Source organism: Phytoactinopolyspora halophila, from assembly GCF_003287285.1.
Taxonomy (GTDB): Bacteria; Actinomycetota; Actinomycetes; order Jiangellales; family Jiangellaceae; genus Phytoactinopolyspora_A; species Phytoactinopolyspora_A halophila.
The window spans coordinates 1-113,672 of sequence record NZ_QMIG01000015.1; the positions used below are offsets into that span (position 1 = coordinate 1).

The 113,672-nt window shown below is 66.7% G+C and carries 112 protein-coding genes, 2 tRNA genes and 1 pseudogene (1 of these 115 running past the window's edge); 68 read left to right on the forward strand and 47 right to left on the reverse strand.

Annotated elements, in window-relative coordinates; all coding sequences use genetic code 11:
- Positions 1-114 precede the first annotated feature (114 nt).
- A complete protein-coding gene (locus tag DPM12_RS13845; RefSeq protein WP_112258931.1) occupies positions 115-909 on the reverse strand; it encodes a helix-turn-helix domain-containing protein in 795 nt (264 codons plus the stop codon).
- Between the two features lie 104 nt (positions 910-1,013).
- Here DPM12_RS13845 and DPM12_RS13850 point away from each other — a divergent pair, with 104 nt between their 5' ends.
- Positions 1,014-2,435: an acyltransferase domain-containing protein gene (locus DPM12_RS13850; protein ID WP_112258932.1), complete on the forward strand. Its 1,422-nt coding sequence runs from the start codon at positions 1,014-1,016 to the stop codon at positions 2,433-2,435.
- On the forward strand, positions 2,435-3,211 hold the full coding sequence (locus DPM12_RS13855; protein ID WP_112258933.1) for an alpha/beta fold hydrolase: 777 nt from the start codon (positions 2,435-2,437) through the stop codon (positions 3,209-3,211). The genes DPM12_RS13850 and DPM12_RS13855 overlap by 1 nt, the downstream gene beginning before the upstream one ends.
- Before the next feature lie 86 nt (positions 3,212-3,297).
- Here DPM12_RS13855 and rhaS read toward each other — a convergent pair whose 3' ends face one another.
- From rhaS to DPM12_RS13890, 7 genes are all read right to left on the reverse strand, one after another.
- Positions 3,298-4,398, reverse strand: a complete 1,101-nt coding sequence (rhaS, locus tag DPM12_RS13860; protein ID WP_112258934.1) for a rhamnose ABC transporter substrate-binding protein — start codon at positions 4,396-4,398, stop codon at positions 3,298-3,300.
- Between the two features lie 13 nt (positions 4,399-4,411).
- Entirely contained in the window at positions 4,412-5,440 is a 1,029-nt protein-coding gene (locus DPM12_RS13865) for an ABC transporter permease (protein ID WP_112258935.1), read from the reverse strand.
- Positions 5,430-6,476, reverse strand: coding sequence for an ABC transporter permease (locus DPM12_RS13870; RefSeq protein ID WP_112258936.1), 1,047 nt, complete (start codon positions 6,474-6,476; stop codon positions 5,430-5,432). The genes DPM12_RS13865 and DPM12_RS13870 overlap by 11 nt, the downstream gene beginning before the upstream one ends.
- Positions 6,473-7,987 carry a sugar ABC transporter ATP-binding protein gene (locus DPM12_RS13875; protein ID WP_112259035.1) on the reverse strand — a complete coding sequence of 505 codons (1,515 nt, stop codon included), beginning with the start codon at positions 7,985-7,987 and terminating at the stop codon, positions 6,473-6,475. The genes DPM12_RS13870 and DPM12_RS13875 overlap by 4 nt, the downstream gene beginning before the upstream one ends.
- A 167-nt stretch (positions 7,988-8,154) precedes the next feature.
- The gene (locus DPM12_RS13880) at positions 8,155-9,132 is read right to left on the reverse strand and encodes an alcohol dehydrogenase catalytic domain-containing protein (protein ID WP_112258937.1); all 978 of its coding nucleotides are present in this window, start codon (positions 9,130-9,132) and stop codon (positions 8,155-8,157) included.
- Between the two features lie 137 nt (positions 9,133-9,269).
- Positions 9,270-9,668, reverse strand: a complete 399-nt coding sequence (locus tag DPM12_RS13885; protein ID WP_112258938.1) for a RidA family protein — start codon at positions 9,666-9,668, stop codon at positions 9,270-9,272.
- Positions 9,669-9,679: 11 nt separating this feature from the next.
- Entirely contained in the window at positions 9,680-10,261 is a 582-nt protein-coding gene (locus tag DPM12_RS13890) for a CGNR zinc finger domain-containing protein (RefSeq protein WP_112258939.1), read from the reverse strand.
- Between the two features lie 241 nt (positions 10,262-10,502).
- Here DPM12_RS13890 and DPM12_RS13895 point away from each other — a divergent pair, with 241 nt between their 5' ends.
- The 3 genes from DPM12_RS13895 to DPM12_RS13905 all read left to right on the forward strand — a co-directional run bounded on the left by DPM12_RS13895 (position 10,503) and on the right by DPM12_RS13905 (position 12,368).
- Positions 10,503-11,294 (forward strand): SGNH/GDSL hydrolase family protein, encoded by a 792-nt coding sequence (locus DPM12_RS13895; protein ID WP_112258940.1) that lies wholly within the window; start codon positions 10,503-10,505, stop codon positions 11,292-11,294.
- 101 nt (positions 11,295-11,395) lie between these two features.
- Positions 11,396-11,779, forward strand: a complete 384-nt coding sequence (locus DPM12_RS13900) for a VOC family protein (protein ID WP_112258941.1) — start codon at positions 11,396-11,398, stop codon at positions 11,777-11,779.
- Between the two features lie 28 nt (positions 11,780-11,807).
- A complete protein-coding gene (locus DPM12_RS13905; RefSeq protein WP_112258942.1) occupies positions 11,808-12,368 on the forward strand; it encodes a PadR family transcriptional regulator in 561 nt (186 codons plus the stop codon).
- A 66-nt stretch (positions 12,369-12,434) separates the two neighbouring features.
- Here the strand turns inward: DPM12_RS13905 and DPM12_RS13910 are convergent, their stop codons facing one another.
- Positions 12,435-13,097 (reverse strand): 50S ribosomal protein L11 methyltransferase, encoded by a 663-nt coding sequence (locus DPM12_RS13910; protein ID WP_281269658.1) that lies wholly within the window; start codon positions 13,095-13,097, stop codon positions 12,435-12,437.
- 420 nt (positions 13,098-13,517) lie between these two features.
- Here DPM12_RS13910 and DPM12_RS13915 point away from each other — a divergent pair, with 420 nt between their 5' ends.
- Positions 13,518-14,204 carry a PadR family transcriptional regulator gene (locus DPM12_RS13915; protein ID WP_112258944.1) on the forward strand — a complete coding sequence of 229 codons (687 nt, stop codon included), beginning with the start codon at positions 13,518-13,520 and terminating at the stop codon, positions 14,202-14,204.
- Positions 14,201-14,650, forward strand: a complete 450-nt coding sequence (locus DPM12_RS13920; protein WP_112258945.1) for a DUF1707 SHOCT-like domain-containing protein — start codon at positions 14,201-14,203, stop codon at positions 14,648-14,650. The genes DPM12_RS13915 and DPM12_RS13920 overlap by 4 nt, the downstream gene beginning before the upstream one ends.
- 343 nt (positions 14,651-14,993) lie before the next feature.
- Here the strand turns inward: DPM12_RS13920 and DPM12_RS13925 are convergent, their stop codons facing one another.
- From DPM12_RS13925 to DPM12_RS13940, 3 genes are all read right to left on the reverse strand, one after another.
- A complete protein-coding gene (locus tag DPM12_RS13925; RefSeq protein WP_112258946.1) occupies positions 14,994-15,422 on the reverse strand; it encodes a PIN domain-containing protein in 429 nt (142 codons plus the stop codon).
- On the reverse strand, positions 15,415-15,666 hold the full coding sequence (locus DPM12_RS13930; protein ID WP_112258947.1) for a DUF6364 family protein: 252 nt from the start codon (positions 15,664-15,666) through the stop codon (positions 15,415-15,417). The genes DPM12_RS13925 and DPM12_RS13930 overlap by 8 nt, the downstream gene beginning before the upstream one ends.
- Positions 15,667-16,220: 554 nt before the next feature.
- On the reverse strand, positions 16,221-17,051 hold the full coding sequence (locus DPM12_RS13940; RefSeq protein ID WP_112258949.1) for an SAM-dependent methyltransferase: 831 nt from the start codon (positions 17,049-17,051) through the stop codon (positions 16,221-16,223).
- A 224-nt stretch (positions 17,052-17,275) separates the two neighbouring features.
- Here DPM12_RS13940 and DPM12_RS13945 point away from each other — a divergent pair, with 224 nt between their 5' ends.
- From DPM12_RS13945 to DPM12_RS13955, 3 genes are all read left to right on the forward strand, one after another.
- Entirely contained in the window at positions 17,276-18,163 is an 888-nt protein-coding gene (locus DPM12_RS13945; RefSeq protein ID WP_112258950.1) for a helix-turn-helix domain-containing protein, read from the forward strand.
- Positions 18,164-18,426: 263 nt separating this feature from the next.
- A complete protein-coding gene (locus DPM12_RS13950) occupies positions 18,427-19,071 on the forward strand; it encodes a DUF397 domain-containing protein (protein ID WP_112258951.1) in 645 nt (214 codons plus the stop codon).
- 226 nt (positions 19,072-19,297) lie between these two features.
- The gene (locus DPM12_RS13955) at positions 19,298-19,906 is read left to right on the forward strand and encodes a SirB2 family protein (protein ID WP_112258952.1); all 609 of its coding nucleotides are present in this window, start codon (positions 19,298-19,300) and stop codon (positions 19,904-19,906) included.
- A gap of 41 nt (positions 19,907-19,947) precedes the next feature.
- On the opposite strand, the gene DPM12_RS13960 is transcribed toward DPM12_RS13955, so the two are convergent.
- Complete coding sequence (locus DPM12_RS13960) at positions 19,948-20,610, reverse strand: TetR/AcrR family transcriptional regulator (protein ID WP_211658975.1); 663 nt, start codon at positions 20,608-20,610, stop codon at positions 19,948-19,950.
- A gap of 106 nt (positions 20,611-20,716) precedes the next feature.
- Here DPM12_RS13960 and DPM12_RS13965 point away from each other — a divergent pair, with 106 nt between their 5' ends.
- The 5 genes from DPM12_RS13965 (at position 20,717) to DPM12_RS13985 (ending at position 25,519) form a co-directional block, all read left to right on the forward strand.
- Positions 20,717-21,415, forward strand: a complete 699-nt coding sequence (locus tag DPM12_RS13965; RefSeq protein WP_112258953.1) for a DUF998 domain-containing protein — start codon at positions 20,717-20,719, stop codon at positions 21,413-21,415.
- 254 nt (positions 21,416-21,669) lie between these two features.
- Positions 21,670-22,506, forward strand: a complete 837-nt coding sequence (locus DPM12_RS13970; RefSeq protein WP_112258954.1) for an IclR family transcriptional regulator — start codon at positions 21,670-21,672, stop codon at positions 22,504-22,506.
- 13 nt (positions 22,507-22,519) lie between these two features.
- On the forward strand, positions 22,520-23,671 hold the full coding sequence (locus DPM12_RS13975) for a TRAP transporter substrate-binding protein (protein WP_112258955.1): 1,152 nt from the start codon (positions 22,520-22,522) through the stop codon (positions 23,669-23,671).
- A 3-nt stretch (positions 23,672-23,674) separates the two neighbouring features.
- Entirely contained in the window at positions 23,675-24,238 is a 564-nt protein-coding gene (locus DPM12_RS13980; protein ID WP_112258956.1) for a TRAP transporter small permease, read from the forward strand.
- A 9-nt stretch (positions 24,239-24,247) separates the two neighbouring features.
- Positions 24,248-25,519 carry a TRAP transporter large permease gene (locus DPM12_RS13985; protein ID WP_112258957.1) on the forward strand — a complete coding sequence of 424 codons (1,272 nt, stop codon included), beginning with the start codon at positions 24,248-24,250 and terminating at the stop codon, positions 25,517-25,519.
- A 159-nt stretch (positions 25,520-25,678) separates the two neighbouring features.
- Here DPM12_RS13985 and DPM12_RS13990 read toward each other — a convergent pair whose 3' ends face one another.
- Positions 25,679-27,310, reverse strand: coding sequence for an alpha/beta hydrolase (locus tag DPM12_RS13990; RefSeq protein WP_112258958.1), 1,632 nt, complete (start codon positions 27,308-27,310; stop codon positions 25,679-25,681).
- Between the two features lie 134 nt (positions 27,311-27,444).
- Here DPM12_RS13990 and DPM12_RS13995 point away from each other — a divergent pair, with 134 nt between their 5' ends.
- The 3 genes from DPM12_RS13995 to DPM12_RS14005 are packed head-to-tail and all read left to right on the forward strand — an operon-like array spanning position 27,445 to position 30,190.
- Positions 27,445-28,710, forward strand: coding sequence for a sensor histidine kinase (locus tag DPM12_RS13995; RefSeq protein ID WP_112258959.1), 1,266 nt, complete (start codon positions 27,445-27,447; stop codon positions 28,708-28,710).
- Complete coding sequence (locus tag DPM12_RS14000) at positions 28,698-29,339, forward strand: response regulator transcription factor (RefSeq protein WP_112258960.1); 642 nt, start codon at positions 28,698-28,700, stop codon at positions 29,337-29,339. Before DPM12_RS13995 ends, DPM12_RS14000 begins: the two co-directional genes overlap by 13 nt.
- Positions 29,340-29,350: 11 nt before the next feature.
- Positions 29,351-30,190 (forward strand): DUF4097 family beta strand repeat-containing protein, encoded by an 840-nt coding sequence (locus DPM12_RS14005; RefSeq protein ID WP_112258961.1) that lies wholly within the window; start codon positions 29,351-29,353, stop codon positions 30,188-30,190.
- A gap of 69 nt (positions 30,191-30,259) precedes the next feature.
- Here the strand turns inward: DPM12_RS14005 and DPM12_RS14010 are convergent, their stop codons facing one another.
- The 4 genes from DPM12_RS14010 to DPM12_RS14025 form a co-directional block, all read right to left on the reverse strand.
- Positions 30,260-31,582 carry an ATP-binding protein gene (locus DPM12_RS14010; RefSeq protein WP_112258962.1) on the reverse strand — a complete coding sequence of 441 codons (1,323 nt, stop codon included), beginning with the start codon at positions 31,580-31,582 and terminating at the stop codon, positions 30,260-30,262.
- A 105-nt stretch (positions 31,583-31,687) separates the two neighbouring features.
- The gene (locus DPM12_RS14015; RefSeq protein WP_112258963.1) at positions 31,688-32,698 is read right to left on the reverse strand and encodes a Gfo/Idh/MocA family protein; all 1,011 of its coding nucleotides are present in this window, start codon (positions 32,696-32,698) and stop codon (positions 31,688-31,690) included.
- Between the two features lie 235 nt (positions 32,699-32,933).
- Complete coding sequence (locus tag DPM12_RS14020) at positions 32,934-33,242, reverse strand: hypothetical protein (RefSeq protein WP_112258964.1); 309 nt, start codon at positions 33,240-33,242, stop codon at positions 32,934-32,936.
- Positions 33,243-33,428: 186 nt separating this feature from the next.
- The gene (locus DPM12_RS14025; RefSeq protein ID WP_112258965.1) at positions 33,429-33,893 is read right to left on the reverse strand and encodes a MarR family winged helix-turn-helix transcriptional regulator; all 465 of its coding nucleotides are present in this window, start codon (positions 33,891-33,893) and stop codon (positions 33,429-33,431) included.
- A gap of 103 nt (positions 33,894-33,996) precedes the next feature.
- On the opposite strand from DPM12_RS14025, the gene DPM12_RS23220 reads away from it, so the two are divergent.
- Together DPM12_RS23220 and DPM12_RS14030 are read left to right on the forward strand one after the other, a co-directional pair.
- On the forward strand, positions 33,997-34,422 hold the full coding sequence (locus DPM12_RS23220; RefSeq protein WP_158542888.1) for a VOC family protein: 426 nt from the start codon (positions 33,997-33,999) through the stop codon (positions 34,420-34,422).
- A complete protein-coding gene (locus tag DPM12_RS14030) occupies positions 34,338-34,766 on the forward strand; it encodes a hypothetical protein (RefSeq protein WP_112258966.1) in 429 nt (142 codons plus the stop codon). The genes DPM12_RS23220 and DPM12_RS14030 overlap by 85 nt, the downstream gene beginning before the upstream one ends.
- A 254-nt stretch (positions 34,767-35,020) precedes the next feature.
- Here the strand turns inward: DPM12_RS14030 and DPM12_RS14035 are convergent, their stop codons facing one another.
- The 4 genes from DPM12_RS14035 to DPM12_RS14050 all read right to left on the reverse strand — a co-directional run bounded on the left by DPM12_RS14035 (position 35,021) and on the right by DPM12_RS14050 (position 37,572).
- Positions 35,021-35,326 carry a DoxX family protein gene (locus tag DPM12_RS14035; RefSeq protein ID WP_211658976.1) on the reverse strand — a complete coding sequence of 102 codons (306 nt, stop codon included), beginning with the start codon at positions 35,324-35,326 and terminating at the stop codon, positions 35,021-35,023.
- 62 nt (positions 35,327-35,388) lie between these two features.
- Positions 35,389-35,922 carry a class I SAM-dependent methyltransferase gene (locus DPM12_RS14040; protein ID WP_112258968.1) on the reverse strand — a complete coding sequence of 178 codons (534 nt, stop codon included), beginning with the start codon at positions 35,920-35,922 and terminating at the stop codon, positions 35,389-35,391.
- Positions 35,923-36,024: 102 nt separating this feature from the next.
- Entirely contained in the window at positions 36,025-36,561 is a 537-nt protein-coding gene (locus DPM12_RS14045) for a helix-hairpin-helix domain-containing protein (RefSeq protein WP_112258969.1), read from the reverse strand.
- A gap of 549 nt (positions 36,562-37,110) precedes the next feature.
- Complete coding sequence (locus DPM12_RS14050; protein WP_211658978.1) at positions 37,111-37,572, reverse strand: hypothetical protein; 462 nt, start codon at positions 37,570-37,572, stop codon at positions 37,111-37,113.
- Between the two features lie 207 nt (positions 37,573-37,779).
- On the opposite strand from DPM12_RS14050, the gene DPM12_RS14055 reads away from it, so the two are divergent.
- The 6 genes from DPM12_RS14055 to DPM12_RS14080 all read left to right on the forward strand — a co-directional run bounded on the left by DPM12_RS14055 (position 37,780) and on the right by DPM12_RS14080 (position 44,139).
- Complete coding sequence (locus DPM12_RS14055; RefSeq protein ID WP_112259038.1) at positions 37,780-38,337, forward strand: SigE family RNA polymerase sigma factor; 558 nt, start codon at positions 37,780-37,782, stop codon at positions 38,335-38,337.
- Positions 38,334-39,626, forward strand: a complete 1,293-nt coding sequence (locus DPM12_RS14060) for a hypothetical protein (RefSeq protein WP_112258970.1) — start codon at positions 38,334-38,336, stop codon at positions 39,624-39,626. Before DPM12_RS14055 ends, DPM12_RS14060 begins: the two co-directional genes overlap by 4 nt.
- 186 nt (positions 39,627-39,812) lie before the next feature.
- Positions 39,813-40,724, forward strand: coding sequence for a hypothetical protein (locus tag DPM12_RS14065; protein ID WP_112258971.1), 912 nt, complete (start codon positions 39,813-39,815; stop codon positions 40,722-40,724).
- 93 nt (positions 40,725-40,817) lie between these two features.
- Positions 40,818-42,209, forward strand: a complete 1,392-nt coding sequence (locus DPM12_RS14070) for a peptidoglycan-binding protein (protein ID WP_112258972.1) — start codon at positions 40,818-40,820, stop codon at positions 42,207-42,209.
- Positions 42,206-42,901: an ABC transporter ATP-binding protein gene (locus DPM12_RS14075; protein WP_112258973.1), complete on the forward strand. Its 696-nt coding sequence runs from the start codon at positions 42,206-42,208 to the stop codon at positions 42,899-42,901. Before DPM12_RS14070 ends, DPM12_RS14075 begins: the two co-directional genes overlap by 4 nt.
- A complete protein-coding gene (locus DPM12_RS14080) occupies positions 42,898-44,139 on the forward strand; it encodes an ABC transporter permease (protein WP_112258974.1) in 1,242 nt (413 codons plus the stop codon). The genes DPM12_RS14075 and DPM12_RS14080 overlap by 4 nt, the downstream gene beginning before the upstream one ends.
- Here the strand turns inward: DPM12_RS14080 and DPM12_RS24495 are convergent.
- The 3 genes from DPM12_RS24495 to DPM12_RS14095 form a co-directional block, all read right to left on the reverse strand.
- A complete protein-coding gene (locus DPM12_RS24495; RefSeq protein WP_158542889.1) occupies positions 44,130-44,351 on the reverse strand; it encodes a hypothetical protein in 222 nt (73 codons plus the stop codon). The two genes, DPM12_RS14080 and DPM12_RS24495, sit on opposite strands and share 10 nt — an antisense overlap.
- Before the next feature lie 119 nt (positions 44,352-44,470).
- Positions 44,471-45,028 carry a GNAT family N-acetyltransferase gene (locus DPM12_RS14090; protein ID WP_211658979.1) on the reverse strand — a complete coding sequence of 186 codons (558 nt, stop codon included), beginning with the start codon at positions 45,026-45,028 and terminating at the stop codon, positions 44,471-44,473.
- 190 nt (positions 45,029-45,218) lie between these two features.
- Positions 45,219-45,515: an ArsR/SmtB family transcription factor gene (locus DPM12_RS14095; RefSeq protein WP_158542890.1), complete on the reverse strand. Its 297-nt coding sequence runs from the start codon at positions 45,513-45,515 to the stop codon at positions 45,219-45,221.
- Positions 45,516-45,558: 43 nt separating this feature from the next.
- On the opposite strand from DPM12_RS14095, the gene DPM12_RS14100 reads away from it, so the two are divergent.
- The 3 genes from DPM12_RS14100 (at position 45,559) to DPM12_RS14110 (ending at position 47,576) form a co-directional block, all read left to right on the forward strand.
- Complete coding sequence (locus tag DPM12_RS14100; RefSeq protein WP_112258977.1) at positions 45,559-45,924, forward strand: VOC family protein; 366 nt, start codon at positions 45,559-45,561, stop codon at positions 45,922-45,924.
- A 217-nt stretch (positions 45,925-46,141) separates the two neighbouring features.
- Positions 46,142-46,852 (forward strand): ABC transporter ATP-binding protein, encoded by a 711-nt coding sequence (locus DPM12_RS14105; protein ID WP_158542891.1) that lies wholly within the window; start codon positions 46,142-46,144, stop codon positions 46,850-46,852.
- Positions 46,845-47,576: a hypothetical protein gene (locus DPM12_RS14110; protein ID WP_123788416.1), complete on the forward strand. Its 732-nt coding sequence runs from the start codon at positions 46,845-46,847 to the stop codon at positions 47,574-47,576. Before DPM12_RS14105 ends, DPM12_RS14110 begins: the two co-directional genes overlap by 8 nt.
- A 65-nt stretch (positions 47,577-47,641) precedes the next feature.
- Here the strand turns inward: DPM12_RS14110 and DPM12_RS23630 are convergent, their stop codons facing one another.
- Complete coding sequence (locus DPM12_RS23630; RefSeq protein WP_211658980.1) at positions 47,642-47,809, reverse strand: hypothetical protein; 168 nt, start codon at positions 47,807-47,809, stop codon at positions 47,642-47,644.
- Between the two features lie 302 nt (positions 47,810-48,111).
- Between DPM12_RS23630 and DPM12_RS14120 the strand changes: the two genes are divergently transcribed.
- The 10 genes from DPM12_RS14120 (at position 48,112) to DPM12_RS14170 (ending at position 60,776) form a co-directional block, all read left to right on the forward strand.
- Positions 48,112-50,349: a beta-glucosidase family protein gene (locus tag DPM12_RS14120; protein WP_112258981.1), complete on the forward strand. Its 2,238-nt coding sequence runs from the start codon at positions 48,112-48,114 to the stop codon at positions 50,347-50,349.
- A 229-nt stretch (positions 50,350-50,578) separates the two neighbouring features.
- Entirely contained in the window at positions 50,579-51,652 is a 1,074-nt protein-coding gene (locus tag DPM12_RS14125) for a LacI family DNA-binding transcriptional regulator (protein ID WP_112258982.1), read from the forward strand.
- A 105-nt stretch (positions 51,653-51,757) separates the two neighbouring features.
- The gene (locus DPM12_RS14130) at positions 51,758-52,729 is read left to right on the forward strand and encodes a carbohydrate ABC transporter permease (protein WP_211658981.1); all 972 of its coding nucleotides are present in this window, start codon (positions 51,758-51,760) and stop codon (positions 52,727-52,729) included.
- Positions 52,726-53,547 carry a carbohydrate ABC transporter permease gene (locus tag DPM12_RS14135; protein ID WP_112258984.1) on the forward strand — a complete coding sequence of 274 codons (822 nt, stop codon included), beginning with the start codon at positions 52,726-52,728 and terminating at the stop codon, positions 53,545-53,547. The genes DPM12_RS14130 and DPM12_RS14135 overlap by 4 nt, the downstream gene beginning before the upstream one ends.
- Entirely contained in the window at positions 53,544-56,273 is a 2,730-nt protein-coding gene (locus tag DPM12_RS14140) for an alpha-L-rhamnosidase (RefSeq protein WP_112258985.1), read from the forward strand. Before DPM12_RS14135 ends, DPM12_RS14140 begins: the two co-directional genes overlap by 4 nt.
- A 20-nt stretch (positions 56,274-56,293) precedes the next feature.
- Complete coding sequence (locus DPM12_RS14145; protein ID WP_158542892.1) at positions 56,294-57,622, forward strand: ABC transporter substrate-binding protein; 1,329 nt, start codon at positions 56,294-56,296, stop codon at positions 57,620-57,622.
- Positions 57,623-57,748: 126 nt separating this feature from the next.
- Positions 57,749-57,970, forward strand: a complete 222-nt coding sequence (locus DPM12_RS14150) for a LuxR C-terminal-related transcriptional regulator (protein WP_112258987.1) — start codon at positions 57,749-57,751, stop codon at positions 57,968-57,970.
- 231 nt (positions 57,971-58,201) lie between these two features.
- Complete coding sequence (locus DPM12_RS23635) at positions 58,202-58,372, forward strand: PIN domain-containing protein (RefSeq protein WP_211658982.1); 171 nt, start codon at positions 58,202-58,204, stop codon at positions 58,370-58,372.
- Between the two features lie 71 nt (positions 58,373-58,443).
- The gene (locus tag DPM12_RS14165) at positions 58,444-58,881 is read left to right on the forward strand and encodes a VOC family protein (protein ID WP_112258988.1); all 438 of its coding nucleotides are present in this window, start codon (positions 58,444-58,446) and stop codon (positions 58,879-58,881) included.
- Positions 58,882-59,693: 812 nt separating this feature from the next.
- On the forward strand, positions 59,694-60,776 hold the full coding sequence (locus DPM12_RS14170) for a Fic family protein (RefSeq protein WP_112258989.1): 1,083 nt from the start codon (positions 59,694-59,696) through the stop codon (positions 60,774-60,776).
- 709 nt (positions 60,777-61,485) lie between these two features.
- Here the strand turns inward: DPM12_RS14170 and DPM12_RS14175 are convergent.
- Complete coding sequence (locus DPM12_RS14175) at positions 61,486-62,073, reverse strand: NADPH-dependent FMN reductase (protein WP_112258990.1); 588 nt, start codon at positions 62,071-62,073, stop codon at positions 61,486-61,488.
- Between the two features lie 124 nt (positions 62,074-62,197).
- On the opposite strand from DPM12_RS14175, the gene DPM12_RS14180 reads away from it, so the two are divergent.
- The gene (locus tag DPM12_RS14180) at positions 62,198-65,401 is read left to right on the forward strand and encodes an AfsR/SARP family transcriptional regulator (protein WP_112258991.1); all 3,204 of its coding nucleotides are present in this window, start codon (positions 62,198-62,200) and stop codon (positions 65,399-65,401) included.
- Positions 65,402-65,464: 63 nt separating this feature from the next.
- Here DPM12_RS14180 and DPM12_RS14185 read toward each other — a convergent pair whose 3' ends face one another.
- Positions 65,465-66,466: an NAD-dependent epimerase/dehydratase family protein gene (locus DPM12_RS14185; RefSeq protein ID WP_112258992.1), complete on the reverse strand. Its 1,002-nt coding sequence runs from the start codon at positions 66,464-66,466 to the stop codon at positions 65,465-65,467.
- A gap of 290 nt (positions 66,467-66,756) precedes the next feature.
- Here DPM12_RS14185 and DPM12_RS14190 point away from each other — a divergent pair, with 290 nt between their 5' ends.
- Both DPM12_RS14190 and DPM12_RS14195 read left to right on the forward strand, forming a co-directional pair.
- Entirely contained in the window at positions 66,757-67,899 is a 1,143-nt protein-coding gene (locus tag DPM12_RS14190; protein ID WP_112258993.1) for a DegT/DnrJ/EryC1/StrS family aminotransferase, read from the forward strand.
- Complete coding sequence (locus DPM12_RS14195) at positions 67,886-68,539, forward strand: dTDP-4-dehydrorhamnose 3,5-epimerase family protein (protein ID WP_112258994.1); 654 nt, start codon at positions 67,886-67,888, stop codon at positions 68,537-68,539. The genes DPM12_RS14190 and DPM12_RS14195 overlap by 14 nt, the downstream gene beginning before the upstream one ends.
- Positions 68,540-68,604: 65 nt before the next feature.
- On the opposite strand, the gene DPM12_RS14200 is transcribed toward DPM12_RS14195, so the two are convergent.
- The gene (locus DPM12_RS14200; RefSeq protein ID WP_112258995.1) at positions 68,605-68,850 is read right to left on the reverse strand and encodes a hypothetical protein; all 246 of its coding nucleotides are present in this window, start codon (positions 68,848-68,850) and stop codon (positions 68,605-68,607) included.
- A 223-nt stretch (positions 68,851-69,073) separates the two neighbouring features.
- Entirely contained in the window at positions 69,074-70,003 is a 930-nt protein-coding gene (gene metF / locus DPM12_RS14205) for a methylenetetrahydrofolate reductase [NAD(P)H] (RefSeq protein ID WP_112258996.1), read from the reverse strand.
- Positions 70,004-70,292: 289 nt separating this feature from the next.
- Here metF and DPM12_RS24500 point away from each other — a divergent pair, with 289 nt between their 5' ends.
- From DPM12_RS24500 to DPM12_RS14215, 3 genes are read left to right on the forward strand one after another with little or no spacing between them, the layout of a single operon-like run.
- Positions 70,293-70,709, forward strand: coding sequence for an AAA family ATPase (locus tag DPM12_RS24500; RefSeq protein ID WP_425467596.1), 417 nt, complete (start codon positions 70,293-70,295; stop codon positions 70,707-70,709).
- On the forward strand, positions 70,652-70,873 hold the full coding sequence (locus tag DPM12_RS24505; RefSeq protein ID WP_425467598.1) for a hypothetical protein: 222 nt from the start codon (positions 70,652-70,654) through the stop codon (positions 70,871-70,873). The genes DPM12_RS24500 and DPM12_RS24505 overlap by 58 nt, the downstream gene beginning before the upstream one ends.
- On the forward strand, positions 70,873-71,286 hold the full coding sequence (locus DPM12_RS14215; RefSeq protein ID WP_425467597.1) for a DUF4143 domain-containing protein: 414 nt from the start codon (positions 70,873-70,875) through the stop codon (positions 71,284-71,286). Before DPM12_RS24505 ends, DPM12_RS14215 begins: the two co-directional genes overlap by 1 nt.
- A gap of 358 nt (positions 71,287-71,644) precedes the next feature.
- Here the strand turns inward: DPM12_RS14215 and DPM12_RS23640 are convergent, their stop codons facing one another.
- From DPM12_RS23640 to DPM12_RS14230, 3 genes are all read right to left on the reverse strand, one after another.
- Positions 71,645-72,067: a hypothetical protein gene (locus DPM12_RS23640; protein ID WP_211658984.1), complete on the reverse strand. Its 423-nt coding sequence runs from the start codon at positions 72,065-72,067 to the stop codon at positions 71,645-71,647.
- Between the two features lie 42 nt (positions 72,068-72,109).
- Entirely contained in the window at positions 72,110-73,255 is a 1,146-nt protein-coding gene (locus tag DPM12_RS14225) for an MFS transporter (RefSeq protein ID WP_158542893.1), read from the reverse strand.
- 71 nt (positions 73,256-73,326) lie between these two features.
- Positions 73,327-73,671, reverse strand: coding sequence for a VOC family protein (locus tag DPM12_RS14230; protein WP_112259000.1), 345 nt, complete (start codon positions 73,669-73,671; stop codon positions 73,327-73,329).
- 55 nt (positions 73,672-73,726) lie between these two features.
- Here DPM12_RS14230 and DPM12_RS14235 point away from each other — a divergent pair, with 55 nt between their 5' ends.
- On the forward strand, positions 73,727-74,173 hold the full coding sequence (locus DPM12_RS14235; protein ID WP_112259001.1) for a MarR family winged helix-turn-helix transcriptional regulator: 447 nt from the start codon (positions 73,727-73,729) through the stop codon (positions 74,171-74,173).
- 237 nt (positions 74,174-74,410) lie between these two features.
- Positions 74,411-74,761, forward strand: coding sequence for a P-loop NTPase family protein (locus DPM12_RS14240; RefSeq protein WP_112259002.1), 351 nt, complete (start codon positions 74,411-74,413; stop codon positions 74,759-74,761).
- 382 nt (positions 74,762-75,143) lie between these two features.
- Here DPM12_RS14240 and DPM12_RS14250 read toward each other — a convergent pair.
- The 4 genes from DPM12_RS14250 to DPM12_RS14265 all read right to left on the reverse strand — a co-directional run bounded on the left by DPM12_RS14250 (position 75,144) and on the right by DPM12_RS14265 (position 77,897).
- A tRNA-Glu gene (locus DPM12_RS14250) sits at positions 75,144-75,219 on the reverse strand.
- A gap of 98 nt (positions 75,220-75,317) precedes the next feature.
- Positions 75,318-75,389: transfer RNA gene (locus DPM12_RS14255), tRNA-Gln, on the reverse strand.
- Between the two features lie 112 nt (positions 75,390-75,501).
- Positions 75,502-77,040, reverse strand: a complete 1,539-nt coding sequence (gene gltX, locus DPM12_RS14260; protein WP_112259004.1) for a glutamate--tRNA ligase — start codon at positions 77,038-77,040, stop codon at positions 75,502-75,504.
- Positions 77,041-77,114: 74 nt separating this feature from the next.
- Positions 77,115-77,897, reverse strand: a complete 783-nt coding sequence (locus tag DPM12_RS14265) for a fumarylacetoacetate hydrolase family protein (protein WP_112259005.1) — start codon at positions 77,895-77,897, stop codon at positions 77,115-77,117.
- Between the two features lie 192 nt (positions 77,898-78,089).
- Here DPM12_RS14265 and DPM12_RS14270 point away from each other — a divergent pair, with 192 nt between their 5' ends.
- The gene (locus DPM12_RS14270) at positions 78,090-78,974 is read left to right on the forward strand and encodes a 3-methyladenine DNA glycosylase (protein ID WP_112259006.1); all 885 of its coding nucleotides are present in this window, start codon (positions 78,090-78,092) and stop codon (positions 78,972-78,974) included.
- Here the strand turns inward: DPM12_RS14270 and DPM12_RS14275 are convergent.
- The 6 genes and pseudogenes from DPM12_RS14275 to DPM12_RS14300 form a co-directional block, all read right to left on the reverse strand.
- A complete protein-coding gene (locus tag DPM12_RS14275) occupies positions 78,951-79,325 on the reverse strand; it encodes a hypothetical protein (RefSeq protein WP_123788415.1) in 375 nt (124 codons plus the stop codon). The two genes, DPM12_RS14270 and DPM12_RS14275, sit on opposite strands and share 24 nt — an antisense overlap.
- Before the next feature lie 189 nt (positions 79,326-79,514).
- Complete coding sequence (gene lplAB / locus DPM12_RS14280) at positions 79,515-80,561, reverse strand: lipoate-protein ligase LplAB (protein WP_112259039.1); 1,047 nt, start codon at positions 80,559-80,561, stop codon at positions 79,515-79,517.
- Positions 80,562-80,649: 88 nt separating this feature from the next.
- Positions 80,650-80,727, reverse strand: coding sequence for a BBE domain-containing protein (locus tag DPM12_RS24510; protein WP_112259040.1), 78 nt, complete (start codon positions 80,725-80,727; stop codon positions 80,650-80,652).
- 289 nt (positions 80,728-81,016) lie between these two features.
- Entirely contained in the window at positions 81,017-81,349 is a 333-nt protein-coding gene (locus DPM12_RS14290; protein WP_112259008.1) for a YnfA family protein, read from the reverse strand.
- A 156-nt stretch (positions 81,350-81,505) separates the two neighbouring features.
- A pseudogene (locus DPM12_RS14295) lies at positions 81,506-81,928 on the reverse strand (MerR family transcriptional regulator); the annotation flags it as partial.
- A gap of 369 nt (positions 81,929-82,297) precedes the next feature.
- Positions 82,298-85,651 (reverse strand): discoidin domain-containing protein, encoded by a 3,354-nt coding sequence (locus tag DPM12_RS14300; RefSeq protein WP_211658988.1) that lies wholly within the window; start codon positions 85,649-85,651, stop codon positions 82,298-82,300.
- A gap of 332 nt (positions 85,652-85,983) precedes the next feature.
- Between DPM12_RS14300 and DPM12_RS14305 the strand changes: the two genes are divergently transcribed.
- The 5 genes from DPM12_RS14305 to DPM12_RS14325 all read left to right on the forward strand — a co-directional run bounded on the left by DPM12_RS14305 (position 85,984) and on the right by DPM12_RS14325 (position 92,168).
- Positions 85,984-86,997, forward strand: coding sequence for a LacI family DNA-binding transcriptional regulator (locus DPM12_RS14305; RefSeq protein ID WP_112259010.1), 1,014 nt, complete (start codon positions 85,984-85,986; stop codon positions 86,995-86,997).
- 79 nt (positions 86,998-87,076) lie between these two features.
- A complete protein-coding gene (locus DPM12_RS14310; RefSeq protein ID WP_112259011.1) occupies positions 87,077-88,768 on the forward strand; it encodes a glycoside hydrolase family 13 protein in 1,692 nt (563 codons plus the stop codon).
- Between the two features lie 2 nt (positions 88,769-88,770).
- On the forward strand, positions 88,771-90,165 hold the full coding sequence (locus DPM12_RS14315; protein ID WP_112259042.1) for an ABC transporter substrate-binding protein: 1,395 nt from the start codon (positions 88,771-88,773) through the stop codon (positions 90,163-90,165).
- A 69-nt stretch (positions 90,166-90,234) separates the two neighbouring features.
- Positions 90,235-91,161: an ABC transporter permease subunit gene (locus tag DPM12_RS14320; protein WP_170313705.1), complete on the forward strand. Its 927-nt coding sequence runs from the start codon at positions 90,235-90,237 to the stop codon at positions 91,159-91,161.
- Positions 91,158-92,168: a carbohydrate ABC transporter permease gene (locus DPM12_RS14325; protein WP_112259012.1), complete on the forward strand. Its 1,011-nt coding sequence runs from the start codon at positions 91,158-91,160 to the stop codon at positions 92,166-92,168. Before DPM12_RS14320 ends, DPM12_RS14325 begins: the two co-directional genes overlap by 4 nt.
- 63 nt (positions 92,169-92,231) lie before the next feature.
- On the opposite strand, the gene cimA is transcribed toward DPM12_RS14325, so the two are convergent.
- A complete protein-coding gene (gene cimA / locus DPM12_RS14330; RefSeq protein ID WP_245951280.1) occupies positions 92,232-93,854 on the reverse strand; it encodes a citramalate synthase in 1,623 nt (540 codons plus the stop codon).
- A gap of 300 nt (positions 93,855-94,154) precedes the next feature.
- Here cimA and DPM12_RS14335 point away from each other — a divergent pair, with 300 nt between their 5' ends.
- The 10 genes from DPM12_RS14335 to DPM12_RS14380 all read left to right on the forward strand — a co-directional run bounded on the left by DPM12_RS14335 (position 94,155) and on the right by DPM12_RS14380 (position 104,812).
- The gene (locus DPM12_RS14335; protein ID WP_112259013.1) at positions 94,155-95,111 is read left to right on the forward strand and encodes a 5-dehydro-4-deoxyglucarate dehydratase; all 957 of its coding nucleotides are present in this window, start codon (positions 94,155-94,157) and stop codon (positions 95,109-95,111) included.
- The gene (locus DPM12_RS14340) at positions 95,108-96,397 is read left to right on the forward strand and encodes a glucarate dehydratase family protein (RefSeq protein WP_112259014.1); all 1,290 of its coding nucleotides are present in this window, start codon (positions 95,108-95,110) and stop codon (positions 96,395-96,397) included. The genes DPM12_RS14335 and DPM12_RS14340 overlap by 4 nt, the downstream gene beginning before the upstream one ends.
- A gap of 135 nt (positions 96,398-96,532) precedes the next feature.
- Positions 96,533-97,492: an AraC-like ligand-binding domain-containing protein gene (locus DPM12_RS14345; protein ID WP_112259015.1), complete on the forward strand. Its 960-nt coding sequence runs from the start codon at positions 96,533-96,535 to the stop codon at positions 97,490-97,492.
- A 191-nt stretch (positions 97,493-97,683) separates the two neighbouring features.
- A complete protein-coding gene (locus tag DPM12_RS14350; RefSeq protein ID WP_112259016.1) occupies positions 97,684-98,823 on the forward strand; it encodes a zinc-dependent alcohol dehydrogenase in 1,140 nt (379 codons plus the stop codon).
- 84 nt (positions 98,824-98,907) lie between these two features.
- A complete protein-coding gene (locus DPM12_RS14355) occupies positions 98,908-99,702 on the forward strand; it encodes a MoaF C-terminal domain-containing protein (protein WP_112259045.1) in 795 nt (264 codons plus the stop codon).
- A gap of 15 nt (positions 99,703-99,717) precedes the next feature.
- Positions 99,718-100,104 carry a nuclear transport factor 2 family protein gene (locus DPM12_RS14360; RefSeq protein ID WP_112259017.1) on the forward strand — a complete coding sequence of 129 codons (387 nt, stop codon included), beginning with the start codon at positions 99,718-99,720 and terminating at the stop codon, positions 100,102-100,104.
- 119 nt (positions 100,105-100,223) lie between these two features.
- The gene (locus DPM12_RS14365) at positions 100,224-101,426 is read left to right on the forward strand and encodes an ABC transporter substrate-binding protein (protein WP_112259018.1); all 1,203 of its coding nucleotides are present in this window, start codon (positions 100,224-100,226) and stop codon (positions 101,424-101,426) included.
- Positions 101,427-101,524: 98 nt separating this feature from the next.
- Positions 101,525-102,385, forward strand: coding sequence for a branched-chain amino acid ABC transporter permease (locus DPM12_RS14370; protein WP_112259019.1), 861 nt, complete (start codon positions 101,525-101,527; stop codon positions 102,383-102,385).
- Positions 102,372-104,123, forward strand: coding sequence for a branched-chain amino acid ABC transporter ATP-binding protein/permease (locus DPM12_RS14375; RefSeq protein WP_112259020.1), 1,752 nt, complete (start codon positions 102,372-102,374; stop codon positions 104,121-104,123). Before DPM12_RS14370 ends, DPM12_RS14375 begins: the two co-directional genes overlap by 14 nt.
- Entirely contained in the window at positions 104,120-104,812 is a 693-nt protein-coding gene (locus tag DPM12_RS14380; RefSeq protein WP_112259021.1) for an ABC transporter ATP-binding protein, read from the forward strand. Before DPM12_RS14375 ends, DPM12_RS14380 begins: the two co-directional genes overlap by 4 nt.
- Positions 104,813-104,911: 99 nt before the next feature.
- On the opposite strand, the gene DPM12_RS14385 is transcribed toward DPM12_RS14380, so the two are convergent.
- On the reverse strand, positions 104,912-105,718 hold the full coding sequence (locus tag DPM12_RS14385; protein WP_112259022.1) for an SDR family NAD(P)-dependent oxidoreductase: 807 nt from the start codon (positions 105,716-105,718) through the stop codon (positions 104,912-104,914).
- A 151-nt stretch (positions 105,719-105,869) separates the two neighbouring features.
- On the opposite strand from DPM12_RS14385, the gene DPM12_RS14390 reads away from it, so the two are divergent.
- From DPM12_RS14390 to DPM12_RS14405, 4 genes are all read left to right on the forward strand, one after another.
- Positions 105,870-107,846: a primary-amine oxidase gene (locus tag DPM12_RS14390; protein ID WP_112259023.1), complete on the forward strand. Its 1,977-nt coding sequence runs from the start codon at positions 105,870-105,872 to the stop codon at positions 107,844-107,846.
- Positions 107,847-107,863: 17 nt separating this feature from the next.
- Positions 107,864-108,742 (forward strand): MoaF C-terminal domain-containing protein, encoded by an 879-nt coding sequence (locus DPM12_RS14395; protein WP_112259046.1) that lies wholly within the window; start codon positions 107,864-107,866, stop codon positions 108,740-108,742.
- Positions 108,743-108,753: 11 nt separating this feature from the next.
- Positions 108,754-110,409 carry an amidohydrolase gene (locus DPM12_RS14400; RefSeq protein ID WP_211658991.1) on the forward strand — a complete coding sequence of 552 codons (1,656 nt, stop codon included), beginning with the start codon at positions 108,754-108,756 and terminating at the stop codon, positions 110,407-110,409.
- Between the two features lie 154 nt (positions 110,410-110,563).
- Positions 110,564-111,151, forward strand: a complete 588-nt coding sequence (locus DPM12_RS14405) for a TetR/AcrR family transcriptional regulator (RefSeq protein ID WP_112259024.1) — start codon at positions 110,564-110,566, stop codon at positions 111,149-111,151.
- Here the strand turns inward: DPM12_RS14405 and DPM12_RS14410 are convergent.
- The gene (locus DPM12_RS14410) at positions 111,148-112,083 is read right to left on the reverse strand and encodes an alpha/beta hydrolase (RefSeq protein ID WP_112259025.1); all 936 of its coding nucleotides are present in this window, start codon (positions 112,081-112,083) and stop codon (positions 111,148-111,150) included. The genes DPM12_RS14405 and DPM12_RS14410 overlap by 4 nt on opposite strands.
- Before the next feature lie 12 nt (positions 112,084-112,095).
- Complete coding sequence (locus DPM12_RS14415; RefSeq protein WP_112259048.1) at positions 112,096-113,079, reverse strand: methyltransferase; 984 nt, start codon at positions 113,077-113,079, stop codon at positions 112,096-112,098.
- Positions 113,080-113,341: 262 nt separating this feature from the next.
- On the opposite strand from DPM12_RS14415, the gene DPM12_RS14420 reads away from it, so the two are divergent.
- Positions 113,342-113,672: the start of a dipeptide ABC transporter ATP-binding protein gene (locus tag DPM12_RS14420; RefSeq protein WP_112259026.1), read on the forward strand. It continues 1,448 nt past the right edge of the window; 331 of the gene's 1,779 nt are visible here — the first part of the coding sequence; it begins with the start codon at positions 113,342-113,344; its stop codon lies off the right edge, out of view.

A 113,672-nucleotide genomic window follows, 5' to 3' on the forward strand; every position in this document is an offset into this window, starting at 1 on the left:
TCTTCGCCGAACAACTCAAACACGCCGACAACAACGCCATCGGCGCCTAACCCCACCCCTCACCCTTCAGGCGTGGGGATACGTATCCGGCACCCGGATACGTATCCCCACGCCTCAGCCCGATACCCCGACCTCCGCCGAACGCGGCGTGATGGCCGCACAACCAACCGCTGAGAGTGTGCGCGCCGGCACCAGGTCGGGCAACGCCAGCAACACGGGCGGATCGATCAACCGCGCCCGGCGCAGACGCATCGCGGCGCTGGTCACGTTTCCCCGCGTGACCCTCACCGACGCCTGCCTGCCAACCAGCAGACTCCGGTGGAGCGCCGGATCGGGCCCGACGCCGTCGGCCACGCCCACCGCGAGCAATGACCACGTGCCTTCGGGCACGTCGGGCAGGTGGTAGCACGCCGGACGGCCGCTCGGCACGTCGACGATGACAGCAGCGGCCGACGGGTGCTGAATGATGGGGGTCCGAAAGGCACCTATGTACACCCGTGCGTTCCCGAAGCCTTCCGGCAGGCCAACCGTTCCGGCAACCGCGCCGGATCCGGTACCTGGCGGCGGCTCCGGGATGGGCCAGCCGTTCCCCCCGGTCCGCGCCAGGCGGCGAAACCGGCCGGGAGAGAGACCGACGCTGCTCGCGAAATAGTTGCTGAACGACCCGAGGCTGTTGTATCCGACCGCGAAGGACACCTCAGCCACACTCATCGAGGCGCTCACCAGCAGACGTTTGGCCTGGTGAACACGGACCGCAGCAAGAAATCGGCCCGGGGTGATCCCGGTCGCGTTCCGGAATATGCGAGCAAAATAGAAACGGCTGAGCGGAGACGCGATCTCAGCCAGAGACAACGGCTCGTCATATCGCTCCCAGATACCCTCGATCGCCCTCTCGACTGCGTCATCCATACGCACGCACCTCACAACGCCGTGTCCTGACCAGCAGGATCGCCCGCAGCCGTCGCGATCGGCTCGAGCGGCACTCGTGCCAGCCCGATAGAGCAACCTCGAAGATGGATACGCTCGCCGAGAGACGCAGGCTGGTGGATGTGCAGGACACCGAGATCACACATTCGACCACCGCTGGCCGGCCGGACCGGGCCGAGCCTCGCCCAGCTTCGGCAACCGATGATCACCAGCTCCTGCTCCTGGATGCGGAGTCCGTGCCGAAGCTGCGCGACGAGACAGCACGGCTGATCGACCAGGACTGGGGATCGTCGTACGGCGGGCTCGATAACCTGGCCGCGACCTTGCAGGGCAGGCTCAAGGATCGTGCGGTGCGAGCGGGAGTCGTCGCGGCATCGGCGGATCAGGCCCGCGAGCGCCTCGCCCAGCTGGCCGTGGCCCTGAACCGCGACGGCCAGCTGGGTGAGGCCATCCATGACGTCGGCAACGGGGTGTTCGCCGGCCGAGCCGGCGGCAAGCCGACGATCGGCTTCCTCTTCCCTGGACAGGGAGCTGACGTCAACGCCGCTACGAGCGCGCTCACGCGGCGGTTCGAGACGGCACGAGACCTCTACCGAACTGTCACGATACCGACGGCCGAAGATTCCACGGGGCTCGGTGCCAACGGGCAGCGGATCGTCGCTTCGTCCATCGCCGGTCTGCGGGTGCTGTCCATGCTCGGCATCGAGGCCTCGATGGCAGCTGGCCACAGCCTCGGCGAGCTGACGGCGCTGCACTGGGCGGGCGCGATGCGCGAATCCACGCTGCTTGCCCTGGTAAACGCCCACGGCCAGATCATGGCGAAGGCGTGCGACGGCCGAGGGTCGATGGCGACGATCTCCACGCGTCCGGAGGATGTCGAACCGCTGCTGCGCGGCGAGCCGGTCGCCGTCGCCGGCTACAATACCCCCACGCAGACGGTGGTCGCGGGTCCGGCAGATGCCGTTGCCCGCGTGCTGCAGACTGCCGCGGCGACAGGGCTCCGGACGGCAGAGCTCCCGGTGCGGGAGGCGTTCCACACCCCCGCGATGGCACCCGCGATGGACGGGCTACGCGCCCACCTGGAGGGCATGCGTTTCCGGACGCTGGAGCGGACCGTCCAGTCGACCGTGACGGGTGATGCCCTCCCACCGGATGCAAACCTTCACGACCTCCTGGTCAGGCAGCTCTGCGAGCCGGTTCGGTTCAGCCAGGCGGTGGGCCACATGGCCGACGAGGCGGACCTGATCGTCGAGGTCGGGCCCGACCAGCTCCTGTCCCGCCTGGCAGTCCACATCTGCCCCGGCGTTCCCGTCGTGCCGCTGGCCACTGACAGCACGTCGTCATCCGGTCTGCTGTGCGCGGCGGCAGCCGCCTACGTGCTCGGGGCGCCGGTCCGGCACGAGCACCTGGTCTGGCCGCGCAGCGGCAGCACGCCACGGGAGAACGCCAACCCGCGCGCAGAAACTGACGGCGCGAACCCACATTCACCCGGCACGAGGAGAGCCTGATGCGCAAGGTTGTCTCGCGAGACGGCACGACGATCGCCTACGAGCGGCTGGGTGACGGCCCGCCGCTCGTGCTTCTCAACGGCGCATTCCGCGATCACACGATCTTCGATTTCCTCGTTCCAGAGCTGACACCGCACTGCACCACCTACGTCTACGACCGCCGGGGGCGGGGGGAAAGCGGTGACTCCCCCGACTATGCCGTCACGAAGGAGATCGAGGATCTTGAGGCCGTGATCGACGCGGCCGGCGGCGAGGCGGTGGTGTTTGCCGGGTCCTGCGGCGCGAACCTGGCACTCGAAGCGGCCATGGCCGGCGTGCCGATCACCAAGCTGGCGCTGCACGAGCCGTTCTACCGGGCCGAAGGTTATCCGAAGCCTCCGGACGACTTCATGGACACCCTGCGGGCCTTGCTGGCACATGGCAAGCGCGACGAGGCCGCAGAGCACTTCCTCGCGAACCTGATGGGTCTCAGCCCCGAGGTGATCGCGGACTGGCGGAAGGGCCCGCTATGGGCAACGAACGAGGCTAACGCGCATACCCTCCTCTACGACACCGCCATCTGCGGCGACTTCAGCGTCCCGGCCAACCGCCTGGCCTCTGTACGGACGCCCACGCTGGTACTCAACAGCGACAGCACCAGCGATTGGTTGCGCGCGGCAGCGCGGGCGACCGCGGCCGCGCTGCCCAACGGCTGGGGTATGCAGTTGCCCGGTTCATGGCACCGGATCGAGACGGACATCCTGGGCCGGGTCCTGGTCGGCTTCACCACGACCTGACGTGCCGCTTCCATGGGGAACCGCACGCGTGGCGCTTCTGGCGATCGCCAGAAGCGCCACGCGCCGGGCATTCAGACGTCGGACATTCAGAAGTCGTAGTCGTCGATGTTCTCGGCGTTGAACCTGGCCGGCGGGCCGAGCGTCACCACGCCGTCTTCGCCTACCGTGTACTCCCCGAGGTCGCCTGCGGTGAAGGTCTCACCTTCCGCGCCGGTGATGATGTTCGACGCGATCGCCGCGCCGGTATAGACGGCCAGCTCACCCAGCTCACCCGGATCCCAGAGCGCGAACTCGGTCACCGTGCCGTCCTCGACATACTCGCGCATCTGGTTCGGCGTCCCCAGACCGGTCAGCGCTACCTCGCCCTGCTGATCCGAGCTCGACAGGTAACGCGCCGCCGCGGCTATGCCCACCGTGGTCGGTGAGATGATCGCGTCCAGATCGGGGTTGGCCTGCAGCAGACCCTGCGTCTCCTGGAACGACTTCTCGTCCTCGTCGTCGCCGTAGGCCACTCCAGCCAGTTCGATGTCGGCGTAGTCCGGGTTGGTCTCGATCTGTTCCTCGATGACGTCGATCCAGGCGTTCTGGTTGGTGGCGTTCGCCGTCGCCGACAGGATGGCCACGGTGCCGGAGCCGCCGATCTGCTCGGCGGCCATCTCGATCAGCGTCTCCCCGACGGCGTCGTCGTCCACCTGGCTGACAAACGCGTCGCGGCAGTCGGCGTCGACGTCCGAATCGAACGTGACGACCACCGTGCCAGCCGCACGTGCCTGTTCGAGCGACGAGCACAGCGCGTTCGGATCGTTCGCCGACAGCAGGATGACGTCCGTGCCCTGCTGGCTCACCGTGTTGATGTAGCTGACCTGCGACGAGGCCGTGGCGTCGGATGGGCCGGTGTACTCGTAGTCGCCACCGAGCTCGTCCACCACCTCAGCGGCGGCCTCGCTGGAGGTTTCGAAGTACGGATTGTTGACCGACTTCGGCAACATCGCCAGGCTCAGGCCGGATTCGTAGTCGGCGTCCGGGTCGGCGACGGCGTCAGAGTCGTCGCTGCCGCTGTCGGTATCGTCCTGGCTGTCCTGGGTGGTTCCACCGCAGGCGCTCAGCGCGAGCGCCAGGGCGAGCCCGATGGCGGCCGGAGCCGCCGGGTGCACTGGGATCCGCTGGAGGGATCGGCCGATGGACATGGGCGTTCCTTTCTCACGGGTTCGGAGCGGGCACGTGCGTTCGCCGCAGGCGACGACGCAGGACGCCGCGCACGCGGCCGAGGATGTTCGGCGCGAGAACCGAGATGATCAGCAGCGAGCCGGTGACCACCGTGAGGGCCTCGCTCGATACGTTGGCCAGCCGTAACGCGTTCTGCAGGGAGGACAGGAGCACGACACCGGCCAGCACGCCGGGCAGCGTTCCCTTGCCTCCGAAGATGGACACGCCGCCCAGCAGGACGGCGGCCACCACGGTCAGCTCCAGGCCGTGGGCGTTGTCGGCGCGGGCGCTGGAGAACCGCAGCGTCCAGAAAACGCCGACCAGGCCGGCAACGGCACCGGACGTCACGTACAGCCAGAACTTCAGTTTCGCCACCGGGATGCCGGCGAAGGCCGCCGCGACGCGGTTGGAACCGGAGGCGAATATGGCCCGGCCGACCGGCATCGCATGCAGCACTGCCGCGAACAGCCCGGCCAGCACGATCATGGGGACGAGCACGTTGGGTATCGGGGTCTCCCCGATGGTGCCGATGGTCCAGGAGGAGTGCGAGCGCGGGAAGTCAGCGACGGCGGTGTCACCGAGCAGCACGAACGCCAGGCCACGGTACAGCGCGAGCGTGCCGATGGTGACCGCGAGGGATGGAAGGCCAAGCGCGGTGACGAAGAACCCGTTCACCGCTCCCAGGACGGCGCCGATGACGACGCACAACGGCATGATCGTCTCCAGCGGCACGCCGCTGTTCCACATCACGCCCATCGCGGAACTCGTCAACCCGACCGTGCTCGCCACCGAGAGGTCGATCTCGCCGGTCACGATGATCAGCGTCATCGGCAACGCGAGCAGCAGGATCGGCGCCAGCTCCAGCACGAGGAACGTGGCGTTCTGCGACGTGCCGAAATGCTGCACGGACGTCACGGCGAAGATCAGGAACACCACCGTCACGACGATGATGGCGACGTCCCACGTCGCGAACCTGCTCAGATGCAGCCCATCGCGGCCCTGCCGTCCGGCTTCAACCGACATGTGACCCCTTCTTCCGCAGTGACTCCGCCACGCGCAGCGCGACGAGCCGGTCCACGGCGATCGCGCCCACGATCAGGGCGCCGACGATGGCTCGCTGCCAGAACTGATCGATGTTCAGCACCGGGAGGGCGTTGCTGATCACAGTGAGGAGGAACGCGCCGAGCGCGGCGCCCAGGACGCTGCCGCTGCCGCCGAAGATCGCGACTCCGCCGACAACGACTGCCGCGACGATGTCGAGCTCCATGGCATATCCGGCCGATGCGTCGACGGTGCCGTACCGCGCGGCGTAAAGCACCCCGCCGAGGCCCGCCAGCGCCCCGCAGAGCACGTAGGCCGTGAGCTTGCGGCGCCCCGCTGGAATGCCGGCAAGCTCGGCGGCTTCCGGGCTGGAGCCAAGCGCGTACATGTCCCGGCCGGCGCGGTATCGGGAGAGGAACACCGCGACCAGGGCGAGGACGACGAGCGAGATGAGGATCAGGTACGGCACGCCGAGAACGCGTGCGGACCCGAAATCGAGGAAACCGGCCGGCATGTCCGAGGCGTTGATCCGCGAACCGCCAGCCACGAAGTACACGACGCCACGGAAGACGTACAGCGTGCCCAGGGTCGCAACCAGTGGCGGCACCCTCCCGAAATGCACCACCGAGCCGTTGAACAGCCCGCACACCGCGCCGATGCCGAGGCCCACGAGCATGGCCACCGGGATCGATACGCCCGGGTTCTCGCTGAGCAGCCACGCGGTGCAGAAAGCCGACAGGCCCAGCACCGAACCGACGGACAGGTCGATGCCGCGCGTGAGCACCACAACGGTCATACCGGTGGCGAGTAACAGCGTGATCGAGGCCGCCAGCAGGATGTCCCGGATACTCGAGCCGCTCAGAAACCTCGGGTTCACGGCGGCCGTGACGGCCACGAGCGCCGCGAGCACCACCAGCAGGCCCAGCGCACGGAACCGCAGCACCGTGTCGAGCAGAGTCGAACCGGTCGACGACGTGGCGCCGCCTTCGGAATCCCGCTCCCGTGCGAGCACCGTCATGCAGCCTCCCGGCCGGTCGCGAGGAACATCACCGATTCCTCGGTCGCGTCGGCCCTGCTGAGCTCGCCGCTCAGCCGGCCCTCCCGCATGACGAGGATCCGGTCGGCCATGCCGAGAACCTCCGGAAGTTCGGACGAGACCATCACGATCGCCACGCCGTCCGCGGCCAGCGACGAGAGCAACCGGTGCACCTCCGCCTTGGTCCCGATATCGATGCCGCGGGTCGGTTCGTCGACGATCAGCACCTTCGGCCCGGTGGCCAGCCACTTGGCCAGGACGACCTTCTGCTGGTTCCCTCCCGAGAGGGTCGCGGCCGGGTCGCCGAGCCGGCCGTAGCGCGTCTGCAGCCGGCCGGTCCATTCCTCTGCCTCGCGCCGTTCCGACCCGCCGATCAGGAATCCGAGCGTGGACAGCCGGTGCCGGCGGGCGAGCGTCGCGTTCCGGATGATCGACAGGTCGAGCAACAGCCCCTGCTGGCGCCGGTCCTCGGGCACCAGGGCGACGCCGGCACGCATCGCCGCCCGCGGATTGGCAGGCGGCAACGTCTGGCCGTCGACCTGAACCGACCCGCTGTCGCGTGGGTCGACTCCGAAGATTCCCTGCACGACCTCCGATCGGCCGGCGCCGACGAGACCGGCGAGCGCGACGATCTCGCCGGCGCGCACGTCGAAGCTGACGTCTCGATACGCTCCCTCGCGGCTGAGGCCGTCGACCTTCAGGATCACGTCACCCGCGTCGACGTCCTCCTTGGGGAACAGGGCGCCGAGCTCGCGTCCCACCATCCGGCGCACGATCTGATCGATGGTGACGTCGGCCAGCCGGTCCGTCGACACGCGCGCACCGTCACGCATCACCGTCACGCGATCACACAGCGCCTCGACCTCGTCGAAACGGTGCGAGATGAACAGCACGGCAGCTCCGTCGTCCCGCAACGAGCGGGTGACGGCGAAGAGGCGGTCCACTTCCACGCCGGACAGCGCGGCGGTGGGCTCGTCCATGATGAGCACCCGCGCGTCCAGCGAGATGGCCTTAGCGATCTCGACCACTTGCTGGTCGGCGATGGACAGGCCGCGAGCCGGCCGGTCGGGTGCCAGCGGCACGCCGAGGCGGTCGAAGAGTACCGACGCCTCCCGGTTCATCCGCGCGCGATCGATCAAGCCGAAGCGAGTGCGCGGCTGGCGTCCGATGAAGATGTTCTCGGCGACGGTGAGGTCGGGAAAGAGGGTGGGCTCCTGGTAGATGACGGCGATACCCGCGGCCTTCGCGGCGGCGGTGCCGGAGAACTCGACCGGGTGTCCGTCGATCTCCAGCGTCCCGCTGTCCGGGCGGTGCGCGCCGGCGAGAATCTTGATCAGCGTCGACTTTCCGGCACCGTTCTCACCCACCAGCGCGTGGGCCTCTCCGGCATGGATATCGATACTGGCATCGCGAAGGGCGACGACCGAGCCGAAGCTCTTCGAGGCGCCGGTCAGGCGCACGGCGGGCCGTTCGCCCGGCGGCCAGGCCGGCAGCTGCCCCGTGGCCTCGGTTCCCGTACCGGACACCCGCGCCCTCCGTTAAATGAATCGTTTCATATAGATTGTTGTGTACCTTAGATTCGGCCGTTGCCACGGTCAACCCTTCTCGCCAGCACCTCGCGATCGTGATGGTTTCGTTGTACGAGACAGCTTGCCGCGCGTCAGCCGGGATCGGGGGTGAGCACCACCTTCAGTCGCCCGGACCGCGGCACCGACGCGAGCTCGAACGCCCGCTGCGCCGAGCTCCACGGCAGCACGTGGGTCACGACGGCTCGCGCCAGCTCGGGATGCTCGGCCAGGTAATGGCAGGCCCGTTCGAGGTAGCGGCGGCGCTCGTAGGTGATCCCGCCGATCACGGTGAGATTCTCACGCACCAGCGTCGACACGCTCACGGGATAGTCGTCGACTTGCGGGATACCGAAGCAATACACCGTGCCGGAGGTGGCGACCGCACCGAGGGCATCGCGCAAGGTGGCCACCTGATGCCCAACCGCCTCGATGACGACGCCGGGGCGGTCGGCCGGGTCGAGCGTCTGGAGCCACTGCGTACTCGTGGCGATCACCGGTTCGGTGACACCGAACCGGCCGGAAACGTCGCTCCGGTCCACGGGGTCGACGCCGGTCACCCGGGTGGCACCCCGGCTGTCGAGCACGTGGCTGAAGATCAACCCGATGGGACCCAGGCCAAGCACCGCGACATGCGTCCCGCGCACCGCAGGCAGGCGGTCGATGGCGTAGAGCACGCACGCCAGCGGTTGCGCCACGATCACCTGCCACGGCGGAGTGTCCGGTGTACACCGGGCAAGGTGGGCGCCACCGGTCACGACGAGTTCGGCCAGCCCGTCGTCCCCGCTCGCCCACCCGACCACCCGATCGCCGGGCGCAAGATCCGGGTCCGCGGAAGCGACCACTTCGCCGACGATCTCGTGGAGCGGGAAACCGGGCGGTGGAGCGTCACGCCCTGCCGATGCGATGCTGTCGGCTCGGGCGCCGTGCACGAAGTGTGGGATGTCGCTGCCACACACCGATGCCGCGAGAATCCGGACAAGCACGTCGTCACCGGCCAGCTGCCCCGCGTCGGGTACCGGCGCGGGAACCGGACGCAGCTGCCCCGGAGCGCTGAGCTGGAACGCCTTCATGCACCGATCATCCCTTGACCGAGCCGGCGGTCATCCCCCGGGCCAGGAACGGCGCGCGGGCGCCGACTTCGATGCCGAAACGTGCGAAAAAGCCGCCAGATCTGCGAATACATGCATGTCTCGACATCGAAGTCGCTTCACGAGCCCGACGGGACGTGGGCCAGAGCCTCGACCTCGACGAGGCAGTCCGGCCGGGCCAGCCCGGCTACCTGCAGGACGGTCACGGCCGTGGGATGCGCGCCCCAGACCTCCTGGGCCGCCGCGTATGCCGCGGTCGCGTCCGCCGGTCCGACGAGGTACACGGTCAGCCGGATCACGTTCTCCTGGGCCGCACCCGCCTCGCCCAGCACTGCGAGGACGTTGCGCAGCGCTTGCACCGACTGAGTGCCCAGGTCCGTACCGACGACGGCGCCGGTCGCATCCACACCGTTCTGACCTCCGACAACGACGAGTCGACCGGCGCCCTCCACCTGCACGCCCTGACTGAACACGGGGCTGCGATGCAAGGACTCGGGGTTGAGATGGGTCAGCGTCATGCCTAATCTCCTCACTTTGTCGATCTCTTCTGGCGAGCGCGTTGTTGCCGGACCTTGTTGCGGTTTCCGCAGCGCATCATCGAGCACCACGAGCGATTCCCGGAGCGGGATGTATCGAGGTAGATGACCTGGCAGTCACCGGCGGCACACTCGCGAATCCGGTCCGCGTGATCACGCAGCACGACGACCGCCTCCCGGGCCAGGCCGGCCAGCACCTGATCGAGTGTCGGCCGGGGATCGCGCCCAAGCTGCGGCGCGACATCCGGCCGAGCCGCGTGATCGTCGAGGAGCTCGACGGTCGCGGGAGGGAACGCCTCCCCTGCTGCCGCCCGGGTGACGAGGATGGCAACCGCGTCACGCAGCCGTTTCGTGGCAGCAAGGTCGCTGGCGGTGACGCGGAACCGGACGCCGAAGCGTTCTTCGAGCCACTGCGCCATGTCTTCGGGCGCGTGCCACCGCTCCCAAAGGGGGTTCGTGCCCATGGAACCCGTGTACGCGAAGTCCAGAGCGATCGATCCGGAGTCGAACCACCATCGCGTGCCCTCCGCGGAGACGAACCATTGCCCGACGGAAGGCACGGTCCACGACAACATGTAACTATGTTAGGTGGTTACGCACCGATATCAAACCCGTGATCAGCGCCGATTTCCAGGAAATTGCACGGACTGCAGGAGGTAGCGTTAGACGAAGGCCGGTGCCACCCAAGAACTGGTCTTCGAGGCGCAGGTGGGATGAAGCGTCCGCAAGACCCGAACCGCTGGCGCATGGCTTGAGAAGGGGGCGTCTGCGACGACACGGTGAGAACGAGCCAGAAACAGCGGCGATCGATATCTGATGAGCGACTACACACTTCGCGCCGCCCAGACCTTCTCCTTACTGTCTCTGCCGGTGCTCATTCCGCAGATGCTGTGGGTGAAGCGGCGGACTCCACTCCTGCCCGAAGCGGCAGGGGCGTACGGAGAGGTACAGGGAAAGCATCCTGGAGTACGGCTCCTCGTGGTGGGTGACTCGATGGCGGCAGGGGTGGGCGTGGACCACCACCGTTCTGGTTTCGCTGGTCAGCTAGCTGAGCGGCTCTCGACCGCGGTGGACCGCTCCGTGACCTGGAGAGTCATTGCGCGATCTGGCGCCACAACCCGTTCCACCACACGGAAGTTGTCTCAGGGAGCGATCGGCGTCGTCGACACCAAATCTGAGGAGGCCACGTCAGCTCCAGATGCGCCGCCGGATCTCGTGGTCGTCGTGGTGGGAATCAACGACCTGCTCCGGTTCCGCAGAATTATGGACTGGCGGCATGACATCGAGGACCTGATTACCACGATCCGCCGCGTACTTGGGTCCGATGTGCCCATGGGTTTCTCTGGTATGCCGCCAGTATGGCGATTCCCTGCACTCCCCCAGCCATTGCGTGCGGTGCTCGGCATGCGGGCTCGTCTCATGGATCGCGTACTGCGGGAGAGTGTTAGTAGGTGCGACGCGTTCTGCGTCACGCTTCCGGTTGACGTTATAGCGGACGCGCCGCACATATTCTTTGCTGATGACCGGTTCCACCCATCGGCACGTGGCTATTCCGAGGTAGCAACCGCCTTCCTACCCCAGGTGCTCGACGTGGTTCACGCGGACTAGGCCGTGTTTGAGAAGTGGGGTTGCACGTGGCATCGGGCGCAGTCGATCGAGTAGAGTCAACTAACCAAATTTGGCTAGTTCATCAGAAGGAGATCCCGGTCATGTCGACCCTGACGCCCTACGTGATGGTGGAAAGCGCCCGCCCATTCGCCGAGTTCCTCTCCGACGTCTTCGACGCCGCCGTGTGCAACGTCGTCCCCCTGCATACGGACCCCGAGCGAGTGATGCACGCCGAGGCACGCATCGGCTCGGCGGAACTGTACTTCGCCGACGCCGGCCCCGATGGTGGCCAGTGCCAGCGCTTGCCCACCGAGCCCGCGCACATCCAGTTGTGGACGACGGTTCCGGACGCGGAAACCACCCATGCGCGGGCGATCACCCGTGGCGCCACCTCGGTGATGGAGGTGACGCGCCAGGACGACCACAGCCGGCTGGGAGGTTTCGTCGCGTTCGGCGCGCTGTGGTGGGTGAGCACGGCGGCCTGAACACCGATCCAACAGGAGCGCAACTACCGTGTCCGCTATTCGACTCCTCGTGCTCGGTGCCGTGCGACGCCGAGCACGAGCACATGGCTACCAGGTTCGTTCCGACTTGGAGGCATGGGGAGCGCACGAATGGGCCAACGCCAGGTCGGGTTCGATCTACCACGCTCTCAAGGCCATGAGCGGAGAAGGTTTGCTGCATACGCATGAGACGACGCCGAGTACGGCGGGAGGCCCCCCTCGCATCGAGTATGAACTGACCGGCGAGGGCGAACATGCCTACCTCTCCCTGCTGCGCACGGCACTGTCCAGCCGCGAACCCCGTCTGGATCTCCTCGCCGCAGCGGTCGGCCTCATCGACGACCTCACCCGCGCTGAAGCGATTGACCTACTGCGGCAGCGCGCTCGGGCGATGGACCAGTGGCGAGCACGTATCACCGAGCACGTGCCCGCCGATGCCGACCTGGAGAGCTGGGGACCCGTCGGTGAGGTCATCGGCCTCTGGCTGCACACCGCCGACAGCCGCGCGGCGTGGACGCAGCAGATCATTCAGCGCCTCGAGAAGGGCTCGTACCGGATGGCCGACGATTAGCGCCTTCCGAGACGAACGCCTGACTCCACCAGGGGAATACCTGGCCCCGTTCGTCGCCAAATCAGGTCATGCTGGCCCACAGCTCCAGACGGTAAGCCGCCAGAACAGCCGGCTGCCTCGCTGATTCAGCCGGATGACGCCATCGGAGATCAACCGGGCGACGTCCTTGGCGCGACTGATCGCGTTGGGTAGCGGGAAGTCCCGGCTGGCCAAGGCGCGCATGTCGTCACCGAAGACACGCCGGGCTGCCCGCAGCACCTTCGACTCGTCCTGCAACGTCGCCGTCGGAAGATAGACCCGGCCGTGGGGCGTGAGATGGTTCTTGATGTCGGCCAGCATGGCGATCGGCAGCTCCGCACCAGTCGGTCCGCCTCCACGGCCATCAGGAAACCATCCGGTCGCCTCCGCCACGGCGTCTGGCACCCCGCTGATGTCGGCAATGACGGTATCAGCTCGTATGTCGCTCACCGGTTCGAGCAGCGAACCGCACCGGAACTCGGTGATGTCGTCCAAGCCCAGCCGGCGGGCGTTGGCGTTCGCGCAGTCAATGGCCGGCTGCGACACGTCGCAGCCGATAACCCGGCTGGCGCCCGCACGCGCCGCCACGAAACTCAGGACGCCGCTACCACATCCGGCGTCAAGAACCGTGTCGCCGGGATTGATCTGCATGGTGTCGCCGAGCACGCGGCTGGTGCTACTCGGCGCGAAAACGCCGGAATCAATCGTCACCGTGAATGGGCCACCAGCGCCCGTCCAAGTGTAAGACCGTTCTTCATCCATCGATGCCAGTCCTTTCCTCGCCATCGCCACCTGTACCCAGACCTCTTGCGAGATCACCCATTATCGCTACCCTGCTCAGCCAGCCTTGGCGAGTCGCCACCTCTGTTGCAGGCCACCGTTGTCCATCCACGGAATCACCGACCCACCCTCATCAGCCATGTTCCCATTATCCACCGCCATCCCCGTGGGTTCACAGCCATGCCCGCCCATCGTCATCTACCCGTGCACACTCCCTACTGCCGACAGACGAATGGTTGAACTCTGCTGCCGTGCGACTCGACCGGGACCGAACGCCGACATCTTGCGTGACGAGCGATCGCGATATATCGTCTAAATATCGTGACCGCTCGGGTGGCAAGGAGGCGAACGATGACCCATGCCACTGACTCGACCGACAGGCCATGGACATGGAGCAAGCACTGGTCCTGCGGCCCCGTTGAAGGATGGATCTCTGCGATGTCCGGCAAGGGCTACGGAAAGTTCAGGGGATTCGGGCCATGGGCGATGTTCGGCCACGCGCCGCCGTGGGCTCACCACTGGAGCGGTCCACCTGGATACGGCCGCGGCCCGAAGGCCCGGCGGGGCGATATCCGCGCCGCTATCCTGGGCATACTCGCCGAGGAGCCCATGAACGGGTACCAGATCATTCAAGAGGTTGCCGAACGCAGCCGGGGTGCGTGGAAGCCGAGTCCCGGATCGATCTACCCCACGCTGCAGCAGCTTGAGGACGAGGGGCTGGTGCGCACCGCCGAGCACACGCACACATCGAAGCGGCGCGCTTTCGAGCTCACCGACGAGGGCCGCGCGTACGTCGAGGCGCACCCGGACGAGATCTCGGCACCGTGGAAGACGTTCACCGACGCCGAGGAGGACGAGCACGACCTCCAGCCGCTCATCGCTCAAGCGGCGGCCGCTATGTGGCAGATCATGGCTACCGGCACCCCTGACCAGCAGGCACGCGCACGCGAGGTACTGGCCGAGATGCGGCGCCGCCTCTACGGCATCCTCGCGGACGGTGACGAGACCGACGACGCGGACGGAGGCGGCCAATCATGACGGGGCAGGACTCCGTACGCATCGGCGATGCCGAACGCGACGCCGCGGCCTCCGCGCTCGGCGAGCACTTCGTGGCTGGCCGGCTCACGAAGGCCGAGTACGACGAGCGACTGGAAACGGTCTGGAAGGCCCGGTTCGCCGCTGACCTGCAGCCGATCTTCACCGACCTGCCCCAGTCCCCTGGTGCTCACGTGAACCGCACGGCACGTACATCACATGGATGGGACGCGGATCGCCGGATCTCCCGGCGCGGGATGGCACACTCGCGTCCGAGCCATGCCCGGATGCACTGGCTCACCCCGGTGATGATGCTCGGATTCGTCGGGTTGGCCGCCGTCGTTCTGCTGGGCCTACCGTGGCTGGCACTCATCGCGTTCTGGCTTCTCGCGTGTGGTGGGTTCGGCCACAGAGGACCCCGGCGGCAGGCGCGCACGTCTTGCGGATGACGGCCGGCGCAGGCCATCCCTAGCCGGCTACCGTGATGACAACCTTCCCCGGCGTATCCCCTGCTCCAGGTTACGTTCAATACCACCCAGCCACGGGCCGCCACCGAACACCTCGTCTTCGGCAGGAACAGGCGTGTCGACGGCCCCGAGCTCCAGGACAGGCGATGGTGAGCACGATCTGTACTCCGACGGCCGCGCCGATCCTCCACAGCAGTGTTGCCACGTACGGCACCGCGGTCAGCAGGACGAAGGCCAAGGATGGGGTCGCCACGAGCACCAGGAGCATCCTCGTTGGCCCGCTCGAGCGGAAGGGCGAGGTCGAACACCCGCCTCGACGTCCACGTCATCGACGGTATGTAAGATCACGAAACGGGTTCTCGACCGTGACACCGTCATAGACCGCACCGTCAGCAAGGTCTTCGGTCACCAGCCGTGTGCACGCCGACTGGCGGGCAGCCGCCAGCATCAGAGCATCCCAGTGAGACAATTGCCACCGCTGCCCGTCACGGATCGCGTTGCTGACCAGCGTCGCATCGACCGACACACAGATGTACGCGGACATACTCGCGACTATCGCCGCGGCGTCCTGCGACGGCAGTGGCTTGGCCAGCTTTCTCGTCACGATCACGTAGAATTCGTTCAGAACCTGTGTCGAGATCACGATTTTCCCGCCCGAGCGAAGCACCTCGTGCGCACGCTCCTGCTTAGCGGGATCGGCCTTGTCAACTGCATAGACGAAGACATTGGTGTCGATGAACGGCCGATCAGTCATGCTGGCTCAGCCGCTCTTCGTATACGTTGTCGCGAGTCCAGACCCGCCCAGCCGAACCGCTCGACGCGCGGGCACGCCCCGCAACCGCGATGATCTCCTCGGTCACGTCTCGCTGCCGGTTTCCTGCCGCGTAGCTCTCCAGCCAGTCCCGGACCAGACTGTTCACGCTCTCGCCCTGCTCCAGCGCCCTGATCCGGGCACGGCGAAGCAGATCTTCGTCGATGGTCAGTGTCAAGTTCGCCACGCCTATCACCCCTCGTGTAGCACGGAATCAGTGTAGCACTATCCACCTATGGCATCGGGAAGATGTCCATGTGTGTCGCCCGTCGAGACCAGGCAAGTCAAGAGTTGCTGGCGTAGTTCACCCGCGAGTGCGCCCGCCAGGGCGTCGACGAGAGCGGCCGACACGTCGTACATCGTGGCGTCGTCCCCGTAGAAGTACCCACTCCACGACCGGGACGCGTCGGCCGCTCCGCGACGGAGCCATCGACCTCGTCCGACGGACCTCGCCAGGCGAGCTCGACCACCGTGCCGGTCCTAGGATCGACATGGAACAGTTGAGTTGGGTCGTCGACCCTGTCGAATCTGTCGGCGCTCACCGGGGTCCGCAGGTACAGCCGATCCGGCGACACGGACCACACCAGGCTGCATTCCGCCTCCGGGGCGCCATCCTCCCAGTCCAGCGACACTTCACCGTCGAGACGAAGCACTCTGACCTCTGCGCAGGACTCCCGGTTGTCGTCCAGACACGCTTCGGCTACCTGGACGCTCGTCGCCGTGTCCGGCCAGCGTTCTGGGTCAGCGTTTGAAGCCGATGCCGCCCGCGATGCACTGCTGAGCCTGGTTCAGCTCCTTGAGTTGCGGGCCGTCGGGCCACCACCGCGCGCAGAGCGTCACACCAGGCTCGATCAGCTCCAGGCCGTCGAACAACTCTTCGATCTCGCTCAGCGTGCGGAACGTGCCAGAGCCCATCGGGCTGTGCCGGAAATGCTCCTCCATATTCTGCGCGACCTCGCTGTACTCGTTCTCCGGGTCGAGGAAGTGCGAGATCGCCACGTACGAGCCCGGCGCCAGCTCGTCGATGAACGCCTTCATGATCTGGGCCACGTCCCCCCTCGGGCCCTCGTAATGGTGCAGCGTTCCGAGCTGCAGGAAAGCGATCGGCTCGGAGAGATCAAGGTGCTTGCGTACCACCGGGCTCTCCAGGACTTCCCGGGGATCGAAGATGTCGGCCGACACGAAGTGGGTGTACTCGTTCTCCTCAAGCAGCGCTCGACCGTGCGCCAGCACCACGGGGTCGTTGTCGACGTAGACGACTCGCGCCTCCGGGTTGAGCCGCTGGACGACCTGGTGAACGTTCTCCGCGGTCGGCAGCCCGGATCCACAGTCCAGGAATTGCCCGATGCCCGTCTGCGCCGCCAGGAAGCGGCACGCTCGGATAAGGAACGCGCGGTTGTCCACGGCGAGGTCGCGTACCTCTGGCGCGGCCGTGGCAACCTTGTTCAGCACCTCGCGGTCGATCTCGTAGTTGTCCTTGCCACCGAGTGCCGCGTCATACACCCGGGCGATGCTCGCCCGGTTCGGGTCCACGCCAACGGGAACGCGGCTGCTTTGCGGGGCGTCAGGCATCGAAGAGTCCTTGCCATACACGGGGGGTTCAGTTGTCACGTAGCATAAAGGCGGGTGATCACCAGCGCAACGGATTCGGCGGTCGCGAGGTCGTTTTATCGACAACTATCCTTGACTCTGAATTATGTGGCGGTAGCTTCGTAACGTGGTGGGGTCTGCGGCACTTGGGGCCTGTTGACCCGGTCAAGTCGGATTAGGGGCGGAGCGACGAGGAAGGTACGCAGATGACGGGCGACGCAGCGGGTAACAGTCCCGCCGAGGGGTATGGCGGCGCGCCGACAGCCCGCCGAATGGTGCTGGGTGCACAGCTGCGACGCCTACGTGAAGCCGCCGAGCTGTCCCGCGCGGAGGCAGGCTTCACGATCCGCGCCTCCGAATCGAAAATGAGCCGCCTTGAGGCCGGCAGGGTCCGGTTCAAGGAGCGGGACGTCGCGGATCTGTTGACCACCTACGGCGTCAACGATCCGGTCGAGCGGGAGTCGTTCCTCGAAATGGTCGAGCAATCCAACCAGCGAGGCTGGTGGCATCGCTACAACGACGTGATTCCAACGTGGTTCAACGACTTCGTCGGACTCGAATCGTCGGCGTCCCTCATTCAGTCATACGAGCATCAGTTCATCCCCGGCCTCCTGCAGACCGAGGACTACGCCCGTGCGGTCATGACACACGGGCGTCCGGAGTACGCGACAGACGAGATCGAACAGCGGATCGACGTGCGACGGCGTCGGCAACGGATCCTGGCGCGCCCGGGCGCACCGCGCCTGTGGGTGGTGCTCGACGAGTCGGTGCTGCAACGCCCGATCGGCGGCCGCCGCGTCCTCAAGGCACAGATCGACGCCCTGCTCGAGGCGACGAGCCTGCCGCACATCTCGGTGCAGGTCCTGACCTACGAGCACAACACGAATGTGGCCGAAGGGGCGTTCACGATGCTGCGGTTCGCTGAGCCGGAGCTCCCCACGATCGTCTACCTCGAACATCTCACCGGAGCGCTCTATCTCGACCGGCCAGATGAAGTAGAGACCTACGGCCGGGTCCTGGACACGCTGGCGGTCGACGCCGAGACCCCCGAGGACAGCCGGCAGATGCTGTCGAAGCTGCGCGCCGACGCCTGACGGCGCACTCCCGTTCTCCGCTAACAGCGCAGCAAAGTGCTCCACTAACGGCGCATCAACGGCTCCACGTCCGGCGACGCCAACTCATTCATGGCGTGCACTTCGTGCATCGGTCTCCTTTTGTACCTTTCTTCCGCATTTTTACGTCAACGTGCAGAACGAGACTAAAAGGTGCACCTGCACATGCATCAAAATCGTGCTACATTCGCCTGCAAAGCATCGATGCGCATGCTAGCCGACCGGTGTTACGGAGATGAGTTCGAATGGACGAGGTCTTCAACGGCATGTCAGCGGCGGACGTCCCACATGCTGTCTGGCGCAAGAGCACTCGGAGCGGAGCACAGGGTAACTGTGTAGAACTCGCCCAACTACCCACCGGCACGATCGCACTGCGCAACTCCCACGACCCGGATGGCCCGGCGCTGATCTTCACGCACGACGAGCTGGCGGCATTCGTCGCCGGCGCGAAGGCCGGTGAGTTCGACCTCCCCGAGCCCCACGAAACGTCACAGGGCCGAACACCGGCACAGCTGGACACCAGCACCAAAGATCATCACGGCGGCACGCCCTCCCGCTACCAGGTGATCAATGCCGAGTTGCAGAACCTCACGAACCAGCTGCTCGCGGGTGACACCGTGCTCGACCGCGAGTCGTCGGAGCGGCTAGTGCGCATCCTCAGCGGCGTCGCACTGCTTCATCGCATGCACCGCGTCGATCGCAACGGCAACTGCACTATCTGCCGCACCAAGTCGCGACGGTGGCATCCCACGTCACGGCACGACGTGTGCTCGGTCTACGCCGCTCTGAGCCTGTACTTGGGCCGGTCGCTGATGGCGTCCGCCGAGCCACACGAGATGGCAGAACTGTCCGGACACTCGGCGCTTGGCCCGACGCGCCGCTCGTGGTGAGCGTGACGTGCCGTCGGGGCCGTAGCGAGCTCAATGCCGCCAGCTGACGATGAACCCCAACTCCAGCCCCCAAAGTCAACTGGCGGTATTGAACTCGCTACGGCCTGCGTGCATCCCGTACGTCAACGGACGCATACCCAAAACCGCTCCGTGACGGATGTGATCCGAACCCGGACGCGGTCATGGTTACACCGGCACATCACACCCACGTGCCGGGGAGGTAGCCATGTACGCCGAGGAAATCCGTACCGCACGGTCGAGACCGCCCACCAACCGCTTGCGACCGCACACTCGCAAGACCATCCTCGTGATCCACGTCATCGCATCGGTCGCCTTGCTGGGCGAGGTATGGACCCTGGTCGCGCTCAATCTCTACTCGACACTCGCGGCCGATAACGAACTCGCCCGAGCGGCTTACCAGCTGATGGACGTCCTCGTCTTCGCGGGCGGGATCCCGCTCAGCATGACGGCACTGGTCACGGGCGTTGCACTCGCGCTGGGCAGTCACTGGGGACTGGTCCGGCACTATTGGGTGTTCGCCAAGCTGTTGCTGCTGATCGCGGTCATCTGCCTGGGCATGTTCCTGTTCCAGCCCGGTGTCATGGCCCAAGCCATCGAGCAGGGCTCGGAATCGGACACACAGCAGTGGCGCCAGGTCTTGGTGGTCACGGCGCAGCTCATCATGCTCGTCACCGCGACCACATTGTCGGTGTTCAAACCGAAAGGGCGCATCGGCTGGAGGTCGCAGCGGGCCGCCAGATCCCCGGGAGAGGTCTCGCACGTCCCGCGTCGCACCCGCGATGTCGCTCGCGAGCGGACGCATTCGCCGGAATGATCACGCGACCGGGGTCGAGGTCCTGGCACCGAATCCGGCATTCAGCCCGTGGGTCCGTACGCCCGCAAGAACGTCTCGACGCCCCGAAGGGCACGGTCGTCGATCTCGGTGATCGCGGGCGGTTCTTGATCGATCGTGAACAGCGCCCGGTCCAGCTGCGCGCCCATGACCAGAAATGCGAAGTGTTCAGCGGCCAGCTCTGCATCGTCCACGCGGAGGGCGCCGCGTTCGTCGAGATGCCGCAATGCCTCAGCGAGTGTTGCCATCACCCGACCCGGCGCGCGGCTGTAATAGTCGGCGGCGAGTTCGGGGAAACGGGTGGCCTCGGCAATCAGGAGGCGGCGCAACGGAACGATCCGCCCGCCGACGACGGACCGGGCGAGCCGGACTGCTGTGGCTCGCAGTTCGGCAGGCACGTCATCCGCCTCCGCGAGCGACGACGCGGTGTCGGACGCAAACCGTTCCGCCGTGATCAACGCTTCGGCCAGGATCGCACGGAAAAGCTCTTCCTTCCCGCCGAAGAGATTGTAGATGGTGCGCTTGGAAACCCGAGCCTCAGCGGCAACGTCGTCGACGCTCGTTCCGAGGTAGCCGTGCCGCATGAAGTGCTCGGATGCCGCCGCCACGATAACCGCTCGCGAGCGCGCCACCCGTGGATCGAGATCCGCGTCTTCGGCACGGATCAGCTCTGGCGGTGTTGCCACATCGATCGCCCTCCTCGTCTGGTACTAGCTAGTGCATTAATGCCCTAGCTAGTGTATTACTGTACTTAGTAGTGTAACTTACCGCGCCGTGCCGGAGGTGCAGACAATGAACAATCAGCCCTTACCGCCCGATGGATTCGATCGTTCCGCAGCGATCACCCGCTCCTTGCTCGGCTACGGAGTGATAGCGGGCCCCATCTATCTCGTCGTCGGCGTCATTCTCGGCATCGTCCGGGACGGGTTCGACTTCTCGCAGCACGCGCTGAGCCTGCTGATGCTCGGCGACTTCGGATGGATCCAGAAGCTCAACATCATCGTGGTCGGCCTGATGGTGATTGCCGCAGCCACCGGATTTGCCCGAGCGTTGCGCGGCTCGAGAATCGCGTCCTGGGCAGCACGACTCGTCGGCGGCTACGGCGCCTGCTTGATCGCGAGCGGGATATTTCCTCCCGACCCGATGGCCGGCTTCCCCGACGAATCGTCATCGGAGGACGGCACCGTAAGCGGAGTGCTGCATCTCGCGTTCGGCGCGATCGGATTCCTGGTCCTGGCCATCGCCGCCATCATGATCGCCCGCTGGTGCACGGGACGGGGCGAGACTCGGCTGGCCCTGTACTCGCGCCTCAGCGCACTCGTCATCGTCGCCGGCTTCCTGGCAGGGGCAGCACTGGCCACCGAAACACCCGGCGTCCTCGCGCTCTGGATCGCCGTCGTTGCCGGCTGGGCCTGGCTGGCCACCACCTCGATCCATCTCTATCGCACCATTCCGCATCCCGACGCGCACCGCCGCCGGGCCGCCGCCTAGCTGGCCGTCGGTGATGGAGATGTATGAAGCGCCCACTTCTTGGCTCTCCGGAACGTCCAGAGCGCTCGATGTCCTCCTGAACGTTCCGCAGAGCCAAGAAGACAGGCTCATCGCCCCCGCCACCCGGATAATCTTGACCAACTTGCGGGGTGTCGCTAGTGTAATGACACTTAGTGATCCGGTGGATCACTAAGTGAAACAACACCTGTAGGTCTCCATGATCACGGCGAGATGCCTGGTGTCGCGAGGGTGCGATGAAACTAACCCGCTCGTTGCTGCGAGGCTTCGAGGTGCTGGAAGCGCTGGCCGAGGAAGGCCGGCCGCTCGGCCCCGCGAGAGTGGCCGAGCGCGTCGGCCTGGACAAGGCCACGGTGTCCCGCTTGCTCGCGACGCTGAGCCACGCCGGATACGTGACCCGCGACCCGACGGCGGGCAACTACCGGATCACCGCGCGCGTGCTCCGGCTCTCCCGCGCCTTTCTGGAACAGTGCGACCTGCGCGGCATCGCCCGGCCCCACCTGACCCGGCTGCGAGACGAGGTCGGGGAAACCGTCCACCTCGGCCAGGCCGACGGTGATCAGATCGCCTACATCGACAAACTGGAAACGGCCCGATCGGTTCGCCTCGTGTCCGCAATCGGCCAGACCATGCCGGTGACCACGACGGCACTGGGCAAGGCCATGCTGTCCGCGCTCGACGAGCCGGATCGATCGATGATCATATCCGCGCTGGGCCTGCCGGCCCGCACGGCCCGCTCGCTCACCGATCCACAGGACCTCATCGATGATCTCGATCGCACGGCCCGGCGCGGCTACGCCATCGACCAGGAGGAGAACGAGGACGGGGTGATCTGCGTCGCCGTGCCGGTTAAGGACGGCGACGGACGGCTCGTCGCGGCGATCAGCATCTCGGGGCCGGACTTTCGCGTGGGACCCGAGGTGGACCGCCTCGGCACTGCCTGCCGCGACGCGGCCGAGGCGATCGCGCGAGACCTACCCGCGGGGGTGGTCGCGCAGGTCGGCTTCGGGCGCATCGCTCAGAACGACGCCTCACCCACCCAGCTGGGGACATACGGCGAGGAGAACGAGTGAGAGGTGGAGGACGATGACGGCACTCCGGCAAGCAAGCACCGACTGGCCCGTCCGGCTGGGTGCTCCCTTGGCCGTGCTGGCCCTGCTGGTTCCGGCCTGCGGGGGTGATTTCGGCGGCGATTCCGACGACGACGGCGGCAGCAGCAGTGGCGACGACGCGGACGCGGACGCCGAAGGTAGCGAAGGCCCTGACCTGTCGGCCCCTCCCGAGATCGAGTGCGAGGTCATCGAGGAGGATCTGGGCGAACACACGATCAAGTTCGGTATCGGACTGGCCGAGGATTCCCCACAAGGAATGGCGGTGCAGTTCTTCGGCGACTACCTCGACGAGTGCACCAACGGCCAGCTCACCGTGCAGCTGTTTCCGGACAGCCAGGTCGGCGATGACCTGGAGATGATGGACGGGCTGCGCAGCGGCACGCTCGAAATGACCTTCCCATCCACGTCTCCGGCGGTCGCGTTCGTGCCAGAACTCGGCGTGTTCGACCTGCCATTCTTGATGCCCGACGTCGAGGCGGCCGACCGCGTGCTCGACAGCGAGCTCGGGCAGCAGTTGCTCGACGAGTTCGATGGCACCGGGATGAAAGCGCTGGCCTGGGCCGAGAACGGGTTCCGCCAGGTCACGAACAGCGTTCGCCCCATCGAGAGTCCCGAGGACGTCGAGGGCCTGGACCTGAGGGTGATGGAGAACGAGATTCAGACCACGATCTGGGAGGCGCTGGGCGCCAACCCGACCACCATGGCGTTCGGTGAGGTGTTCAGCGCGATGGAGCAGGGCGTGGTCGACGGGCAGGAGAACCCGTGGGTCACCAACCTGACGTCGAACTTCTGGGAAGTTCAGGAGTACGGATCGCAGACCCGCCACGTGTACACGCCGTTCATCATGATGATCGGCGAGGAGTTCTTCGACGAGCTCGATCCCGCCTACCAGCAGCTGATCCAAGAAGCCGCCGACGCGACGCGTGACTACCAGCGCACCATCTCCCGGGAGATGGACGAGTGGGCCCGGGGTCAGTTCGAGGAGAACGGTCCGGAGGTCAACGTCCTCGATGAGGATCAGATCGAGGAATTCCGCCAGGCGACCGAGGAAGTCTACGACCAGTGGGCACCCGAATTGGGAGAAGAGTTCGTCGACGAGGTCCGGACGTTGGCGCGGCAGGAGTGACTGGTGGCTGCTTCGTCGCCTGGCGCTGACGATGTCACCGGCGCGCAGACCGAGGCCGGCGACGCGCGCACCCAGCGTGGTCCTGTCCGCCGGAGTGATCTACCGCTGCCGTTCCGTCTCGTCGACATCGCCTGCAGTGCCGTCCTGGTGGTGCTCGTCGCAGGCATGCTGATCGTCGTCGGCTGGAACGTCGTCGGGCGTTTCGTCTTGGATCACTCGCTGACCTGGTCCGACGAGGCCGCCCGGTACATGTTCATCTGGATGATCTTCCTCGGTGCGCTCGTCGCGCACCTGCGCCAGGAGCACATCTCGGTGGAGTACTTCGTCGCCCGGGCGCCTCGACCGGTGCGGCTTGCTGCCGCGATCACCCGCGAGTTGGTCATCCTCGTCGTTCTGGGCATCATGCTGTGGGGTTCCACGCACGTGATCTCGACGACGTTCGGGCGCTCCGCGCTGCTCGGCGTGCCATTCAACGTCGTGAACTATTCGGTACCGGTCGCGGCGGCGCTGATGGCAGTGATGTCGATGTATCGCCTGATCCGCCTGCTCACCGGGCGAGACGAGTGAGGTCGAGCCATGCTCTGGATCTTTCTTGCGATCTTGTTCGGCGGGATTCTCATCGGCATCCCGGTGTCATTCACGCTCGGCTTGTCCGCCGTGGTGCTGATGTTTCTCATGGACGTCGACCCCGCCGTGGTGGTGGAGCAGGCGATCCGCGGGGTGAACAGCTTCCCGCTGCTGGCCGTGCCGTTCTTCATCCTGGTGGGCGAGGTCATGAGCCGTGGCGGGATCGCGCGCCGGCTCGTGGAGCTCGCCCAGGCATGCGTCGGATTCGTCAGTGGGGGCCTCGGCCAGGTCAACGTTGCGGCCTCGATGTTCTTCGGCGGGATCAGCGGCTCCGCCGTGGCGGATACGTCGGCTATCGGCGGGATGATGATCCCGGCGATGAAGGAACAGCGCTACACCGGCGAGCACGCCACAGCGATCACCGTGTCGTCGGCGGTGATCGGGATTCTCATCCCGCCGTCGATTCCGATGATCCTGTTCGGGATCGTCACCGAGACCTCGATCACCCGGCTGTTCATCGCGGGCGTCATCCCGGGCTTGCTCGTCGGCCTCGCCCTGATGATCGCCACGTTCGTCACGGCGCGCGTGGAGCACGCCGGGCAGCGGCAGCGCTTCTCCCTCCATGCCCTGGCCGTGGCGTTCCGCCGCGCCTTTCTCGGCCTGCTGCTGCCGGTCATGATCGTCGGCGGGATCCTCGGCGGCGTGTTCACGCCGACGGAGGCCGCGGTGGCAGCGGCGATCTACTCCCTGCTGATCTCGCTCGTCGTGTATCGCGAGCTCAAACCGCGCGATCTCGTCGGGATCGCCATCCGCACCGCCCGGCTGACCGGCATGGTGTTGTTCCTGCTGGCCATGGCGATGGTCGTCGCCTGGCTGCTGACCACCGCCTTGGTTCCGCAAGAGCTAGTGGAGGCCGCGGGCCAGCTGACGAGCAACCCCTACGCGATCCTCGGGGTCATGGCGGTGTTGCTGCTGGCCGTCGGGGTCGTCATGGACCTCACACCGGCGATCTTGATCCTTGCGCCCATCATGACGCCGACCGTGGTCGCCGCCGGGATCGACCCCGTCTACTTCGGGGTGATCATGTCATTTGTCCTGGGCATAGGGTTAGCGACACCGCCCGTGGGAACGGTCTTGTACGTGGGTTGCGCCGTCGGCCGCGTCAAGATGGAAGGGCTGGTGCGGAACATGCTTCCCTTCTACGGAGCCTTGTTGGCGGTTCTCGTGCTACTGATCGCGTTCCCGCAACTGGTGCTGTGGCTACCGGGCACGCTGGGCTGAAGCCCTCCACGGTGCCGGGTGGGCCCGGTAGGCTGAATCCCCACGGTGCCGGGTGGTGCCCGGTAGAACGCGATCAGGCGCTCCCCGAGCGGTGATCGTCGACGATCATGCACACGATGATGGACATCATCGTCGACGATCACCGAGCCGCGAAACGCCTCAGCCGGGGAACGGCTCCCCGTCTTGCTCGCACACCGAGCCAGCGGGCGGGAGGGTCCCGGAAATCAGGTAGTCGTCCACCTTCGCTGCCACACATTCGCTCTCCCCGAGAGCGCCGTGGCCCCAGCCGTCCAGCGTCAACATGCGGGAGCCTTCCAGCAGCGTGTTGAGCACCCGTGCGCCGCTGATCGGCGACGCGGGGTCGTGCAGATGGGCGACCAGGAGCACGGGATTGGAGGTCTCCGCCTCGAACGGCCCGCGGTACGCGTCCTCCGACGAGCCTGGCCACTGCGAGCAGACCGAGGACCGCCAGCTCCACAACCGGCCGAACCACGGGGCCTCCCGCTCGGCCCGGTCAGCCGCGTCGACCCATGCCCGCGGGCTGTCCGGGTTGCCGCTGTCGGCACAGATGATCCCCTGGGTCACCGGCATCAGGTCATCGCTCTCATCGCTGGTCGCCGGCTCCGGGTCGTCGGCGATGTGCCGCTGAAGACGTGTGAATGCCGCGCCGGCGTCAGCCTCCTCGCGTTCGCGTGGGCTGCCGAACATGGCGTCATGCGTCTCGTCGATGAACCGCATCAGCGGCAGGTAGGACGTGACAGCGCGCAACGAGCCGTCCACGGTGATCACCACGTCCTGGTACCGCAGCTGCGTGCCGTCGACGTCGACCGGCCCCTCCTCGAGGCGGTTCATGATGCGATGCCACTTCGCCGTGGACTCGCCGGCGATCGGGCAGCGCTTCTCGCCGACACGATCGCACTCGGCGAACGCGCTGGTCAGCGTCTCCCACGCGCCTCTCGCGCTCCCCCATCGCTCCGTGACCGGCTTCTTCGCGTCGTCCTCATCGTGTCCCGTCGCGTACCCGATCGGGTCGATGACGCCGTCGACCACCACGGCGCGCACCCGGTCCGGGAACATCGCGGCATACGTCGCACCGAGGTAGCTGCCATAAGAGATGCCGTAGTACGTCAGCTGCTCGTCGCCGACGGCTTGCCGGATCAGATCCATGTCTCGCGCCGTGTCGGCGGTGGTCATGTGGTCGATGATCGGGTTGGCGTCGGTGCGGCAGCTGCGCTGGAGATAGCGGTCATAGCGCAGCCACGTCCGCTCTTGAGCCCGGGTGAGCGGGAACGCCCACGACGGCGCCTCGGCCGCGTCCCCTTGACCACGGCCGCGACACCGCAGCGGCGTACTGTCGCCGACGCCACGCGGATCGATACCCACCACGTCGAACCGGCGACGGGTGTCTGACGGGAGGTTGTCCACGTACCACGGCACGGACTGGACGGCCGAGTCGCCGGGGCCTCCCGGATTCACGAACAGCGTGCCGAGGCGGGCGTCCGGGTCGCCCGCCGGATGCTTCGCGAGGGCGAGCTCGGCCGTCTCACCGCCCGGGTCGTCGTAGTCCAGCGGCACCTGCACTGTCGCGCAGTGCAGGCCGTCCTCGCACGCCTCCCACTCGATGTCGGGAACGGGTGCGTCGACCTCGGCTGCTGCCTGGTCAGGTGCCTGGTCAGATGCCTGGACGGGCACACCGTGTGCCGGGGATGCGTTCGCCTCAGGTGGGCTGGCGGAAACGGCGCCGATCGCCGTCGCCGCCGCTACGCCCACGATTACCAGATGTTTCGTCATGCCCGAGAGCCTGCCTGCCAGGAACGCAGGTGTCGGTAGCTCTGGTTGCCGACCTGGGGTGAACGTAGGTACACCCTCAATTCGGGAGGTCGCGCCATCGTGGCGCAGTCCATCCCTTCCGTAGCATGACTTACATGACAATCACGGCAACGGACAGTGATGGGGTGCGTAGCGCACCTGGAACGGCGTTGCGCGCACTCTGGTCGGCACGGACGTGGCGCGCCACGACCCACCTGGTCACCGGGCTCCTCATCGGTCTCGCGAGCTTCGTCGGGGTCTTCCTGCTCGTGGCCGCGACGTTCACCCTAGCCCCGACCCTCGTCGGTGCCGTGCTCTCCATGGCGTTGCTCTTGGTCGTTAACCGTGCTCTGACCGCGTTGCAACGGTCCCGGTTCGCCGCGTTCCTGAACCTGCAGATCCAGCGACCGGCCGCACCAGTAACCGGCGAGCCGTTCGTGCGCCGGACACTGCGCGGCCTCGGAGCGGGCAGCACCTGGCGACAGCTTGGATACCACGTGCTCGCGGGAGTGTTCGGCGTTCTCGCCGGAGCGATCGCGATCGCCGTGTGGTCGGCCGGATTGACGTTCCCGCTCGCGTTCCTCTACACGCAGGCATGGGGCGGAATCAGCCTGGCCGCAGGCGCCGCTTCGACTGTCACCGGGCTCGTGCTGCTGTTCGCCGCACCGTGGATCGTCCGCACCCTCGCCATGGCGGACGCGGCGATCGCGCAGGCACTGTTGAGCGCCGAATCCACCGAGGAACTGACGCATCGGGTGGTGACCTTGGCCGCGAGCCGCGAAGGCGTGGTCGATGCGGCCGACACCGAACGCCGCCGGATCGAGCGGGACCTGCACGACGGCGCCCAGCAACGGCTGACCTCGCTGGCCATGAACCTGGGTATCGCCCGAGCGAGCCTCGCCGACGCACCAGAGCCCGCGCGGGACGTCATCGCCCAGGCGCACGACGAAGCGAAACACGCCCTCGTCGAGCTCCGGGACGTGGTCCGCGGCATGCACCCCGCCGTGTTAGACGACCGCGGGCTCGACGCCGCGCTCTCGGGGCTCGCCGCGCGCTCGCCAGTGCCGGTGCGACTCGACGTGCAGATGCCCGAGCGAGCGGCACGTGAGGTCGAAGCGGTCGCGTACTTCGTGGTGTCCGAAGCGCTCACCAACGCCACCACCCACGCACATGCATCGAGCATCGATGTGCGTGTCAAGTTCGAACGGGACCGGCTGCAGGTCACCGTGACGGACGACGGGAATGGCGGCGCCGATCCCGCCCGTGGCACCGGGTTGGACGGGCTGCGCAAGCGAGTCAGTTCCGTCGACGGGACGCTGCACATCTCCAGCCCTCCCGGCGGACCCACCACCCTCACCGCGGAGATGCCATGCGCGTTGTGATCGCCGAAGACTCCGTGCTGCTCCGCGAGGGCCTGGCACGGCTACTCCAGACCGCTGACATCGAAGTTGTCGACACCGTCAGCGACGCGGACGCGCTGCTACGCGCCGCCGACGAGCACCGGCCAGATCTCGCCGTCGTCGACGTCCGCATGCCTCCCGACTACACCGACGAGGGAGTACGCGCCGCGCTGGTCCTGCGCCGCCAGTGGCCGGACATGGCGGTCCTGCTGCTCTCGCAGTACGTCGAAGAGCGCTACGCCGTCGACCTGCTGACCGGCGAGACCAGCGGTGTGGGCTATCTCCTCAAGGACCGCGTCGCCGACGTCACCGAATTCCTCGACGCCCTGCACCGGGTCATGGACGGTGGCACCGCGCTGGACCCGGAGGTCGTGTCCCAACTCCTCGTCCGCCGTCAGGGTGACCCGCTCGATCGGCTCACCCCACGCGAGCGGGACGTGCTGGGCCTGATGGCCGAAGGGCGCTCCAACACCAACATCGCCCAGGCGCTCGTGCTCAGCGACAGCGCCGTCGCCAAGCACATCAACAACATCTTCACCAAGCTCGACATCCCCCCGACGGACAGCAGCAACCGCAGGGTGCTGGCCGTCCTGCAATTCCTGCACAGCTGAAAGGCGAAGACATGACCGAGTTCGAGACGAGTACCGCATCCACCACGAAGACCACCCGCCGCCAGCGTGTGACCTGGCTGGCCGTCGGCGCACCACTCACCGTCGTCGCGCTCGTGGTCGGCTCGCTGGGAGTGGTCTCAGCCTGGTCCACCCTGGACGGTGCCTTCACCGAGACCGACAGCTCGACGGCGAGCTACTCTCGGGCCATCTCACGCCTCGACCTGGATCTCGCTCTCGGAGAGGCCCACATCACGGGAGGCGGGACCGAGGGCGTCGAGATTCGCCGCGAGCTCACCTGGGCCGGCACCGAGCCCACGATCGACGAGACGTGGGATGGTGACACGCTTCGCGTCGATACCGAATGCCCGAACTCGTTCCCTGACTGGTTCAACCCGGAGTGCTCCATCGACTACACGGCACAGGTGCCACGCACTGCCGGAGCCGACGTTCGCACGGCAACGGGACGCATCGACGTACGCGACCTGGACGGCGAGGTGGCGTTGGTGTCCACGACCGGCACGATGATGGTCGACAATCTCGGTGGTCCGCTGTCGGCGCGCGCCACCACTGGCGATCTCACCGGTTCGGATCTGGCATCGCCGGAGGTCGACACGAGCATCAAGTCGGGTGTAACGGATCTGCATTTCACCGAGGCACCGGATCGCATCACGGCTGAGGCGACGACCGGCCAGATCATCATCGAGGTCCCTCGCGACGATGGCCCGTACCGTGTCGACGTGCAGACCACCACCGGCGAGCAGCGCGTCGACGTCGCGACTGATCCTGACGCGGACCGCGTGATCGGCGTGCAGACCACCACCGGTGACGTACACGTCCGGTACGCCGCGTAGATGTACTCGGCCGTTGTCCGCAGTGGTCACCCCACTTGGACGCTATACAGCGGGAAGCTGTCGTCGTCTTCACGAAGTCTTCTCTGCCTCGGAGCTGAGCGACAGGAGAAACCGCCATGCCGGCACCACGTTGACAACGCCGTTTGTGACAGCAAGCTGATCGTTTTCGTTGCGTGTGACGATCGTGCCTTCAGCGAGGCCGAGCTCGGTCATGGCTTCGGAGATAGCTGCCACTTCACGGCTGCGTGTTCCTTGATCAACCATTGACTCGCAGACCTGGATCAGCATCCGTTTCCGCTCTGGAACCTGAGCCACGAAGTCGACTTCCTTCCCGTTCCCGGTGCGGTAATAGAAGATCTCGGCCGTTATGCGACGCAAGGCGGAGAAGATCAGATTCTCGAGCAGGTGTCCAGTGTTGACCAGGATTCCCGAACCGGCAGATGCGGCCAGCGCGTGATCAACGCAGTAAATTTTCTTGGGGTTCACATTGGAACGGGACAGCGAGGCGTCGAACAGGCGTACCTGGTAGATGAAGAAGGCATCTTCGAGCCACGCGAGGTATTCAGTGATCCTGTTACGCGAGATCTTGTGCCCCAAGGATTTCAGATATCCCGTGAGACTGTTCGCGGTCTGCAGGGAGGCCACGTTGTCGATCAAGCGATGGGTCAGATCGGCGACAGCCTGCGGGTGACTGATATCGTGTCGCTCCACGAGGTCACGGAACAGGACCGTATTCAGGTACTCCTGATGAATCATCGTGCGCAGACGACGATCGAGACCAGCGACCTCGGGGAATCCACCCGCCTCCCAGAAGTGCTCGAAGGCCTTCTGCACTGCCAGGCGTTTCCTTGTCGAGAGCGGCTCGGAGTGATCGACATCGTGAAATTCCATGAACTCTTCGAACGAGAACGGGAAGATCTCCCAAGACAACGCCCGACCACGCATCTGTGTCGCAACCTCTCTCGACAGCATCTGCGCCGACGAGCCAGTGATATAGACCTCGCTCTGCTCGGTGCGCATCAAGCGATCGACGAAGGGTTCCCAGTGTGGTAGCACCTGGACCTCGTCAAAGAAACAATAGATGGTCTCGGTGTTCTTCTTCTCCGGATACAGCGAGAAGTAGGCTTCGGTGATCACGCCAAGATCGCTGTGGCGCAACGCGTGCAGGCGATCATCGAAGAAGTTGAGGTGGAGAATGTTCTCGCGCGGAACGCCATCGTCAAGCAAGCGACTCATCAACTGCAACATGAAAGTCGACTTCCCGCTGCGCCGCACCCCAATGCAGACCGTCGCCTTGCCCGGCACGGTTCGAACATCGAGATGTCGAGGTATACCAGTGTCTAGAGGCATCTCCTGTGCATCGAGGATGAGCTCACGAAGCACGTCGAGCATCAGGCACCCTGCTCTCGATCCGACAACAACGGAAAGCAATCTGGTCCCTAGAATAACAACGTCTCGAGCAAAGTGGTCCGATTGACGACAACCCCGCCGGTCGCCTCAGACGACCACGCGCCGTCCTTCGGCGGCTGAACGGCGAACGGCGTCGGTGAACTCCATGTAGCGGACAGCCGTGGCGACGTCATTGAGCCGCACCTCATTGGCACCGCGGATCGCGCCGATGAACTCCGCCTCGACCTGCCAGTCGCCATGCTCGTCCGGCCGTGGTGACACCTTCTCCTCGTGCCCCTCACTGCGCAGCAAGATCTGCTGGCCGGTGATGTCGACGATCAGCGTGCCCTCGGAACCGAATAGATACACCTCGTTGTTTCCCGCGAACCGGGCGTGTGGTGTCAGCTCGAGGTTCAGCCTTGCCCGGCCAGGCAGCTCGGCCAGGACAGAGATCAGGTCCGGAATGTCTGCCGGGCCGTACTCGCCGTGCGGGTCGATGATCTCCTCGGCCGCTTGGACCCATTGAGCGTGGCCAACCCATCGAGCTAGCTGCTCGTAGGCGATGCCGAGTTGCAGCGCGTTATTCCCACTATACCGACGATCACGTCTCCATCCGGGGCCACCATGGACGGCGCCATCGCCACCGTTCCAGAAGCTGCGGACAAGATGCAGGTCACCGATCGTGCCGTCGGCGAGCAGGCGGCGAACACACGCATCGGCCCAGAACGTGAACGGTGCGGGCACCACCATCGTCACCAAGCCCGGATGCCGCTGCGCCGCGGCTTGGATCGCACGTGCCTCTGCGGCATCCATCGCCAAGCGGGCTTGGATGAGGACGTGCTTACCCGCCTCCAGCGCCGCGGTCGCCACCGGCGCATGCAAGTAGGGCCAGGTTCCGACGACAACCGCCTCCACACCCGGATCGGCGACAACGTCGCTCCAATGCGCGTGCACGCGCGCGAAACCCAGCTCGGAGGCAGCGCGTTCACCCGATTCGCGGTTGCGGTTCGCCACCGACTCGAGCCGGACACCGTCCAGAGCCCGAAAACCCGGAACGTGGCGATCCCGCACGATCTTTCCCGCGCCTACCACGCCGATCCGGACGATGTCATCTGCCATCCGAGGCTCTCCCTCTCCGATCTAGCCCGCTATCAGCTGCGCGCAGATAGATACACCAAGGCCACCGCCATGTCGCGGCTTGTGAGCGTTCGGGAGCGTGAGCACCTACAGACGAGAACCACACCGGTGCCGCAGCGACATGTGGTGCAGTGAAGTCTATTAAGGTCAACCATAAAAGGCAATAGTTACGTGCACTAATTGACGCCAAATCCCGCTGCGCCGCCCGTGCCGGTCGCTACGCCGCAGCCAGAACGGGACCGTCAAAGCGCCGGTTGGCCGCCTGCTCGCCGTCGTGAATGAACGAGGTCACGTATTGACGGACTTCAGCGCCGAACTGGGCGATCTCGTCGGAGTCGAAACCAGCGATCATGGCTAATGCCTCGATGTCCGGCACTTCCGCGTTCACCAGCGATTCCGTCATGTGATCGAGGTCGAGTCCACACGCCTCGGTCAGCGTCGCGATAGTCTCGCCTCGCTCCAGCGCGGCTTCCAGAGCGCTAGGTGTGACACCCAGGATCTCCGCCGCAGTCGAAATCGCGTACATCCTCTCGCTCCTCTCGCGAGGACTACCTCGTTCGCTCCCCCATTCTTTGGTCGTCAACCTGAGAGAATCCGTAAAAAGTCCTGAAGGTCCCGTGTGACTTCGACCTCGTTTAAAGCTCTCCTGCGCACGTTCTTGACGCCAATCGCGCGCCGAGCGGCAGCAGCATTGAGATGACGTCGACCGTCGTCAGTCCTCGGCGGCCGGGGTCGTTGGTGCCAGCGCGGCGACGCAGGCTGCGAGATGATCGCGTAACCGGCGCTGATCTGCCGGAGACAGCGGCGCGAGCATCTGCTGCTCGACGGCGCGCACGGCGGTGCTGGCCGCGCGCAGCTGGTCACGCCCGGCGGGAGTGAGCTGGGTGGGAAGCGCTCGGCCGTGAGGTGCCTGCTCGGGTCGGGTCAGCAGGCCGCGGTCTTGCAGGCCGCGCAGTACGAGATTCATGGACTGGCGGGTGACGAACGCTCCCCGGGCGAGCTCGGCGTTGGACAACCCTGGACGCTGGCCGAGCAGCTCCAAACAGGCGTACTGCGGCACGGTGAGCCCGAGAGGGCGTAGTGCGGCTTCCATCGCCGTGCGTAGTGCGGCATGTGCCTGCTTGAGGACGTAGCCCGGCGACTCCTCCAGCGGTCCGACAGTCTCCTCTTGACTCATGTCAATATTCTGACATACATTGCGAGTGTCAATACATTGACATGCGGTCCGGATCGACATACGGCGGGCGTCGATACACCCATTCGCTGAAAAGAGGACCATCATGAGCGGAGAGATCGTCTACTTCGAACTTCCCGGCAACGACGTCGAGGCGACCCAGCGTTTCTGGGGATCGCTGTTTGGCTGGGCGTTCAACGAAGGCAACTTTGCCGGTTACTCGATGATCGACGGGCCCAGCCCTATGGGCGGCACGCCGCACGGAGACCCTTCGCACCACCCAAGGATCTTCTTCCGCGTCGACGACATCTCGGCCGCTACCACCCGGGTGCGCGAACTCGGCGGCACGGCAGAGGAATCCGTCAACGGGCGGACGTCGCCTCAGTGCGCGTCCTGCGCACACACCTCGTCCCACCGCTACCCGGAGCGCCCCGGCACGACCTCGCCATGCTCATCCGGACTGCCGCGATCAAGGATCTCGACCACACGCGACACAGCGATGAGGTCGAAGCCCTCGGCGGCACGGAGGTGATTGCCGGATCCAACGCGGCCCGTATCGGGCACACCGAGGCCGATGAGGCTGCAACCTTCCTGCTCAACCACTTCACCGTGGCCGGCGCCGCCGATCCGGTCAAGGTCTGGCGCGGCCTCACCGACTGGTACACATCGAAGATCGGGATCGACAACTCCACAGCCTTGCTCGCTGTCGACAGCCGATCTCCTTTTGCTCTGGTGAACTACGTGCGCCTGCCGTCCAACCCGCCGGCCTTTCTGCTCAACCAGCTCCTACGACCGAGTTTTCATCGGATCGTCAGGAGCGCCTTGAAGAATCACCAGATGCGTGCCCTGCCGGGCTTTTACCACATGATCCGCTAGATGATTCCCTGAACGTTTCTCGGGTCAGGGGAACGCGAATGGTCTCGTGATCAGCATCGATACTCGCCTCAGTCACGTACGACCCGGCCCGTCCCGCGCGACCCGTCAAGCGACTCCGGCCGCCAGCGAACGGCCCCGGCCGCCGGCTACTTCGATACCCAGACATGCGAAAACACCGCCAGAACGGCGAATAAACGCACGTCTCGGTATCGAAGTCGGCCCAGCCCGCACCCGAAACCGCACACTGCTGATCATCAACGATCACCGACATGGACATGTACACCACCGTCAACGATCACGCAGGGCTCGATCACGGTGGCCTGCCGCCTGATCGAGCCCCTACTCGGCGAAAAGGCGCACCAAAGCAGCCGCAGCGAGAACAGGTAGAACAGTGGAAAACCGATGTTGTGGAACACTCTCGCCTGAATGTGCGCGGCGCCGGTGTAGGAAAGGACCAGGCCGACACCGGTCGCGATTCCGAGCTCGTCGACGCAGAGCAGACCGAACAGCAATCCCAAGGCCCCAGCGCCTTTCAGTGCCCCGATCACCGTCGACGGCACACCCAGCGCGGTGATCGCACCAGCCGCTCAGCGAGCAGCGGGAGGCTGTGTTCCTGTTTCGGCTACAGCTGGCGTACGGCGGTGAGCGCCCCGTGAGGCCGGACACCCGGATCGCTGCGCGTATGCCTCTCCTGAACGACGAAACCGGCGTTTTCGACATGGCACGCCAGCTCGTCGACCGGCCACCGGTATGCCATCGTCACGGCATGCGCAAACGGCTCAACCTTTGGCCCCTCGAAAAAGCCCAGAAGAAGACCTCCACCAGGGATGAGACAACGGGCGAACTCTCCCAGCGCCTGCCCGATGTGCTCGGGCGCGGTGTGGATCAGGGAGTACCAGCAGAGCACACCCGACACGGACCGATCACCGACACCAAGATCATCCAGCGTGGCAAGCCGGAACGTGGCAGCAGGAAACCTCGCCACAGCTTCGGCTAGGAACTCCGGGACAACGTCGACTCCTTCGACATCAACCCCCCACTGGCGAAGGAAGTCTGTCCACTGTCCAGGACCGCAGCCAGCATCGATGACCGGGCCCTGACAGCCACGCACCCACCGCACCACCAGGTCGCGGTCGGCTTCGTGAGCCACATCCATGGTCCCTAACGCGTCTGCGTACTCAACCGCTCGTGCCCCGTATGCCGCTCTCACCTCATCAATCGCCACCAACCAAAACTATATGTCCTGTCTGAAGCCCGGTCAGCGCAGGGACATGCCCTGGTCCGCGAGGGTATCGGCGAGGATGCGTACGGCCTTTGGGCCGACGCCGTGCAAAGCGAGCAGCTCCGCCTTTGTGCAGGCCGCGATCTGATCGAGTGTGGTCAACCCGGCAACGGCCAGCGCGCGGGTCGCTACCTTGCCGATGCCGGCCGGCAGTTCACTGTCTGGCCGCGTAGGCGACGCCACGATGGCATCCAACCCGGCAGCCAACTGTTCTGGCGCACGGTGTTTCCACGCCGTCATCACCAGGGACCACAAATGCTGACCGTCTACGTCGGCGAGCGGAGCTTGGAATCCGACCGTGCTGCCCGCGTGGACCAGCCGTTCGGCCCTCGGGTAGGCCGCTACAGCGTCCTCGGCCTCCGCGCTGGGCAGGCGCAACCGGACTATGCCTTCCTTGGTGATGGAGGCGAATTCCTCTCCTCGAACGGAAAACACCTCCGTCCCCTCTTCAGAGTGTTCGTCAACCTCCGGAAAGGTCATTGCCGTCTTACGCAATTGAGGCTGTGTCGTCATGCCATCACGTTAAACATAGGCACCGACAACCAGCATCGGTACGCACAGAGCCCGAAACCGCAACGACGAACGCCCTGTTCGCCGCGCACGAATGCTCTCATCTCTGACCAGCAGATGAGTTGCTGACGATTCGATCGAGCAACGCATCAATCGTTGAAACGCGCCGACGTCGCCACCGCTGACGAGTCATCGCGACTTTGATGCCAGGCCGGCGGCAATGCGGCGTCGCTGTCTTGCACCCTTAACGATTGCCGTTGCCCGGACATCATCCGCTGCGACCGTCATGTCGAGAATCGCGGCCGCCCAACGCGTCGGCAGCTGAGCCAGCAGCGCGTACCCCTATTCTCGACAGGGCGTCATCGGCCTCACCAGGTCCGCCTCACTGAAGCGCCGTCCGTCAGGAAACTCGATCGAGCCGCCCTCGTCGCTCATTTATCAACCATACCTTCAATCCACTCGTGGCATGGTCACTACTGAACGGCTCTCACGTTGTAATCAAATAGTGCACCTGGTTCCCTGAGTCGTCGCCTTGCCTTCGGCGTTCACTGGCTAACCGGGAAATTGTGACCGCCTGGCGATACGGCGAAGGTTGCGCTTGCCAAGCACGCCAAGGAAGGGCTTGACAAGGAACCACTCGCCGAAGCGATAGTCTTCGCCACGGACCAAGCGCTGCGCCAGATCGGGACGCTGCCGCTGCAGATAGGTGCGGCCCTTTTCGGCGTGAAGCGAATGGGACAGGATCTTGATGCGATCTGCCTTCTCGATGAACGGCACGGCATTCCGGATATTCTCCCACGTGCAACGCAGACCCACACGAACCCGCCACCGGTTCACGACATTTGCGCGCCAACCTGAGTTACGGAAGCCAAGAACGACAACAGCTTCACCGCCAGGGAAGGCATCGCGTTCGGAACGGACGCACCGGCGAGACGAGCGCCAATGCTCGAACTCACCCCAGAACAGAACCAGGGCCACTCCGCCAGCCAACCAGAACTTCTTGCGCAGTACCACGACGCGTTGATCCTACGAATCCATTCAGTTGCCGCGTCCGACTGCATCGTTCACTGGGGCCTGATCAAGAGTCCGCGATATGGGTTCGCGTACCTGCAGGGCAGAAACGATGGGTGGATGGTATGTCGACGCGCCGTCATGCAACCCGATCCGGTTCCGTTTCCGTGGACACGGTGAGAGTGTCGACGCCACGGGACGGAGGTGGACGTGCTGACGATCGATGAGGCTTCCTACCGGGAGTTCGTGGTCGCTCGCCGTCGCGGCCTGCTCCGCACAGCCTTCCTCCTCAGTGGCGATTGGCACCTTGCCGAGGATCTGGTCCAGGAAACCCTGGCCAAGCTGTACCTGGCCTGGCGGCGGGTGAAGCGACGCGACGAGGCGGACGGCTATGCGCGCAAGACACTCCTTAACGTCTACATCGACAGCCGACGACGACCTTGGCGTCGCGAGCACGCCACCGACCTGAGTTTGCATGACGGCAGCACGGAGCACTCCTCGACGATCCGGGAACGAGGTTCTGGTGATCCGGCTGAACTCACCGACCCGGGGCTTCGCCGCTGCCTGATGAACGCGCTGGCCGAGCTCCCTCCCCGCCAGCGGGCCGCGTTGGTCCTTCGGTTCTGGGAGGATCTGTCGGTAGAGCAGGTCGCGGATCTGCTCAACTGCAGCGCTGGCACGGTAAAGAGCCAGACCGCTCGCGGATTGGAGCGCCTTCGCACTCTCCTCGGTGACACCGCCCGTGCTGAGATGGAGGAGCAGGTATGACCGAGCGGGGACTACGAGACCTGTTCGAAGCGGCGCTGGACGACGAGCCAGAGCACATCGGCTTGGTCGACGACGACATCGCCCGGGGCCGAGCGAGGCGCGCCCGACGAATGCGGCGACTTGCTGGCAGTGGCGCCGTCAGTGTTGTGACTGCCGTTGCCGCCGTCACAATTCCCGCGTCTCCGCTGTCGATCGTCGACGGGGATGAAGACCCGAATCAGGTCGCCACCACTACCGGCATCGTGGCCCCTGAGGTGGCCAACGACCCTCTTCGGCGAGATCTGTGGCATTCGATTCAAGAGAGCCTGCCGGACGATGCCCGGCTCGCCGATGGGTCGTCGGTGCACGGGCTCACCCATGGGGCGCCGGGCATCCGCTTCGTCCTGGAAAAGCAGCACCAGGGCCATGATCGCCAGATCGGCGTGAACATCGCCTTGCAGAACGCGCGGCCCGAACTCGACAACTTCCATCCCTGCAACGACACCAACTCCGAACTCGAGTCGTCGCCATTCGACGGGACCTGCGAGGCGGGCCGCGATGCGGAAGGGCGCTGGCGAGTATTTGGAACGCACGATGACCTCTCCACGGGGGCAGTAGTTCTGGAAGGCGGGCACGTTGCCACGACGGTGACGTGGAGTGACATGGCTGCCGAGGCCGAGGAGGACGGCCAGGTCACCGCCGAGACGGCGGAGCTTCTCTCGCCACAGGAGGCCGACGCCATCGCCAGCGCCGCCTGGCACGTGGGTACCGAGCGTGACGAGGCCGAACTGGTCAGCGGCATCGACCTCACAGCCACGCTCGATGCCTGGCAGCAGCTGGCGGGCACGTTGGAAGACGAGCTCGAACTTGGGCCGTTGACACCGGTGCGCCCCGATGACGACGCGGAGATCGGTGGTGCGTACGACGACACGACCGGCGCCATCAGTGACATCGACCGGCAGCACCAGAGTGGCGTCATCGCTGCGCGCTATCGCACTGACGAAGGAACCGAGGTTGACGTCGTGATCTGGCAGAAGGATCGAACGTACGACACCTTCTGCCATCCTCGCCTTCCGCTGTGTGACAGCATCGACGCCGCACACCTTGAGGATGAAGACAGATCCGACCTCCTGTCGGGGATCTCATCCCTCGGCAACCGGGCCGGGCTGTATGTCGCCCTCGACAGTGGTGAGCCAGTGGACCCCGACGAGCCAGAAGGGGCCGAGCTCAACGAGAGGGTCGTGTCAGCCCAGACGAGGCTCACCCAGGCAGTGTCACTCCTGGGAGACGATCGGCACTCCGACCTCTGACGGCACAGGAGCATCGGGACAGAGACCGCACACGGGCCTGGGCAACTCACCACCGGCGGGCCGCGTGCACGCGGACGGAAATGTGGGTCAAGCCCTTAAGAAGTAGTCGCGACTTTCCGAAGTTATAAGGCGATGACGTCAGCTGCAAATTGATTACTTATACAGCGTATTTGAGTTGGTGTTGTGATGAGAACGAAACTCGTGCCGATCGTGCCGATCGGGTTGATTGCGCTCGCACTCTCGGCTTGCTCGGAAGGCGGCTCAGAGAGCTCGTCGGAAGATATCCCTGAACCGCGGACTATCACCAACATTGACGAGCTGTCGCTTCCATTGGACGCGTATTCTGCAACTCTCGACGAAGTCGTGACCTACCAGCGTGCTGTTGACATCATCCAGCGCGACTGCTTGGCGAGTTTCGGAATTGAAGTGCCTCCACAGCCCGACGAATTCTATGCGCAACAACGCGAGAGGCTTTCATTTTTCAGATCGCTTGTGGGATTGACCGATCGAGACGAGGCCGAGCAGTTCGGGTACGGCACGGAGCAGGCAGAAGAGGAAGAGGAAGGCGGGGTGCGAAGCACATTCGCCCAGTTGAGTCCGTCGGAAGAGGATGTCCTCGACGGGAACGTCGACGCTTACAACGGGCAGACCGTGCCGGAAGGTGGGTGTGCAATGGAGGCCACTCGCCAACTCAGCCCTGACCGTGTCGACAGTTGGGTGCCGGTCACGCAGTCAGTCTATGTCGGTGAGGAAGACATGAGAATGCAGGCACACTTCGCGGCACAGGCGGATCCGGCATTCTCTGACCTCAACGCCGACTGGAGCGAATGTATGGCTGAGTCAGGCTACGACTACGCAGATCCCACAAGAATACCCTTGCAGCGTTCAGCCGGGGAGGCGCTGGGCGGAGAGGAGCGACAACTGGCTCTCGCTGACGTGGCATGCAAGGAGCAGGTGAATTACCTGGGCAGGTGGGAGGCAGTTCATATCAAGTATGAGCAAGAGGCTATTGATGCGAATGTCTCGGAGCTCAAAGAGACACAGGAGCGGCTGGAGGCGCAGCTGGAACTCGCGGCGAGCGTGGTCGGCGGAGAGTAGCGAGCACCGACGTGGTGCAGCGGACGGATTGGGGTCGAGGTGCAAGGCGAGTCCCGAACGTTACGGCATCGCCGGAGTTTCCTGCTTGCATTGGTGGGTGCCGCAATGCTGGGCGTGCTGGCGGGTATGGCGGCCTCGACCTGGGTGAAGTCACCTCGCGAGGTCACCGCCGAGTCGGAGCCTCCACCGCCCACCCGACTAACCGAAACCGTGGATCGGCGAGTCCTGGAAGAAACGGTCGTTCTGCGGGGGACGGTGGGGTTCGATCGTACGGTGGACGTACGGGTGCGCCCAGGTGAAGGGGAACGGTCGGAGCCGATCGTCACCGCCGTCCAGAGCAGCAACGGTGACGACGTGAAGGCTGGGCAGGTGGTGGCTGAGGTCGGTGGACGGCCTGTGGTGGTGTGGCCCGGGAGTGTGCCGACGTATCGGGATCTTCGGCCGGGCGCCGAGGGTGACGATGTCGCTCAATTGCAGGCGGCCCTAGAGAACGCTGGGTTTGGTGTGGGGTCGGACACCGCCGGTGTGTATGGCCCGGGCACGAAAGACGCGGTGAGGCAATTTTACGACTCCATTGGCTATCCCGTGCCTACAACGGGCGATGAAGCGGAGGTTCGGGCAGCCGCCGACGAGGTCGAAGCTGCCGAACGTGTCCTTGAGGATGCCCGCGACGCGCTCGAGCATGCAACGTCGGCCGCTGCCGGGAATGCTGACGAGGACGGCGCCACCGAGAGTGGCGGTGGGGATAGCACGGACGATCATGATGCCGGTTCGCCGGACAATGCCGCCACGGATGTGGACGAGGCAACGAAGCAGGTAGAGAGAGCTGAGGAGGATCTCGAGGATGCTCGGGAGGCGTATCACGCGACAGTAGCCACCTCAGGTCCGATGGTTCCCCGTAGCGAGTATGTGTTCCTCCCGGAACTTCCGGCCCGCGTGGTGCGGGTCAATGCGCGTGTGGGCGAGACCGTGAATGCGGACCAGGCGCTGCTGGTGCTCTCTTCGGGACGGCTGGCGGTGACCGCAGATCTACAGGCTCGCCATGAGCGGCTCGTCCGGGAAGGGCAGGCCGTGAAGGTGCTGTCCGAGGCGGCCGACTCGTCGGTCGAGGCGGAAGTCGCAGCTGTTGAACGAGTGGAGCGGCAAGACACCTCCGAGCAGGATGACACCGCGTCCGGTAGTGGCGGCGAAGAGGCCGGCTCGGTCGCACAGGCGCGGATTCGGGGAGATTTCCCGGACAAGATGGCAGGGGCCGATGTGCGAGTGACGATCATCGCCGCCAGCACCGAGGAAGCGGTGCTGGTCGTTCCCACCACGGCAATCTTCGGAGATCCGGATGGGACAACCCGAGTGATCTCGGTGGACGGGGAACGTCAGGAGCGAGTTGAGGTCACCACCGGCACGTCCGCGGACGGGTTTGTCGAGGTGACGCCTGCGGAGGATCAAACCCTGTCCGAGGGCGACGAGGTTTTGGTGAGCGAATGATTACGGATGCGGTGATCGAGTTCGACGGTGTGGGCCGCACCTATCCGGGCCCGCCACCGGTGCATGCACTGCAGCCGACCACCCTGACGGTACGAAAGGGCGAGTTTGTCGCTGTCATCGGGCCGTCCGGATCCGGGAAATCGACGTTTCTGAATATCACTGGTCTCCTTGACCGTCCGACGGCTGGGACGTACCGCCTCGACGGCATGGACGTGGACACGCTTGGCGAATCCGAACGCACGGCGTTGCGGGGTCGACGGATCGGGTTCGTCTTCCAGGCGTTCCACCTGCTGTCGCACCGCACTGCGGTCGAAAATGTGATGGTGCCGATGGCCTACGCCGGCGTGGCCCGCAGGAAACGGCACAGGTTGGCGTTAGAAACGCTACGCCACGTCGGCCTGGGACATCGGGCGCAGGCGATGAGCAATCAACTCTCCGGTGGTGAACGTCAACGGGTCGCGGTCGCGCGGGCTCTGGTGACCCGTCCAAGCCTGCTGCTCTGCGACGAGCCGACAGGAAACCTGGACACCACTACCGCCGGCTCCGTGCTCGAGCTGCTGGACGGGCTGCACCGTGACGGCCAAACAGTGGTCGTCGTCACGCACAACCCCGACGTGGCTGCACATACCCAGCGGAGGCTGCTGATCCAGGACGGACATGTCCACGAGACGACGCAGGGCGCGTTGGCATGATTGTCGAGCCCACTCGCCTCGGCATACGTGACCTCGCTTCCGAAGCCCTGGCCGGGATCATCGCCCGTCCAGGGCGCTCAACCCTGACCGTGCTCGGCACGGTGCTGGGGATCGCAGCATTCGTCGCCGTGCTCGGCCTGACCTCTACGGCCACGAGCCAGATCAGCGTCAGGTTCACCACCCTGATCGCAACCGAAGTCAGGGTCCAACCGACCGGGACCGTAGAAACCGCGGGGCGCACCACCGGCCCGATGTTTCCGGACGATGCCGAGGCCCGGGTGGAGCGCATCAACGGCGTCCAATCGGCGGGCATATCCTGGTCCGTCGGCCTGGACCAGGTCCCGGGCGTCGCCCCGGTCAGCACCCTCCCTCCGGGAACCGGAACCGCCGCCGACGCCGAGTCATTCGAGATCATGGCATCCTCACCCGGCTACTTCCGCGCGATCCACGCCGAGTTCGCCGCCGGCCGCGCTTTCGACACGTTCCACAACACGCACGCCGAGCCCGTAGCAGTCCTCGGCGAGGCCGTCGCCCGCAGACTTGGCATCACTCGCCTGGACACCAGCCCCACCGTATTCCTCGCTGGCGAGCCGTTCAGCGTGATCGGTATCCTCAACCAGGCCGAGCGCACGCCGGAAGCACTGCTATCGGTGATCACACCCGCGGGCACAGCTGAACAGATGTGGGGTCCGCCCAGTACAGCCAATACACCTCAGATGATCATCGATACCGAGGTGGGCGCCGCACAGCAAGTCGGCGACCACGTTTCCCTCGCCCTGCGGCCGAACGCCACTGACCAGTACGACATCACCGTCCCACCAGACCCACACACCCTCCGCGATCAGGTCAACACCGACCTCAACATGTTGTTCCTGACGCTGGCAGCAGTTTCCCTCATCGTCGGCATGGTCGGCATCGCCAACACCACCCTGGTAGCCGTGCTCGAGCGCATCGGCGAAATCGGGCTACGCCGAGCCGCCGGAGCCCGCCGCCGCGATATCGCCCTACAGTTTCTGTCGGAATCCGCCGGGCTCGGCCTGCTGGGCGGCCTCGTCGGCACCTCCCTCGGTGTCATCACCGTCGTCGCCGTGGCCGTCGTCCAAGAATGGACACCCGTCATCGAACCCGTCGTTACCCTGCCGGCACCACTGGGCGGCGCAATCATCGGACTGCTCGCCGGGCTCTATCCCGCATGGCGGGCCAGCCGCATCGAGCCAGCTGAAGCACTTCACCGCTGAGCCGGCCGTGACGTCAGCACGCGTGCTCGATCAGCCACGAACACTTCGTTACGGGTCCCGATGACGGCCCGGAGAACGGCCTCGGCACCGGCGGCGAGCAGTTGCACGCATGGCTGTTCGACGGCGACTCCGAGGCCCGCGGTGGGGGTCGGCCTACCGGTCATCCGGACCGCCGCGGCCAGCCTTCCGGTGGTCCACGAGATGCTGGCCACGGGTGCAGTGCTGACGGGCAGGCGGACGTTCGATGCGGCTGGCGGCTGGGGCGGCGACAGCGCAGCTAGCGCTGCGGGCCGGAGTGCTGGACGAGGTGGTCGGCCACGCGTAGCGCTAGCTACCCATCGCGCACCGCCGCAAAGACCAGCATGTCTCGGCGCTGCCCGTTGATCTCCTGATGACGTCGTAGCAGTCCTTCACGCACGTAGCCGGCACGCTCAGCAGTACGTATCGAACCGACATTCCACGGCTCGATATACAGCGCAATCCGAAACAGTCCCGGCACCGTCCATCCGAATGCCGTCAGCGCGATGAGCGCATCAGCAGCCAACCCGCGTCCCCGAGCCGACGGCGCGATCGAATACCCAGCACTGCCTCGGCCTTCTCCCAGCTCCTTGAGCCACAGCCCACAGTGGCCAGCCGCCGCACCGCTTCCTGCCTCAGCGATCGTGAACGAAAACCCCGCAGCCTCGACATGTCGCTCCCGCTGCCGGTGCACCCAGGCCAGCGCCTCATCCTCGCTGGCATTCACCGGAAGAGAGCCGATCGCCGGGACATAAGGATCTGTCGACAGCTCCCGGGCCATACCCACGTCCGTCTCACACACCGCGCGGAGCACGACACCGCCGTGGGCTGGCGGCGTGTCCGGCCAGGGAGGCAGCGACGACGAACCCACACGTCCAATTTCAGCACGCCGATCCAGACCGCACTAACCCCCGCACGCGGCCGAGATAACGGGCCATCAAACATCCGCTGCTGGCCAACCACAAGGTTTGAAATCTGACCCGCCGCGATCACCCGGCCGTCAGAGGCGTTCCGGGAGGGCAGCGACGTAAGCCTCCAGGTCGTATCGGCGTGACGATGATCTAGTCAGGAGTGAGATAGGTGGGTGGTTGGGAGTATCGCGCCGACCAAGTGGCGATCTCGGTCAGGGGCCCGGGCCTGAGGGAGTAGATGCGGCGGCTGGCCTGCTCGGTGTAGCTGACCAGGCCAGTCTGCCGCAGGATGCTGAGGTGTTCTGAGACGGTCGAGTGGCACGTGGCGAAGCTGCGTGCGAGTTCCCCTGCGGTACGTGGCTGTTCCGAGAGTAGTTCGATGATTCTCCGCCGGGTGGGGTCGGCGATCGCTCGGAACGGGTCTTCTCCCGCCTGTGGTCGTGGCATGATTACATAGTACGGTTTTCGTCTAAACCCGAAAGGTATTGCCATGAAGTTCATTTCCGTCGTCTCTGTCCCGGTCAGCGATCAAGAGCGCGCCAAGAGCTTCTACCTTGATCAGCTCGGCTTCACCCTCGTCGCCGAGTCCACCTTTGGCGATGACCTGCGCTGGATCCAGGTCGGAATACCTGATGCCCAGACCAGTCTGACGCTAGTGACCTGGTTCGACGAGATGCCACCCGGATCACTGCGCGGGCTGGTGATTGACTGCGAGGACCTGGACGAGCAATACAGGACACTCGCCGACCGCGGCGTGCCGTTCAACGGCCCCCCAAGCAGACAGCCCGGCGGTGTCTTCGCGATCCTCAGCGACCCAGACGGCAACCAGCTCAGCCTACGCCAAGCGGGCAGTTGATCGAGCTGACCGAACGGCTGAAAGGCCGACCAAGCCCCCGGGGATATCTCGGCTGCAAGATCGAGTGGGCGCGACCACTGAGATCCCGATTCGTCGGCCGGTCGGGGTGAAGATAGCTACAACCCGATTCGGCATCCATCACTACCGACGTGGACCGGCTCGCCGCGACACCCTTGCTGTCTGTACACACAGCGGGAAACACGAGGAGACGAGATCGGTGACGCACATCGTCGAAATTGCAGACGTCACGAAACGATATGGCGACGCGAACGCGGTCAACCAGCTCACGGTGACGGTCGACCAGCCCGGCATCCACGGACTTCTCGGGAGGAACGGAGCCGGTAAGACGACACTGATGAAGCTAGTCGCAGGACATCTCAAGCCAACCAGTGGAGAAGTCCGCATCAACGGGGAGGCATGCTCGCCGCAACGGATGTCGCGTTCAGTCTCCTTCGTCGAGAGCCGGGCGTCACAGTTCAACATGGGCGCCTCTAGTCTCCTGAGGGCCGCACACCAGTTGCACAACGATTTCGACGATGAGTTCGCGCGCACGATGCTCAGCAAGTTCGAACTAGATCCGAAGAAGAAGTACAAACGGCTCTCCTTCGGGATGCAGACGATGGTGTCGACGATCATCGGACTGGCGATAAACACCGACGTCGTGATGCTGGACGAACCTTCCCTCGGCTTCGACGTGGTCATGCGTCGCCGCTTCATTGACCTCCTGCGCGAGAGCCTGGACCGGCACCCGCGGATCATCCTCGTCTCCACTCACCAGATGGACGACATCGCCAGGGTGGCCGACCACCTGCTGGTCATCGACGCCGGCACTCTCCGCGCTCGGGCACCGATGAGCGACATCGCCTCGCAGTTCGCATCAGCCGACGACTACTTCCTCAGCGTTCTGGAGGGAAGCACCGATGAGTAGTCCCACAATCGTGTCGAATGGGTCGATCAGCAGTAAGGCCTGGACTGTGACCCGGCTCAGCCTGTCCAACCTCGCCCTCGCCTGGGCGGTGCTGCTGGCGTGCTTCGCGCTGGTCACCATTCCGAGCGTCATTCAGGTCGTGCAAGCGGGGCCGGACGAGTATTTCGACAACAGCTATCTGCTCAGCAGCGGCAACGCCTTCTACGTGCTGATCTTCATAGCGCCCGCGGTCGTCGCCCTCAGCCATCTTATGAAGGTCATGTACCTCAACGCGGCCAAGGAAACATTCCTCGCGGGTGCGGTACTGCTCTACGCTCTCCTGGCCGCGGCGGTCTCGGCAGCCAACCACGCCTTCCACTACACGCTGGACCAGTCATGGGAACAGACGTTCCAGGTCGTCAATCTGGCCGCGATCTTCGGCTGGACGGACCACGGCGTGCTGGTCGGATTCCTCCAGCAGTTCGCATTCATGTTTCTGGTCGCCATCGCCGTCCATACGCTCGCGTCGCTACAGCGCTCCTGGGTGGGCTGGTTGGTCGACCTGATGTTGATTGGCCTGTTCAGCGCATCGCTGGTCACGGAACCGCTGGTCAGTGTGCGCTCGTGGCTGTCTGAGGTGCTGGTCTCCCATTCGAGTGCGCCCGTCCAGATCGGCTCCTGCCTGGTCGCGGCTGCGCTCCTGTATGGGATCGCATTGAAGGTGCTGCGCCGAAAGGAGCTCTGACCCGCAGCCCCAGCTCGAGCACGCCTGCCGTCTCCGATGTGCCGGGGCCGGCGGGATGCGATAGCTCAGGCGACCGGCAGGTCGACGTCGCGCACGACGTCCACAGGTGACGGGTGCTCCAACTCCATTTCGGCAGCCAAATCCTTCGACGCCTCGACGTCTTCAGGATCGTTGCGCAACGCCTCCGCCTCAGCCCGCATCCGCGCACGGCGCTGTTCACGTTCAGCCGTCAAGATCGCTTCACGCGCAGCCTCCGAACGCGACTTACCATCCCTGGCCAAGGCGGCCAATGCGCGCTCAACCACAGCATCCGTGCGAATCCTCAGCGTACCCATATGACATATGTGTAACACAATTCCTCGTGCATTCGGCCGCGACTGGGAAATTCACGAGAACACCCCACCCGCTGTGGCCGGTTACGGCCATGTTGCGGCAACCCGTCTTGACCAGGGACAAAGCGGCGTAGATCGTTGCACACAACCAGGTGCGAACGCCGAGTTCGCGTCGCCGGAGCGATTCAGGAGGGATCGACACCATGGCCTCGACACGTGCGAGATGGTTGCGCAGAGTGCAACGACGGTGGGGCATGGCCGTCGCCATCGCGACCGCCACGATGATGTCCGCTGCGCTGCTGACCGGCTTCACTACCCAGGCACAGGACTCGAGCCAGTCAGTGGATCTGGAGGAGTGCCCCTGGATGGACACATCACTGTCGCCGAGCGAACGTGCCCGCCTGCTTCTGGACGCGTCAACGCTGGCGCAGAAGATGCGGTGGATCGTCGAGCATCCGGCGACGCGACCCGATGGCACCACATTCAGTGGTGTCGAGTATCCGGAGGCGTTGCCGTGCACTCCCGATGTCCAGTTCACCGATGGAGCGTACGGCGTACAGTCCGGCAACCCACCCGCGACCGCCTTCCCCGCGCCGATCGCTGAAGCATCGATGTGGGACACGGAGGTCACCCACGAGAAGTACACGACGGTGGCGCGCGAAGCGTGGGGAAACCGCCGCAGCGTCATCCTCGCCCCAGGCCTGTCCGGCGGGCGGAACCCGCTGCTGTCACGGACGTCGGAGTACCTGGGTGAGGACCCGGTCCTGGCCGGAGTCCTCGGTGCCCGAGCCGTGCAGGGCCTGCAGGAGGCCGACGTCCCGATGATCGCCACACCCAAGCACTACGTCGCCAACGAGCACCGCTTCGACGAGAACACCTCGTCGAGCAACATGGACGAGCGGACGCTGCGCCAGCACTACGACCTCCCGTTCGCCATCACGATCAAGGAGGGCGACCCGGGCTCGATCATGTGCTCCTACAACGCCGTCAACGGCGCGAGCATGTGTGAGAACCCCGAGGTTCTCGACCTGCTTGATGAGGCAGGCTTCGACGGATTCGTGATGTCGGACTTCGGTGGGGTGTATTCGACGGCACCGTCGCTGAACGCCGGCCTCGACATGGAGCTCAACCGGCCGGTCTATTTCACGCCGGAGAACCTGCACGCCGCGCTCGACGCTGGTGAGATCACCGAAGGGCGCATCGACGAGGCCGCGTTCAATGTGGTCCGGTCGTTCATCGAGCACGGCCTGTTCGACACACCTCGACTGGACGAGCCGGCCGAGGAGATCGTCACGCCAGAGAGCGTGGCGCTGGCCCGGAACATGGCCGAGAAGGGCACCGTCCTGCTGAAGAACGACGATGCGCTGCCCATCGACGACGAGCCGCTCACCATCGCCGTGATCGGCCGGACCGCGTCCAACGAGCCGACCGACGGTGTCAGCGCGATCACGGTGTGCGGCGCGCACGGAATGCAGGGCCCTGGCGGCCGGGTGAACTGCGATGACAACGTCGCACCGCTGGATGCGATCACCGAGCGCGCCGCCGAGGCGGGCGCCACGGTCGTGTACGACGACGGCACCGATCCCGCCGCAGCCGCCGACGTCGCCGCCGGGGCGGACGTCGCGATCGTCTTCGGCTACACGTACACGGGTTACTCGCAGGACTACACCGACCTGCGGTTGCTCGACGGTGGAGACGAGCTGATCCAGGCCGTGGCGGCGGCCAACGATCGGACCATCGTGACGTTGCAGACCGGCACGGCGGTGGAGATGCCATGGCTCGACGACGTCGACGCCGTGTTGCAGGCGTGGTACGCCGGTCAGCAGATGGGGCCGGCGCTGGCGAACCTGCTCTGGGGAGATGTCAACCCGTCTGGCAAGCTGCCGATGACTTTCCCGGAGTCGTTCGAGGACACGCCGGTCGCATCACCGGAGCGGTATCCAGGAATCCTGGATGACGACGGCTGGCGCCAGGTCGAGTTCAGCGAAGGTCTCGCCGTCGGCTACCGGTGGTACGACAGCCAGGGCATCGAGCCGCTCTTCGAGTTCGGGCACGGCTTGTCGTACACCACCTTCGAGTACGAGAAGTTGCGGGTCACTCCCCGCAAGACCGACGGCACGAAGGAGATCCGAGTCAGGTTCCGGGTGACCAACACCGGCGATCGCGCTGGCCGGGAGATCGCGCAGGTCTACCTCGATCTGCCGGACGAAGCGGGCGAGCCGTCGAAACGCCTGGTTGGCTGGGCCAGCGTCGAGCTCGAGCCGGGTGAGCACGAGAACGTGATGGTCCGGCTCGACGCCGATGATCTCGAGAACCGGCACCTGCTCGACTACTGGAACGAGTCGTCCGGCGAGTGGGTCACGCCGGACGGCAGCTACACCGCGCACGTCGGCGCCTCGTCGCGCGATCTCCCGCTGGAGGAGACGTTCGAGGTCCGCTGACCACGTCCGGCCACGTCCGCACACCACGCGTGTAACGGGGGTGCCCGTGCCCTGCGCCGGGCACCCCCGACCACGCCGCGACGCGTGCCCGGGGAGCTTGGCCCATGGACGGCGTCTCGAACCCGTCCCGGTCGATAGCGGCCCCACGTTACGGAATCGTGAGGTCGCCCTCTTGTAGATCGGTCTACATCAGCGTAGATTGCTCTACACTCCGACGAAGGAGCTGAGCATGGCGACAGGTGATTCGACGAGACACGCGACGATCGAAGACGTCGCGCGCGCCGCCGGCGTCTCCCGGGCCGCGGTCTCGAAAGTGCTCCGCGGCGCTTACGGCGTTAGCCCGGACATGCGCCAGCGCGTCACTACCGCGATCAAGGAGCTGGGCTACCGGCCACGAGTATCCGCGAGGGGAATGCGCGGCGCGACGTACACGCTCGGCATCGAGATCCCCGATTTCACGAACCACTTCTTCGCCCAGATCATCGATGGCGCGAACGCGGAACTGGCCGGCACGCCGTACCAGCTCATCATCGCGCCGGCCGACCCCGTGCATCCGGAAGGCTACCGGGCGATCGAAGCCCTCGCTGATCGCCAGGTCGACGGGCTCGTGGCGGTCTCCCCGATGGTCTCGTCAGCGTGGCTAGAGGACCTGGCACCCCGAATACCGCTGGTCATGCTGGGCCGGCATGACGAGAACCCGCAGAGATACGACACGGTCGTCGGTGACGACGACGCCGGCACCCAGCTGGTGCTCAGCCACCTGCTGGAGCTGGGCCACCGCGACATCGTCCACCTCACGCTTACCGAGGACATCACCAAGTGCCAGCCGGGCACGCCGCACGAGATCCGCCTCCGGAGATATCAGGAGACCATGGTCGAGGCCGGTCTGGCCGATCACGTCCGCGTCGTGCGCGCCGAACCGGGACGGCACGAGGCCTACAAGGCGGCCATGGCCCTCCTGGAAAGTGCGGATCGGCCGACGGCGATCTACGCCGCCCACGACGAGACGGCGCTGGGTGTCTTGCATGCGGTGGCCGAACTGGGCCTCACCGCCGACGACGTGTCGGTGGTCGGCTACGACGATACGGACATCGCCGGCCACCCTCAGATGTCGCTGACCAGCGTCAACCAGTCAGGCATGGAGATGGGAGCCCGCGCCATCGCCCTCCTGCTCGAACGGATCGCCGGCCGGACGAGCCCGCGCCGGCTGACAATTGCCCCCCGCCTGGTGGTGCGCGACAGCACCGCTCCCCCGCGCCAGCAGGAGTCGTCCTCGGCGCACCGCCAGGCAAGTACGGACTGACCCGAGTGGAGATACACCGATGTCGGTTTGGACAGCATTATGAAACGATTCATATCGCGACCTGGCGCCGTCGGTGCTGCTGGCCCGCCAGATGACCAACCAGGCGTGACAGCCCGTCCTGACGACGGGCGTGCGATCACGGCCGAGCCCGATATCGGCACTGCCGGACGGATCAACGGCCGCCCTTCACCTGGCCGCCCACGGTGGCGTGCCCGCGCGGTGCCGTTCTGGTTCCTGATCCCGGCGCTAGCGCTGTACGGATTCGTCGTCATCTGGCCCAGCCTGCAAGGCGCCGCCTTTTCGCTGACCGACTGGGACGGGCTCAGCCCGACGAAAGACTTCGTGGGGCTGGCGAACTTTCGAGAGCTGTGGTCAGACGACGTCGCACGCGGAGCCGTCCGGCAGACGATCATCATCGCTATCGCCGTCACCATCATCCAGAACGGTTTCGGCCTGCTGCTCGCACTCGGCGTGAACACGCAGATACGCAGCCGGAACTTGCTGCGCGTCCTGCTGTTCGCGCCGGCGGTCATTACCCCGGTCATCACCGCGTTCCTCTGGAGGCACCTGCTGGCGCCGACCGGTGCGGTCAACGACGTGCTCGGCGCGGTCGGCCTCGGGGCCCTGCAGCGGGATTGGCTTGGCAACCCCGACCTCGCGCTGTGGTCGGTTGTCGCCGTCATCGTGTGGCAGTTCGCCGGCCTCTCCATGGTGATCTTCCTGGCGGGATTGCAGAGCATCCCGCGAGAGATCTACGAGGCCGCCGCCATTGACGGCACCGGTCCAATACGGCGCTTCTGGTACGTCGTGCGCCCCATGCTGGCACCCGCGATCACGATCAATCTGGTGCTGTCGATGATCGGCGGCCTGAAGCTGTTCGACCAGGTGTGGGTCATGACCGGAGGCGGACCGGGCCGGGCAACCGAAACCCTGTCCACCCTGCTCTACAAGGAAGCGTTCCAGTTCGGCGCGTTCGGTTACAGCATCGCGCTCGCCATCGTGCTCACCGCGTTCGTCGCGGTGCTGGCCAGCGTCCAGTACGGATTCTTGCGGCGTCAGGAGGAATCGGCACAATGACCCGTTATCGGCTGGGCACGTTCTGGCTCGAACTCGTGATGATCGCCGTCACCGCGGTGATGGCGTTCCCGCTCTACGTGCTCGTGAACATGTCACTGCGGCCGGAAGGCAGCGTGAGTTCACCCACGGCTCCAACGACCTCGCCCACGTTGGAGAACTACGGCGACGCGTGGAGCCAAGCGGGACTCGGCAGCGCGCTGCTCAACAGCATCACGATCACCGGGCTCAGCATCCTCATCCTGGTCCTGGTCTCGTCGATGGCCGCATACCACCTGGCCCGGGTGACGGCGATGTGGTCGCGCGGCGTTTTCGTGCTCGTCATGGCCGGGCTGTTGCTCCCGTTCCAGCTCGCGCTCATCCCGCTGTATGTCACCGTCCGGGATCTCGGGCTGCTTGGCTCGGTCTGGTCGCTGGTCCTGTTCCACAGCGGGCTCCAGATCCCCCTGTCGGTCTTCCTCTACGTCGGCTTCATCCGGGCGCTCCCACGCGAATATGAGGAAGCGGCCCGGATCGACGGATCGGGATCGTGGCAGACGTTCCGCCTCGTGGTGTTCCCGCTACTGCGGCCCATCACGGGCACGGTGATCGTCATCAACACCGTACTCATCTGGAACGACTTCCTGACGCCCCTGCTCTATCTCAGCGGGAGCCCATCACAGACGGTACCGGTGGCGATCTACAGCTTCGTCGGCCAATACATCACCCGGTGGGAGTTCGTCTCCGCCGCCCTGGTGCTGGGCGTCCTACCGGTCCTGATCGCCTACTTCGCCATGCAAAAGCACGTCATCAGGGGATTCGCAGGAGGACTCAAGGGATGACCAGCTACAGTACAGCGCCGCAGGAGGCACCGCAGCTCACACCGTTTGGGCTGATGTGCGACCACCGGGTGACGCCACTCGGTATCGACGAGCCTCGGCCCAGGCTGTCCTGGAAGCTCGCGTCGGACCGTCGCGGCGATCGCCAGGTGGGCTACCGGGTCGTCGTCATGCTGCCACCAGACCATCTCAACGGGACCGGCCGGGTGGTGTGGGACACCGACTGGCGGGACGGGGATGCGACGGCCGTCGACTATGACGGCGCCCCGTTGCAGTCGTCCACCCGCTACCGGTGGCAGGTCTCGGTTCGCGACACGGACGGCCGGATCACCGAGACCGCGGAGTCGTGGTTCGAGACGGCGTTGCTGCACGGCGAGTGGGACGCGGCCTGGATCGCGCACGACCCGCTGGTCATGGCCCCCATGGAGCCGCCGCAAGACGACGACCGATCCGAACGCACACGTCACCTACAGCCGGCGCCATTCCTGCGGCGGGCTTTCGATCTCGACGCCCGGCCGGCGCGAGCGCGCGCGTACGTCACCGCCCGCGGACTTTACGAGTTGCGGATCAACGGCGAACGCGTGGGCGACGCCGAGCTCGCGCCCGGGTGGACCGACTACCACCGGCGAATCCCGTACCAGGTGTACGACGTCGGCCACCTCGTCAACGCCGGTTCGAACGTCGTCGGCGCCGTCCTCGGCGACGGCTGGTGGTGCGGCTACATCGGCTTCGACTCGCGCCGACATGCCCAGCACTACGGCGAATTTCCCGAGCTGATCGCGCAGCTGGTGTTCGACTTCCACGACGGCTCGCGGCTGACCCTCGGCACGGACGGGACGTGGCGCGAGACCGACAGCCCCATCCGGTACGCGGATCTGCTGATGGGCGAGTACGTCGACGCGCGCACGGAGCTCGCCGGATGGGACCGGCCCGGGTATGACGACTCGTCCTGGTCCCCCGTCCTTGTCACCAGCACACACACCGACATGCTCGAAGCAGCCAGCGATGAGCCGATCCGCGTGGTCGAGAAGCTGGCGCCGGTGCGTGTCGATCACCACCCGGATGGCACAGCGATCGTCGACCTGGGCCAGAACATGGTTGGCCGGGTACGGCTGACTATCCGTGGAGCCGGGCCAGGTCAGCGGATCAAGCTGCGGTTCGCCGAGATGCTCGACGCGGATGGCAGCGTCTATCTCGACAACCTGCGCACCGCGGAAGCCACGGATGTCTATATCGCGCGCGGCGCCGAGAGTGAAACGTTCGAACCGCGTTTCGCTCTCCACGGATTCAGGTACGTCGAGATCAGCGGATACCCGGGCCACGTCTCGGCCGATGACGTCTCGGGCATGGTGCTGGCGAACGATATCCCGTGGACCGGTTCGTTCACCTGCTCCGACCGGCTCACAAACCAGCTGGTCTCCAACGTCGCATGGAGCCAGCGCGGCAACTTCGTCGCGGTGCCGACCGACTGCCCGCAGCGCGACGAACGGCTCGGCTGGACGGCGGACGCGCAGATCTTCCTGCCCACAGCCATGCGCCAGGCCGACGTCGCCGCGTTCATCACGAGGTGGCTCCGCGACGTCGTCGACGGCCAGCATCCCGACGGGGCCTTTCCGGACGTGATCCCCGAGATCGCGATGACCGGCCCCGGCGCCCCGGCATGGGGCGACGCGGGAGTGATCATTCCCTGGCTGATCTACCAAGAGCACGGCGACGATCGGGTCCTGCGCCGCTGCTTTCCGGCGATGCGGCGATGGGTGGACTACATCCACCGCCACAATCCCGACCTCGTCTGGCGCCACCGGACCGGCCGGCACTATGCCGACTGGCTCCAGGTCGATGCCGCGACGTCGCGGGACGTGCTCGCCACCGCCTACTTCGCCCGCAGCACCGAGCTGGTGTCACGCGCCGCCGCGGCTCTCGGCCAGGACGACGTGGCCGAGGACTACACACGGCTTCGCGGGCGGATCGCGGACGCCTTCGCCCGCGCGTTCGTCGACGGGGACGGACGCGTCGAGGGAGACACGCAGACCGGCTACCTGTTAGCGCTGTCGTTCGACCTGTTGCCAGCCGACCTAAGGCCCTGGGCGGCAAAACGGCTCATCGAAGACGTCGAATCCCGCGGCAGCCGCCTGACCACCGGGTTCGTCGGTGTCGCGCTGCTGTGCCCGACGCTGTGCGCCATCGGCCGTCCGGATCTGGCTTATGACCTGCTGCACCAGGAGGACTACCCGTCCTGGAACTACTCCATCCTGCACGGCGCGACCACGATCTGGGAGCGGTGGGACGGCTGGACCCAGGAATACGGATTCCAGTCGGCCGAGATGAACTCGTTCAATCACTACAGTCTCGGCTCGATCGGCGACTGGCTCTACGGCTGGGTCGCCGGCCTGCGTCAAGCTGAGGATTCCACGGCCTGGCGGCGCATCCTGATCGCGCCCCTTCCGGGAGGCAAGCTGCACTCGGCCGCGGCCACGCAAATCACCCCGCGCGGCCTGGTCAGCACGGACTGGCAGCTGACCGACGGCACTCTCGACCTCCATGTCCAGATCCCGCCCGGGGACGCAGCAGAAGTCCGGCTCCCGACCGGCGATCCCCACAGCGTGCAGCTCAACGGTGATCCCGTCGCTGTCGCCGACATGGACGTCCAGTCCGGCTACATATCAACACGCGTCGAGCCGGGGCAGCACCACATCACGGCTCGCGCAGAGCATCGGCACGAGGGTTGATGATCGAAAGGAGCACGGCAATGCGAAACCAACGACGGTTCGTCACCGCCGCAGTCGCGGCCACGACGATGGTGCTCGCGGCATGCGGCGGCGATGCCGACAGCGACGAGACAACGGAAGGGACGGGTGCGGAGGGAAACCAGGCCGACGCGCCGGCGGGTGAGGACGGTGCGGATCTGTCCGGAACGCTGACACTCTCCGGCACCGCCTCCGACCGCCCCGCAGTCGAAGCGGTGATCGAGCTCTTCGAGGCCGAGTACCCGGACGTGACCGTTGAGACCACGTTCGCCGACACCGAGCCTTACCAGGCGACACTGCGCACGCAGCTGACCTCCGGCACCGCCCCGGATGTGTTCTTCGCGTGGCCGGGTAACGGCAATCCGGGCGCGGTCCAGGTGCTCGCGCCCAATGGCTTTCTGCGGGATCTCGGCGACCGGCCGTGGGCCGACAGCGTGCCCGAAGGCATGCACGCGGTCACCGACGTCGACGGGACCCGATACCTGCTGCCAATGGCATTCAGCGGAATCGGCGCGATCTACAACCAGGCGGCCATGGACGAGATCGGCGCAGCCGCACCCGAGACATGGGACGAGGTGCTCACGCTCTGCCAGACCGCACAGGACGCCGGAAAGGTCGCCTTCGCCCTGGGAAATCAGACCAACTGGGTAACACAGCTGATCAACTACGCGCTCGCGGCGACGAACGTCTACGGTGCTGACGAGAACTTCGTCGACAGCATGGCGGCCGGTGACGCGACCTTTGCCGGCTCGGACTGGGTCGGCACGATGGAACAGTACATGCAGATGAACGACGCCGGGTGTTTCCAGTCCGACCCGCTCGGCACGTCGTACGAGACGACCATCGACATGGTCGCCACCGGCGACGCGCTGGCGGTCGTGCAGGGAACGTGGGCCATCGCGTTGCTTGCCGAGCAAGCACCCGACGGCGAGTTCCGATTGGCGGCGCTTCCGGCCACGAACGATCCGAACGAGACGGTCATGCCTGGCGCGCCGTCCGGCACGTTCGCCGTTAACGCCGAACCCGCTGAACCCGACCTGGCACTGGCGTTCATCGACTTCATGGCGACACCCGAAGCGATGAACACCTTCGCTGAGACCGGTGGATCGCTCCCGGCGATTCCGAACGACCAGTACGAGGTCGATCCCGCCCTCGAAGAGCTCATCGAGTTCCAGAGCGCGGGTCGGACCGTGCCGTTCATGGATCAGCTGTGGCCGAATCCCCGCGTCCAGGAGGCGCATTTGACCGGTGTGCAGGAGATCTTCGCCGGTGAAACGTCGATCGGCGACGTGCTACAGACCATGGACGAGGCGTACGCCAAAGGCCAGTAGCTACACCATCGTGGGGCCGGTCCGCCGGTCGTTCACCTGCCGACAGACCGGCTCCACGTCGCAGCTCACAGCGGATGCGGGCGGATGTCTTTGCGATAGTGTGCGATCCCATCGAGGAGCCGTGACATGCCTGGCACAGCACGGAGACTTCACCGAGCGACGTTGTCACGAGAAGATGTCAAGCTACTGTCGTTGCTGGCCGAGGGCATGCCCATGGCCCTGGTGGCACGCCACATGCACCTGTCCGAACGCAGCGTCCGGCGCCGGGTCCGCACCATCTGTGACCAGCTGGGGGTACGCACGTCGATCCAGGCTGTCGCCTGGGCTGCCCGGCGCGGGCTGGTCTGATCGGTTCTCGCCGACGGCCTCCAGCGTGAGCCCGTCACGATCGTCGACCTGCTGAGCACGGACGAAGGCGCGGATATCGAGTTCGAACCCGAGCGTTTGGTTCTGGCCGCGCGAACTCCTGAGCTGTGAAATACGTCTTGGACACAAACGTGGTGTCCGCGTTGCGAGTCCGAGGACGCAACCGGCCCGTGGAAGCCTGGGCAGCGTCGATCCCCGTGGCCAACCAGTTTCGTGACGGCTACGACCGTCGCCGAGATCGAGCGCGGAGTCGCCGCCATCGCACAGGCCGCCGATATGACCGTCGCGACGCGCAACACCAAGCACTTCGAACCCCTCGGCGTCCGATGCCTCAACCCATGGGAGCCACACACACCGGACGCGAGCTCGACGACAGTGCGCTGACGCCAGCGCGGTTTCGATCCGGCAGCCAGCTGACTCGAGCGAACCGCGCTTGACTCGATAGCGTGCAACACATGCCCATCAAACTCGAGAACGTCGGGATCGCCGTCCGCGATCTCGAAGCGACGATTGCCTTCTTCACCGATCTCGGGCTCACCGTGCTCGGCCGTGACACGGTCAGTGGCGAGTGGACCGACACAGCCGTCGGCCTCGACGGCAACCACGCCAACATCGCCATGCTCCAGACGCCAGACGGCAACGGTCGTCTCGAGCTCTTCGAGTACATCAACCCCGAAGCGATCGAGACGGATCCCACCCGCCCCAACGAGATCGGCATGCACCGCGTGGCCTTCTCGGTCGACAACATCGACGAGGCCCTCGAGATCGCCGCGAGGCACGGCTGCCACCCGCTGCGCGGCGTGGCGACCTATGGGGACATGTTCAAACTCACCTATGTCCGCGGCCCCAGCGGCATCATCGTCATGCTTGCCGAGGAGCTGACGAAGAGCTGACCCCGGCTCATCCCCATGTGGCGCCCCGCAGGGCACGGCGGACATTCGGACGGTGTGACCAGGGTGGTCACTCCACCGCATACAACGTACCGACAATCGCACGACTGAAGCGGCCTCGCCCCACGTCGTACAGAAGCCATGTATAGGGCAGGCCACCAACGGGAGGGGCAGCCAGTACTCCCCAGCCGAGGCCACGGATGGCACATGTTTCGCTCACGGCCCCGATGATGGGTAGCACGCCGATGACGAGGGGTGCTGGTGCGAAGACTGTGGTCAAGACAGCGGCCAGACGTGCTGATGGCCGGTGCCACGGCGACTGAAACTTGGCCACGTATGGGGCAAGAATGGGGAGCAACCGATTTCAGCGGATCATGACCAGACCCGACAAGATCGCCCGTCACTCGCGTTTCCGCAGGTGAGGGGCGATCTACCAATGGTAGCCCCGACGGGATTCGAACCCGCGCTACCGCCTTGAGGCAGCGGCATACCCGCGCCGAGCACACATAGGCTGACCTGCAACGATGCGCTTGATGGCGGTCCGAGCGGAAAGTTGGGCACCTATTCGACACAAACCGTAATTCAACACCGGACACGGTCGGACACCACGTCCATGTGGACACCGTCGAGATCAAGCGAGCATAAAGAGTTCCCCCACAAGTGGCAACACATCGCTCACATCGAATCCACCGAGCCAGAGCAAGCGCCACGATACGCAGGCTAATATGTGCTCTCACCTGACACGTCGGGACGGACATGGTAAGTTTTCTCGATATTCTTAACATATTGAGAGGACATGTTGAAAGAGCTGACACGTGCCCTGGAACCCTGAACTCCCGTTCAACGAGCTACCGCCACTGCCACCGCCCGGATTCGATCTCGAACCAAGGTCAGTCCTCAAAGCGGCCATCGAAGCACGGACTACGCTGGCGACTCTGGCGCAAGCCGGACAACTGCTGCCCAACCCGAACGTGCTAGTCCACGCCGTCCCCCTCCTTGAGGCACAAGCAAGCTCCGAGATCGAGAACATCATCACCACAGCCGACGAGTTGTTCAAGCATGTCGACTCCGGCGGCGGCGACCACGCCACCAAGGAAGCACTCCGCTACCGCAGCGCCCTCTTCGCCGGAGTCGAGGCAATCCAGGAACGGCCACTGTCCGCACGAACCGCGACCATGATCTGCTCCCGCCTTCAGGGTCGAGACATGGATGTGCGCGTGACGCCCGGGACACGGATTGCCAACCCGGCCACCCATGAGATCGTCTACGCGCCACCCGAAGGGGCCGAGGTCATCCGCGAGAAGCTCGCCGACTGGGAGCGCTTCGTGCATCGGCACGACGACCTCGACCCACTGGTGCGCATGGCAGTCGCGCATTACCAGTTCGAGGCCATCCACCCGTTCCACGACGGCAACGGCCGCACGGGACGCGTCATCAACATCCTCATGCTCATCGAGGCCGGGCTCCTGAATGATCCGATTCTCTACCTATCCAGATCGATCATCGTTCGGAAGAACGACTACTACCGCCTCCTGCGCGCAGTGACCGCTGACGGCGCATGGATCGAATGGATCCACTACATGCTCGACGTCGTCCGCGAATCCGCGGCGTCGACCTCCCGCAAGATCGGTTCCATCCGCACCTGCCAGGAAGACATCGGCGAGCGCGCACGTGCAGCAACGCCCGGCGGACGGGACGCGCGCTTCCTAGCCGTGTTGTTTGAGCAGCCCTACTGCCGGATCGGCACAGTCGTTGACCGGTGCGACGTCTCCCGCCAAACCGCGTCGACCTGGCTCCACGCACTCGTCAGGGCGGGTCTGCTTCAAGAAGTCAAGATCGGCCGTGACCTGCTCTTCGTCAACCACGAGTTCCTTGACGTACTCACCCGTGCCGAGTGACGAACACACCGACTCCATAGATCCAGGCTCGCACACCTACCGGCGAGGGCTTCCTCGACGTCGCCAAAGACGTCACCAGCCGCCACGTCCACCAGAACAAGCACACACGAACGTAACTAACCAGCAGGGACAAATCACCCCCGGCAGGAAGGTATAGCACTGCCCAATAGAGCCCGTTGAGGGCGACCGCCCCCCGTCGTCGCGGCTCCGAGCCGTCGCCCACGGATGGCGGCATGCCCGGCCGAACCTCCACCAGGTGCACGGTCGGAGATGGCGTCGGCATCGGGCGGGATCAGCCGCCAGGCGACGACGGCCAGCACCAGGGCCACCGGAGCCGGCGAAGCGAATGTCCAGCCAACTGATCTCCGTCAGTACACCGGCAAGCACCAGGCCGGTCGAGAATCCCCATGCCCCGAACGCCGAGTACGTGGAGACGGCCCGCTGGCGTCGCACCAGCCGGCGCCCGCCGATCAACGTGACACCCATACCGATCGCAAACCCGGTGACCACCCAGTGCAGATCGGCTCCATCCGTGCCGAAGTCGGCTCCGATGTCCGCGACGGAAACCAGAGCCGTCGACACCTCGAGCGCGTCGAGCAACATCGTCCCGGACAGGCACAAGAGCAGACACCACATTCGCGGTGTCCATTCCCGACGGGCTTCCCGATCTGTCCCGCCGGCAGTGTCAATTGGGAGACTCGATCGCCGTTTACTCCTGGGTCCCGGGGTATGGCACACGGGCGCGCTGGCGGCGGAGGGCGTCGCCCCACCAGATCAGTTCATCGATCATCTCGTCTGCGGCCTGCTCGTAGCGCTTCGGCTCGATCGGTTGCCCGTCGTGGTCGAACACCTCGGGGTAGTTGGTGAAGGAGACCGTGGTCCGAACGGACGTCGCGTGCAGCTCATTGAACACCAGCCGCAGCGCCTCCACGGCTCGCAGCCCTCCAGCGACCCCGCCATAGCTGACGTATCCGATCGGCTTGGCCCGCCACTCGTCGAAGTACCAGTCGATGGCATTCTTCAGCGCCGCGGGGTAACTGTGGTTGTACTCCGGCGTCACCATGACGAACGCGTCAGCGTCGCCGAGCCAGGGGGCCAGCTCGCGCACCGGCCGCGGCGGTTGGTCGTCGTGGTTGAGCACGTCGGGCAGCCAGCATTCGGCCAGGTCGACGACGCTGACGTCGACGTCGGACCGGCGGCGGGCGCGTTCGGCAAACCACTCGGCGGCCGTCGGCCCGAAACGGCCGACACGGGTACTACCAATGATCACAGTCAGGCGGAGTGGTTCGTCGATCATGTTGGTGGCTCCTCTCAAAGGCTTTCGCATCGCCCGGGCGATCTGAGGACGACCATGCACGTCCCCGCTTCGGATCCACTTCGGGCCGACTTTGGATCTGCTCCTGCTCGGTTAGGGTTGAAGTGTGAGGTTCGGTGTTCTCGGGACGCTGGAGGTGCACACCGACCGTGGAGAACCGGTCCGGGTGCCCGAGCTCAAGGTCCGTGTCCTGCTCGCCGACCTGCTCGCACACAGGGGCACGGTGGTCTCCGCCGACCGCTTGATCGAGGATCTGTGGGACGCTCAGCTGCCGGCCAACCCCCGCACGGCCCTGCAGGCACGCGTGTCGCAGCTTCGTCGGGCTCTTGACGACGCCGAACCGGGCGCTCGTGAATTGGTTGTCTCAGAGGGGCCGGGTTACGCCCTTCGCGTCCGGGATGACGCAGTGGACGCTGACCGGGTCGCCGAGTTGCTACAACGGGCGCGCGACACCGACGATCCACGACAGCGCGCCGCGCTGCTCGACGACGCATTGGCCCTGTGGCGAGGTCCGGTGTTTGCCGATACGGCTGACGCGCCGTTCGCGCGCGCCGCCGTCGCCCGGCTCGACGAGCTGTGGCTGACCATTCATGAGGAGCGCGCCGAAGCGCATCTTGCGGCGGGGTCTCCAGCGGAGCTGACCGGACAGCTCGCCGCGTTGGTCGCCGAGCATCCGCTGCGTGAGCGGCTGCGAGCAGCGCTGATGCGCGCGCTCTACCAGGCCGGCCAGCCCAACAAGGCACTGGAGACATACCGGGACATCGACACCCGGTTGCGCGACGAGCTCGGGACCGAACCCGGTCCCGAGCTCGTCGCCGTGCACCACGCCGTGCTCACTCACGACCCGCAGCTGCGCCCGGCGCACCCGTCCAGCAGCGACGAGCACCTGGCGCTGCCAGCAACCTTGACTCCACTGGTTGGCCGAGACAACGACCTCGCGCGAGTGCAACGGGCGCTCGACGGGCGGCGCCTGGTGACCCTCGTCGGTCCGGGCGGGGTCGGCAAGACCCGGCTGGCGCTGGCCGTCGCTCACCAGGTGGCCGATCAGTCTGCTGACGGTGTCCGGCTGGTCGAGCTGGACCAGGTGCCCACTGGAGCTGGCGAGGCTGATGTGGCGGGCGCGATCTCTGCAGCCTGCGGGGTGCGCTCAAGCGCGACGTCCCGCGTGCGCGACCCGGAGGCTTGGGCGGACCCCGTCAGCCAACTGATCAATGCTCTGCGCGGGCAGGACATGCTGCTGGTGCTGGACAACGTCGAGCACCTGGTGGACGCCGTTGCCGCTATGGTGAGCCGGCTGCTCTCCGCCGCGCCAGGGCTCCGGGTGCTCACTACCAGCCGGGAGCCGATCACGCTGCCGGCCGAGACGGTACTTCCGGTCGATCCGCTGGACGTCGACGGTTCCGACGGCACCGACTCCGCCGCCGCCGTGGAGCTATTCACTGCCCGCGCCCGCACAGCCGACCCCGACGCCGAGCTCGACCCGGCGACCGTGCGCAGGTTGTGCCATCGCCTCGACGGTATTCCACTCGCGCTCGAGCTGGCTGCCGCGCGGGTCCGCGCGCTTGGGGTAGCAGGCCTGGTCGAACGCCTCGACGACCGGTTCGCGCTCTTGAGCCGGGGTGGTCGTGACTGGGGCCCGCAACGGCAACGGACGCTTCGGGCGACACTGGACTGGAGCTGGGAACTCCTCGACGATGCTGAGCGAGCGGTGCTACGTCGACTGGCCCCGTGCATCGGAGGGTGCACCCTGGAGGCCGCCGAGGATCTGGCCACCGGGTCAGACGTTGCCCCCGACGAGGTCGCTGATCTGGTCGCACGACTGGTGGACCGCTCCTGGCTGGTCTCGTCCGGTCAAGGCCAACCGCGACGCTTCCGGATGCTCGAATCGATCGCAGCCTACGCTGCCGAGGCGCTGGCCGTCGCCGGTGAGGAGCGCGCGGCGCGCGACCGGCATCTCGCCCACTATCTCGCCGTGGTCGAACAGGCGGATGCCGGGCTGCGGGGTCGCGAACAGCGTCGCTGGCTGGAGCGGCTCGACCTCGAGTCCGCCAACGTCCGCGCCGCACTGGATCATGCCGTCGCCACTGGCGCCGCCGATGCCGCATTGCGGCTGGTTGACGCCACAGAGTGGTATTGGTTCCTGCGAGGACGCGCCAACGTGGGAATCCGCGCGGCCACCACGGCGTTGTCGGCGATCGGCGACGGCGTCGAGCCGCCGAAGGCGGCATCGGTGCGGGCGTGGCGGTCCGGCCTGGCCCTCTGGACGAACACTCCCGACGTTCCTGTGCAGGCCGTTCCCGTCGCCGCGCCGCCGCGTGTGCGCTGGTTCAATGCATTCGCACACTGGGCGCTGGACGTCGCTACCAGTCACGTGCAGCTGTCCGAATTGCTCACCGAGTTTCGGGCGAGCGGAGACGAGTGGGGCACGGCAGCCGCCCTGGTCACACGGGCAAATGTCGCATTGGGTACAGATCATCTCGACGCCGCGTTGCGAGACGCGGAGCTGGCCGGAGCGATATTCACCGAATTGGGCGATCAGTGGGGGCACCTGCAGGTAGCGACCTGCCTGGCCCTCGTGGCCGAGATCCGTGGTGACTACGACGAGGCCCTGCACCTGCACACCACTGCCCTGCGCATGGCGGAGGATCTGGATCTCGCCGCCGAGACATCCGGACTGCTCGCGGCCCTGGGACGGTTCGCCCTGGTCGTCGGCGACTTCGATACCGCCGAGGCGCACCACCGCCGCGCCCGCGAACTAGCCCGCGATCAGGGCAACCCGGGGCTTGTGGACTATGCCGAGTTCGGCCTGGCGCTCACCTTGCGTCGCCGCGGGGACCTGGAGGGAGCCGAGGCGCTGCTGCTCGACTGGTTCGGCCGCCAGCACGGGCACGGCAAGGTCGACGGGCCGTTCAGCCCACTGCCGCTGATCGAGCTGGGATTCGTCGCCGAGCAGCGCGAAGACGGGCCGGGCGCGCTGGAACGGCAGCGCCAGGGCCACGCGCAGGCGGTCCTCTCGTCGTCTCCGCGGACGATGGCGCTGGCTCTCGAAGGGCTCGCTGGCGCGCACAGCCTGCTTGGTGCATCGACTAAGGCCGCGCACCTGCTTGGAGCCGCGGACGCACTGCGCCGAGGACTGGGGACCCCGTTGGGCCCCGGAGAGCGCGGTGACGTCGATCGCATCCGTTCCCGGGTGCAGACGGCCCTGGGGGTCGAGGCAGCGAACGCCGCCGAGGCCGAAGGCGCCGCTCACCCGTCCACGGAGCTAGCGTGGGATCACGGCAAGCCGTCAAGACTACTCTGGCCAAGCTAACCCATGATCATGAACTCTTACCGTCCACATACGTCGATAAGAGTTCATGATCATGGAGTCACGTCATAGCGCGGCCTCACCACCACGCACGCAGAACTCGACAGTGCGGCACAGCCCTTCGACGAGCGGGACCATCGGCCGCCATCCGGTCACGCCCCGGAAGGCCGACGAGTCGATCGTGATGCTGCGAAAGTCACCTGGCTCCGCATAGTCCGGCGGCGGGACCGGCACGACCTTCACCGGCGGCTTCCCCGTTTGCCTCGCGACGGTTTCGGCGATCGTCCGGAATACGTCACCGAGAGCCTCACCACGTCCAGTGCCTAGCAACCATCGCCGACCGGACAGGTGGGGAACGTAGTGGGTTGCGGCGACCAGTCCCGCTGCAGCGTCCTCGACGTAGAGCAAATCCCGCCGGACCGTACCGTCGTGCCACATCGTCAACGGCTCGCCGTCGAGCGCCCGGCGCACCATCGTGGAGACCACTCCCTTGTCGCGTGCCGTGGAATCCGGGCCATAGCCGTACATGGCTGGCAGACGCACCGAGACACCGTGCAGCACACCTTCCGCATCGGCCGCGAGCAGCGCACGCTCAGCGGCCAGCTTCTGCCGGCTGTACTCGTCGCTCGGGCGATCGGGCTCGGTACCGTCGATGACCTCCCTGTCGTGCGCACCAACCTGAGAGGTAGCCCCAGCAAACACGATCCGCTGCCGGTCGCGACCCCGCCGCCGGCGCGCGGCCTCGACCAGGTCATGAACGAGCCCGACGTTGACCCGTTCGGCCGCGCGGTCCCCGTCATCGATCCGCCACGTCGACGAGCCGGCGATGTGAGCAACCGTGTGCACCACGACGTCGGCATCTGCGACCACGTCGGCGACCGCTCCCGGCTCGGTCAGCTCGAGCGGGCACACCTCGATATCGGCAACCGCACCGTCCGGAACTGCCGCGGGACGCCGGGAGACCGCACGAACTCGAAGTGGCTGCGCAGCGAGATGCCGTAACACGGCCGAACCGACAAAACCCGTGGCGCCGAGCAGGACCACGTGCGCCGGCTGCACCGCGGACATTGTCTGAATCGACGTCATAATCCGTCACACCCGACCTCACGAACTAGGGTAAATGTCACGGAAAGAAATCCAGAATTCAACCATTCATTCTTCGAAACACGGCTCTGGGGGCGTGGCTTCGAGATTAGCGTCCGCAGCACACCATCGAACCCAGTTTGCACAGACTCTACGCAAATCTGGAATGAATATGACGTCGGCGAAAACCTCACACGGAATTGACCAAATTAGTATTGATCCTTTTCCTGCGATGCACGCACTCTGGATCCCAACCATCCACGAGGAGCGTGCACATGTCGATATCCGTGTGGGACTACCTGCCCGAGTACGAAAACGAACGCGAGGAAATCCTCGAGGCGGTGGATACGGTGTTCCGGTCCGGGCAGCTCGTTCTCGGCAAGAGCGTACGGGGATTCGAGCGCGAGTTCGCCGACTACCACGGTCTCCCCCATTGCGTTGGCGTCGACAACGGCACCAACGCCGTCAAGCTGGCACTGGAAGCAGTCGGGGTCGGGCCCGGTGACGAGGTGATCACCGTGTCGAACACGGCAGCACCGACCGTGCTCGCAATCGACAGCGCCGGAGCGACCCCGGTATTCGTCGACGTGCGGCGCGACGACTACCTGATGAACGTCGACCAGGTCGCCGCCGCGATCACACCGCGGACCAAGGCTCTGCTTCCTGTCCACCTCTACGGCCAGTGCGTGGACATGACACCGCTGCACACACTCGCCGCAGAACACGGGCTGGCCGTCGTCGAGGACTGCGCCCAGGCCCACGGCGCCACCCAGCGCGGCCAGCTGGCCGGAACGTTCGGTGACACCGCGGCGTTCTCGTTCTACCCAACGAAGGTTCTGGGCGCCTACGGCGACGGCGGCGCGGTCGTAACGCCGAATCAGAAAACCGCCGAAGAGCTGCGAAAACTACGCTACTACGGGATGCGCGACGTGTATTACGTCGTCCGCACCCCCGGACACAACAGCCGCCTCGACGAGGTGCACGCCGAGATCTTGCGCCGCAAGCTGCGCCGGCTGGACGACTATGTGGCCGGCCGCCGCACGGTCGCCGCGCGCTACGCGGAGGCCCTCGGCGATACCGAGCTGGAACTTCCGAAGGTGAACGACGGAAACGAGCACGTGTACTACGTCTACGTGGTGCGTCACCCCGACCGGGACAGGATCATCTCGGAGCTCGCCAACCACGGGATCAAATTGAACATCAGCTATCCGTGGCCGGTTCACACCATGACCGGGTTCGCCCACCTCGGCTACGAGCGCGGATCCTTGCCAGTCACCGAGGAACTGGCCGATCAGATCTTCTCACTGCCCATGTACCCGTCGCTCGACCTGGACCGCCAACACCGCGTGATCGACGCCGTGCGCCAGGTTCTGGGCGTGGATCGGGCAGGAATGGCGGTGGCCCGTGAAGGCGCGTGAGCTGGCCATACCTGGCACGTTCGAGCTCGTGTCTTCGACGTTCACGGACGAGCGTGGGACGATCGCGATCCCGCACGACGAGCGGGAGCTTGTCGCGGTCACCGGGCATCCGATGTTCCCGGTGCGGCAGTGCACCCACAGCCGATCTGTCTGCGGCGTCGTGCGTGGTGTGCACTACACCGCCACCCCGCCGGGAAGTGCCAAGCTCGTGTACAGCCTCTGGGGGCGGGCGTTGGACATCGTGATCGACCTGCGGGTCGGATCGTGGACATTCGGCCAGTGGGACGTGGTCGTACTCGACGGGGAATGGCCGAGCGCGCTGTTCATGCCGATCGGCATCGGGCACGCGTTTGTGGCGCTGGAAGACGACACGACGATCCACTACATGCTTTCAAAACGGTTCGTGGTGGAAGAGGAGTATGCGATCTCCGTTCGCGACCCGGAGCTGGGATTGCCGCTGCCTACGGACATGGAGCTCATCCTGTCAGACCGTGACCAGGGTGCTCCGACGCTGAAGCAGGCATGCGACACGGGGCTGCTCCCGAACTACGAGACCTCCCGCGCACTCGATGACGCCCTCTATGTGGGCCACGAAAATCCAGTCACGATCACCGGGTCCACACGCGCGAGCTCCGCGTAGGGCGCAACCAAATCACGGCTCGTTATCTGTGCCCGGGAGCTCGTTACGATCAATATTCCTCAACATTAAATGAACCCAATCCCCGCAACGTCCCTCTTCGTCCGACCAACCACGTCGGGACGGCTGGAATGAAGCCAGCCGGCTGTCGAGAGGAACTCGCGAGTGATCGGTGGGGTGAAGTCGAAGAACTTGGGCGGCTCGGGTAGCTGGACCTGGCCGAGGATGGTGGCTTGACCTGAGGTGATGATGGAGCGTGGAGCCACGATGCCGTCGGCGGTGGCGAGGGTGCGCGGTTCGAGGGTGCCACGCATCGAGGACACTCACCCCATGTCGATCGCGCGCGGGCGCCGACCATCCCATCACGGAGAGTGCGCCCGAACCAGATCATGAGACCACCGGGATGCCGACCAAAACGGGACGACCCAGCGAGGGAGAGTGCTCCGTCTCCTTCACACGCCCTGAAGCCGACAATTTCCTGTAGATCATCTGCCCTAGACCGGCTTGGCAGCTAGGGTCGGTCCAGACGACGTGGTGTCAGGCAGGGGCAAGGGTATTGTCAACCAGGCCGAGGCGCTCGTAGATCTCCCGAGTCGCCGGTGAGCGGTTCAGCGTGTAGAAGTGGAAACCTGGCGTCCCTTCAGCCAGCAGCCGCTCACACATGGCCGTCGCATAGTCCACGCCGATGGCCCGGACCGCCTCGCGGTCGTCGCCGGCAGCATAGAGGCGCTCGGCCAGCGACTCGGGGAAGGCCGCGCCGCAGAGTTCCGCAAACTTCTGGATCTGCTTGACATTCGTCACGGGCATAATGCCCGGAATAATCGGCTTGTCGCCCCCGATGGCCACGGCGTGATCACGTAGCCGCAGGTAGTCCTCAACGTTGAAGAACATCTGGGTAATGGCGAAGTCCGCACCGGCACGGAACTTGCCCACCAGGTAGCGCACGTCGGTCTCCACGTCTGGTGAGCGCGGGTGCTTCTCCGGGAACGCGGCAACGCCGACAGAGAAGTCGCCAACCGACTTGATCAGCCGGACCAACTGTTCAGAGTAGAGCAGACCTTCCGGGTGGGGCGTCCACTCCGCCTGCGGGTCACCGGGCGGGTCGCCACGCAGCGCAAGGATGTTGCGGATACCGGCGTCGGCATACTGTCCGATGACGTGGCGCAGCTCGGCCACCGAATGGTTCACGGCGGTGAGGTGCCCCATCGCGGTCAACGTGGTGTCCAGCGCCACCTGCCCGGTGAGGCGGACTGTTGACTCTCGTGTGGTGCCGCCTGCGCCGTAGGTGACGGAGATGAACGTCGGGCGCAGCCGCTCCAGCTCCCGCATCGTCCGCCAGAACAGGCCCTCGGCCTCCGGTGTCTTGGGTGGCGAGAACTCGAACGAGTACGACCGCTCGCCTGCGGCCAGCAGCTCGCGGATAGCCGGGCCGTTTCCTTGTGGGGTGCTCGGCAATCCTCGAGACATACCAGTCACCTTATCGAGGCTCGTCCACATTTCGAACGGTAGATCTCATTAAGTGGGATCTCGTGCCCGCCAACCTGCAATGATGCACCGAGACGTCGATGCCCAGCCAGCCGAGGCACATCGGCTAGCCCGCCTTCACGCCAGGTGGCTCCACCTCTGACCTCTGGCGCATCGCTCACGATGGCTCTCACAGTGGAGCACGACCAGGGCAGCGAGATGGTCTCTTCCGCCTTCATTAATCGCACCCCCACGCCACGCCGATGCCATGCTCAACAGCCAGATGCGCGCCATGGGCGCCGTTCTCATCGAAGGGGTGAAGGGCTGCGGCAAGACTGCCACCGCCCGCCAGGTCGCCGCCAGTGAAGTCCTGCTCGACTCGGATCCCAACGCCGAGAGGAGAGCCGCGCTCGATCCCCGGCTGCTGTTGGATGGGGATACTCCACGCCTGCTCGACGAGTGGCAATGTGTCCCTCGCATCTGGGATACCGTTCGTCGAACAGTCGATGATCGCGGTTTGCGTGGCCAGTCCATCCTCACCAGCTCAGCCACGCCCCGGGACGATGCTCAGCGTCATTCCGGAGCTGGTCGCTTCGGCGTCGTTCGGATGCGCACCATGACCTTGACCGAGAACAGGCGACCACGCCGACCGTGTCGGTCGCCGACCTCCTCAACGGAATCGCGCCCGTCCCAGCGAACAGCCCACTAGAGCTACGCGACTACCTGCACCACATCGCCGTCGGCGGGTGGCACCTACTGGTCGGCTCAGACGATACCGACGCCCGCACCTACCTGGACGGCTACCTCAACATCATCGTCGAGCACGACAGGTTCCCGCCTGGGACCCCTCGGTACGCTCGTCCAAGCGCCTGATCACCACCGCGAAGCGACATCTCGGCGATCCCTCCCTCGCCGCCGCGATACTCCAGATGTCACCCGAGCGCATGCTCGCCGACCTCGAGATCACCGGATTCCTCTTCGAAAGCCTCGTCGCACACGATCTGCGCATGTATACCGAAGCAGTCGGAGCCTCCTGCTTCCACTACCGGGAAGCCGACGCCCGACTCGAGGTCGACTACACCCTCGAGACCCGCGACGGCGACTGGGCCGGAGTCGAGGTCAAGCTCGGCGAGAACGAGATCGACAAGGCAGCGGCATCACTCCTGAAGCTCGCCGAGCACGTCACGCGGAAGCCAAAGGCACTCGTCGTCATCACCGGAACCTCCCTGGCCTACACCCGCGACGACGGCGTCCACGTCGTCCCGCTCGGCTGCCTCGGCCCCTGACAGACAGGCATCACTCAAACCAAGATCGACCAGGCGCTCAGCCGCTCGCTCAGCGACTGAAAACTTTGACACGTATTGGGCGAGAATGGCCGCGGGCAACCGGTCTCAGCCGGGGATAGCCGGACACAACAAGAACGCCATTCACCCGCATCTCCGCAGGTGAATGGCGGCCTACCGGTAGTAGCCCCGACGGGATTCGAACCCGCGCTACCGTTTGAGAGAGCGGCATGCCCAAGCCAAGCACACATGTGATCACCTGCGATAACGCGCGCTCGACGGCCGTGCGAAAGTAAACTTGGGCACGTATTCGACACAACCCCGTCGACCACGACCGGGGACAGCCGGCCACTATTGCCCGTCAGCGTCCCCGTCGGCATGTCACCAACGGAATACCCCGCTGGGCATGGTGAGCATATGGGCACGCCAGCCGAACCGCTGCCACCGGCGGGGCAGAGCACGCTGAGCGATCAGACCACGGCGGGATGGGGTGGGGCCATCCGGACTTGTTCCGGGATCCAACGGCGTCCCAGACAGCCGTCATCGAGCCAACTCCGACGACGGTGGCTGGCCGAGTCTGCGACGTGAGCGCGTCGGCGATCATGTCGAGCGGCAGCCGGTACCCGTCGTCGAACGATAGTGGCACCACGTCGACCTCTGCGCCGAGTCCTTCCCGGACGGTACGCGCGGGCGGAAAGCACGGCGTGGCGAGCAGAAGCCCGTCGCGGGGATCGTATGTGGCCTGGGCGACCAGGAACATCGCCTCGGTCGCGACAACCGTCACCAGTGCTTTGATCCCGGTCAGGGATACGTGGCTGCGCCTGTGTCACTGGGCGTACTCAGGTGCCCTCGGCGAAGTTGTCGCCCGGATCGCTCGCCCCTCGGCGAAGGTTACTGTCGTGGCGAGCAGTGCCAGAACGGCGGCGGGAACGCCGAGCAGGGTGACCGACAGCCAGTCTTGGGCTAGGCCGCCGAATACGCCACCCACCGCGACGCCGACGTAGATCGCGGAGGAGTTGAGGCCGAAGAGAACCGGAGCTGAGGCGGGCGCAAAGGTGACCAATCGGTGTTGTTGCACGACCGAGGCCATGCCGTCGGTCGCTCCCCAGATGGTGGCCCAGACGGCAGCAATGACCAGGTGGCTGACCGTGAGTGGGCTGATCGCAAGGAGCACGGTGCCGCCGGCGAATGCGGTGACCGCGACGCCGAGCGCCGGACGCTTGTCCACGAGGTAGCCGGCGAAGAAGTTGCCAGCGAAGACCCCGACTCCCCAGGCGAACAGGATCATGGTGAGCGCCTGCGGAAACGATCCGGTCGTGGCGTCGGCAGTCATCGCGCCGATGTAGGTGTAGACGGTGTAATGGCCGGCCATCACCAGTAGCGTCGCCATCAAGATCGTGAGCACCTTGGGCTGGCGCAGCGGAGCCAGGCGGGCCGCTAGGCTCGTCGTCGGCAACATCACCTTGGGCAATGACGCTGAGATGCCGACCGCGGCTACGACGCCCAAGGCGGCCACGGCCCACAGCGTGAGGCGCCAATCGACACTGCCGATCAAGTTGCCTAACGGCATGCCCAGCGCGGTAGACAAGGTCAGCCCACCGATCACCACTGCCATGGCACGACCGCGCCGTTCGGCAGGTGTGATCGCGACAGCTGCGCTCGAGGCGGTGGCCGTGATGGTGGCCGCCCCAAGCGCGGTGAGAATGCGGGCCAGCAAAGCCAGCAGGTAGGTCGGGCTGAGCGCCGTCACGATATTACCGACGACGAACACGACCAGCGCCAGTTGCAGGGCCTTGCGGCGATCCAGCGGGCTCAACAGCCAACTCAGAACCGGCGCCGCGATGGCAAGTGTCAACGCGAACACTGTCACCAACTGACCAGCTGCCGGAATGCTCACGCCGAGGTCCGTGGCGATGGCAGGCAGGAGTCCCGCGATCACGAACGCGTCGGTACCGACCGCGAAGGTGGCCAACGCCAGTGGGAACAGCGGTCTGACGAAATCGTTGGACCTCGGCGTACGTGGCTCGTCGGTGTCGGCCCGAATCAAGCGTTGTCTCCTGTCTCTTGGGACAGGCTGAACTCCACGCCCTGATCGTCGGTGCAGTGGGCGTATGCGCCGGACGGAATGGTGACTGGATCTTCCGCCGTACCGCCGAGTTCGCGCACCCGAGCAACTGCAGCCTCGATGTCGTCGACAGCGAAGAAGATCCGCGGGTGTCGTGACGAATCGTCGTGCGGTGACCCGCCCATCGGCTCGGGCCCCTGGATCATCGAGTACCCCGGAAAGTTGCCCTCGTAGAACGTCCAGCCGAACAGCGAGTTCCAGAACCGCTGCGTCGCTGCGATATCGCTACTCGGCAGTTCGAAGTACGTGACCTGTCCACTCATAACCTAGCTCCTTTATGTCAACGTGCTGACATTCAGTATATGTCAGAATGCTGACATGGAGCAAGCAGAGACCGTCGGCGACCTTGAACTGTCCCTGGGCTACGTCGTCAAGCAGGTACACGCCGCACTGCGCACCGCGATGGACGAGGTCCTGCGGCCACTGGAGCTGACCGTCCCCCGATACGCCTGCCTCGAACTACTCGGTCAGCACCCCGGACTGTCCAACTCCGAACTCGCCCGCCACGCCTTCGTCACCCGCCAGTCGATGAACCTCCTCCTACGCCGGCTACAAGAGCGCGGCCTACCGGCGCGGCCCGATCAAGCACCCCGCGGGCGGGCACTACCGACCGAGCTCACTGAGGACGGGCAGGCAACACTGCGTAAAGCCAGCATCGCGGTCCGCGCCGTCGAAAAGCAGCTGTTCTCGCCCTTGTCCGAGGAGCAGCAGCACAGGCTTCGTGAGGATCTTGCCGCCCGCGTGGACTCTTCCATCGCCATCTAGCCGTACTCGGCCGGGACGTTGACGCCGTCGTGGTGACCTGTTAAGAGCGGCTTCACGACGCGATACGCCTGCCTTTCACCGGTTCGCCGGTACCGCCAGCCGTGCCGAAGTCACCCGCGCCGCGTCCGCCAGATCACTGCTGAAGCGGGCGGCGACACTACGCCCATCGCTGGCCACGCCGCGACCTGCTGATATCGGCTACCTGCTCGGCACGGCCCTCGCCAACATCGCGGCCCGGTGGCCGCACGCATGCCCGCCGCCCGCTCCACCGGCGCCCGGATGGACCCACCCCTGCTGCTTGCCCTGGATGAGATCGGCAACCTCGCACCGCTACCGTCCTTGCCGACTCTGATGATGGGCTTCAACACCAGGCGCCGCCACGACCCGGACCGTCCTGATTGGGTCGAAGAGTCACTTCGTTGGGCCAGCCGGAACATCCGCCCCGTCACGGCACTCACCGATCCAACCGTGCTCAGAGGCGTCCTCGATGGTCTCGCCGTCCGGCTCGATGGCACACCGCGAGCGGCAAGCGTCGTGTCACGATGGCGCAAGATCCTCGCCGTCAACCCCATCCCAGCGTTGAAATGAAGGGCGCCGGTCTGGAAACAGGCGAGGAAAGCCGTGTTCGGCAAAACAGCCGACCAATCACCCTTGACCGCTCGCCCCTACGACCTACGCCACGCGGGCGTATCAACCTGGCTCAACGCCGACGCCGACCCCTCTCAGATCGCGGAGTGGCCGGATCACTCCGTCGACATCCTGCTGAGGATCTACGTCAAATGCATCGACGGCGACGCCGCCCGAAACCGCGCCAAGATCGACCAAGCCCTTGGCCGGCCCCTCGGCGACCGAAAACTTGGGCGCGTATTCGGCGTGAATGGCCGCCAGCAACCGATTTCAGCCAGTGATGGCCCGACACAACAAGATCGCCCCTCACCCGCGTTTCCGCAGGTGAAGGGCGATCTACCAGTGGTAGCCCCGACGGGATTCGAACCCGCGCTACCGCCTTGAGAGGGCGGCGTGCTAGGCCACTACACAACGGGGCCGTATGTGCTTTCGACACTTGACGTCGCAGTCCGGAACTCTACCCGAGGACGAGTGAGACTCCAAATCATCTGACTCGGCGTCATGCTTGGCCGAAGCGCTGGGGTACCAGGATTCGAACCTAGACTAACTGAACCAGAATCAGTCGTGCTGCCGATTACACCATACCCCACCGATGCAGGCCGGATTCCGCGCCCGATCGCCTGGATAGGATAGCTGGCGATCGCCAGCGACTCCAAACTCGCACGACGTGTGGCGCGTCACCGCGGCGACACGCCTCGCGGTCAGCCAACTTCGGCACGCACGAGGGCGGAGTCGATACGCGAGAGGGTGCGTTCCCGGCCAAGCAGCACGAGGGACTCGAACAGCGGCGGCGAGACCCGACGGCCCGTCACGGCGACGCGCACGGGCCCGAAGGCCAGCCGGGGTTTGAGGCCCAGCTCGTCGACGAGTGCCGTTCGCAGCGCTTCCTCGATGGCGTCGAGCGTCCACGTCTCCAGCGTTCCCAGTGCGGAACGCGCTGCTTCGAGAACCTGCTTGGATTCGCCGTTCAGGACCTTCGCCGCGTCCGTCTCGTCGATCTGGAAAGCGTCTTCGCTCACGAAGAGGAAGCCGAGCATGCCGACGCACTCGTCGAGCACGGTCATCCGCTCCTGCACGAGTGGCGCCGCCGCGCGCAGGATCTCCATCGACTCCGGCTCCGGCGGGTGATCCAGGAGACCGGCCTCCTGCAGGTGCGGCACCATGCGCTCGGCCAGCTCGTCGACGTTGAGCTGGCGCATCCAGGCCCCATTGATCGCCTCGGCCTTCTTGATGTCGAACCGGGCCGCGCTCGGGTTGACCTGGGTGACGTCGAACGCTTCGGCCATTTCCTCCATGGAGAAAACTTCGCGGTCGTCGCCGATGGACCAGCCGAGCAGCGCCAGGTAGTTCAGCAGCCCCTCACGCAGGAACCCGCGGTCCAGGTATAGCTGCAACGACGATTCCGGCTCGCGCTTGGACAGCTTCTTGCCGCCTTCTCCGGTGACGAGCGGGAGGTGCGCGAACCGCGGCATGGGCCCCGAGGCGATCCCGAGTTCGCGTACGGCCTCGTGCACGATCAGCTGCCGGGGGGTCGACGAGAGCAGATCTTCGCCCCGCAGGACGTGGGTGATCCGCATGAGCGCGTCGTCGACGGGGTTCACCAGCGTGTACAAGGGATGGCCGTTGGCCCGGACGAGGACGAAGTCGAAGAGGTTGTCGGGGTCGACACTGATCTCGCCACGGATCAGGTCGGTGAACGTCACCGTGTCGTCGGGGGTGCGCATCCGCAGTACGGATTCGCGTCCTTCGGCCTCGTACGCGGCGATCTGATCGGCACTCAGGTCGCGGCACGTCCCGTCGTAGCCGCTCGGCTTGCCCGCGGCCCGCGCGGCCGCCCGGCGCTCTTCGAGCTCCTCCGGGGTGCAGTAGCACCGGTACGCGTATCCGGCGTCGAGCAGCCGGTTTGCCACGTCGGCGTAGATGTCGAAACGCTCGGACTGCCGGTACGGTCCGTACTCTCCCCCGGCCTCCGGGCCTTCGTCCCAGTCGAGCCCGAGCCAGCGCAGCGTGGCGAGCAGCGCTTCGTACGACTCTTCGGTGTCTCTGGTCGCGTCGGTGTCTTCGATCCGGAAGACGAAGGTGCCTCCGAAATGCCGCGCGAACGCCCAGTTGTACAGTGCCGCACGGACCAGCCCGACGTGCGGGTTACCCGTCGGTGACGGGCAGAACCGCACGCGCACGTCCTTCGGAGCGACCTCGCCGAGCACGAACGTGTTCGACGAACTGGCGCTGTCAGTCACTGCAACCACCCTCGAATTTGCGGATCTGTATGTCCGGACACGACAACGGACTGCTGCCTAGGGAAGGGTATCGCTCACTCGCCGGTGACCACTTGGTTGGCGAGGACTCCGATGCCCTGGACGGAGACGACGACGTGGTCGCCCGCTTCGATGGGGCCGACGCCCGCCGGCGTTCCCGTGAGGATCACGTCGCCGGGCAGCAGCGTGAACGCGGAGCTGATGTAGGACACGAGTGTCGGCACGTCGAACACCATCTGCGCCGTCCGTCCCGATTGCCGCTCGTCGCCGTTCACGGTGCAGCGCACGGCCAAGTCGGAGGTGTCGAGCTCGGTCTCGACCCACGGGCCGATCGGGCACGACGAGTCGAATCCCTTTGCCCGGGCCCACTGGTGATCGCGACGCTGCAGGTCACGGGCGGTGACGTCGTTCGCGCAGGTGTATCCGAGGACGACGTCAGGCACCCGCTCGGGCGGCACGTCCTTGGCGATCCGGCCGATGATCACGGCGAGTTCCGCCTCGTGGTGCACTTCCTCCGATTGCGGGGGCAGGATGATGGGATCGTCCGGGCCGATGACTGCCGTGTTGGGCACGAGGAACAGCAGCGGTTCCTCCGGGACGTCGTGCCCCAGCTCGGAGGCATGCTCGACGTAGTTGCGGCCGACGCCCACCACCTTGCTGCGTGGCAGAACGGGCGCCAGCAGGCGCACCTCGTCCAGAGCGATCTTCTCACCGGTGAGCTGGATGGGCTTGTAGAGCGGATCCCCTTCGAGCACCGCCAGCACGGTCTGGCCGTCCTGGTCCTCACCGACGGCAGCGAAACGGGGATCGTCACCCGTTGTGAACCTCGCGATACGCACGCACCGGAGGTTATCTTGCCTACGTTGGTGCTGCCGAATCGACTCGGCGATCGCCGAGTCGATTCGTCGCCGCCCATGTCATCGGTCGCGCCTGCGTCATCGGTCGCGCCTGCGTCATCGGTCGCCGCACGTGTCATCCGTCGGCGTCGGTCATATCCGCATGGTCGCCCTCATACGCTGGAAGACGTGCGGATGAACCAGGACGTGTGGCGCGCCCGCAGCGCGGCACACGAGCATCGCGTCGACGAGCTCGTCGGGGATCACCTGGCGCGTCGCGACGCTGGCGAGAAGCACCCGGTCTTCGACTTCTTGTTCACGTACTACTCTTACCGGCCCGCTCACCTGCGGCGCTGGCACCCCGGCCCCGGCATCGTCCTGAGTGGCGAGCCGCCGCACGCGGGCTGGCGCGGTTACCGGCGAACCGGCGACGGCGTGGAGCTCGATCCGGTTTTCGTCGAACGCCGCTGGCCCACCGTCACCTGGGTCCGTGACCTCCTCGCCGCGACGGCCTCGCGCCCGGCATTCACAGGGTGCTTCGGGCTGCACGAGTGGGCGATGGTCTATCGCACCCGCCCGGGAGAGGTGCGCCACGAGGACTGGCCGTTGCGGCTGGGACATGAGGGCACGGACGCCGTGGTGGAATCGCATCAGGTCCGGTGTTCCCACGTGGACGCGTTCCGGTTCTTCACCGAGGACGCGCGCCCGCGCAATGCCCTGCAGCCGACGCGGGACCAGCAGGCCACGCTGGAACAGCCGGGCTGCCTGCACGCGAATATGGATCTGTACAAGTGGGCGTACAAGCTGGCCCCGCTGGTGTCGAGTGAGCTGATCACGGACGCGTTCGAACTGGCCCGCGACATTCGCGAGCTGGACATGCGGGCATCCCCGTATGACCTCAGCGATCTGGGCTATGAGCCCGTGCGCATCGAGACTCGCGAGGGCAAGGCCGAGTACGTGGCGGCCCAGCGGGAATTCGCGGCGCGCGCGTCCGGCCTGCGCAATCGGCTGATCGACGTGATCGATCAGATCGGCGAACTCGCCGCCCCGCCAGTATCAACGTCCGGCTCGCCGTCGTAACGCCGCGGCGAGACTGCCGTCGAGCCGCGCGGCCACCGCGAGACCGGTGACCCCCACAACGAGAACACTCAGCAGGGAGCCGATGATCGCGCCGGCCGTCGACATGGTGTCGCCTACCAGCCAGCCCGCGACGATGACCCAGCCGGCCGAAACCCATACCATCGCGTCGGCACCAACGTCCTGAGCGGCTTGCGCCGCATCGCTCGTCCGGGTGACAACGGCATAGCAGATCGCCAGGACGACCACGGCACCGACCGTGATTCCGATCATGACACCGGAGCGGCCCGCCACGACGTGGCCGAGCACGCCCGGACCGGCAAGCGCGACAAGAACCGCGATTATCTTCGCCATCCAGGCCAGTACGATCAGGCCTAGTGCTAGCGGCACCGCTCGGGCCCAGAGGCCGACACGGCCCCCAGCAGGTTCGTTCTCGCGGTGAGGCTCGCCGGGACCGCTGAGCATGGCCAGATGCTACAACGTGTCGTCCGCACACAGCAGCCGCCCGTTCCCCTGCGCTGGTTGACCCCCGTGCAGGTGGCGTTACGGCACGCGGTGCAGCCACTCCTCGGTGCCGAACTTTGTCTCCACGCGTTCTCGTGCCAACTCCAGCGTGCGCGCGTCGAGCTGCTCGTCGGTCAGGCCGTGCCGGCTCCGGAAACTTCCCACCAGCCGGTCGATCACGTCAGCGCGGGCGAGTCCGGTCTGGCGGCGCACCGGGTCCACCCGCTTGTTGGCGCTCTTCGTGCCCTTGTCCGACACTTTCTCCCGGCCGATCCGCAAGACGTCGAGCATCTTGTCGGCGTCGATGTCGTAGGCCATGGTCACGTGGTGCAAGACGACGCCGCCGGCCAGCCGTTTCTGCGCCGCTCCGGCGATCTTCCCCGCCGGGGATGTGATGTCGTTGATCGGCTGGTATGTCGCCTCCACCCCGAGCTCGTTCAACGCACCCACGACCCAGTCGTCGAGAAAGGCATAGGAGTCCACGAACGAGAGCCCGGACACCAGGGACTCCGGCACGTACAGCGAGTAGGTGATCGTGTTGCCGGGCTCGACGAACATCGCCCCGCCGCCGCTGATCCGGCGCACCACGGACACGTCGTGCCGCGCCGCCGCATCCAGGTCGACCTCGTTGCGCACCGACTGGAAGCTGCCGATGATCACCGCATTCGACGCCCACTCCCACACGCGCAGCGTCGGCGGCCGCTCCCCTGCCCCGACCTGCTGCGCCAGCACCTCGTCCAGCGCCATCTGCACCGCTGGCTCGTACGGTTCGCCACGCAGGAACCGCCAGTCATGATCGGTCCACGTCGTCGCCCCCGTCACGGCCCGGCGCACGGCCGTGGCCACGGCGTCGGCCGAGAACCCGAGCGGTACCGCGCCGTCGAGCGCTCCCGCTACCCGCGCGGACAGCTCCGCCGTGGACGCACCCACCGGCGCACCGGCCAGGGCCGCGTCCATCCGCTCCAGCGCGTCGTCGGGCTCCAGGAAGAAGTCCCCGCTGATCGTCGCCTTCTCGATCACGCCGTCACCGACGACGAGATCGGCGACGACGAGTTTCCCGCCCGGCACCTTGTACTCACCAGTCACGTTCGAGTTCACATCCGGTTCAACCCCACGCGCCAGGCTCGTGTTCCCACAGCCGCGCCCACCCGCTGCGTCGCGCCACCCGGGGCCGTCACCGGGCGGCCGGCGGGATGTTGTGGTTGTGCCGGAACATGTTGGTGGGATCGTAGACCGCCTTCAGCCCGGCCAGACTTCACCGCCACCGGATCGGACGACGCCATCGACTTCCTGCGCACCATCGGGCACCGCTTCCTCGCCGCGAGCGAATTCGCCCCCGACGGAGGCGACGAAGGAGCTGTCCCCTCACTGTGATGGCGAGACGTGCGAAAAACGACGCTTTCGGAGCCTTTCCCGCACGTCTCGCCATCACAGTGAGAGCTTTCACCGGAACGCGACGACGTACCGGGACTGACAACCTGCCCCCGGACTGACGACGTGTCGGGACTGACAACGTGCCGGAACCGATGACGTACCAGCACTCAAGGGCGAGGCGCGTACATGATCACGGCCGCACCGGCCAGGCAGATCGCGGCGCCGATCAGGTCCCACCGGTCTGGCCGGAACCCGTCGACGACGACGGCCCACGCGAGCGCCCCAGCGATGAACGCCCCACCATACGCAGCCATCACCCGGCCGAAGTGTGTTTCGGGTTGCATCGAGATGAGGAATCCGTACGCACCGAGCACCACGATCCCGAGCCCGATCAAGGCGAAGCCGCGATGCTCGCGCCAGCCTTGCCAGATGAGCCACGCGCCGCCGATTTCGGCCAGGCCGGCCAGCACGAACAGCACGAGCGAGCGGGCTACCGTCATGCTGCCGCACTGTATCCGGCGTCACTGGCGTGAGCCATCGCCACGCCGCTCGTCCCCGGCACCACGCCGTTCCTCCCCGGCGCCATGCCCCACTTCTCCATCACCATGCCGCTCGTCCCCATCACCACGCCGCACTTCCCCCTCGACACGCCGCTCCTCTCCGGCGAGATCGGCCAGCGACAACGGACATCCCGGCGTTTCCACGCAGTCAGCTAGATCGTCGCACTCCGCATCCAGCGCCGAGCGCAGCGCCGTCCGGATGACCTCGAGATCGCGGATCTTCTCTTCCACCTCGGCCAGCTTTCCTGCCGCGCGTTCCCGCAGGCCCGCGGCTGCGGGATCGCCGTGACGGTGCCGCGCGCCAGCGATCAGCTCGGCGATCTCGTCGAGCGCGAAGCCGAGCCGCTGCGCGGCCTTGATGACGCGCACCGTGGTGACGGTGTCCGCCGGATACAACCGGTGTCCGCCCCAGGTGCGCTCAGGTTGCGGCAGCAGGCCACGCCGCTCGTAGTAACGCAGCGTCTGCCGGTTGACTCCGGCGGCCGCCGCGACTTGCCCGCTCCGCAACGGCGCCTCCATCTGCGTGGCACCCATACCCCGACGGTAAACCTGTACCCGGGTACCAGATGCAACCCGTCCACCAACGTCGGTCACCGCTATCGCACAGCCATATGGGCAACTTGTTGGGCCTGCGGAACGTCCAGGACCAGATTTGGGCCGCTGAACGTTTCACAGACCCAACAAGATAGCCCCAGCAGCCCCGGAAGCGGTCCAAGATAGCCCCGGCGGCTGCAGCGCTCCGGGGCCGCCGGGACTCACCGAGTGCCGATGGTCCGGGCCCCGGGGCTGCCCGAGGCCCGGAGCGCGGGCTGACCCGGGGGTCCGGAGCGCGGGCTGACCGGGGGTCCGGCTGCGTCCGGACCCCCGGTCGCCGCGCTGCTGCGTGCCCTAGTCCTCGATGACCAGGTCGAACGTATCCGTGTTGTTGCGGATGTCCTCGTGGTTGTCCTCGAGGTGCAGGTTACGGAACGTCGCGGACCCGACGGCCGGACCCTGCCCCTCTTCGGGCATCTCGTTCACCCAGATCCCGATACCGGAACGGTCTTCGTACTCGTCCCCGCTCAGCTGGGCACCGGTGATCGAGATGTTGTCGAAGACGGTGTCGGTTACCGGGTTCACCGGCTCCCCGCCTTCATAGTGCGTCTGGAACATGATCCCGGCGTAGGTCGGATCGATGATGTCAACGTCGTTGACCCGGATTCCCTGGAACGCCTCGGACGCCGAGAAGAGCCACATGCCGGGGAACGTCTGGCCGCCCCAGAAGTTGCCACCAGCACGCTCGATCGAGATGTTCTCGAACACGGTGGGAGGATCGGCACCGAATCCCTCCATCGGGTAGCCGAAGTCGAGCGAGCTGATCGTCACACCGGAGTAGACGAGCGTGTCCTCGATGTGGATGTTCCGGAAGGTGTTGTCGTACCCGCCGTACACCGCGAGCCCGGCCGCGCGCCAGGGGAGCATCGAGGTGAGGTTCTCGTAGACGTTGCCGGTCTGCTCGCCCCCGCCGGAGTCGGTGGCGGCGAACAGGGCGAAGCTGTCGTCGCCGGTGCCGCGTGCCTCGACGTTGCGCACGACGTTTCCGGAGCTCCCGTTGGTCATGTTGAGACCGTCGGCCCACAGGTTGCGCATCCGGGCGTTCGTGATGGTCATGTTGTCGACGTTCGTGCCCCAGTACATGCAGACCATGTGCTCGACCCACACGTCGTCGATGGTGATGTCGGAGACGTTCTGGAAGTCGAACACCTTGCCGGGGCCGTCGATCCGCGACGTGTAGTTGCCGAAGTAGGCGAAGCCACGGAACGTCGAGCCGTTCACCGACGAGTCGACCCGGAAGCCGACGTCGGTGTTCTCCTGGTCCTGTGGCGCGTAGAACCGGGTGAACCATGGGCCCGCGCCGATGATCTCGATCGGCTCGCCGTACACCTGGAACTTCTGCGCGGTCTCGTAGTCACCGGGCGGCAGGTAGACGCCGTCCAGGTCACCGGAGGTGTCCATGCGCACCTGGTCGAGCGCGTTTTGAACATCATTGTGCGAGTACCCGTCCGGCTCGATGTAGCGGTCCGGGTCCGGGTTCGGCTCCGGTTCCACCTGTTCCACGCTGATGAAATCCACGGCGTACGTGGTCGTGTTCTCCGGGTCCTTCTGCAGCCGGATGGTGCTGCCGGCGGGGATCGTCGTGTCGAACATGACGTTGGCCTCGTCGTAGATGTTGCGTGGCGGGCCGAGCGATGGCGACGTCCCGGGATCCGCCTCGTCGCCGTACAGCCACGAGTACCGCGAGGTCAGCGTGATCGGTTTGATGTACTCGCCGTCGACGTAGATGTTCAGCGTGTCGGTGATGCCGCCGCCTTCGGGTGCGTCCGGGATGGAGGCGCGCACGACGAGCGTGTTCGTGTCCATCCGCGTGGTGAACTCGACGTAGTCACCCGTGTTCTCCAGCGTCACCGCCTGGCGCCCGGACGCCTCGCCGGCGCCGTCGCCCACCTCGCGGTTCGGCCCGACGATGTCCGCACCACCGCCGGTCTCGGCGTCCTGGGCCTGGTAAATGTCGTACGGCAGGTTCGCACCGCGGCCGGCGAACAGCGACGTGGACGCCGTGTTGTTGTCCCGCTTGACCGCGTGCTCGTTGCCGTCGGCTTCCACCTCGACGGTGACGGCGTGCCGCCCGTCGCCGGCGTCCCACGTGCCGAGCACCACGGGTGCGGCGGTCTCGCCTGGTTCGATGACACCGGAATGGGTGCCGGTGAGGGTCTGGAGCACGTCTCCGGTCGAGCCATCTTCGATCACGAGTGTGATCTCGTGCGGACCGCCGGTGGTGGCGATGCTGCCCTCGTTGGACAGGGCGACGGAGAATTCGACCGCGTCTCCCGAGCCCGGGCTGTCCGGCGTCCACGTGACGTCCGGTACCAGGTCGGACGTCTCGATCTCGCCGATCACCACCGGCTCGCCATGCACGTAGCCGTTGTTGCTCTCGTCGCGCTCGATCACCTGCCCGTCCGGGTCGGCTTCCGCGCCGATCTCGTGGCTGCCCGCGCCGAGCGCGCCGACGTCGGCGGTGACGGTGGTGCTGGCACCGGCATCGAGTGCGTCGAGGTCGACGTTCGCGGCGACGGCGCCGTCGACGTGCAGGTCGACGCTGGTGCCCGCCGACGATGCGTCGCCGGCGTTCTCCACGGTGGCTTCGAGAGTGAGCTCGTCGGTCTCGACGGGCTCGACGGGGCTCCACGACATGTCCGTCACGGTGAGATCGGGGTTGGCACCCGGCGTGCCGATCACGCCGAGTTCGGCCACCTGGCCGTTGGGAGCGCCCGTGTTCCCGGTGAACTCCAGGCGCACGTCGGCGACCGTTGCGTCCACCGGGACCGAGATGGTGTTGCCGGTGGCCGGGTCGAAGTCGTAGTCGGCTTCCGGTACGAGGGTGGTGAACTCGTCGGAGTTCTGGTCGCGGCCGAGGATCTCGAACGTCTGGGTGCGCGCTTCCCACACCGGGTCCGGGTCGAGCGCCACGGTCACCTCGCTGATGTCGGCGTTCGCGCCGAGGTCGACGGTGAGCGTGCCGGGATAGGCCCCGGGCGCGCCTTCCCAGTAGGTTGTGAGATCGCCGTCGTTGGCGTTGCCGGCTTCGAAGACGTGCACGTGCGACGACGCGTCGATGGGCCGGCCGGCTGCCAGGTTCGAGCCGTCCCCCTCGCCGCCGTCGTCACCGTTTCCGTCGTCGGGTCCGTAGACCTCCAGCGCGGACAGCTGCGCCGCAGGCCATCCCGTGTTCTCGGTGACGTGGACCCGCACGTACCTCGTGGTGGTCTCGGACATGTCGATGGTGACGGCGTTGCCGTCGTCGGGGTCGAAGACGTACGCGTCGGACGGCACGATCGTGTCGAACTCGGTGCCGTCCGTGCTGCCCTCGACCGTCAGCGTCTGGGTGCGCTCTTCCCAGGAGTTCGGCAGTCTCAGGACCACCTGCTCGACATCGGTGGCGGCGCCGAGGTCCACCTGCGCCCACTGCGGCAGCTCGTGGTTGGTGCTCTCCCAGTAGGTGTCCGGGTCTCCGTCGGTCACGTGAACGGCTTCGTAGGGCCAGTTCTCGCTGCTGGCGGAGGCGGGGGCACCGCTGGCGAGATCGGTGCCCTCTGCCGGGGCGGAGGTGGCGGCGGGGACGGCCGTCGCCGTGGCGGCGACGAGAGCACCAGCTGAAACAACGCCCAGGAGGCGCTTGTGCAGGCGTGTTCGTTTCCAGGGCACGGCGGACCTGGAAGGTCTCGACGTGGGGGTTGACGGTACGGGTGTGGATGGTCTCGACGGCGACATCGCGGGGATACCTCTCCGTACGGGGACACGGGATGCCAGCGATACATGCCCGCTGAATTTCAGACTCGCTCTTCTTTTTGAGCAATGAAGTACGAGTCTTGCGTAATATTGCCCTGAGATTACAAAGAGGCGATGCGCGGGTCAACGGTCAGTGACCCACGAATTCCCATCACCACTGATCCCGAGACTCGCCCGCACCCCGTTGGCCAGCCGACACGCGACCCCGTTGAAAGTATCTTGCGTAATCCTGTCGTAGGCTTGCAGCCATGGCAGGACGACTCACTGAAGTAGCGGAGAAGGTCGGGGTCAGCGAAGCGACCGTCAGCCGGGTACTCAACGGCCGGCCTGGCGTATCGGATGTCACCCGCGAGGCCGTGCTGACCGCACTCGACGTGCTCGGGTACGAGCGCCCCACCAAGCTCCGCGGCGAACGCGCCCGGCTGGTGGGGCTGGTCCTGCCCGAACTGCAAAACCCGATCTTTCCCGCGTTCGCCGACGTCGTCGGCGGGCTGCTGGCCCAGCAAGGCCTGACACCCGTGCTGTGCACCCAGACCGTGGGTGGCGTCTCCGAGGCGGACTACATCGACTTGCTGTTCCAGCAGCGGGTCTCCGGCGTCCTCTTCGCCGGCGGGCTCTACAGCGGCGAAGAGGGCGCGCACGAGCACTACGCCCAGCTCGTCGAGCGCGGACTCCCCACAGTCATGATCAACGCCGGCGTCGACACGCTCCCGTTCCCGCGGGTGTCCTGCGACGACGCCGTTGCTGCCGATCAAGCGGTGAGCCACCTCCTCTCCCTGGGGCATACCCGGATCGGCCTCGTCCTCGGACCGCACGATCACGTGCCCTCGGTGCGCAAGCTCGCCGCCGCCCGGGCCACGATGGCCGCGGCCGGCGTCGAGTTCGGCGAGGACCTCGTCGAACACGCGATGCACTCGCTCGAAGGCGGGCAGGCCGCCACCAGCAGGCTGCTGCGCAGGGGCGCCACGGGCGTAATCTGTGCCAGCGATCCAATGGCGCTCGGCGCCATCCGCGCGGCGCGGCGAGCCGGATTCGCCGTCCCGCGGGACTTCTCGGTGGTCGGCTACGACGATTCGGCTTTCATGAACTGCACCGAACCACCCCTGACCACCGTCCGGCAGCCGATCGAGGCGATGGGCAAGGCGTCGGTGGACTTGCTCGTCGGCCTGATCAACGGCCACCGCGTCGAGCCCGATGAGCTGCTGTTCGAGCCCGAGCTCGTCGTCCGGGGCTCCACCGCGCCGGCGCCATCCTCCCGCTGATTACGCATTGGCATCTACTTCCTGCAAAAATCTGTTCAACTCTTGCGCTCAGATGTCGGGCTCGTTAACGTGACTCGGCATGACGCAGGAATCGCCCGGCGACGCCGGGCCCACCGCATGGTGGCGCAGTGCCGTGATCTACCAGGTGTACGTGCGCAGCTTCGCCGACGCCGACGGCGACGGTGCGGGGGACATCGCCGGGGTCCGATCCCGGCTTCCCTACCTTCGTGACCTCGGCGTCGACGCGCTCTGGTTCAATCCCTGGTACGTCTCGCCGTTGGCCGACGGCGGCTACGACGTCGCCGACTACCGCGCGATCGATCCCGTCTACGGGACGCTGGCCGAGGCCGAGCAGCTGATCGCCGAAGCTCGCGAGCTGGGCATGCGCACCATCGTCGACATCATCCCCAACCACGTCTCCGACCAGCACGAATGGTTCGTCGCAGCACTCGGAGCCGAGCCGGGCGCACCCGAGCGAGACCGGTTCTGGTTCCGTCCCGGCCGCGGCGCCTCGGGCGACGAGCCACCCAACTCCTGGACATCCAACTTCGGCGGTCCCGCCTGGACCCGCACCAAGAACCCCGACGGCTCCCCCGGCGACTGGTACCTGCACCTGTTCGCTCCGGAGCAGCCCGACCTCAACTGGAACCATCCGGACGTGCAGCGCGAGTTCGACGACGTCATCCGCTTCTGGTTCGACCGCGGTGCCGCCGGCATCCGCATCGACTCGGCGGCGCTTCTCGTCAAGGACCCGGAGCTGCCGGAAGTCGATCCGTCCCACGCTCCCGGCCAGCACCCGTACGTCGACCGCGAGGAGCTGCACGACATCTATCGACGCTGGCGGCGGCTCGCCGACAGCTACCCCGAGCCGCGTGCGCTGATCGGCGAGGTCTGGCTCCCGGACATGCGGCGCACCGCCCGCTACCTGCGCGGCGACGAGCTGCACGCGGCTTTCAACTTCGACTTCCTCACCTGTCCCTGGCAGGCCGACCGGCTGCGGGAGTGCATAGACACCACGCTGCGCACGCACGCCGAGGTCGGCGCGCCGGCCAGCTGGGTGCTGTCCAACCACGACGTCACCCGGCCGGTCACCCGCTACGGGCGGGCCGACACGTCGTTCTCGTTCGCGGACAAGCGCATGGGCATCCCCACCGACCCGCATCTCGGCGAGCGCCGGGCGCGTGCCGCGGCGCTGCTGGCGATGGCACTGCCCGGATCGGTCTACATCTACCAGGGCGAGGAGCTGGGACTGCCGGAGGTCGAGGACATCCCCGTGGAGCGCCTCCAGGATCCGATGCACGCGCAGTCCGGTGGCACCGACCCGGGCCGCGACGGCTGCCGGGTGCCGCTGCCCTGGAGCGGCGATGCCGCACCGTACGGATTCAGCCCACCTGACGCCGCGCAGGAGCCCTGGCTGCCCCAACCTGACCGCTGGGCCGCGCTGAGCGTCGAAGCGCAAGACGCCGACCCGACGTCGATGCTCACCCTCTACCGCCACGCGCTGGCGACCCGCCGCCGCGAAGGACTCGGCGACGGCCCCATGAGCTGGCTCGACAGTACCGACACCGTTCTGGCCTTCACCCGGGGCGAGCATTTCGCCTGCCTGGTCAACCTCTCGTCCGCCCCGGTGGACCTTCCCGCACACGAGCACGTGCTGCTCTACAGCCGCCCGCTCACCGGTGGCCAGCTGGCCCCGGACACGGCGGTGTGGCTCCGGCTCTCCCCCACATCCGACGAGCGGTCCCGCGACGGGATCCGAATGGAGCGATGACGATGAACGGCACACGTACCCGGCTGGGCACGGCCACCACGGTGGCCCTGGCGCTCGGCCTGATCGCGGCATGCGGTACCGGCGACGACTCGCCGTCCGCCGGCGACGACACCGGTGACGGCGCGTCCGAGGACGTCACCATCAGCGTCAGCAACCTGCCACCGACCACCGAAGAAGGTGCACGCGAGGCCTTCCTCGCCCGGGTAGAGGAGTTCGAGGAACGTCACCCGCACATCACGGTGGAGCCCAACGAGTACGAATGGGACGCCACCACGTTCGCGGCGCAGCTGGCTGGCGGCACGCTGCCCACGGCGTTCCAGTTTCCGTTCACCGACGGGCAGAGCCTGATCCAGCGGGGCCAGGTCGCCGACATCACCGCCGAGGTCGAGGAGCTCTCCTACGCCGGTGACTTCAACCCGAGCGTGCTCGACGTCGTCCAGGACGACGCCGGCCAGATCTACGGGATACCGATCGCGGCCTACGGGATCGGCCTGCACTACAACCGCACGCTGTTCGAGGAGGCCGGTCTCGACCCGGACGAACCGCCGCAGTCGTGGGACGAGGTACGGGAGTACGCGCGGATCATCGCCGAGGAGACCGGCCAGGCCGGGTACGCGCAGATGACCCAGGACAACACGGGCGGGTGGATGCTCACCACGCTCACCTACGCGCTGGGCGGGCGCATGCAGGAGGGTGGCGCCGACGACGTCGACGTCACCATCGACAACCCGCAGACCCGGCGGGCCCTGGAAATGCTGCACGCCATGCGGTGGGACGACGACTCGATGGGTGAGGACTTCCTCTATGACTGGGGCACCATCAACCAGGCCTTCGCCGCCGGTCAGATCGGCATGTACATGGGCGGCTCGGACGTCTACGACAGCCTCGTCACCGAGAACGACATCGACCCGGACGACTACGGCCTGACCGTCCTGCCGCTCGACGGCGCCGACGCTGGCGTCCTCGGTGGCGGTTCGATCGTCGGGGTCCGGCCCGATGCCAGCGCCGCCGAGCGCGAAGCCGCCGTTGCCTGGGTCGACTTCTACTACATGTCGAAGCTGACCGACGAGGACGCCGCCGTCGCCGATGCCGAGACTCTGGTGGAGAGCGGCTCTCCCGTGGGCACCCCGGCGTTGCCGATCTTCGACGCCGAGCAGCTCGCCCAGGCCGAGGAGTGGGTGGCCGACTACGTCAACGTCCCGCTCGACCAGATGCGCCCGTTCCGCGATCAGATCCTCGACCAGCCGCTGGTGCCGGAACCTCCGGTCAAGGCCCAGGAGCTCTATGCCGAGCTCGACGGCGTCGTCCAGGCGGTGCTGACCGAGGAGGACGCCGACATCGAGCAGTTGCTCCAGGAGGCCGACGCGAACGTCACGGCGCTCGTCGGAGCCGGCTGACGCCGATTCCGGTCGAACCGGGCGGCCACCCGTGAGCGGCCGTTCGAGCCGGCCGTTCGAACCAGCCATATGAGCCGGTCACCGGGCCGGCCACGAAGGAGGGTACGAGTGCACGCGACGGTCCGCTGGGTGCGCAGTGGCGGCATCAGCACGCTGATCTTGCTGTTGCCGCTGCTGCTCACCTTCGGCTACTTCGCCTGGTTCCCCATCGGCAACGCCGTGGTCATGAGCTTCCAGGAGACGAACCTGGTCGACGAACCCACGTGGATCGGCCTGGACAACTTCACCACCATCTTCGGCGATCCGCTGTTCTGGACCTCGGTACGCAACACCGTCTACTTCACCTTCCTGGCGCTGCTGTTCGGCTATCCGGTGCCGCTGGTGCTCGCGGTGCTCATGAGCGAGTTCCGGCGCGGGCTCGGCCTGTACAGCATGCTGGCCTACCTGCCCGTGGTCGTCCCGCCGGTCGTCGCCGTGCTGCTGTGGCGGTTCTTTTACGACGCCAGCACCACCGGCGTGTTCAACACGATCCTGGGTTGGGTCGGGCTGGGCCCGTTCGAGTGGATCCAGTCGGCGTCGATGGCGATGCCATCACTGGTGCTGCAAGCCACGTGGGCCAACGCGGGCGCGACCGTGATCATCTATTTGGCGGCGCTCACCTCGGTGCGGGCCGAGCTGTACGACGCGGTCGAGGTCGATGGCGCGGGAATCTGGTACAAGATCTGGCACGTGACGCTGCCACAGCTCCGGCACATCCTGCTGATCACACTGATCCTGCAGGTGATCGCGACCTTCCAGATCTTCACCGAGCCGTTCCTCATGACCGGTGGCGGCCCGAACAACGCGACCACCACCATCTTGCTGCAGATCTACAACTACGCGTTCCGCTTCGGCGACTACGGCGCGGCCACGGCGCTGTCCCTCGTGCTCGCCGTGTTCCTCGCGATCATGTCCGCGATCTACTTCCGCGCCACCCGGTCCTGGAGTACGTCATGAACCATCTCGTACGCACCCCCGAACGGGCCCGGCCGGGCGCGGCCTCGACCGGGACGCCACCCTCGAAGGCCCCGGAAACCCGCCGCCACACCCGGCGCCGTCTGCGGACGGCCCGGCGGGCGCCCGCGCCGGAGGAGCGTGGCGTCCTCTCCGAGTTCGATCGGGATCGCGCCGCGGTGCGCTGGGGACTGCGGATCGCGCAGGCGCTCGTTCTCGTGGGGCTGATCGCGGCCAGCCTCGGCCCGATGCTGTGGCTGGCCAAGGCGGCCATCAGCACGACGCAGGACACGCTGCGCGAGCCGCTCGCCTTGTGGCCGAGCGGCATACAGTGGGAGAACCTGGCGACAGCGTGGAACCAGGCCGAGATCAACCGCTACTTCCTCAACACCGTCTGGGTGGCGACGGGCTCGTGGTTCTTCCAGCTTCTCGTCGCCACCACCGGCGGCTACGTGCTCGCGGTACTGCGCCCCCGGTTCACGAAACTCCTCACCGGCGCGGTGCTCGCCACGCTGTTCGTCCCCGGAGTCGTCGTCCTCGTCCCGCTGTTCCTCACGGTGCTCGACGTGCCGCTGTTCGGGGTTTCGCTGCTCAACACCTACTGGGCGGTGTGGCTGCCAGCGGGCGCGAACGCGTTCAACGTGCTCCTGGTCAAGCGGTTCATGGACAATCTGCCGCGTGACGTGTTCGAGGCGGCACGGGTGGACGGCGCCGGCCCGTTCCGGTTGCTGCTGTTCGTGGTGCTGCCGATGTCCAAGCCGATCCTCGGCGTCGTGTCGATCTTCGCCGTGCTGCACGCGTGGAAGGACTTCCTGTGGCCGCTCATCGTGCTACCCGAGCCGCAGCTGCAGCCACTGTCCGTGCGGTTGCCCGTCATCCGCGACACGGTCACGCTCGACGTCTTCCTCGCGTCGCTGCTGATCTCCACGCTGCTGCCGATCGCGATCTTCCTCATCTTCCAGCGGCTGTTCCTGCGCAACGCCGGCCTCGGCAACGCCGTGAAGGCCTAGCCCCCGCAAGCCTCCGCTGATCATGAACACTAATCGACCTATGAGGTCGACTAGTGTTCATGATCATGAGGTGAGGCGGTCGAGGTCCTGGTGCAGCAGGCCGTAGTTCACGCCGTCGACGAGCGCGGCCCACGACGCCTCGATGACGTTGGCCCCCACCCCGACGGTCTCCCACGAACTCGCGCCGTCGGTCATCTCGACCAGGACGCGGGTCACCGCGTCGGTGCCGTGCGCGGCGTCCAGGATGCGCACCTTGAAGTCGATCAGCTCGATCTTGTCGATCTCCGGGTAGAGCGTGCCGATGGCAGTGCGCAGGGCGTGATCCAGCGCGTTGACCGGGCCGTTGCCCTCACCGGTGACCACGGCGCGTTCCCCACCCGCGCGCAGCTTCACCGTCGCCTCGCTCACGGCCTCGCTGTCCGGGCGCGATTCGGTGATGACCCGCCACGACTCGACGTCGAAGAACCGGGTGCGCTCCTCTCCAGCTTCCTCGCGCAGGAGAAGCTCGAACGACGCGTCAGCCGCCTCGAACGTGTACCCGGCCGCCTCGAGTTCCTTCACCCGGCGGGTGACCCGGGTGACCAGATCGTGGTCGTTGGACAGGTCGAAGCCGAGCTCGCGTCCCTTCAGCTCGACGCTGGCCCGGCCGGCCATGTCCGAGACGAGCATCCGCATGTCGTTGCCGACCTCGGATGGATCGGTGTGCTGGTACAGGTCCGGATCGACCTTGATGGCACTGGCGTGCAAGCCGGCCTTGTGCGCGAAGGCGCTGCTGCCGACGTAGGGCTGGCGGGAATACGGCACCAGGTTGCTGAGCTCGGCGATGGCGTGCGCGATCCGGGACGCTTCCGGCAATGCACCAGCGGGCAGCACCTGCTGCGAACGCTTCAGCTCGATGTTGGCGACCACCGTGATCAGATCGGCGTTGCCGGTACGCTCGCCGGTCCCGTTGATGGTGCCCTGCACGTGGCTGGCTCCGGCGTCGATGGCGGCCAGCGAGTTCGCCACCGCGCAGCCGGTGTCGTTGTGCGCGTGCATACCCAGCCGGGCACCGGTGGCGTCGGACACCTCGGACACGACGGAACGGACGTCGTCGGGAAGCATGCCGCCGTTGGTATCGCACAGGACGACGACCTCGGCCCCGGCGTCGACGGCCGCATGGACCACGTCCAGCGAGTAATCCGGGTGGCTGCGATAGCCGTCGAAGAAGTGCTCGGCGTCGAGGAACACCCGCCGTCCCTCACCGACAAGGAAGGAGACCGTGTCCCGGATCATCTCGAGGTTCTCGGACAGCGTCGTCTTCAGCGCGCGCTCGACGTGCCCGACGTGGCTCTTGGCCACCAATGTCACGACCGGAGTGTGCGCGTTGAGCAGGGCGCGCACCAGCTCGTCGTCAGCGGCCGCGGCGTGGGCCTTGCGCGTCGATCCGAAGGCCACGAGCGTGGCCGTCGACAGATCCAGCTCGGTGCGGGCCCGCTGGAAGAACTCGGTGTCCCTGGGGACGGCGCCCGGCCACCCGCCTTCGATGAACCCGACGCCGAGCTCGTCGAGGAGCCGCGAAATCGCCAGCTTGTCCTGGACCGACATGGACAGTCCTTCTTGCTGGGCGCCATCGCGCAATGTGGTGTCGTAGACGTGGAACCGTTCGACGTCCACCGTGCTCGCCCGTTGACCTTCGCTGCTCACTTCCTGGCTCCTCGATTGTTGTCGGAATTCACCGTAGCGACGCCGCGCCGTCACCGCCGCCCGGAACGCAAAAAACCCTTCGCACGAATGCGAAGGGTTTGCGCGCCGGCCGTGGTGCTGGTGCCGGCGCGCCTAAATAATGATCATCCAATGGGTCATCGTTCTGAAGCATGCCACAGATACCGTCACGCGCGCCAGCACATGTAGCCACATGACGAGACGCGGACAGACACGGAGTGGACACACCGCTGGCTCGACGCCAGGCTCATAGCATCAGAACACCCCAGAGATGAGGTCTGCATGCAGCTTGACGGTCTGCTTTCCTTCCCGCTGACGCCCTTCACCTCCGATGACGAGATCGCCCTCGACGTTTTCGCGGAGCACCTCGAACGGCAGATCGCCGCCGGACCGGCAGCGCTGTTCGTCGCGTGCGGCACCGGCGAGTTCACCGCACTGGGCCAGGACGAATACCAGAAGCTCGTGAGCACGGCGGTGCGGGTCGCCGATGGCCGGCTTCCCGTCGTCGCCGGCGCCGGGGGTGGTCCGCGAGTGGCGAGAAGTTTCGCCCGTCATGCCGCCGACGCCGGTGCCGACGGCATACTCCTGCTTCCGCCGTATCTGGTCGCGTGCCCGCCTTCCGGGCTCGTCACTCACGTCCGGTACGTCACGCACAGCATCTCGCTGCCCGTCGTCGTGTATCAGCGGGCCAATGCGGTGCTCGATACGGACGCGGCACGTGCCCTTCTCGACGTTCCGGGCGTCGTCGGTGTCAAGGACGGCGTCGGCGACGTCGAAGCGATGCGACGCGTGACCGTCGCGGTCACGGCGAGCGGGCACCCGGCGGCATCCGGGTTCTCGTTCCTCAACGGCCTCCCCACGGCCGAGCTCTCCGTTCAGGCTTACCGCGCGATCGGGGTGACCGGCTACTCGTCCGCCGTGCTGTGTTTCGCACCGGACATCGCGACGGCGTTCTTCGCCGCCGTGCGAGACGGTGATCAGGCCCTGGTGGACACGCTGCTGGCGGAGTTCTACCTGCCCCTTGCCCAGCTCCGGGACACGGTTCCCGGGTACGCGGTGTCGTTGGTCAAGGCGGGGGCGCGGCTCACCGGGCTCCCTGTGGGACCAGTCCGGCCACCGCTCGTCGACGCGACCACGGAACACCTCGACCGGTTAACCCAGATCATCGAGCACGGCCGGGCGGCACTCGCCCGCGCGACGGCGGCCAGGACCGCGGAGACGCCGGTGACCGCGCCATGAGCGACGACACCACCAGGTATGACGATGCCGTGCGCGTCACCGGCGTGACGATCACACCGGCCGCGTTCCCCGACCCTCCCCTGCTGAACTCCGTCGGCGTGCACCAGCCGTGGGCACTGCGAGCCGTCGTCGAGGTGCACACAGCTGGCGGGCTCGTCGGCCTGGGTGAGACGTATGGCGACGCGGCGCACCTGTCGTTGCTGTCCGACGTGGCGGCGACCCTCACCGGCCTGGACGCCTACGACATCGCGGGTCTCGCCCGGCGGGTCACGACCGTACTCGGAACCGCCGAAGCTCCGGATCGCCACGGCCTGACCGGGCATTCCAGCCCTTCGAAGACGGCGGCCAGTGTCATCGCCGCGTTCGAGACCGCGCTGCTCGACCTCCAGGGGCAGGCCGCCGGTCGGCCCGTGTACGCGCTGCTCGGCGGCAAGTACCGGGACCACGTGCCCTTCGCCGCGTACCTCTTCTACAAGTGGGCGGCCCACCCCGGCGCCGAACCGGACGGGTGGGGTGAAGCCCTGGACCCTGACGGCGTCGTCGCCCAGGCCCGGGGGATGATCGACCGGTACGGTTTCCGGTCGATCAAGCTGAAGGGCGGCGTGTTCGAGCCGGCCGAGGAGATCGGCGCCGTGCGCGCCCTGCGGCACGCCTTTCCCGGACACCCGCTCCGGCTCGACCCGAACTGCGCCTGGACCGTAGACACGTCGGTCCGGGTCGCCCGCGAGACGGACGGGCTGCTGGAATACCTGGAGGATCCGACACCCGGTATTGGGGGCATGGCCCGGGTGGCAGAGCGGGCCGCCATGCCGCTGGCCACCAACATGTGCGTGGTGCAGTTCGCCGACCTTCCCGAGGCGTTCGAACGCGGCGCCGTGCAGATCGTGCTGGCCGACCATCACTACTGGGGCGGGCTGCACGCGTCGATCCAGCTCGCCAAGATCTGCGAGACCTGGGGCGTCGGCGTGTCGATGCACTCCAACAGCCACCTCGGTATCAGCCTCGCGGCTATGACCCACCTCGCCGCGGCGACGCCCGTCTTGCAGCATGCCGTCGACACGCATCTGCCCTGGCAAGAGGGAAACGACGTGGTACAGCAGCCGCTGCGGATCATCGACGGCGCCGTGCAAGTACCCGGGGAGCCCGGCCTGGGAGTCCGTCTTGACCCGGACGCGCTCGCGCGGATGCACGAAAACTACCTGACATGTGGCATCCGCGAACGCGACGACACGACGTACATGCAACGGTTCCACCCCGAGTTCGAGTTGCGGCGACCGCGATGGTGACCACCTGCTGTCGGCGCGGCCGACCCGCACGCGCGGTGCCCGGTCCATCCGTACACATATCTCGCCGCAGCTGATACGATCCAGCATCACAGATCATATACGAAGTCTGATTTGTCCGGGTGGCGGTGAGCTATCGTGAGCGACCTCAGCCAGACGGCGCACGCCGATCACATCACGACGTCGGTGGTCCACGACTTCCACGACTTCCGGCACCTCGTCTCGTCATCGTTCGTGCCGCTGAACGTGACGAGCGACCGGCCCGAAGCCTTCCGTGGACGGATGCGCTCGTGCGGCGTGGACAACGTGCACCTGACCGAGATCAGCGCGACGGAGCACGTCGTCGAGCGGACACCGGAGCTCATCGAACGCGCCGACAGGCGCTACTACAAGCTCAGCCTGCTGCTCTCCGGTACCGGCATGTTGATTCAGGACAGCCGGCAGGCGGTGCTGCAGCCGGGTGATCTCGCGGTCTACGACACCCACCGGCCGTACTCCCTGGTCTTCGAAGGTGATTTCCGGACCATGGTGGTGATGTTCCCCCAGCACCTCATCCCGCTGCCGGTCGAGATGGTCGGCCAGCTGACCGCGGTGCGGCTGTCGGGCGGTTCCGGCGTGGGCAACGTCGTCGTGCCGTTCCTGGCCCAGCTGAACGGGAACCTCGAACAGCTGCGTGGTGCCACCGGTACCCGGCTGGCGCACGGGGCCCTCGACCTGGTCACCACGCTGTTCGCCAGCGAGCTCGACATCGAGCGCACGGCCACCGACCCGCACCACGCACTCATGCAGCGCATCCGCGCCTACATCGACGAGAACCTGGCTTCCACCGATCTGGGGCCCAGCCGGATCGCCGCGGAACATTACATCTCCACCCGTCACCTGCACGGGTTGTTCCGGGAGCAGGGCACCACCGTGTCCAGCTGGATCCGTTCGCGGCGGCTGGAGCGCTGCCGGCGCGACCTCCTGGACCCGGTGCTCGCTCACCGGCCCGTGGCGTCCATCGCGGCAAAGTGGGGCTTCGTCGACGCCGCCCACTTCAGCCGGGTGTTCAAGGCGACGTTCGGCCGCTCGCCCAGCGAGGTGCGCGCCGGGCGGTGACGGGCTCACCGGGGAGGTGCGCGCCGGGCGACGACTTCACCGGGGAGTTCACCGGGACTGCCGGGCCGGTGAACGCTTGACCGGGAGTGCCTGGCCGTTGACGGCCCGTGCGCGGACCCCGCGTTCGTCTTGAGGTGCGCACGTCCGGCGCGACAGCGTGGGCGCAACCCCGTTCGCCCAGGGAGCCCACGATGACAACGTTGCCCGCGACCAGCCGCCAGGTGGTCTTTCCCGGTCCGGATCGGATCGAGCTCGACGACATCGACGTGCCCGCGCCAGGTGCCGACGACGTGCTGGTCCGCATCCGGAAGGTGGGCATCTGCGCGACGGATCTGCACCTGCTGGCCGGTCACATCGGCGACCCGTTCCCGCTGGTCCCCGGCCACGAGTTCGTCGGCGAGGTGGCCGCACTGGGGGACCGTGCCGCGGCCACGCGCGGCCTCGCGGCCGGCGATCCGGTGGCGGTCGAGATGCTGCTTCCCTGCCAGGCGTGCCCGCGCTGCCGGGAAGGCCGGTACAACCTGTGCGACGCCGACGACATGGCGACGGGCCTGGAACGCGGCCGGCAGTACGGCGTCAACGTCGGGCGGGACGTGCCGCCCGGGCTCTGGGGCGGATACGCCCAGTACCTGATCGCGCCCCGGGAGGCGATCGTGCACCGGCTGCCGCGCGGGCTGGACTGGAACGTCGCCGTCCTGGTCGAGCCGCTGGCGGTGGCCTACCGGGCCGTTGCCCGGGCTGCCGTCCGTCCCGGCGAATCGGTCGTCGTCATCGGCCCCGGGCCGGTGGGACTGCTGGCCGCGGCGGCCGCCCGCAGCGCCGGGGCCGCACCGGTCACCGTCGCCGGTACCCGCGCGAACCGGCTGGAGCTGTCCCGCCGGTTCGGCGCCGACGTCACCGTCAACGCCCGCGAGGCCGACGTGCGCGAGACAATGATCGAGCAGACCGGCCGGCTCGCCGACGTCGCCATCGAGGTCGCGGGCAGCACGGCGGCGCAGCAGGAAGCGGTCACGTTGGTGCGGCGTGGCGGCCGGGTAGTGCTCGCCGGCGCGTGCGGCGCGCACACCACGGTGTCCTTCCGGGCCGACGACGACCTGCTGACCCGCGAGATCGACCTGCTGCCGGCGTTCCTGTCGGCCGGCGGCTTCGAGCCCGCGATCGGCTTGCTGGCCCGCGGCGACGTCCCGTTCGCGGAGCTGGTCACACACCAGTTCCCGCTCGACGACGTGGCTGGAGCGTTCAAGGTCATCGAAGGCCGCGAGGGAAACGTGGTCAAGGCCGTTCTCGACCCGTGGCCGGACGGCGACCCGGCGGATCCCGGCCATGCCTGAACGCGCCAGACGGCGACCGCCCCAGCTGGCCACCACCGGAACGAAAGGATCATCAAACCCATGCCGGAAGTCAGCAACCAGGCCCTGGCCGAAGCGCCGGAGGACGAATGGCGCGACTATGAAGACTTCGCCGCCGGAATCGACACCTACCGGCTGCCCAACGCCGACCTGTCCGGGCGCGCACTGCGGGTGAACCTGATCGACGGCCCGGACATCACCCTGCGCTTCCAGGACGCCAGCACCGTCACGTGGGAGGCGACGGGGACCGTGAACGCGCCGCCCGGCACCGACGATCCCTACGACGCGGTGCCGATCCGCGACGACGTGTTCTACGTTCACCTGCCGCTGACCAGCGTCGACCGCCAGGCGCTGACCATCATCTTCTCCACGACGACGCATCGCGCCCTCGGGGTGCACACGGTGATCCAGCCCGAGCCCATACCCGAGATGCCCCAGGTGACCCAGGAGTTCTGGTCCGGCATCACCGACGGCGGCGAGCCCGCCGGCGAGGCACCGGGGCCGTCCCGGTACCTGATCGGCAAGCGCAACATCTACCGCTACAGCCCCGCGCACCTGTACGAGCACGTGTACATGTCGTCGCAGCGGTACGCCTGGCAGTGCCTGCAAGGGGCGCAGCGCGGGCATGGCGACATGGACCTGTCCACGGTCTGGAAATTCCAGGAAGAGCTCTACCTGTTCTGCTTCCGCGAGTTCCGGATCCCGGTCGCCAGCGTCTGGCTGCACGACCTCGGCTATGCCCTGCGCACCACCGGCAATTTCCTCGGGTTGAACGGGGACGGCGAGCCCGAGCACAGCCGGGCCGGCGGGCACATCTACCCCCTTGGCTCGGTCGCCTATCCCGACGTCCAACCCGTCTGATCTGAGAGGACCTTCATGGCGAACATCGATGTCATCGCGGAGCACTATGCCGCCAGCGACCGCGGCGACCTGGAGGGCATGCTGGCCATGCTCGCCCCGGACTGCACCTGGACCGAGGCGGAAGGCTTCCCGTACGCGGGAACCTACGTCGGCCCCGAGGCGGTGCGCGCCAACGTGTTCGAGCGGATCGCCCGGGACTGGGACGGTTTCACCTTCACCCTGGCCGAGCTGCTCGATGCCGGTGACACCGTCGTCGCCCTCGGCCGCTACAGCGGCACCAACCGCGCCACCGGCCGCACGTTCACCGCCCGGGTCGCGCACGTCTGGCGGCTGTCGGACGGGCGCGTCACGAGCTTCGAGCAGATCGTCGACTCCGCGATGGTCGACGCCGCAATCAGGTAGGACCGCCGCCTCCCCACGCGGCGGCCAACGGTCGAGCGACACCGCCACCACGACGCTGCCAGCAGCGTCCGCAGCCGAGAAATCCACCAGGGGCACCATGCCCACGAGGAAGGAAACCCATGAGAAGTCTGCTCGGGTTCACCGCTCTCACCGCGGCCGGCGCGCTCGTGCTGAGCGCCTGCAGCGAGGACGGCACCGCCGGCGGCGAGTCCGGCGGCACGATCGTCGTCGGGTCGGTCAACACGCTCAGTGGCTCTGCCACGTTCCCGGAGGCATCCGAGGCGGCCGCGGCCGTGTTCGACGCCGTCAACGCCGAGGGCGGGGTGAACGGCTACACCATCGACTACACGATCGTCGACGACAAGGGCGATCCCGCCGCGGCGGCGTCGGCCGCCCGCGAGGTGGTGGCGCAGGACGAGGCCGTCGCCCTGGTCGGGTCCGCCAGCCTCATCGAATGCCAGGTCAACGCCGACTACTACGTCCAGGAGGACATCCTGTCCATCCCCGGTATCGGCGTCGACCCGGACTGCTTCACGACGCCGAACATCGCGCCGGCCAACGTCGGCCCGTTCCACGACATGACCCTCTCGCTGCTGTACGGGTCCGAAGAGCTCGGCCTGGACAACATTTGCGCCCTGCTGGAGATCGCCGGCAACACGCTTCCGGCCTACAAGGAGGCGATCCAGCGGTGGAGCGACATCACCGGCAAGGAGCTGCTGTACATCGACGAGGAAGTCCCCTACGGCGCGTCCGACTACACGTCGTACATCGTGCGGGCCCGGGAGGCCGGCTGCGAGGCGATCACCGTGAACCCCGTGGAACCGGACTCGATCGGGCAGCTGAAGGCCGCCGAGCAGCAGGGCTGGGACGACGTGACATGGCTGCTGCTGACCAGCGTGTACAGCGAGAACTACGCGGAGGCCGTCAGCGAAACCGGCAACGGCGTGTACGTGCCCGCCGAGTTCTACCCGTTCACCGACTCCGACAGCCCGGAGACCGAGGAGTGGCGCGACCTGATGGTCGAGAACGACATCGACCTGACGTCGTTCAGCCAGGGCGGGTTCCTCGCCGCCACATACTTCGTCGAGGTCCTCGAAGGCATCGAGGGCGACATCACCCGCGAGTCGGTGCGAGAAGCCCTGCGCAGCATGGAACCGATCGAGAACCCCATGGTGGGCACGCCGTACGTCTTCGGGCCGGGCGACACCCACCACGACAACACGGCGGGATTCCCGGTGCAGCTGCAGAGCGGCACCAACGAGTGGGAGCTCGCGGGAGACGAGTGGCTGCACATTCCCGAGGAACACCTGCCCGGCGAATGAGCGGCCCGGCTGCTGGTGCGTCCGGCAGGGCGTGATCCACAGCGCTCACCCCTGCGAGGACGCACCGGCACGGGGATGTGACGAGAGAGGAGCGGCGGATGCTGCAGGGAGCACTGGCCGGGCTGGCCGCCGGCGGCGTGTACGCCGTGCTGGGCGTGTGCCTGACACTCATGTCACGCCTCGTGCGCGTGGTGAACTTCGCCCAGGCGGCGGCCGGCATGTTCGGCACGTACATCGCCGTGTGGCTGGTGAGCAACCAGGGAGTGCCGATCTGGCTGGCCACGGTGGTGGCCGTCGGGTGTGGAGCGGCCATCAGCGCGGCGATCGGGTGGGTGGTCAGCACGTGGCTGTCCGAAGCCGACACCAGCGCCCGTTCGGCCGTCACGGTCGCCGTGCTGCTATTGCTGATCTCGCTGTCGTTCATCCTGTTCGGCAACAAGCCGCAGCCGTTCCGCCCGATCCTGGGCGGTCCGGCGTTCCAGGTCAGCGGCGTGGTGATCAGCCAGGTCGCAGTGTTCACGGTGACCATCGCGGCCGTCGTCGCGGCCGCGTCGCATGCCCTGCTCACCCGGACCGCGGTGGGCATCAAGTTGCGCGCGCTCTCGGAGCGTCCGACCACCGCGGAGCTGATCGGGATTCCGGCCAAGCTGTTCGGCATCGCGGTCTGGGCCGCGACCGGCGCCGTCGGCACCCTGGTCATCGCCATCGTGGCGCCGAGCCAGTCAAACGACGCCATCGCGCTGTCGATGCTGGTGGTGCCGGCGGCGGCCGCCGCCCTGCTGGGCGCGTTCCGGCGGCTCGACCTGGCCGTCGTCGGCGGGCTGGCGCTGGGTGTGCTGCAAGGCGCGGCCGCGCAGATGACCGAGCTGTCCGTCGCCCGGCACTTCCTGCCGTTCCTGTTCATCGTCGGCCTGCTGGTGTGGTTCCAGCGCAAGGAGGTATGGGATGCCGCACGCTGACACGGCCCGCGTGCTCCGGCTGGCGGCGCCGTTCGCGGTGGCCGTCGCGGCGATCGCCGCCGGCTACGGATTCAGCGTCACGCTGTCTGGCTACCTGGTTTACCTCGGCATCAGCGTGATCGTGGCCTGCATCGCCATCCTGGGCCTGGGCGTGGTGACCGGCAGCGCCGGCATGATCGCGCTGTGCCAGCTGACGTTCGCCGCGGTGGGGGCGTGGTTCGTTTCCGGGCTGAACGTCATCGGCGCTCCGGGCGGGTTCGTCGCGTGGCTCGCCGTCGGCGGGGTGGCTGCCGGGGCGGCCGGGATCCTCGTGGGCCTGCCGGCGCTGCGGCTGCGCGGCGTCAACCTGGCCGTCGTCACCCTCGGCCTGGCGGCCGCCGCCGACGTCGCGCTGGTCCAGGTGCAGTTCCCCGGCACCGCGTCGGGAACGTTCGTCCCGCGTCCCGGCCCGTTCGCCGACGACCGCTCGTACTTCGTCTTCTCCGTCATCGTTCTCGTCGCCTGCGCGACGACGCTGTACGTCCTCCAGCACAGCAGGTGGGGCAGCAGCTGGAAGTCGGTCGCCTTCTCCGAGCGCGGCACCGCGGCCGCCGGGACGAGCGTGCCCAGGTCGAAGTTGACGGCGTTCGCGGTCAGCGCGGCCCTCGGCGGCATCAGCGGTGGCCTGCTGGCCGGCCAGGTCGGGCTCGCGCTCCCGGCCAGCTTCACCCCGCTCCAGTCGCTGGCGCTGTACGTGCTGTCGATCATGGCGGGGGCCTACCTGATTGACATGGCGCTGTTTGGCGCGCTCCTCTGGGTGGCCGTGCCGGAGCTGCTCAAGAGGTGGGGCGTGCCGCAGGACTGGGGTTTCGTCGTCTTCGGCGCGCTGGGCGTGCAGGCGCTGGCCAGCGGCACCAACCTGGGCGCCGTGATCCGCACGACGTGGTGGAATCGCACTGCCGGACGTGCCCGCCGGCAGGCGGCCACGCGGACGCTGGCCGCGCCAGTCACCGACGTGGCGGCGCAGCCGCCGGCGGCTGCGCCCGGCGGTGCACCGGTGCTGGAGGTCTCGAACCTCAGCGTCAGCTTCGGGCAGGTGCAGGCGCTGCGCGACGTGAACCTGGCCGTCCCGCAGAACGCGGTGGTCGGGCTGATCGGGCCGAACGGTGCCGGGAAATCCACACTGGTCGACGTCATCAGTGGCTTCCTCCCGCGTGCGGAAGGAACGGTCACGCTGGACGGTACGTCGATGGCCGGCCTGTCCCCCACCCGGCGCGCCCGCCTCGGCCTGCGCCGCACGTTCCAGCAAGACCGCGTGCCACCGGGCCTGACCGTCGACGCGTACGTGCGGTTCGTGGCCCGGCGCCGGCTGTCTCACGACGAGCTCGCCGGCACGCTGGAGTTCTTCGGCTGCCCGCCACCCCGAACCCGGCTGAGCACGGTCGACGTGGGAACCCGGCGGATCATCGAGGTGGTGGGGCACCTGCTTGCCCGGCCGCGGGTCATGCTGCTCGACGAACCGGCCGCCGGCCTCTCGCACGACGAGCACATCGCCCTGGCCGAGCGGCTGCGCCAGGTCCCCCACCGATTCGGGGTGTCGGTGCTGCTGATCGAGCACGACCTCGACCTCGTGCGGTCGGTGTGCGACACCATCACCGTGCTCGACTTCGGCGAGGTCCTCGCGGCCGGGCCGCAGGAGGAAGTCCTGTCCGACCCGGCCGTTCTGAAGGCGTACATGGGCGAGACGGAGATGCTGTGAACGCATTGGAACTGCGCGACGTGACGGTGTCCCGGGGTGCCGGGCCGGTCATCCGGGACGTCAGCCTGGACGTGCGCCCGGGAGCCATCACCGCGCTCGTCGGGCCGAACGGCGCCGGCAAGACGAGCCTGCTGGAGGCGGTCTCCGGGGTGGTCCCGGTGTCCGGCGGCTCGATCAGCGTGGACGGCACGCCGATCACCCGGCTGTCCCGGGTGGCCCGGTCAAGGCTCGGGCTCGTGCACATCGAGCAGGGCCGGGCGGTGTTTCCCAGCTTGACGGTCGTGGAGAACGTGCGGCTGTCCGCTCGCAGCAGCGCCGAGCTGGACGACGCGCTGGCCCTGTTCCCGGAGCTGGACGAGCGCCGTGACTCCCCGGCGGAGCTGCTCAGCGGCGGCGAGCAGCAGATGGTGGTACTGGCCCGGGCGTTCGCCGCGCGGCCGGCGTTCCTGCTGATCGACGAGATGTCGCTGGGCCTGGCGCCGGTGGTGTTCACCCGCCTGCTGCCGATGGTGCAACGGTTCGCGGACCAGGGTGTTGGCATCCTGCTGGTGGAGCAGTTCACCCACCTGGCGCTCGGGCTGGCCCGGGAGGCGCTCGTGGTCGCGTCCGGGCGGGTCACCTATCACGGCGACGCGCAGGCGCTGCGCGACTCTCCCGACACGCTGCACGCCGCCTACCTCGGCGGCTAACCACCGCCGGCCCGCCTGAATGATCATGTTTGGTACGTTTTCTCGGGCGATAACACGTCTACAGGCGTGTTATCGCCCGAGAAAACGTACCAAACATGATCATTCGGAGTTGGCGGCGCGTTCGAACGCCAGCGTCGGGAGGTCGACGACGTGCGCCCCGCCGTCGGCGACCAGCACCGAGCCGGTCATATACGACGAGTCGGGCGAGCCGAGGAACCGGATGATGGTGGCGATCTCTTCCGGCTCGGCGGCTCGGCGCAAGGGCACTTCGGCGGTGGCCATCTGGTAGCCGTCACCCGGATCGGTGAGCCCGCCCAGTTCGGCGAGCTTGGCCATCTCGTCGTCCGCCATGGGGGTGTGCACCCAGCCGGGACACACCGCGTTGGCACGCACTCCCTGCGGGCCGTAGTCGCGGGCGAGCGTGCGGGTCAGCCCGATCAGCGCGTGCTTGCCCACGGTGTAGCCGGCCAGGTTCGGACCGGCGAACAGGCCCGCCAGCGAGGAAACGATGACGATCTGGCCGCGCGACTCCAGCAGGGCCGGCACGGCGGCGCGGGCGAACACGAACGCGGTGGTCAGGTTGGACTGCAACGCAAACGCCCACTCGTCGTCATCGGTGTCGGTCACCGAGGACAGGCCCTGGCCTCCGGCGTTGGCCACGGCGACGTCCAGCCGGCCGTACTCGGCCAGCGTCGTGGCCACTGCTGCCTCGGCCTGCTCGCGCTCGCTCACGTCGGAGACGACGGCCAGGCCACCCGTCTCGGCCGCGACCTTCTCCAGCGGGTCGCGGCGGCGCCCGGTGACGACGACGCGCGCCCCGGACGACGCGTACAGGCGTGCGGTGGCGGCGCCGATGCCGGTGCCACCGCCGGTGATCATGACGACGGTGCCCTCAAGAGTGCTCATCGGGTCCGATGATGCCTGGCCACAACGGTGCTGATAGGGCTCACAGGCGCGGCATGCCGATGCCGACAACAACCGTGCGCTGCACGACAATCACCAGCCGCGCGGATCCGGCGACACTGGTTCGACCGCTCCGAACCGTCGAAGGATGAGCATGTCGCATGCTGCTTGCCACGGATCCGTGTCCGAACCCCGTGCTGTCCAGCACCCGCTCGATCCGCTGACCGCCGACGAGATCCGGGTGGGGTACGCGGTGCTTGCCGCAGCCGGCCGGCTCACCAGGTCGACCAGGTTTCCACAGGTGCTGCCAGTGGAGCCGGCCAAGGACGTGGTGGCGTCGTTCAAGGACGGCGACCCGATCGAGCGGCGCATCCTGTTCACCGTCCTGGACACCGACACCGGGGAGTCGGCGGAGGCGGTGGTGTCGGTCACCGAGAACCGCATCGTGTCCTGGCGGCCCCTGGACACCGCGAACCCGCCGTACGGCCAGCCGCAGTACCTGTTCGAGGAGTACGATCGCGCCGAGGCGATCGTCAAGGCGTCGCCGCAGTGGCAGGCGGCGATGGCCCGGCGGGGCCTGGCCGACCGGATGGAGCACGCTTTCTGCAGCCCGCTCGCGCCCGGCTTCCTCGGACGCGCCGATGAGGCCGGCCGGCGCGTCATCCGTTCGCTGACCTTCCTGCGCGACGACGAGGACGACAGCCCGTGGGCGCACCCGGTGGAGGGACTGATCGCGCACGTCGACCTCACGGCTCGCGAGGTCATTCGGCTCGAGGACGAGGGCGACGTGCCAGTCCCGGCAGCACACGGACGGTACGACGCCGCGTCCGCCGGGCCGGCACGCGCGTCGCTGAAGCCGATCGAGATCACCCAGCCGGACGGGCCGAGCTTTCACGTCGACGGATCGGCGGTGACCTGGGAGAACTGGACGTTCCGGGTCGGTTTCAATGCCCGCGAAGGGCTGGTGCTGAACCAGGTGGCTTTCCGCGACGGCGACGAGGACCGGTCGGTGCTGCACCGCGCGTCCGTGCCGGAGATGGTGGTGCCGTACGGCGACACGTCACCCACCCGGTTCTGGATCAGCTACTTCGACGCCGGCGAGTACCTGCTGGGCAAGAACGCGAACTCGCTGGAACTCGGCTGCGACTGCCTGGGCGTCATCCACTACTTCGACGCGTTCGTCGCCGACGACCAGGGCAACCCGGTCAAGATCCCGCAGGCGGTGTGCATGCACGAGGAGGACTACGGGATCCTCTGGAAACACACCGACCTCAACGGCCGCAGCGAGGTGCGCCGCTCGCGCCGGCTGGTGATCTCGTACTTCGCCACCGTCGGCAACTACGACTACGGCTTCTACTGGTACTTCTACCTGGATGGGACGATCGAGCTGGAGGCCAAGGCCACCGGCATCGTGTTCGCTGGCGCCGGTCACCCGGGAGAGCCCAACCCGCACGCGCCGGAGATCGCGCCCGGCATCTTCGCCCCGGTGCACCAGCACCTGTTCTGTGCCCGGCTCGACGTCGCCGTCGACGGCGCGGCCAACTCCGTCTACGAGGTGGATGTCGAGGGCATCGCGGCGGGTCCGGAGAACCCGCATGGCAACGCGTTCACCTGGCAGGCCACGCCGCTGCGCCGGGAGCGTGACGCGCAGCGGATGGCCGACCCCGCCCGGGCCCGGGTGTGGGAGGTGCGCAGCGCCGAGCGCACCAACCGGGTGGGCAGGCCGACGTGCTACCAGCTGGTGCCGAAGACGTCGGCGACGCTCATGGCCCGGCCCGAGTCCAGCGTGTACGCGCGGGCCACGTTCGCCACCAAGCACCTGTGGGCCACCGCGTACCACCCGGACCAGCGGTTCCCCGCCGGCGACTACCCGAACGCGCACGCCGGAGGCGCCGGATTGCCGGCGTGGACGGCGGAGAACCGCAGCCTGGAGGGCACCGACATCGTGCTCTGGCACGTGTTCGGCCCCACGCACATCCCCCGGCCCGAGGACTGGCCGGTGATGCCGGTCGACTACTCCGGCTTCGCGTTCAAACCGTACGGCTTTCTCGACCAGAACCCCGCTCTCGACGTGCCGGATGGCCGCCCTGCGGCGGCGGGGGCGTCGGACGCCTGCCACTGCGGCCCCTAGAGGAGATTCATATGGACATGACCAGTACCAGCACGAACGGTGACGGCTCGACGGCGCGGCAGGTGGACCTGTCGGATCGTTCCACCTGGTTGCCGCTGGACGGCCTGGCACCCGGGTTCGACGCGCACAAGGCGCCGCCGGTGGATGACCTGGCGGGGTGCACCGTCGTCACCGAGAACCCGGGCGGGACGGCGATCACGTACCACTTCACCGGCCGGCACGTCCGCTGCGAGCCCGGTGCGACGGGCGACGTCGACGACGATGACGATGGGCGCGGCGCGGCCGGGCAGCACGGTGACGACGAGTACGAGGCGTTCGTCGTCGACGACGACCTCTACTACGTGCAGTACCACATGGCAGGCCAGCCCGAGAGCGCCGTCTCGCTGGTCCTGGACCTGCGGTACGGGCGCGCGCTGCGGGTGGTGAGCACCATCGGCACCGCCGCGGAGGTGCCCCGCGTCACGCAGACCTTCACCCCGGCCACGATCCAGGGCCGGCAGGCGGCGGGCGCGATCGCGCCGAGCACCACGCTCGTCGGGCGCCGCACCATGTGGGTGTACAGCGACGAGCACGCCTACGAGCACGTCTACCTGAGCCCGCACTGGTACACGTGGCAGTGCCTCGCCGGCCCGGAGAAAGGGCTGGCCGACACCGACGAGAACACCGTCTACGAGATCCGGCCCGGGATCTGCCTGTTCGCCTGGCGGGAGAAGGTCGTCCCGTGCGCCGCCGTGACCGTCGCCGACCACCGCGATGCTCGCGACCTGCGCTCGCACGGCGTGCTGTTCGGGCTCGACGAGACCGGGAAGCACCCCACCTACTTCACGTTCGGCGCGTTCGGCCGGTTGCTCAGCGTCACCGCGCACCCGGACCGCTACGACCCGGCGCTGGCGTAACGGAGGTTGGCATGGCCGTGCACGCTGACCTGATCTTCACCAACGCGGCGGCCTACACGGTCGATCCGGCCCGGCCGTGGGCGTCGTCGGTCGCGATCCACGACGGCCGGGTTCTCGACGTCGGCGGCGACGACCTCGCCCGCGACCTGCGCGGCCCGTCAACGGAGGTCCGCGACCTGCGCGGGGCATTCGTCATGCCGGGCCTCGTCGACGTGCACGTCCACCATGCCCTGGCCGGCAAGGCTGACCTGTACGAGCTGACCTTCTCCGCGAACGCGGGGCTGGCCGAGATCCTCGACGCGGTGCGCGAGCGGGCCGCCGCGCTCGGGCCGGACGAGTGGGTGCTGGGCGGCGCCTGGGGGTCGACCCTGGTGGAGACCGTGAACCGGGAGTCGGCCCGGCGGGCGCTGGACGAGGCGTCGGGCGGGCGCCCGGTGATGCTCAGCGACGACAGCCGGCACAACCGCTGGGTGAACACTCGCGCCCTGGAACTCGCCGGGATCACGGCGGACAGCCCGGACCCGGACGGCGGGGCGATCGCGCGTGACCCCGAATCGGGCGAGCCGACCGGCGTCCTGCTCGACGGCGCGAGCACGCTGGCCGAAGCAACCGTGCGGGCCACCGGTGCGCTGTCGGCCGAGCAGCACGTGCGCTGCTCGGAGCGGGCCATCGAGATGCTGCACTCCTACGGCGTGACGGCGTTCCAGGACGCCGGTGTGTCGGTCGACATCCTGCGCGCGTTGAAGTCGATGGACGACGGTGGCCGGCTCGACGCGTGGGTGGTGACATCGATGCTGATCAACGATCCGCTGTTCGGCTTCTCCCCCATCGGCGAGGAACTGATCGCCGTCGGCGACAGGTTCCGCAGCACCCATCACCGCCCGGATTTCGTGAAGATCTTCCTCGACGGCGTGCCGCCGACGCGCAGCGCGGCGTTCCTGGAGCCGTACCTCCCGGACGGAAAGCATGGCGCGGACTACTGCGGCTCGCCCACCATGACGCCCGACGAGCTGGCCGGCTGGCTGCGCGGCACGGCCCGTTCCGGCCTGTCGGCCAAGGTGCACTGCACCGGCGATGCCGCCGTGCGGGCCTTGCTGGACGCGGTCGCGGCCGTCCGCACGGAGGGACACGTGGACGTCCAGTACCAGGTGGCGCACGGCCAGTTCGTGCACCCCGAGGACATTCCCCGGTTCGCCGCTCTGGACGTCGCGGCGGACATCTCCCCGTACATCTGGGTGCCGGGCGTGATACCCGAAGCCATCGCGGGAGTGCTGCCGGCCGAGCGGGCGGCGCGCATGCAGCCCAACCGGGCGCTGATCGACGCGGGAGCGCTCGTGGCCGGCGGGTCGGACTGGCCGGTCAGCGAATCGCCGAACGCGTGGGAAGGCATCCAGGGCCTGATCACCCGGCAGGACCCGACCGGGCAGCATCCGGGGACGCTGTGGGCCGAGCAGGCGATCACGCTGGCCGAGGCGATCGAGGTCTTCACGCTCAACGGCGCGGTGGCGATGGGCCTGGGCACGGTGACCGGCTCGTTGCGGCCGGGCAAGTCGGCCGACCTGATCGTGACAGATCAGAACCCGTTCGAGGTGGATCCGATGTCGATCATCGGTACCCGGGTGACGGAGACGTGGTTCGCCGGGAGGCAGGTCTTCGAAGCGGGCTGACCGGGCTGCACCCGGCGAGCTGGCCCGGCGGGCTCGCTGACCGGGCTGGTGGCTCTGCGAGCCTGCCCGTGATCGTGCGGCACCGGCCACAGTCCTACACTGGTAGACGCAAATCGCCGTACGATCAGCTCGAGTTGCGGACCAGGGAGCCCAGGTGCCGAAGATCATCGACCATGACCAACGCCGCCAGGATATCGTCGACGTGACGTGGGAGTTGATCACCAAGGGCGGCATCGAGGCCGCCACCATGCGCGAGATCGCTGCCGCCGCGGGTTTCGCCAACGGCGCGCTCAAGCACTACTTCCCCAGCAAGGACGACATCATCCAGGCCACGTACGAGCGCGCGCTGGAGTTCATGAAGGGCTACGTCTCCATCGAGGGCCGCCGCGGGTTCGAAGCGCTGCGCGAGGTGTGCCTGTCCTCCATGCCGATCGACGACGAGCGCATCACTGCCGGCCGCGTCCTGCTCACGTTCTGGCAGAAGTCGCTGACGAACCCGAAACTGCACGACAAGTACCTCGAGCACCTGCGCGAATGGCGCGCCCTGCTGCACCGGCTGATCGCCGAGGGCCGCGAGGACGGCGACATCGTCACCGAGACGCCGGACGAGCAACTGGTCGACGAGATCGTGCTGATCAACGCCGGGGCCAACGTGATGAGCCTGGTGGGTCCGCAGTACACCACCATCGAGCTGCAACGACAGCACGTGGAATCGCTGCTCGACCGGCTCACCCGCCCCTAGCCAGCGAGGGTGCGGCGCAGGAACCCGGCCGCGTGCGCGTGCGAGCGGGCGGCAGCGGGCAGTTCGGTGTGCAGGCCGTAAAAGCCGTGGATCTGGCCGTCGTAACGGGCCAGCTCGACGTCGACGCCCGCATCCGCCAGCCGCCGCGCGAACTCCTCGCCCTCGTCCCGCAGCACGTCATACTGCGCCGTCATGATCAGCGCCGGAGGGAGACCACGGAGGTGGGTGGCGCGCAGCGGCAGCAGGTACGGGTCGGCCAGCTGCGCCGGATCGGTCACGTACTGGTCGAAGAAGAACCGCATCGCGCCGGCCGTCATCCCGTAGCCGGTCGCGCACTCCACGTACGACGCGAAGCCGTCGTCCGGATGCCCGTACACCGGGCAGACCGGCACTTGAGCCCGGATCGGCGGCCCGCCACGGTCGCGGGACATCATGGCGACGACGGTGGCCAGGTTGCCGCCGGCGCTCTCCCCGCCGATCGCCACCCGGGTGCCGTCGACACCCAGCTCGCCGCCGTGCGCGGCGACCCACTCCAGGACGGCGTAGCAGTCGTGCGGCGCGGCCGGGAACGGGTGCTCGGGAGCCAGCCGGTACTCGGCGGCGACGACGGCGACGCCAGCGGCGTTGCACACGGCGCGCGAGGCGACCTCGTTCTCGTTGGCCGAGCCGATGGTCCATCCCCCGCCGTGCAGCCAGATGTAGGCGGGCCACGGACCGGGTGTGTCGGGCGTGTACAGGCGCACCGGTATGGCACCACCGGGTCCGGGAACGTGCAGGTCGCGAACGGAGCCGACCGGTTCGAGCGGGTCGGGCAGCCGGATGCCGGCGGCGAAGGCGGCGCGCATCTGGGGCGCGGAGATCGGCCCGGGCGGCGCGCTCTCGCTCCCCGCCATGCCGTCGAGCAGGGTCTTCACAGCTGGGTCGAGGGTCATGTCGCGCTCCCGTCAGGCCGCGTCGGCGTGCAGGACGCGCGGGCTGCCGGGTAGCGGGGTCATGCCGGTGGCGCGCCACCCGGTTTGCGCCAGCCAGCCGCGCACGTCGGCCTCGGGATAGACCACGGTGCCGTCGATGACCAGGTACTCGCCGGCGTGCAGGGCGTCGATGGAGCGTTGATGCTGGTCGTCGTCGAGGTAGAAGTCGAGGAGCAGCAGCCGTGCGCCGGGCGTCGCGGCGGCCCGGGCGCGCCGGAGGATCTCGACGTTCTGCTCGGGGCTGAAGCGGTGGATGACGTGATTGACCATGATGAGGTCGAACTCGCCGGCCGGCTCGGCGGTCGCGGTGGGCTCGCCGATGACGACGCTGCGGTCGTCGACGCCGGCGGCTGTCACGTCGGCCGTCACGGTATCCACGGCCTTCGGGTCGAAGACGAACGTCGCGTGCAGCTGCTCGTTGGCGCGCATCGCCTCGATGCTGAAGGCGCTGGACAGGCCACCGAGATCGAGCAGCCTCCGGTACGGGGTGAGGTCGACGTGCTGCGCCAGCATGCGCGCGTGCAGCCGGTTGTAGGCCATCACCCCGGCCAGGAAGGTCGCCCAGCGGTCGTCGTCCATGCCGAGGTCGCCCGGTTCACCGGTGCGTACCGTGGCGTCGAACTGCTGCCAGTGCCCGTAGCTGATCTCGTCGAGGAACGTCAGGTAGGGCCCGAGGTCGAGGGCGGCGTGGTCTCCGGTGAGATAGGCCCGCGCATCAGCCGGGAGCGAGTAGCGGCCGCCGTCGCGGTTCACCAGCCCCTGCGCGGCCATGCCGTCGGCGAGGATGCGGGCGACCACTGATGGGGTGCCGGTGCGCCTGGCCAGCTCGTCGGCGTCGAGCGGGCCGTCGGCGAGGGCGTGGAACAGGCCGGTCCGGCTGGCCGCGAACAGCAGCTTGGCCCCCATGTAGCTGGTGGCGATGTCGAGGATGCGGGAGGGGTCGGGGGTGGACGTCATGATCATGCTCCTTCGTGGGCGACGGCGGCGCGGCGCCCGGACGTCCGAAACCGTCCGGGCGCGCGGCCAGAAAGTCTACATATGTTGACAATAACCTCACAAGACCGCTCTCTCCAGGAAGAATGCCACCCTGACACGACTCGGTTTCGATTTCCTACAGCCGTGGAATAACCATTGACAGTGCTCATGGGCCCTGTCAACATGTGTAGGAATATCAGCCTGGTCGGCTCGAGAACCGGCGCCAGGAAGGGGATCTCACCCGATGCCGCTGCTCGACGTGAAAGACCTGACGATCAGTGTCGTGACCGACGAGACCGAGACGGAGCTCGTCCACGAGCTGTCGCTCGATCTCCAGCACGGCCACACCCTGTGCGTCGTCGGCGAGTCGGGCAGCGGGAAGACCGTGACGGCGCTGACCATCATGCGGCTGTTCGAGTTCATCGCCCCCGTCTATACCGACGGCGAGATCCTGGTCGACGGCGTCGACATCACCACCCTGACCGCGGACGAGATGCGCGCATACCGCGGCGCCCGGATCGGGATGATCTTCCAGGAGGCACTCGACTCGCTGAACCCCAGCCAGCGCATCGGAC

Bases quoted from the DNA above. Each gene is read 5' to 3' on its own strand.
- DPM12_RS14140 (WP_112258985.1), top strand. From the start codon at position 53,544: ATGACCAGCTACAGTACAGCGCCGCAGGAGGCACCGCAGCTCACACCG.
- DPM12_RS14005 (WP_112258961.1), top strand. From the start codon at position 29,351: ATGACCGAGTTCGAGACGAGTACCGCATCCACCACGAAGACCACCCGC.
- DPM12_RS14075 (WP_112258973.1), top strand. From the start codon at position 42,206: ATGATTACGGATGCGGTGATCGAGTTCGACGGTGTGGGCCGCACCTAT.
- DPM12_RS13995 (WP_112258959.1), top strand. From the start codon at position 27,445: ATGACAATCACGGCAACGGACAGTGATGGGGTGCGTAGCGCACCTGGA.
- DPM12_RS14165 (WP_112258988.1), top strand. From the start codon at position 58,444: ATGCCCATCAAACTCGAGAACGTCGGGATCGCCGTCCGCGATCTCGAA.
- DPM12_RS14000 (WP_112258960.1), top strand. From the start codon at position 28,698: ATGCGCGTTGTGATCGCCGAAGACTCCGTGCTGCTCCGCGAGGGCCTG.
- DPM12_RS13880 (WP_112258937.1), bottom strand. From the start codon at position 9,132: ATGAAGGCGTTCCAGCTCAGCGCTCCGGGGCAGCTGCGTCCGGTTCCC.
- DPM12_RS13885 (WP_112258938.1), bottom strand. From the start codon at position 9,668: ATGACGCTGACCCATCTCAACCCCGAGTCCTTGCATCGCAGCCCCGTG.
- DPM12_RS13955 (WP_112258952.1), top strand. From the start codon at position 19,298: ATGTACGCCGAGGAAATCCGTACCGCACGGTCGAGACCGCCCACCAAC.
- DPM12_RS14030 (WP_112258966.1), top strand. From the start codon at position 34,338: ATGCTCATCCGGACTGCCGCGATCAAGGATCTCGACCACACGCGACAC.
- DPM12_RS13870 (WP_112258936.1), bottom strand. From the start codon at position 6,476: ATGACGGTGCTCGCACGGGAGCGGGATTCCGAAGGCGGCGCCACGTCG.
- DPM12_RS13985 (WP_112258957.1), top strand. From the start codon at position 24,248: ATGCTCTGGATCTTTCTTGCGATCTTGTTCGGCGGGATTCTCATCGGC.
- DPM12_RS13920 (WP_112258945.1), top strand. From the start codon at position 14,201: ATGACGGGGCAGGACTCCGTACGCATCGGCGATGCCGAACGCGACGCC.
- DPM12_RS14095 (WP_158542890.1), bottom strand. From the start codon at position 45,515: ATGCCACGACCACAGGCGGGAGAAGACCCGTTCCGAGCGATCGCCGAC.
- DPM12_RS14350 (WP_112259016.1), top strand. From the start codon at position 97,684: ATGACAACGTTGCCCGCGACCAGCCGCCAGGTGGTCTTTCCCGGTCCG.
- DPM12_RS13865 (WP_112258935.1), bottom strand. From the start codon at position 5,440: ATGTCGGTTGAAGCCGGACGGCAGGGCCGCGATGGGCTGCATCTGAGC.
- DPM12_RS13900 (WP_112258941.1), top strand. From the start codon at position 11,396: ATGTCGACCCTGACGCCCTACGTGATGGTGGAAAGCGCCCGCCCATTC.
- DPM12_RS13845 (WP_112258931.1), bottom strand. From the start codon at position 909: ATGGATGACGCAGTCGAGAGGGCGATCGAGGGTATCTGGGAGCGATAT.
- DPM12_RS13850 (WP_112258932.1), top strand. From the start codon at position 1,014: ATGGATACGCTCGCCGAGAGACGCAGGCTGGTGGATGTGCAGGACACC.
- DPM12_RS14185 (WP_112258992.1), bottom strand. From the start codon at position 66,466: ATGTCCGCGGTGCAGCCGGCGCACGTGGTCCTGCTCGGCGCCACGGGT.
- DPM12_RS14390 (WP_112259023.1), top strand. From the start codon at position 105,870: ATGTCGCATGCTGCTTGCCACGGATCCGTGTCCGAACCCCGTGCTGTC.
- DPM12_RS13950 (WP_112258951.1), top strand. From the start codon at position 18,427: ATGGACGAGGTCTTCAACGGCATGTCAGCGGCGGACGTCCCACATGCT.
- DPM12_RS14270 (WP_112259006.1), top strand. From the start codon at position 78,090: ATGAACCAGGACGTGTGGCGCGCCCGCAGCGCGGCACACGAGCATCGC.
- DPM12_RS14125 (WP_112258982.1), top strand. From the start codon at position 50,579: ATGGCGACAGGTGATTCGACGAGACACGCGACGATCGAAGACGTCGCG.
- rhaS (WP_112258934.1), bottom strand. From the start codon at position 4,398: ATGTCCATCGGCCGATCCCTCCAGCGGATCCCAGTGCACCCGGCGGCT.
- DPM12_RS14370 (WP_112259019.1), top strand. From the start codon at position 101,525: ATGCTGCAGGGAGCACTGGCCGGGCTGGCCGCCGGCGGCGTGTACGCC.
- DPM12_RS13990 (WP_112258958.1), bottom strand. From the start codon at position 27,310: ATGACGAAACATCTGGTAATCGTGGGCGTAGCGGCGGCGACGGCGATC.
- DPM12_RS13970 (WP_112258954.1), top strand. From the start codon at position 21,670: ATGAAACTAACCCGCTCGTTGCTGCGAGGCTTCGAGGTGCTGGAAGCG.
- DPM12_RS13915 (WP_112258944.1), top strand. From the start codon at position 13,518: ATGACCCATGCCACTGACTCGACCGACAGGCCATGGACATGGAGCAAG.
- DPM12_RS14395 (WP_112259046.1), top strand. From the start codon at position 107,864: ATGACCAGTACCAGCACGAACGGTGACGGCTCGACGGCGCGGCAGGTG.
- DPM12_RS14045 (WP_112258969.1), bottom strand. From the start codon at position 36,561: ATGACGACACAGCCTCAATTGCGTAAGACGGCAATGACCTTTCCGGAG.
- DPM12_RS14340 (WP_112259014.1), top strand. From the start codon at position 95,108: ATGAGCGACGACACCACCAGGTATGACGATGCCGTGCGCGTCACCGGC.
- DPM12_RS13975 (WP_112258955.1), top strand. From the start codon at position 22,520: ATGACGGCACTCCGGCAAGCAAGCACCGACTGGCCCGTCCGGCTGGGT.
- DPM12_RS14025 (WP_112258965.1), bottom strand. From the start codon at position 33,893: ATGAGTCAAGAGGAGACTGTCGGACCGCTGGAGGAGTCGCCGGGCTAC.
- metF (WP_112258996.1), bottom strand. From the start codon at position 70,003: ATGTCTCGAGGATTGCCGAGCACCCCACAAGGAAACGGCCCGGCTATC.
- DPM12_RS14400 (WP_211658991.1), top strand. From the start codon at position 108,754: ATGGCCGTGCACGCTGACCTGATCTTCACCAACGCGGCGGCCTACACG.
- DPM12_RS14110 (WP_123788416.1), top strand. From the start codon at position 46,845: ATGAGTAGTCCCACAATCGTGTCGAATGGGTCGATCAGCAGTAAGGCC.
- DPM12_RS14290 (WP_112259008.1), bottom strand. From the start codon at position 81,349: ATGACGGTAGCCCGCTCGCTCGTGCTGTTCGTGCTGGCCGGCCTGGCC.
- DPM12_RS14010 (WP_112258962.1), bottom strand. From the start codon at position 31,582: ATGCTCGACGTGCTTCGTGAGCTCATCCTCGATGCACAGGAGATGCCT.
- DPM12_RS14230 (WP_112259000.1), bottom strand. From the start codon at position 73,671: ATGAGTGGACAGGTCACGTACTTCGAACTGCCGAGTAGCGATATCGCA.
- DPM12_RS14175 (WP_112258990.1), bottom strand. From the start codon at position 62,073: ATGATCGACGAACCACTCCGCCTGACTGTGATCATTGGTAGTACCCGT.
- DPM12_RS13965 (WP_112258953.1), top strand. From the start codon at position 20,717: ATGAACAATCAGCCCTTACCGCCCGATGGATTCGATCGTTCCGCAGCG.
- DPM12_RS14325 (WP_112259012.1), top strand. From the start codon at position 91,158: ATGAACCATCTCGTACGCACCCCCGAACGGGCCCGGCCGGGCGCGGCC.
- DPM12_RS14065 (WP_112258971.1), top strand. From the start codon at position 39,813: ATGAGAACGAAACTCGTGCCGATCGTGCCGATCGGGTTGATTGCGCTC.
- DPM12_RS24500 (WP_425467596.1), top strand. From the start codon at position 70,293: ATGGGCGCCGTTCTCATCGAAGGGGTGAAGGGCTGCGGCAAGACTGCC.
- DPM12_RS14275 (WP_123788415.1), bottom strand. From the start codon at position 79,325: ATGGCGAAGATAATCGCGGTTCTTGTCGCGCTTGCCGGTCCGGGCGTG.
- DPM12_RS14310 (WP_112259011.1), top strand. From the start codon at position 87,077: ATGACGCAGGAATCGCCCGGCGACGCCGGGCCCACCGCATGGTGGCGC.
- DPM12_RS14375 (WP_112259020.1), top strand. From the start codon at position 102,372: ATGCCGCACGCTGACACGGCCCGCGTGCTCCGGCTGGCGGCGCCGTTC.
- DPM12_RS14120 (WP_112258981.1), top strand. From the start codon at position 48,112: ATGGCCTCGACACGTGCGAGATGGTTGCGCAGAGTGCAACGACGGTGG.
- DPM12_RS23220 (WP_158542888.1), top strand. From the start codon at position 33,997: ATGAGCGGAGAGATCGTCTACTTCGAACTTCCCGGCAACGACGTCGAG.
- DPM12_RS14305 (WP_112259010.1), top strand. From the start codon at position 85,984: ATGGCAGGACGACTCACTGAAGTAGCGGAGAAGGTCGGGGTCAGCGAA.
- DPM12_RS13925 (WP_112258946.1), bottom strand. From the start codon at position 15,422: ATGACTGATCGGCCGTTCATCGACACCAATGTCTTCGTCTATGCAGTT.
- DPM12_RS14320 (WP_170313705.1), top strand. From the start codon at position 90,235: ATGAGCCGGTCACCGGGCCGGCCACGAAGGAGGGTACGAGTGCACGCG.
- DPM12_RS14410 (WP_112259025.1), bottom strand. From the start codon at position 112,083: ATGACCCTCGACCCAGCTGTGAAGACCCTGCTCGACGGCATGGCGGGG.
- DPM12_RS13855 (WP_112258933.1), top strand. From the start codon at position 2,435: ATGCGCAAGGTTGTCTCGCGAGACGGCACGACGATCGCCTACGAGCGG.
- DPM12_RS14315 (WP_112259042.1), top strand. From the start codon at position 88,771: ATGAACGGCACACGTACCCGGCTGGGCACGGCCACCACGGTGGCCCTG.
- DPM12_RS14040 (WP_112258968.1), bottom strand. From the start codon at position 35,922: ATGGATGTGGCTCACGAAGCCGACCGCGACCTGGTGGTGCGGTGGGTG.
- DPM12_RS14145 (WP_158542892.1), top strand. From the start codon at position 56,294: ATGCGAAACCAACGACGGTTCGTCACCGCCGCAGTCGCGGCCACGACG.
- DPM12_RS13940 (WP_112258949.1), bottom strand. From the start codon at position 17,051: ATGCCTGACGCCCCGCAAAGCAGCCGCGTTCCCGTTGGCGTGGACCCG.
- DPM12_RS14360 (WP_112259017.1), top strand. From the start codon at position 99,718: ATGGCGAACATCGATGTCATCGCGGAGCACTATGCCGCCAGCGACCGC.
- DPM12_RS13945 (WP_112258950.1), top strand. From the start codon at position 17,276: ATGACGGGCGACGCAGCGGGTAACAGTCCCGCCGAGGGGTATGGCGGC.
- DPM12_RS13895 (WP_112258940.1), top strand. From the start codon at position 10,503: ATGAGCGACTACACACTTCGCGCCGCCCAGACCTTCTCCTTACTGTCT.
- DPM12_RS14235 (WP_112259001.1), top strand. From the start codon at position 73,727: ATGGAGCAAGCAGAGACCGTCGGCGACCTTGAACTGTCCCTGGGCTAC.
- DPM12_RS14385 (WP_112259022.1), bottom strand. From the start codon at position 105,718: ATGAGCACTCTTGAGGGCACCGTCGTCATGATCACCGGCGGTGGCACC.
- DPM12_RS14150 (WP_112258987.1), top strand. From the start codon at position 57,749: ATGCCTGGCACAGCACGGAGACTTCACCGAGCGACGTTGTCACGAGAA.
- DPM12_RS14365 (WP_112259018.1), top strand. From the start codon at position 100,224: ATGAGAAGTCTGCTCGGGTTCACCGCTCTCACCGCGGCCGGCGCGCTC.
- DPM12_RS14080 (WP_112258974.1), top strand. From the start codon at position 42,898: ATGATTGTCGAGCCCACTCGCCTCGGCATACGTGACCTCGCTTCCGAA.
- DPM12_RS14415 (WP_112259048.1), bottom strand. From the start codon at position 113,079: ATGACGTCCACCCCCGACCCCTCCCGCATCCTCGACATCGCCACCAGC.
- DPM12_RS14200 (WP_112258995.1), bottom strand. From the start codon at position 68,850: ATGCGTGGCACCCTCGAACCGCGCACCCTCGCCACCGCCGACGGCATC.
- DPM12_RS14335 (WP_112259013.1), top strand. From the start codon at position 94,155: ATGCAGCTTGACGGTCTGCTTTCCTTCCCGCTGACGCCCTTCACCTCC.
- DPM12_RS14020 (WP_112258964.1), bottom strand. From the start codon at position 33,242: ATGTACGCGATTTCGACTGCGGCGGAGATCCTGGGTGTCACACCTAGC.
- DPM12_RS14060 (WP_112258970.1), top strand. From the start codon at position 38,334: ATGACCGAGCGGGGACTACGAGACCTGTTCGAAGCGGCGCTGGACGAC.
- DPM12_RS14135 (WP_112258984.1), top strand. From the start codon at position 52,726: ATGACCCGTTATCGGCTGGGCACGTTCTGGCTCGAACTCGTGATGATC.
- DPM12_RS14015 (WP_112258963.1), bottom strand. From the start codon at position 32,698: ATGGCAGATGACATCGTCCGGATCGGCGTGGTAGGCGCGGGAAAGATC.
- DPM12_RS13890 (WP_112258939.1), bottom strand. From the start codon at position 10,261: ATGTTGTCGTGGACCGTGCCTTCCGTCGGGCAATGGTTCGTCTCCGCG.
- DPM12_RS14190 (WP_112258993.1), top strand. From the start codon at position 66,757: ATGTCGATATCCGTGTGGGACTACCTGCCCGAGTACGAAAACGAACGC.
- DPM12_RS14100 (WP_112258977.1), top strand. From the start codon at position 45,559: ATGAAGTTCATTTCCGTCGTCTCTGTCCCGGTCAGCGATCAAGAGCGC.